Source organism: Pseudomonas sp. A39 (genome assembly GCF_058145955.1).
The window spans coordinates 1-103,651 of the sequence record NZ_JBYVMD010000021.1 but is presented as its reverse complement, the minus strand read 5'-3'; the positions used below and the strand labels follow the sequence as shown (position 1 = coordinate 103,651).

Annotated in this window: 124 protein-coding genes; 54 read left to right on the top strand and 70 right to left on the bottom strand. The window is 60.0% G+C overall.

The window, feature by feature from the left end:
- The first annotated feature begins 1,123 nt into the window (after positions 1 to 1,123).
- The 3 genes from AC3ZU9_RS17505 to AC3ZU9_RS17495 all read left to right on the top strand — a co-directional run bounded on the left by AC3ZU9_RS17505 (position 1,124) and on the right by AC3ZU9_RS17495 (position 3,045).
- Positions 1,124 to 2,299, top strand: coding sequence for a tyrosine-type recombinase/integrase (locus AC3ZU9_RS17505; RefSeq protein ID WP_490091091.1), 1,176 nt, complete (start codon positions 1,124 to 1,126; stop codon positions 2,297 to 2,299).
- 101 nt (positions 2,300 to 2,400) lie between these two features.
- On the top strand, positions 2,401 to 2,766 hold the full coding sequence (locus AC3ZU9_RS17500) for a hypothetical protein (protein WP_490091090.1): 366 nt from the start codon (positions 2,401 to 2,403) through the stop codon (positions 2,764 to 2,766).
- Positions 2,767 to 2,844: 78 nt separating this feature from the next.
- Positions 2,845 to 3,045, top strand: a complete 201-nt coding sequence (locus tag AC3ZU9_RS17495; RefSeq protein WP_490091089.1) for a hypothetical protein — start codon at positions 2,845 to 2,847, stop codon at positions 3,043 to 3,045.
- A 212-nt stretch (positions 3,046 to 3,257) separates the two neighbouring features.
- Here the strand turns inward: AC3ZU9_RS17495 and AC3ZU9_RS17490 are convergent, their stop codons facing one another.
- The 45 genes from AC3ZU9_RS17490 to AC3ZU9_RS17270 all read right to left on the bottom strand — a co-directional run bounded on the left by AC3ZU9_RS17490 (position 3,258) and on the right by AC3ZU9_RS17270 (position 32,795).
- Complete coding sequence (locus tag AC3ZU9_RS17490; RefSeq protein ID WP_490091088.1) at positions 3,258 to 3,791, bottom strand: glycoside hydrolase family 19 protein; 534 nt, start codon at positions 3,789 to 3,791, stop codon at positions 3,258 to 3,260.
- 39 nt (positions 3,792 to 3,830) lie between these two features.
- A complete protein-coding gene (locus AC3ZU9_RS17485) occupies positions 3,831 to 4,373 on the bottom strand; it encodes a tail fiber assembly protein (protein WP_490091087.1) in 543 nt (180 codons plus the stop codon).
- Positions 4,370 to 5,668 (bottom strand): hypothetical protein, encoded by a 1,299-nt coding sequence (locus AC3ZU9_RS17480; protein WP_490091086.1) that lies wholly within the window; start codon positions 5,666 to 5,668, stop codon positions 4,370 to 4,372. The genes AC3ZU9_RS17485 and AC3ZU9_RS17480 overlap by 4 nt, the downstream gene beginning before the upstream one ends.
- 1 nt (position 5,669) lies before the next feature.
- Positions 5,670 to 6,311, bottom strand: a complete 642-nt coding sequence (locus tag AC3ZU9_RS17475) for a baseplate wedge 1 family protein (protein ID WP_490091085.1) — start codon at positions 6,309 to 6,311, stop codon at positions 5,670 to 5,672.
- On the bottom strand, positions 6,311 to 7,531 hold the full coding sequence (locus tag AC3ZU9_RS17470; RefSeq protein ID WP_490091084.1) for a baseplate J/gp47 family protein: 1,221 nt from the start codon (positions 7,529 to 7,531) through the stop codon (positions 6,311 to 6,313). Before AC3ZU9_RS17470 ends, AC3ZU9_RS17475 begins: the two co-directional genes overlap by 1 nt.
- Positions 7,524 to 7,874: a contractile injection system sheath initiator gene (locus AC3ZU9_RS17465; protein ID WP_210482362.1), complete on the bottom strand. Its 351-nt coding sequence runs from the start codon at positions 7,872 to 7,874 to the stop codon at positions 7,524 to 7,526. The genes AC3ZU9_RS17470 and AC3ZU9_RS17465 overlap by 8 nt, the downstream gene beginning before the upstream one ends.
- Positions 7,871 to 8,578 carry a Gp138 family membrane-puncturing spike protein gene (locus AC3ZU9_RS17460; RefSeq protein ID WP_490091083.1) on the bottom strand — a complete coding sequence of 236 codons (708 nt, stop codon included), beginning with the start codon at positions 8,576 to 8,578 and terminating at the stop codon, positions 7,871 to 7,873. Before AC3ZU9_RS17460 ends, AC3ZU9_RS17465 begins: the two co-directional genes overlap by 4 nt.
- 47 nt (positions 8,579 to 8,625) lie before the next feature.
- On the bottom strand, positions 8,626 to 10,041 hold the full coding sequence (locus AC3ZU9_RS17455; RefSeq protein ID WP_490091082.1) for a baseplate hub protein: 1,416 nt from the start codon (positions 10,039 to 10,041) through the stop codon (positions 8,626 to 8,628).
- Positions 10,038 to 10,346 carry a phage baseplate plug family protein gene (locus AC3ZU9_RS17450; RefSeq protein WP_490091081.1) on the bottom strand — a complete coding sequence of 103 codons (309 nt, stop codon included), beginning with the start codon at positions 10,344 to 10,346 and terminating at the stop codon, positions 10,038 to 10,040. Before AC3ZU9_RS17450 ends, AC3ZU9_RS17455 begins: the two co-directional genes overlap by 4 nt.
- On the bottom strand, positions 10,346 to 11,002 hold the full coding sequence (locus AC3ZU9_RS17445; RefSeq protein ID WP_102642878.1) for a phage baseplate protein: 657 nt from the start codon (positions 11,000 to 11,002) through the stop codon (positions 10,346 to 10,348). Before AC3ZU9_RS17445 ends, AC3ZU9_RS17450 begins: the two co-directional genes overlap by 1 nt.
- Before the next feature lie 2 nt (positions 11,003 to 11,004).
- Positions 11,005 to 12,282: a hypothetical protein gene (locus AC3ZU9_RS17440; protein ID WP_490091080.1), complete on the bottom strand. Its 1,278-nt coding sequence runs from the start codon at positions 12,280 to 12,282 to the stop codon at positions 11,005 to 11,007.
- Positions 12,272 to 12,427 (bottom strand): DUF6889 family protein, encoded by a 156-nt coding sequence (locus AC3ZU9_RS17435; RefSeq protein WP_490091079.1) that lies wholly within the window; start codon positions 12,425 to 12,427, stop codon positions 12,272 to 12,274. The genes AC3ZU9_RS17440 and AC3ZU9_RS17435 overlap by 11 nt, the downstream gene beginning before the upstream one ends.
- A gap of 11 nt (positions 12,428 to 12,438) precedes the next feature.
- Complete coding sequence (locus AC3ZU9_RS17430; RefSeq protein WP_490091078.1) at positions 12,439 to 12,840, bottom strand: hypothetical protein; 402 nt, start codon at positions 12,838 to 12,840, stop codon at positions 12,439 to 12,441.
- Positions 12,841 to 12,843: 3 nt separating this feature from the next.
- On the bottom strand, positions 12,844 to 13,251 hold the full coding sequence (locus tag AC3ZU9_RS17425) for a hypothetical protein (protein WP_490091077.1): 408 nt from the start codon (positions 13,249 to 13,251) through the stop codon (positions 12,844 to 12,846).
- A 12-nt stretch (positions 13,252 to 13,263) separates the two neighbouring features.
- The gene (locus AC3ZU9_RS17420) at positions 13,264 to 14,406 is read right to left on the bottom strand and encodes a DUF3383 family protein (protein WP_210694236.1); all 1,143 of its coding nucleotides are present in this window, start codon (positions 14,404 to 14,406) and stop codon (positions 13,264 to 13,266) included.
- A gap of 18 nt (positions 14,407 to 14,424) precedes the next feature.
- Positions 14,425 to 14,970, bottom strand: a complete 546-nt coding sequence (locus AC3ZU9_RS17415) for a phage neck terminator protein (RefSeq protein ID WP_490091076.1) — start codon at positions 14,968 to 14,970, stop codon at positions 14,425 to 14,427.
- Entirely contained in the window at positions 14,967 to 15,338 is a 372-nt protein-coding gene (locus tag AC3ZU9_RS17410; protein WP_490091075.1) for a hypothetical protein, read from the bottom strand. The genes AC3ZU9_RS17415 and AC3ZU9_RS17410 overlap by 4 nt, the downstream gene beginning before the upstream one ends.
- Positions 15,335 to 15,934: a hypothetical protein gene (locus tag AC3ZU9_RS17405; protein ID WP_490091074.1), complete on the bottom strand. Its 600-nt coding sequence runs from the start codon at positions 15,932 to 15,934 to the stop codon at positions 15,335 to 15,337. The genes AC3ZU9_RS17410 and AC3ZU9_RS17405 overlap by 4 nt, the downstream gene beginning before the upstream one ends.
- On the bottom strand, positions 15,935 to 16,354 hold the full coding sequence (locus tag AC3ZU9_RS17400) for a DUF4054 domain-containing protein (protein ID WP_490091073.1): 420 nt from the start codon (positions 16,352 to 16,354) through the stop codon (positions 15,935 to 15,937).
- Between the two features lie 43 nt (positions 16,355 to 16,397).
- Positions 16,398 to 16,712 (bottom strand): hypothetical protein, encoded by a 315-nt coding sequence (locus tag AC3ZU9_RS17395; protein WP_490091072.1) that lies wholly within the window; start codon positions 16,710 to 16,712, stop codon positions 16,398 to 16,400.
- 68 nt (positions 16,713 to 16,780) lie between these two features.
- Positions 16,781 to 17,809: a DUF2184 domain-containing protein gene (locus AC3ZU9_RS17390; protein ID WP_490091071.1), complete on the bottom strand. Its 1,029-nt coding sequence runs from the start codon at positions 17,807 to 17,809 to the stop codon at positions 16,781 to 16,783.
- A 5-nt stretch (positions 17,810 to 17,814) separates the two neighbouring features.
- A complete protein-coding gene (locus tag AC3ZU9_RS17385) occupies positions 17,815 to 18,309 on the bottom strand; it encodes a structural cement protein Gp24 (RefSeq protein WP_490091070.1) in 495 nt (164 codons plus the stop codon).
- Positions 18,310 to 18,311: 2 nt separating this feature from the next.
- Entirely contained in the window at positions 18,312 to 19,490 is a 1,179-nt protein-coding gene (locus AC3ZU9_RS17380) for a DUF2213 domain-containing protein (protein ID WP_490091069.1), read from the bottom strand.
- Entirely contained in the window at positions 19,475 to 19,702 is a 228-nt protein-coding gene (locus AC3ZU9_RS17375; RefSeq protein WP_490091068.1) for a hypothetical protein, read from the bottom strand. The genes AC3ZU9_RS17380 and AC3ZU9_RS17375 overlap by 16 nt, the downstream gene beginning before the upstream one ends.
- A 24-nt stretch (positions 19,703 to 19,726) precedes the next feature.
- Positions 19,727 to 20,542, bottom strand: coding sequence for a phage head morphogenesis protein (locus AC3ZU9_RS17370; RefSeq protein ID WP_490091067.1), 816 nt, complete (start codon positions 20,540 to 20,542; stop codon positions 19,727 to 19,729).
- 121 nt (positions 20,543 to 20,663) lie between these two features.
- The gene (locus tag AC3ZU9_RS17365; protein WP_490091066.1) at positions 20,664 to 22,031 is read right to left on the bottom strand and encodes a DUF1073 domain-containing protein; all 1,368 of its coding nucleotides are present in this window, start codon (positions 22,029 to 22,031) and stop codon (positions 20,664 to 20,666) included.
- A gap of 34 nt (positions 22,032 to 22,065) precedes the next feature.
- A complete protein-coding gene (terL, locus tag AC3ZU9_RS17360; RefSeq protein ID WP_490091065.1) occupies positions 22,066 to 23,616 on the bottom strand; it encodes a phage terminase large subunit in 1,551 nt (516 codons plus the stop codon).
- Complete coding sequence (locus tag AC3ZU9_RS17355) at positions 23,616 to 24,089, bottom strand: DUF2280 domain-containing protein (protein ID WP_102624718.1); 474 nt, start codon at positions 24,087 to 24,089, stop codon at positions 23,616 to 23,618. Before AC3ZU9_RS17355 ends, terL begins: the two co-directional genes overlap by 1 nt.
- 31 nt (positions 24,090 to 24,120) lie before the next feature.
- Positions 24,121 to 24,744 (bottom strand): putative metallopeptidase, encoded by a 624-nt coding sequence (locus tag AC3ZU9_RS17350; RefSeq protein WP_490091064.1) that lies wholly within the window; start codon positions 24,742 to 24,744, stop codon positions 24,121 to 24,123.
- Positions 24,745 to 24,793: 49 nt separating this feature from the next.
- The gene (locus AC3ZU9_RS17345) at positions 24,794 to 25,294 is read right to left on the bottom strand and encodes a DUF2514 family protein (protein WP_490091063.1); all 501 of its coding nucleotides are present in this window, start codon (positions 25,292 to 25,294) and stop codon (positions 24,794 to 24,796) included.
- Positions 25,291 to 25,509, bottom strand: a complete 219-nt coding sequence (locus AC3ZU9_RS17340; RefSeq protein ID WP_106804551.1) for a DUF7940 domain-containing protein — start codon at positions 25,507 to 25,509, stop codon at positions 25,291 to 25,293. The genes AC3ZU9_RS17345 and AC3ZU9_RS17340 overlap by 4 nt, the downstream gene beginning before the upstream one ends.
- Before the next feature lie 213 nt (positions 25,510 to 25,722).
- Positions 25,723 to 26,040: a hypothetical protein gene (locus tag AC3ZU9_RS17335; protein WP_490091062.1), complete on the bottom strand. Its 318-nt coding sequence runs from the start codon at positions 26,038 to 26,040 to the stop codon at positions 25,723 to 25,725.
- Between the two features lie 69 nt (positions 26,041 to 26,109).
- Positions 26,110 to 26,349, bottom strand: a complete 240-nt coding sequence (locus AC3ZU9_RS17330; protein ID WP_490091061.1) for a hypothetical protein — start codon at positions 26,347 to 26,349, stop codon at positions 26,110 to 26,112.
- Between the two features lie 166 nt (positions 26,350 to 26,515).
- Entirely contained in the window at positions 26,516 to 27,193 is a 678-nt protein-coding gene (locus AC3ZU9_RS17325; protein ID WP_490091060.1) for a hypothetical protein, read from the bottom strand.
- Entirely contained in the window at positions 27,190 to 27,825 is a 636-nt protein-coding gene (locus AC3ZU9_RS17320; RefSeq protein ID WP_490091059.1) for a recombination protein NinG, read from the bottom strand. Before AC3ZU9_RS17320 ends, AC3ZU9_RS17325 begins: the two co-directional genes overlap by 4 nt.
- Complete coding sequence (locus AC3ZU9_RS17315) at positions 27,822 to 28,292, bottom strand: hypothetical protein (protein ID WP_490091058.1); 471 nt, start codon at positions 28,290 to 28,292, stop codon at positions 27,822 to 27,824. The genes AC3ZU9_RS17320 and AC3ZU9_RS17315 overlap by 4 nt, the downstream gene beginning before the upstream one ends.
- On the bottom strand, positions 28,289 to 28,831 hold the full coding sequence (locus tag AC3ZU9_RS17310; protein ID WP_490091057.1) for a hypothetical protein: 543 nt from the start codon (positions 28,829 to 28,831) through the stop codon (positions 28,289 to 28,291). Before AC3ZU9_RS17310 ends, AC3ZU9_RS17315 begins: the two co-directional genes overlap by 4 nt.
- A 193-nt stretch (positions 28,832 to 29,024) precedes the next feature.
- The gene (locus AC3ZU9_RS17305; RefSeq protein WP_490091056.1) at positions 29,025 to 29,258 is read right to left on the bottom strand and encodes a hypothetical protein; all 234 of its coding nucleotides are present in this window, start codon (positions 29,256 to 29,258) and stop codon (positions 29,025 to 29,027) included.
- A complete protein-coding gene (locus AC3ZU9_RS17300) occupies positions 29,258 to 30,067 on the bottom strand; it encodes an ATP-binding protein (RefSeq protein WP_490091055.1) in 810 nt (269 codons plus the stop codon). Before AC3ZU9_RS17300 ends, AC3ZU9_RS17305 begins: the two co-directional genes overlap by 1 nt.
- Positions 30,057 to 30,863 carry an LvrA C-terminal domain-related protein gene (locus AC3ZU9_RS17295; RefSeq protein ID WP_490091094.1) on the bottom strand — a complete coding sequence of 269 codons (807 nt, stop codon included), beginning with the start codon at positions 30,861 to 30,863 and terminating at the stop codon, positions 30,057 to 30,059. The genes AC3ZU9_RS17300 and AC3ZU9_RS17295 overlap by 11 nt, the downstream gene beginning before the upstream one ends.
- Positions 30,863 to 31,141 carry a hypothetical protein gene (locus AC3ZU9_RS17290; RefSeq protein WP_490091054.1) on the bottom strand — a complete coding sequence of 93 codons (279 nt, stop codon included), beginning with the start codon at positions 31,139 to 31,141 and terminating at the stop codon, positions 30,863 to 30,865. The genes AC3ZU9_RS17295 and AC3ZU9_RS17290 overlap by 1 nt, the downstream gene beginning before the upstream one ends.
- The gene (locus tag AC3ZU9_RS17285) at positions 31,138 to 31,983 is read right to left on the bottom strand and encodes a transporter (protein WP_490091053.1); all 846 of its coding nucleotides are present in this window, start codon (positions 31,981 to 31,983) and stop codon (positions 31,138 to 31,140) included. The genes AC3ZU9_RS17290 and AC3ZU9_RS17285 overlap by 4 nt, the downstream gene beginning before the upstream one ends.
- 83 nt (positions 31,984 to 32,066) lie before the next feature.
- Positions 32,067 to 32,312, bottom strand: a complete 246-nt coding sequence (locus tag AC3ZU9_RS17280) for a hypothetical protein (protein ID WP_490091052.1) — start codon at positions 32,310 to 32,312, stop codon at positions 32,067 to 32,069.
- Positions 32,313 to 32,331: 19 nt separating this feature from the next.
- A complete protein-coding gene (locus AC3ZU9_RS17275) occupies positions 32,332 to 32,526 on the bottom strand; it encodes a hypothetical protein (protein WP_040267807.1) in 195 nt (64 codons plus the stop codon).
- A gap of 29 nt (positions 32,527 to 32,555) precedes the next feature.
- Positions 32,556 to 32,795 carry a helix-turn-helix domain-containing protein gene (locus AC3ZU9_RS17270; protein WP_065950843.1) on the bottom strand — a complete coding sequence of 80 codons (240 nt, stop codon included), beginning with the start codon at positions 32,793 to 32,795 and terminating at the stop codon, positions 32,556 to 32,558.
- 83 nt (positions 32,796 to 32,878) lie between these two features.
- On the opposite strand from AC3ZU9_RS17270, the gene AC3ZU9_RS17265 reads away from it, so the two are divergent.
- The 32 genes from AC3ZU9_RS17265 to codA all read left to right on the top strand — a co-directional run bounded on the left by AC3ZU9_RS17265 (position 32,879) and on the right by codA (position 53,652).
- A complete protein-coding gene (locus tag AC3ZU9_RS17265) occupies positions 32,879 to 33,616 on the top strand; it encodes a S24 family peptidase (RefSeq protein ID WP_490091051.1) in 738 nt (245 codons plus the stop codon).
- Positions 33,617 to 34,826: 1,210 nt separating this feature from the next.
- On the top strand, positions 34,827 to 35,237 hold the full coding sequence (locus AC3ZU9_RS17260) for a hypothetical protein (protein ID WP_490091050.1): 411 nt from the start codon (positions 34,827 to 34,829) through the stop codon (positions 35,235 to 35,237).
- A 21-nt stretch (positions 35,238 to 35,258) separates the two neighbouring features.
- Entirely contained in the window at positions 35,259 to 35,387 is a 129-nt protein-coding gene (locus AC3ZU9_RS17255) for a hypothetical protein (RefSeq protein WP_490091049.1), read from the top strand.
- Between the two features lie 169 nt (positions 35,388 to 35,556).
- Positions 35,557 to 35,823, top strand: coding sequence for a hypothetical protein (locus AC3ZU9_RS17250; RefSeq protein WP_490091048.1), 267 nt, complete (start codon positions 35,557 to 35,559; stop codon positions 35,821 to 35,823).
- On the top strand, positions 35,801 to 36,031 hold the full coding sequence (locus tag AC3ZU9_RS17245) for a hypothetical protein (protein ID WP_490091047.1): 231 nt from the start codon (positions 35,801 to 35,803) through the stop codon (positions 36,029 to 36,031). The genes AC3ZU9_RS17250 and AC3ZU9_RS17245 overlap by 23 nt, the downstream gene beginning before the upstream one ends.
- Positions 36,028 to 36,288: a hypothetical protein gene (locus AC3ZU9_RS17240; protein WP_490091046.1), complete on the top strand. Its 261-nt coding sequence runs from the start codon at positions 36,028 to 36,030 to the stop codon at positions 36,286 to 36,288. Before AC3ZU9_RS17245 ends, AC3ZU9_RS17240 begins: the two co-directional genes overlap by 4 nt.
- Positions 36,285 to 36,431, top strand: a complete 147-nt coding sequence (locus AC3ZU9_RS17235) for a hypothetical protein (protein WP_199520602.1) — start codon at positions 36,285 to 36,287, stop codon at positions 36,429 to 36,431. Before AC3ZU9_RS17240 ends, AC3ZU9_RS17235 begins: the two co-directional genes overlap by 4 nt.
- 10 nt (positions 36,432 to 36,441) lie before the next feature.
- Positions 36,442 to 37,308: an ATP-binding protein gene (locus AC3ZU9_RS17230; protein WP_490091045.1), complete on the top strand. Its 867-nt coding sequence runs from the start codon at positions 36,442 to 36,444 to the stop codon at positions 37,306 to 37,308.
- Positions 37,305 to 37,922 (top strand): hypothetical protein, encoded by a 618-nt coding sequence (locus AC3ZU9_RS17225; RefSeq protein ID WP_490091044.1) that lies wholly within the window; start codon positions 37,305 to 37,307, stop codon positions 37,920 to 37,922. The genes AC3ZU9_RS17230 and AC3ZU9_RS17225 overlap by 4 nt, the downstream gene beginning before the upstream one ends.
- Before the next feature lie 2 nt (positions 37,923 to 37,924).
- Positions 37,925 to 38,236, top strand: a complete 312-nt coding sequence (locus AC3ZU9_RS17220; RefSeq protein ID WP_490091043.1) for a hypothetical protein — start codon at positions 37,925 to 37,927, stop codon at positions 38,234 to 38,236.
- A gap of 57 nt (positions 38,237 to 38,293) precedes the next feature.
- Positions 38,294 to 38,770, top strand: coding sequence for a hypothetical protein (locus AC3ZU9_RS17215; RefSeq protein ID WP_490091042.1), 477 nt, complete (start codon positions 38,294 to 38,296; stop codon positions 38,768 to 38,770).
- A gap of 119 nt (positions 38,771 to 38,889) precedes the next feature.
- Positions 38,890 to 39,483 (top strand): Lcl C-terminal domain-containing protein, encoded by a 594-nt coding sequence (locus AC3ZU9_RS17210; RefSeq protein ID WP_490091041.1) that lies wholly within the window; start codon positions 38,890 to 38,892, stop codon positions 39,481 to 39,483.
- Between the two features lie 58 nt (positions 39,484 to 39,541).
- Entirely contained in the window at positions 39,542 to 39,895 is a 354-nt protein-coding gene (locus AC3ZU9_RS17205; RefSeq protein WP_054917220.1) for a four helix bundle protein, read from the top strand.
- Between the two features lie 212 nt (positions 39,896 to 40,107).
- Positions 40,108 to 41,265 (top strand): RNA-directed DNA polymerase, encoded by a 1,158-nt coding sequence (locus AC3ZU9_RS17200; RefSeq protein WP_490091040.1) that lies wholly within the window; start codon positions 40,108 to 40,110, stop codon positions 41,263 to 41,265.
- A gap of 43 nt (positions 41,266 to 41,308) precedes the next feature.
- Positions 41,309 to 43,021: a DNA cytosine methyltransferase gene (locus AC3ZU9_RS17195; RefSeq protein ID WP_490091039.1), complete on the top strand. Its 1,713-nt coding sequence runs from the start codon at positions 41,309 to 41,311 to the stop codon at positions 43,019 to 43,021.
- Positions 43,022 to 43,066: 45 nt separating this feature from the next.
- Positions 43,067 to 43,654 carry a hypothetical protein gene (locus tag AC3ZU9_RS17190; RefSeq protein ID WP_490091038.1) on the top strand — a complete coding sequence of 196 codons (588 nt, stop codon included), beginning with the start codon at positions 43,067 to 43,069 and terminating at the stop codon, positions 43,652 to 43,654.
- A gap of 10 nt (positions 43,655 to 43,664) precedes the next feature.
- Complete coding sequence (locus AC3ZU9_RS17185) at positions 43,665 to 44,318, top strand: hypothetical protein (protein ID WP_490091037.1); 654 nt, start codon at positions 43,665 to 43,667, stop codon at positions 44,316 to 44,318.
- 67 nt (positions 44,319 to 44,385) lie between these two features.
- A complete protein-coding gene (locus AC3ZU9_RS17180) occupies positions 44,386 to 44,598 on the top strand; it encodes a hypothetical protein (protein WP_490091036.1) in 213 nt (70 codons plus the stop codon).
- On the top strand, positions 44,591 to 45,091 hold the full coding sequence (locus tag AC3ZU9_RS17175) for a hypothetical protein (RefSeq protein ID WP_490091035.1): 501 nt from the start codon (positions 44,591 to 44,593) through the stop codon (positions 45,089 to 45,091). The genes AC3ZU9_RS17180 and AC3ZU9_RS17175 overlap by 8 nt, the downstream gene beginning before the upstream one ends.
- A gap of 105 nt (positions 45,092 to 45,196) precedes the next feature.
- Positions 45,197 to 45,745: a hypothetical protein gene (locus AC3ZU9_RS17170; RefSeq protein WP_490091093.1), complete on the top strand. Its 549-nt coding sequence runs from the start codon at positions 45,197 to 45,199 to the stop codon at positions 45,743 to 45,745.
- Positions 45,746 to 45,794: 49 nt separating this feature from the next.
- Positions 45,795 to 46,040 carry a hypothetical protein gene (locus tag AC3ZU9_RS17165; RefSeq protein WP_490091034.1) on the top strand — a complete coding sequence of 82 codons (246 nt, stop codon included), beginning with the start codon at positions 45,795 to 45,797 and terminating at the stop codon, positions 46,038 to 46,040.
- Positions 46,037 to 46,783, top strand: a complete 747-nt coding sequence (locus AC3ZU9_RS17160; protein ID WP_490091033.1) for a hypothetical protein — start codon at positions 46,037 to 46,039, stop codon at positions 46,781 to 46,783. The genes AC3ZU9_RS17165 and AC3ZU9_RS17160 overlap by 4 nt, the downstream gene beginning before the upstream one ends.
- A 15-nt stretch (positions 46,784 to 46,798) precedes the next feature.
- Complete coding sequence (locus tag AC3ZU9_RS17155; protein ID WP_490091032.1) at positions 46,799 to 47,230, top strand: DUF7694 domain-containing protein; 432 nt, start codon at positions 46,799 to 46,801, stop codon at positions 47,228 to 47,230.
- 69 nt (positions 47,231 to 47,299) lie between these two features.
- Positions 47,300 to 47,512: a helix-turn-helix transcriptional regulator gene (locus AC3ZU9_RS17150; RefSeq protein WP_490091031.1), complete on the top strand. Its 213-nt coding sequence runs from the start codon at positions 47,300 to 47,302 to the stop codon at positions 47,510 to 47,512.
- 63 nt (positions 47,513 to 47,575) lie between these two features.
- Positions 47,576 to 47,932, top strand: a complete 357-nt coding sequence (gene queD, locus AC3ZU9_RS17145) for a 6-carboxytetrahydropterin synthase QueD (RefSeq protein ID WP_003190259.1) — start codon at positions 47,576 to 47,578, stop codon at positions 47,930 to 47,932.
- 126 nt (positions 47,933 to 48,058) lie between these two features.
- Positions 48,059 to 48,433 (top strand): hypothetical protein, encoded by a 375-nt coding sequence (locus AC3ZU9_RS17140; protein ID WP_490091030.1) that lies wholly within the window; start codon positions 48,059 to 48,061, stop codon positions 48,431 to 48,433.
- Positions 48,430 to 48,627, top strand: a complete 198-nt coding sequence (locus AC3ZU9_RS17135) for a helix-turn-helix transcriptional regulator (protein ID WP_012723357.1) — start codon at positions 48,430 to 48,432, stop codon at positions 48,625 to 48,627. Before AC3ZU9_RS17140 ends, AC3ZU9_RS17135 begins: the two co-directional genes overlap by 4 nt.
- 26 nt (positions 48,628 to 48,653) lie before the next feature.
- Positions 48,654 to 49,100 (top strand): GNAT family N-acetyltransferase, encoded by a 447-nt coding sequence (locus AC3ZU9_RS17130; RefSeq protein WP_490091029.1) that lies wholly within the window; start codon positions 48,654 to 48,656, stop codon positions 49,098 to 49,100.
- Between the two features lie 3 nt (positions 49,101 to 49,103).
- Entirely contained in the window at positions 49,104 to 49,727 is a 624-nt protein-coding gene (locus AC3ZU9_RS17125; RefSeq protein WP_012723355.1) for an NUDIX hydrolase, read from the top strand.
- Between the two features lie 191 nt (positions 49,728 to 49,918).
- On the top strand, positions 49,919 to 51,187 hold the full coding sequence (codB, locus tag AC3ZU9_RS17120) for a cytosine permease (protein ID WP_490091028.1): 1,269 nt from the start codon (positions 49,919 to 49,921) through the stop codon (positions 51,185 to 51,187).
- Positions 51,184 to 52,389 (top strand): PucR family transcriptional regulator, encoded by a 1,206-nt coding sequence (locus tag AC3ZU9_RS17115; RefSeq protein WP_012723353.1) that lies wholly within the window; start codon positions 51,184 to 51,186, stop codon positions 52,387 to 52,389. Before codB ends, AC3ZU9_RS17115 begins: the two co-directional genes overlap by 4 nt.
- A gap of 27 nt (positions 52,390 to 52,416) precedes the next feature.
- Positions 52,417 to 53,652 (top strand): cytosine deaminase, encoded by a 1,236-nt coding sequence (codA, locus tag AC3ZU9_RS17110; protein WP_046036762.1) that lies wholly within the window; start codon positions 52,417 to 52,419, stop codon positions 53,650 to 53,652.
- A gap of 9 nt (positions 53,653 to 53,661) precedes the next feature.
- On the opposite strand, the gene AC3ZU9_RS17105 is transcribed toward codA, so the two are convergent.
- The 5 genes from AC3ZU9_RS17105 to AC3ZU9_RS17085 form a co-directional block, all read right to left on the bottom strand.
- The gene (locus tag AC3ZU9_RS17105; RefSeq protein ID WP_490091027.1) at positions 53,662 to 55,812 is read right to left on the bottom strand and encodes a lipase family protein; all 2,151 of its coding nucleotides are present in this window, start codon (positions 55,810 to 55,812) and stop codon (positions 53,662 to 53,664) included.
- Positions 55,813 to 55,826: 14 nt separating this feature from the next.
- Positions 55,827 to 56,606 (bottom strand): hypothetical protein, encoded by a 780-nt coding sequence (locus AC3ZU9_RS17100; protein ID WP_093544985.1) that lies wholly within the window; start codon positions 56,604 to 56,606, stop codon positions 55,827 to 55,829.
- Entirely contained in the window at positions 56,599 to 57,435 is an 837-nt protein-coding gene (locus AC3ZU9_RS17095; RefSeq protein WP_490091026.1) for a DUF4123 domain-containing protein, read from the bottom strand. Before AC3ZU9_RS17095 ends, AC3ZU9_RS17100 begins: the two co-directional genes overlap by 8 nt.
- Positions 57,435 to 59,453: a type VI secretion system tip protein TssI/VgrG gene (gene tssI, locus AC3ZU9_RS17090; protein ID WP_490091025.1), complete on the bottom strand. Its 2,019-nt coding sequence runs from the start codon at positions 59,451 to 59,453 to the stop codon at positions 57,435 to 57,437. The genes AC3ZU9_RS17095 and tssI overlap by 1 nt, the downstream gene beginning before the upstream one ends.
- A gap of 302 nt (positions 59,454 to 59,755) precedes the next feature.
- On the bottom strand, positions 59,756 to 60,742 hold the full coding sequence (locus tag AC3ZU9_RS17085) for a diaminopimelate epimerase (RefSeq protein WP_043205125.1): 987 nt from the start codon (positions 60,740 to 60,742) through the stop codon (positions 59,756 to 59,758).
- 349 nt (positions 60,743 to 61,091) lie between these two features.
- On the opposite strand from AC3ZU9_RS17085, the gene AC3ZU9_RS17080 reads away from it, so the two are divergent.
- A complete protein-coding gene (locus tag AC3ZU9_RS17080; protein WP_012723346.1) occupies positions 61,092 to 62,243 on the top strand; it encodes an MFS transporter in 1,152 nt (383 codons plus the stop codon).
- A 60-nt stretch (positions 62,244 to 62,303) separates the two neighbouring features.
- Here the strand turns inward: AC3ZU9_RS17080 and AC3ZU9_RS17075 are convergent, their stop codons facing one another.
- From AC3ZU9_RS17075 to AC3ZU9_RS17025, 11 genes are all read right to left on the bottom strand, one after another.
- Positions 62,304 to 63,233 carry a hypothetical protein gene (locus tag AC3ZU9_RS17075; protein ID WP_490091024.1) on the bottom strand — a complete coding sequence of 310 codons (930 nt, stop codon included), beginning with the start codon at positions 63,231 to 63,233 and terminating at the stop codon, positions 62,304 to 62,306.
- Between the two features lie 643 nt (positions 63,234 to 63,876).
- The gene (locus tag AC3ZU9_RS17070) at positions 63,877 to 64,686 is read right to left on the bottom strand and encodes a hypothetical protein (protein ID WP_102060975.1); all 810 of its coding nucleotides are present in this window, start codon (positions 64,684 to 64,686) and stop codon (positions 63,877 to 63,879) included.
- Positions 64,687 to 64,955: 269 nt separating this feature from the next.
- Complete coding sequence (locus AC3ZU9_RS17065; RefSeq protein WP_012723342.1) at positions 64,956 to 65,600, bottom strand: CGNR zinc finger domain-containing protein; 645 nt, start codon at positions 65,598 to 65,600, stop codon at positions 64,956 to 64,958.
- 96 nt (positions 65,601 to 65,696) lie between these two features.
- The gene (gene cysC / locus AC3ZU9_RS17060) at positions 65,697 to 66,311 is read right to left on the bottom strand and encodes an adenylyl-sulfate kinase (protein ID WP_012723341.1); all 615 of its coding nucleotides are present in this window, start codon (positions 66,309 to 66,311) and stop codon (positions 65,697 to 65,699) included.
- Positions 66,308 to 67,537 carry an MFS transporter gene (locus tag AC3ZU9_RS17055; RefSeq protein ID WP_490091023.1) on the bottom strand — a complete coding sequence of 410 codons (1,230 nt, stop codon included), beginning with the start codon at positions 67,535 to 67,537 and terminating at the stop codon, positions 66,308 to 66,310. The genes cysC and AC3ZU9_RS17055 overlap by 4 nt, the downstream gene beginning before the upstream one ends.
- Positions 67,538 to 67,546: 9 nt before the next feature.
- Positions 67,547 to 68,317: a class I SAM-dependent methyltransferase gene (locus AC3ZU9_RS17050; RefSeq protein WP_490091022.1), complete on the bottom strand. Its 771-nt coding sequence runs from the start codon at positions 68,315 to 68,317 to the stop codon at positions 67,547 to 67,549.
- A gap of 7 nt (positions 68,318 to 68,324) precedes the next feature.
- Positions 68,325 to 69,461, bottom strand: a complete 1,137-nt coding sequence (locus AC3ZU9_RS17045) for a Rossmann-fold NAD(P)-binding domain-containing protein (protein ID WP_154845585.1) — start codon at positions 69,459 to 69,461, stop codon at positions 68,325 to 68,327.
- The gene (locus AC3ZU9_RS17040; protein WP_102060973.1) at positions 69,458 to 70,183 is read right to left on the bottom strand and encodes an SDR family NAD(P)-dependent oxidoreductase; all 726 of its coding nucleotides are present in this window, start codon (positions 70,181 to 70,183) and stop codon (positions 69,458 to 69,460) included. The genes AC3ZU9_RS17045 and AC3ZU9_RS17040 overlap by 4 nt, the downstream gene beginning before the upstream one ends.
- A 10-nt stretch (positions 70,184 to 70,193) precedes the next feature.
- Complete coding sequence (locus AC3ZU9_RS17035) at positions 70,194 to 70,922, bottom strand: sulfotransferase-like domain-containing protein (RefSeq protein WP_012723336.1); 729 nt, start codon at positions 70,920 to 70,922, stop codon at positions 70,194 to 70,196.
- Positions 70,919 to 72,142 carry a transaldolase family protein gene (locus tag AC3ZU9_RS17030; protein WP_122810704.1) on the bottom strand — a complete coding sequence of 408 codons (1,224 nt, stop codon included), beginning with the start codon at positions 72,140 to 72,142 and terminating at the stop codon, positions 70,919 to 70,921. Before AC3ZU9_RS17030 ends, AC3ZU9_RS17035 begins: the two co-directional genes overlap by 4 nt.
- A gap of 25 nt (positions 72,143 to 72,167) precedes the next feature.
- Positions 72,168 to 72,872, bottom strand: a complete 705-nt coding sequence (locus AC3ZU9_RS17025; RefSeq protein WP_490091021.1) for an HAD family hydrolase — start codon at positions 72,870 to 72,872, stop codon at positions 72,168 to 72,170.
- 253 nt (positions 72,873 to 73,125) lie between these two features.
- Here AC3ZU9_RS17025 and AC3ZU9_RS17020 point away from each other — a divergent pair, with 253 nt between their 5' ends.
- The 3 genes from AC3ZU9_RS17020 (at position 73,126) to AC3ZU9_RS17010 (ending at position 76,784) form a co-directional block, all read left to right on the top strand.
- Positions 73,126 to 73,926 (top strand): glucose 1-dehydrogenase, encoded by an 801-nt coding sequence (locus tag AC3ZU9_RS17020; protein ID WP_046036750.1) that lies wholly within the window; start codon positions 73,126 to 73,128, stop codon positions 73,924 to 73,926.
- Positions 73,919 to 75,745 carry a glycoside hydrolase family 15 protein gene (locus tag AC3ZU9_RS17015; RefSeq protein WP_102060971.1) on the top strand — a complete coding sequence of 609 codons (1,827 nt, stop codon included), beginning with the start codon at positions 73,919 to 73,921 and terminating at the stop codon, positions 75,743 to 75,745. The genes AC3ZU9_RS17020 and AC3ZU9_RS17015 overlap by 8 nt, the downstream gene beginning before the upstream one ends.
- 124 nt (positions 75,746 to 75,869) lie before the next feature.
- A complete protein-coding gene (locus AC3ZU9_RS17010) occupies positions 75,870 to 76,784 on the top strand; it encodes an alpha/beta fold hydrolase (RefSeq protein WP_102060970.1) in 915 nt (304 codons plus the stop codon).
- Here AC3ZU9_RS17010 and AC3ZU9_RS17005 read toward each other — a convergent pair.
- Positions 76,718 to 77,722 carry a GlxA family transcriptional regulator gene (locus AC3ZU9_RS17005; protein ID WP_043205119.1) on the bottom strand — a complete coding sequence of 335 codons (1,005 nt, stop codon included), beginning with the start codon at positions 77,720 to 77,722 and terminating at the stop codon, positions 76,718 to 76,720. The genes AC3ZU9_RS17010 and AC3ZU9_RS17005 overlap by 67 nt on opposite strands.
- Before the next feature lie 90 nt (positions 77,723 to 77,812).
- On the opposite strand from AC3ZU9_RS17005, the gene AC3ZU9_RS17000 reads away from it, so the two are divergent.
- The gene (locus AC3ZU9_RS17000) at positions 77,813 to 78,493 is read left to right on the top strand and encodes a DJ-1/PfpI family protein (protein ID WP_012723329.1); all 681 of its coding nucleotides are present in this window, start codon (positions 77,813 to 77,815) and stop codon (positions 78,491 to 78,493) included.
- A 618-nt stretch (positions 78,494 to 79,111) separates the two neighbouring features.
- Here AC3ZU9_RS17000 and AC3ZU9_RS16995 read toward each other — a convergent pair.
- Complete coding sequence (locus AC3ZU9_RS16995) at positions 79,112 to 79,741, bottom strand: LysE family translocator (protein WP_102060969.1); 630 nt, start codon at positions 79,739 to 79,741, stop codon at positions 79,112 to 79,114.
- A gap of 167 nt (positions 79,742 to 79,908) precedes the next feature.
- On the opposite strand from AC3ZU9_RS16995, the gene AC3ZU9_RS16990 reads away from it, so the two are divergent.
- From AC3ZU9_RS16990 to AC3ZU9_RS16930, 13 genes are all read left to right on the top strand, one after another.
- Positions 79,909 to 80,181, top strand: coding sequence for a TonB-dependent receptor (locus tag AC3ZU9_RS16990; RefSeq protein ID WP_093544950.1), 273 nt, complete (start codon positions 79,909 to 79,911; stop codon positions 80,179 to 80,181).
- A gap of 292 nt (positions 80,182 to 80,473) precedes the next feature.
- Positions 80,474 to 81,913 carry an undecaprenyl-phosphate glucose phosphotransferase gene (locus tag AC3ZU9_RS16985; protein WP_046036744.1) on the top strand — a complete coding sequence of 480 codons (1,440 nt, stop codon included), beginning with the start codon at positions 80,474 to 80,476 and terminating at the stop codon, positions 81,911 to 81,913.
- Positions 81,913 to 83,373, top strand: a complete 1,461-nt coding sequence (locus tag AC3ZU9_RS16980) for a mannose-1-phosphate guanylyltransferase/mannose-6-phosphate isomerase (protein WP_490091020.1) — start codon at positions 81,913 to 81,915, stop codon at positions 83,371 to 83,373. Before AC3ZU9_RS16985 ends, AC3ZU9_RS16980 begins: the two co-directional genes overlap by 1 nt.
- Before the next feature lies 1 nt (position 83,374).
- Complete coding sequence (locus tag AC3ZU9_RS16975) at positions 83,375 to 84,286, top strand: glycosyltransferase family 2 protein (RefSeq protein WP_012723325.1); 912 nt, start codon at positions 83,375 to 83,377, stop codon at positions 84,284 to 84,286.
- Positions 84,287 to 84,315: 29 nt separating this feature from the next.
- On the top strand, positions 84,316 to 85,092 hold the full coding sequence (locus AC3ZU9_RS16970; protein WP_102060968.1) for a polysaccharide biosynthesis/export family protein: 777 nt from the start codon (positions 84,316 to 84,318) through the stop codon (positions 85,090 to 85,092).
- A gap of 15 nt (positions 85,093 to 85,107) precedes the next feature.
- The gene (locus AC3ZU9_RS16965; protein ID WP_046036743.1) at positions 85,108 to 87,099 is read left to right on the top strand and encodes a GumC family protein; all 1,992 of its coding nucleotides are present in this window, start codon (positions 85,108 to 85,110) and stop codon (positions 87,097 to 87,099) included.
- Positions 87,099 to 88,289: a glycosyltransferase gene (locus AC3ZU9_RS16960; RefSeq protein WP_012723322.1), complete on the top strand. Its 1,191-nt coding sequence runs from the start codon at positions 87,099 to 87,101 to the stop codon at positions 88,287 to 88,289. The genes AC3ZU9_RS16965 and AC3ZU9_RS16960 overlap by 1 nt, the downstream gene beginning before the upstream one ends.
- A complete protein-coding gene (locus AC3ZU9_RS16955) occupies positions 88,279 to 89,607 on the top strand; it encodes a GH39 family glycosyl hydrolase (RefSeq protein WP_064052981.1) in 1,329 nt (442 codons plus the stop codon). Before AC3ZU9_RS16960 ends, AC3ZU9_RS16955 begins: the two co-directional genes overlap by 11 nt.
- 8 nt (positions 89,608 to 89,615) lie before the next feature.
- Positions 89,616 to 90,833, top strand: coding sequence for a glycosyltransferase family 4 protein (locus AC3ZU9_RS16950; RefSeq protein WP_093544937.1), 1,218 nt, complete (start codon positions 89,616 to 89,618; stop codon positions 90,831 to 90,833).
- Positions 90,824 to 91,927: a glycosyltransferase family 4 protein gene (locus AC3ZU9_RS16945; RefSeq protein ID WP_490091019.1), complete on the top strand. Its 1,104-nt coding sequence runs from the start codon at positions 90,824 to 90,826 to the stop codon at positions 91,925 to 91,927. The genes AC3ZU9_RS16950 and AC3ZU9_RS16945 overlap by 10 nt, the downstream gene beginning before the upstream one ends.
- A gap of 2 nt (positions 91,928 to 91,929) precedes the next feature.
- Positions 91,930 to 93,357 (top strand): O-antigen ligase family protein, encoded by a 1,428-nt coding sequence (locus AC3ZU9_RS16940; protein WP_490091092.1) that lies wholly within the window; start codon positions 91,930 to 91,932, stop codon positions 93,355 to 93,357.
- Positions 93,357 to 94,766, top strand: coding sequence for a lipid II flippase MurJ (locus tag AC3ZU9_RS16935; RefSeq protein ID WP_093544931.1), 1,410 nt, complete (start codon positions 93,357 to 93,359; stop codon positions 94,764 to 94,766). The genes AC3ZU9_RS16940 and AC3ZU9_RS16935 overlap by 1 nt, the downstream gene beginning before the upstream one ends.
- 22 nt (positions 94,767 to 94,788) lie before the next feature.
- Positions 94,789 to 95,838 carry an acyltransferase family protein gene (locus AC3ZU9_RS16930; RefSeq protein ID WP_122810711.1) on the top strand — a complete coding sequence of 350 codons (1,050 nt, stop codon included), beginning with the start codon at positions 94,789 to 94,791 and terminating at the stop codon, positions 95,836 to 95,838.
- A gap of 59 nt (positions 95,839 to 95,897) precedes the next feature.
- Here AC3ZU9_RS16930 and AC3ZU9_RS16925 read toward each other — a convergent pair whose 3' ends face one another.
- The 5 genes from AC3ZU9_RS16925 to AC3ZU9_RS16905 all read right to left on the bottom strand — a co-directional run bounded on the left by AC3ZU9_RS16925 (position 95,898) and on the right by AC3ZU9_RS16905 (position 100,887).
- Positions 95,898 to 96,473, bottom strand: coding sequence for a DUF4174 domain-containing protein (locus tag AC3ZU9_RS16925; RefSeq protein ID WP_043205117.1), 576 nt, complete (start codon positions 96,471 to 96,473; stop codon positions 95,898 to 95,900).
- Between the two features lie 164 nt (positions 96,474 to 96,637).
- Positions 96,638 to 97,270 (bottom strand): glutathione S-transferase N-terminal domain-containing protein, encoded by a 633-nt coding sequence (locus tag AC3ZU9_RS16920; RefSeq protein WP_012723314.1) that lies wholly within the window; start codon positions 97,268 to 97,270, stop codon positions 96,638 to 96,640.
- A gap of 12 nt (positions 97,271 to 97,282) precedes the next feature.
- Positions 97,283 to 97,861: a GNAT family N-acetyltransferase gene (locus AC3ZU9_RS16915; RefSeq protein WP_012723313.1), complete on the bottom strand. Its 579-nt coding sequence runs from the start codon at positions 97,859 to 97,861 to the stop codon at positions 97,283 to 97,285.
- A gap of 69 nt (positions 97,862 to 97,930) precedes the next feature.
- Positions 97,931 to 100,288 (bottom strand): DNA polymerase II, encoded by a 2,358-nt coding sequence (locus tag AC3ZU9_RS16910; RefSeq protein ID WP_490091018.1) that lies wholly within the window; start codon positions 100,286 to 100,288, stop codon positions 97,931 to 97,933.
- A 131-nt stretch (positions 100,289 to 100,419) separates the two neighbouring features.
- Positions 100,420 to 100,887 (bottom strand): SRPBCC family protein, encoded by a 468-nt coding sequence (locus AC3ZU9_RS16905; protein ID WP_012723311.1) that lies wholly within the window; start codon positions 100,885 to 100,887, stop codon positions 100,420 to 100,422.
- 98 nt (positions 100,888 to 100,985) lie between these two features.
- Between AC3ZU9_RS16905 and AC3ZU9_RS16900 the strand changes: the two genes are divergently transcribed.
- Complete coding sequence (locus AC3ZU9_RS16900) at positions 100,986 to 101,387, top strand: GFA family protein (RefSeq protein WP_093545240.1); 402 nt, start codon at positions 100,986 to 100,988, stop codon at positions 101,385 to 101,387.
- A 1-nt stretch (position 101,388) separates the two neighbouring features.
- Here the strand turns inward: AC3ZU9_RS16900 and mrdA are convergent, their stop codons facing one another.
- A complete protein-coding gene (gene mrdA, locus AC3ZU9_RS16895; protein ID WP_490091017.1) occupies positions 101,389 to 103,281 on the bottom strand; it encodes a penicillin-binding protein 2 in 1,893 nt (630 codons plus the stop codon).
- A gap of 2 nt (positions 103,282 to 103,283) precedes the next feature.
- A complete protein-coding gene (locus tag AC3ZU9_RS16890) occupies positions 103,284 to 103,544 on the bottom strand; it encodes a hypothetical protein (RefSeq protein ID WP_490091016.1) in 261 nt (86 codons plus the stop codon).
- Between the last annotated feature and the right edge of the window lie 107 nt (positions 103,545 to 103,651).

The following is a 103,651-nucleotide window of genomic DNA, read 5'->3' as shown; positions in this document are numbered from 1 at the left end:
CAGGACGCCGGGTTAGCCGCCCCGCGCCATGGATGGCGCGTGGCGGCGGCCCACGGATTCAAGCCGGAGTGAGGGCACACCGAGCCTAGGCGAGGTGCCGAGTGTTGGGGCGAAGCGTTTTTGGTTACTTTTGGCGCTCTTCCAAAAGTGACCCGCTGTAAGAGCGGAACCATAAGCCGCCGTTACCTAAATAACGGATATGTACCCTGTCTGATCCAACATCCAGGTCAGCTGTCAGGCCGCCACGGGAGCAAGCTCCCTCGCCACAGGTCCTGCGCCATACCCAGAATTGTGTAGATACCGATGCCTCGATGGCGCTGAATCAGTCACCTGATGAATCGACTGACACACCGCTATCGGGGGCAAGCCCCCTCCCACATTTGGATCGCAGCCTAACCGTTAGATGGCGCTCGGCTGTCAGGCCGTCAGCGGGAGCAAGCTCCCTCGCCACAGGTCCAGCGCCATAGCCAGAGTGGTGTAGATACCGATGCCTCGATGGCGCTGAATCAGTCACCTGATGAATCGACTGACACACCGCTATCGAGGGCAAGTCCCCTCCCACATTTGGATCGCGGGGTAACAGTTAGATGGCGGTCAGCTGTCAGGCCGCCAGCGGGAGCAAGCTCCCTCGCCACAGGTCCAGCGCCATACCCCGAGTCGTGTAGATACCGAGGCCACGATGGCGCTGAATCAGTCACCTGATGAATCGACTGACACACCGCTATCGGGGGCAAGCCCCCTCCCACATTTGGATCGCAGCCTAACCGTTAGATGGCGCTCGGCTGTCAGGCAGCCGGCGGGAGCAAGCTCCCTCAACACAGGTCCAGCGCCATACCCCGAGTCGTGTAGATACCTATACAGCGAGGGACGGTATGCGCGCCAAGGGATCAAGCTGTTAAACTCGCCGCCTGCCAGACACCGACCGAGCTGAAAACACTGTGGAAATCTTCAAGAATTCCACGGTTGCCTCCCACCAAGAACCACCTCGAATCATTATCTCCATGAGCGCCCGCAAGTCATAACGTTAGGCGTATCACCGCGTACCACTCAATGCCTTCCCAATGCAAAATAGTTAGTACATTATCCAGTACATCAAAAATTCAACGCACGGAGCAATGTACTAGTGGCACTCACGGACACAGCAGCCAAGCAGGCAAAGCCCAGGGAAAAGGGATACACCCTCCCCGACTCTCTTGGCCTTTCACTCTACGTAGCGCAAAGCGGCGTTAAGAGTTGGCATTTTCGATTTACATGGCTTGGAAAGCAGGTGCGCATCTCGATCGGGACTTACCCGGAGACAGGCCTTAAGGAAGCGCGCGCACGCAGAGACGAGGCGCGAGAGGACATCGCGAATGGAGTAGATCCGCGCGATTCAAGAAGGGAAAAGAAAGCCGGGATGATCGCGGCAGGCGGCCAAACCTTCCGTCGCGTCTATGACGAATGGATGGCGTTCAGGAAGGGGAGCATTTCGCCGGGCACCTACAGGGTGATCAGCAATGCCATGGCGCTGGATGTTCTACCTACGCTTGGCGATCGGCAGATCGACGCTATCAAGCGCGCCGATGTCATTGCGCTGATTCGCCGGGTGGAAAAGCGGGGATCGGTAGCCACTGCCGTGAAGGTCCGTCAGCGCATGAGCCAGGTGTTCAGCTATGCCATCGCTACCGGCGTCATTGAGGCGAATCCCACCGCCGAGATGCATGCCGTGACCGAGAAGATGGGCCAGCACAAGCCGCACCCATTCCTTCCGTTCAGCGAAATGCCCAGGATTATGGGGGCGATCCGCGACTGCGCCTCAGGCCAACAGCTGAAAGCCGCGCTGATGTTGATGATCTACACCGCTTCTCGTCCGGGTGAGGTCCGACACGCCGAATGGTCGGAAATCGATCTGGACGCAGCAATATGGACCACGCCTGCCGCGAAAATGAAGATGCGGAGGGATCACACAGTCCCGCTATCGACACAGGCCATCGCAATACTCGAGAGCATGCTCCCCATTACCGGCGACAAACGGTACGTGTTCATCAACCGCAACAGCACCACCGCACCGATCGGGACCAACTACGCCAACAACGTCATGGATTCCTGTGGGCTCACGGGAATACAGTCGCCGCATGGATTCAGGCACCTGTTCTCTACCGAGATGAACCACAGGGGATATAATCGCGACTGGATAGAGCGACAACTCGCGCATGCAGACGCCAGCATTATCCGTGATGTTTACAACCACGCCTCCTACCTGGAGCAGCGTAGGCCGATGATGCAGGAGTGGGCGGACCTCATCACGATTAATTCATGAGGGGCACAGCGCCCTCCCCGGCGTCCTGCCGACGAACACCACTCCCAAATCCGCCACACCTCGATTACTGTATGCGCATACAGTACTTGAGTTTACCAAAGATGAACGACATCGACGAAGACACCTCCGCGTGGCTTGGCTGCCCTACGCCCCTGGAAATGTATCAGCACCAGTGCGCGCTACTCGAGGACGAGCTGATCCAAACCGAGGCCATGCTGCGCAAGGCGCGGGCCAATATAGCCGGCCTAGTGCAGATGAATGACCTACTCGCCACCGGCAAGGCGTCAGTAGAGGCGGCACTTAAGCAAGCCCTTGAGCGCATATCGGCCTTGAACGATCAGGCTCCAGATAACTTGAGCTTTCGCCCCATCGATCTGATTACCGGACAGCGCGATTACCTTTTTCACGAGAATCAGCGTCTGCTGATGGAGCTGCGAAAGTTTATGGATCCGACCCCATCAACCTAATTTGGCCAGATTCTCAAGCGCTATAAGCGTATAATGCCAACCCTGTTTATCTGAACGCCAACGGACTGGAGAGCTAAAATGTTTGCACGGCTAAAAAATATTGTTGCGCCTATTGGGGATGATGCCGAATGCTTTCGTGAGTCCTTCGAAAAGCACCGAGCGGAAAAATATACAGATCCCGGCCTTTCTCGGACAGGAAAAAGCTACACGGATGAAAATGTCCAAGCTGATTGGGTTGATTGGGTAGAGCTTTGCCGCCTAAATAGAGATGCCTGGTGATAGGCGAAAGTGCCATTCAAAGAACCTCAGCTTAGCCAACGTGCTTTCAATCAATTGAAGAGCTTGATGGTGCCTACCATATCCCAATCTGATGGAGCTGGCATGACTGCCCACGCCGCCATACTGGAAGGCGAATCCCTCCCATGAGCATCCAGTGAACAGACCTATCAAAAGCTCGGATATGTAAGGGTTGGCTTTTTACCCTATAGGAATCATGACAAGGCCTTCAGCGCCTCTTCGTAAAGCGCCTCGCGGTCGTCCTGACCGGTGAGCCCGCCATTGATGCGCCTGGTTATCTTCACGAACTGCCCCTGATCTGCCAGGGTGTTCAATCCGCGGGTGGACCAGAACCAGGCCGCCGACATCGCGGCGTGCGTTGGCTGTTCTAGCAGGGCGGGTTGATTGACCAGGTCCAGGCCAAGCGCTTCACCACACGCCGCATGGTTTGCCCGTCCGGTGATTTGGATCAGGCCACGGCCCCGGTACTTGTAGCCGTCTCCAGGCATAGAGTTGCCCAGGTCTGAACGGCCCTCGTAACCGGCCTGTTGTGCGGTCGGCCCCCAGATTTCCCGCACGTACCTCAATTGACCTGACTCGTGACCAACCTGGGCGATAAATGCAGCAATACGCAGCCTGGTGACGATTCCATACCTGGACATCGCCGCATTCAACCCAGGAACAAAAACGCCGGCTTGGCGGCCGGCGTTCGGGAGGATCTGCAGCAACTGCTGCTCGGTGATCGGCATGGCTTTCTCCAAGCGATAATATTGAAACAGGGCTGAAATTTAGGTTGGCTCTGAGACGGAGAAGCTTAGATCCATCCCACCAGACGGTTTAGCAGGCCAAACCGCATCTTTCGGCCAGCCGACCTGACCGGTAACGCGCCCCAACAAGATCCCGTACTGTTTCCATTTCGTCAGCTGGGTTTTACGCACTGGCAGCTCAGCCTCTTCCTCCGGAGTAGCCCAGAACTCTTCCGCGTCCGGATCATCCTTTGCATCGATAGCGTCCTGTAGCGTTGAGATTCGAGCAGTAAGCGCGACTTTTTGGGCGCTACACTCCTGTGTAAGGCCGGCCAGAACTGCACTTTGTCCGGCGAGAATGTCAGCTGCAGTAGGGGGAGGAGAAACAGGATCGCCGGGAGGACCGTCTGCTGCGGGCCGAAACACAGCGCCGTCAACCAGTTGCTCCATAGAAGTGAGGTTTACCCACGCCTTGACGCCGAAACGCGAGCCGTCCTGGTTAAACCAGTACCAGACCGCCCATCCAAGGAATATCTCGGCAGGCAGAGCGTCACCACCATCCGACATTTCAACTTCGTCGTTCATATGCTGTCTTCCCATCCGAAGGCGCTGAGGCTGCTGATTGTTGCATTAGATGCATAATAGACATTGGCACTTTCAGGAATTATCCGGACTAGCGAGTTATTCAGGTTTGAATTGGAGGATGCATTGCTTATGTTGCACATCGGCAAGTTTGTAGAGGAATTCACGGCACCGTAGCTTGCGCTGGGCGCGACAATTACCGCGGTTGCGGCGCCTGCGTTGTAAGCCCCCAAGTAAATTACAGCATCAGTTGGCGCCAAGAATGGTGCTAATGGCACCGATGTCCAAGTCGGAGTACTTGGGTTTCCTGAGGTGCCGGAGATAAGCTTCGGCAGACCAGCAAGGTTTCCACCAACCACGTATTGCCCAGCGCGGCCTTTCTGCAAGTAGCTGAGCGGGAATCTACTACCCGTAGCATCCGTAAAGTCTCGGGAAACGCGGGCTCGATGGGTGTACCCCGCGGGTAAGCTGGTCGCTGGGCTTGCGTCCGTAGTAATCCATCCGGTCGGGGATGTGCCGTTCCAGATGACGTGAATGTAGTAAAGAGTTGAGGCAGCCTGACTATTCGCTGCTCCCACTGCTAGACCACCTGCTCCCGCCACCGCAAAAGATGCAGTGCAGGAAACGTTGCGCAGCGTCATGTATTGACCAGTATCGGACTCGACCTCAAGTTCATCAGCAGTGATGTTGATTATTGAGTTGGTTCCCGATGCTGAAACTCGAAGATTAAGCGCTGCTCCGCGAACCCCCACCAAATTCGAGTTTGCCACTGGGAGCTGATCCAGAAGCACAGCATCGGTACCGTCATACTCGATATCAGCAAGCTGGTCGATCGCGAATATGGCAGCAACTTTAGCGCCGACCGCGTTGTACTGTTTGAGGGATTTTGCACCAGCCCCTGAAATATTGATGGTGTCAGTCCCGGTGCTGGCGCGATTGAACTTCACGCGAAACCGCTGACCAGCCGAATAGGCCGAAATCGCCGGGGACGGTGTGAGCACCAGTGCGGCCGAGGGGCCTGTCGTGGGGAAAGCGGTACCGGCCTGGTTTTGCTTCAGTTTTAGAAGAGCATCGAAAAACTGGGACGCTCCAACCTTATCTACCGATCCATTGGGGGTTATCCCTGCCAACGAAAGGAGTGACTGAAAAAAACCTTCCTTGTCGTTTGCCCAATCCTGTTCCAAGTAAGAGCCATCTTTCGCGCCGGGTGCTGTTCTATTTTTGAACGAGCCCTGCGGGTAGTCGGCCGACGGATTGTTGTATCTGCCCGGGTAGCGCTCATTAAGCTTCAGCGACATGTTAAGCCCCTATATATCCTGCAAATTCTGCGTCTTCGTCACCAAATTCAGCGTCCATATCGCCGAACTCGACCATTTCGAACCCCTCAAGGAATCCGTTAAATTTCACTGCTTGCGGCTTTGGCACCAGCCCGGCATTGAGCAAGGCGAACCGTTCAAGGTTGGTGATTTGCCCGTAAAACTCGATGCTGAACGACATGTCCTCGCCGTCAGTTACGCGCAGAACATCCGCCCTTGGGAGTAGGAAGTTCATGCCGTCGAGGATGTTTTCTATGGTGGCGTCGCCATTGTTCTTGACGATCTTGGCCTTGATGACCAGGCGGTAAAGCTCGTCTGAAAGCTGCCCATCCTGATCAATCGTCAGGGCACTGAACATTGCCTCATCGTCACCAAACTCATCGCCGTCTGTAAGGTCGAAAAGGCCTGGATTCATTGGTATGGAACCAACGAAGCTGCGCGGCGCCACGACGATCCTGCCGATAACGTTAAGTTGTTCGCCAACAGCGGTATCGATGTCGTAGCTCTTGCGCACAGCCTGGGCTGCTGCCTCGATGCTGCCGCCAAGAGCTCTCGCTATTGCGTACCAGGCCACGGCCTTCGGCTTGTCGCGGTACTGCGCGTAAATTCGGTCTGGGATGTTCATCACGTGATCACTACGGTGATGTTGCTCTCCGTCCACCTGGACATCTGGTTGTAAGCGATGGCGACGTTGGTCTGGCCGCCGTTGAGGCTGGATGAAGGCAAGTCAACGTAGCTGTCACCGTACGAGCCGATGACCTTATTGACTGGGGTGAAGATGGTGCTGAATGGCACCGTCTCACCGATGTCGAATCCGTCGATCTTGAAGCCGACATCCGCCGGGATCAGGTCGCCGGCGGCGTATTCCATCATCGCCTCCTTTATAAGCTGGTCGGCGTTCGGTGGAAGTGAGCCGTCGTTGACGACATGGATAACGGGCAGCATGTCTACGTAAATTGGGCGGCTGGCGCGAATTAGCTTCTTGTTGGTTGGATACCTCGGTGAAGTGACCTCAACCTGAAACGGAGTGCCAGCCTGGTAGAGCCGCGCGCCCGGGTTCTTCTTCAGATAGATCGCCATTGCGACATCGTCGTCAGTACCACCATCTACGACGGCTGCGATTGACTTGGGTGGAAGTCCGTATGGATTGTCGGCAGTCACGGCTGCTGAATTGGTGTCATTTTCGTACACCTTTACCCTGCGCACGCCGTCCACGCCGAACAGCTCACCGATCATGGAGTCGATCTGATTGTTACCTGGCTTGCCAACTGCCGTAGCTTGGGTCACGCGCAGCTGTTCGTCGCGCTGACCGTCAGTACCTGGTGTTGCGGGCGCGGCGTTTGTAACGCTGGCCAAACCGGCAACCACGTCCACGATGCGGGTGATAGTTCCCGCGTCTGCCTGGGTAGGTCCGACGACTGTGCACGTCGCGTTGACGGTCGCCGATCCAAGGGAGTCAGCAGTCACAGCCTGGTCGGTCGCCCAGCGACTGCCGGTGGTTACCGATTCAAAGCGGTTTCCTGCCTGGATTGGCGTGCCAGGGGTGGCGGTGATTGTCAGTTGCACGCTGGATCGAGACCCGCCGGAACGGATGGTGCCGGTCAGCGAGCAAATGATGTCGAGATCGTTGCCCTTGGCCTTGTTCGGATCTTTCGAGTTGTAGGCCTGCTGCAGCGTCTCGTCGAGCGCATAGAAGATCTCGGAGTCGTGCGCCATCTTCAGGCCGTCAGGCGTCGAGGGGTCAAGGTTCCACAGCGGGTCGATGTCCAGGTAGAACTGCCGCTCCTGGGCGAACCAGTCGTTTTGCGTCTGTAGCACGTAGCCGGTCGAAGTCAGGCTAGCCATTCAGTGTTACCTCTTCCAGGCCGAACTCGGTGAGGATCCCAGCGGTTACGCTGTATTTGCGGTTTTCGATATTGAAGTCAGCGGAGAAGCTGGTGAGCCGAATCACGCCGGGCGTATTGGCGATTCGCGCCCTGAGTGCGGCCTCAGCCGTCGAGAGGCTGGTGAACTTGCCCAGGATCTGCTCGTACCACGGCGTGCCGTCGGTGATGTCCCGGAAGTACTCGCCCAGGAATAGCCGGAGCCGGGTTAGCACTGTCTGGGCAACCTCGGACTGGCCGGCAATGAATTGCTGCCCACGGGTCACGATGTCGCCCGTTTCGTCGTCCAGTCTGCGTACGGTCATATGATTGGCTCATCCGAAATCTGGTTGCCACGCGTGACGCCTTTGGTTCTGTGCGTGTTTAGCGATATGCCAGTGGCCGTAATGACGTCACCGGCTGGAGTGATCTTCAGCCCGTTGATCAGGAACGTGCCGTCGGCCTGCAACTGGAAGCTGCCGGCGCCGTTTTGCATCAGGGCTGTGCCGTCGGCAAGAACGTTGAACCGAGCAACCCCGTTATCCATGGAGATGCTGTTGTCATTCTTCAGCCACACGAACTGTGTGCCGGCCCGGTTGCGCATGCGCACGCCGTTGTTCTGGAACTCGGGCAACACATTGGGTTGCGATCTGAACCCCGGCAGGAACATGGCGTCCTGCATGTTGTGGAACCGCCCGATCGGGTTGGCCGCCACCCCGCCGCTCTGCACCCAACCATCAATGCAGCGCTGGGAGAACAGGATGTCGCCCTCACAGCCTGAGTCGATCTGGTACTCGACGCAGTAGTCACCACCGGGGAAGTAGACTGGCACCTCGATGATCGGTGGGATGGTGAACTCTGCGCCGTTGATGTCGACGCGAGCTATACCGGGCTGCACCTGGGCGAGCTGCTTGACCGGGTCGAATGTCAACACGTGACCCGGCAGCGATGTGCATACACCCTTCAGGATCTCCCGGAAAGAATCGCGGATCAGCTTCGCCTGCTTTGCGCGGCCTTCTGACTCAAGCATGCCTACCTCGGATTCAGTGAACCCGTGGGGCGGGCCTGGTTAAATGGTCATCGCACGAACTGCTGCCCGCGCATGTAGGACGTGTTGACGGATGCGACTGCCTCGCCACGGGTGATAACCCCGTTGCGATTCACGTCTAGGCCTGAGTTGGCGGCGTACTCGCGCTGATATGGGCCACTGTCACGCTCCCACATCACATACGAATCCGGGCGCCCCACTGCCGCAGGCCAAAGGACTGCCAGGTACGCATCGCCGAGATTTCGGATACGGCCCGCGTAAGGCTTGTAGTACGCCTCCACGTAGTCGAGCTGGCGAACTGCGGTCATTCGGGCAAGCTGGGCGGTGGATGTGCCGACCCCGCGCGCCGACGCCTCCAGGAACTGGATGAGCCCGGTTGCGGTACTGCCTGGGTTTCTGGCGGCTGGGCTGAAGGTGTAGCCCGTCTCGAACCCCATCACTGCCATGAGCCAGTTTGGGTCGAAGGCCAGTCGGTCGCATATCTCGCGCACCTTGACCCGGAAGGCTTGGTCTACCCTGGCGCCCCAGATCAGTTTCCCGTTTTGCGGCGTTGCGGTCTCGGTAGCCGCCGGCGTGGTGCCAGCGCGCAGGCCATCGATCTCGGTTCTCCAAAGGTCACTGTGGGAATCACCGGAGTGCTTCATGGCGAAAATGTTGTACTCGCCGTTGGCGCTGGCGTCACCGCTCAGTTCGGACACGAAGAGGTTGCCGGTGTTGAACGTAGCGAACTCGCTCTCTACGTCGATCTTGCCGTTGATGCGCAGCGCAGGGTTGAGTTGCACCGCCACAAACACGCCGAGACCGTCAGGCCCCCTGGAGACCTCTGGGATGCCGATCATTCCGCTGAACTGGTCCACCCTCACCGTAGTTGTGGTGCGCGGCATGTTCGGCTTCGTGACGACAATCCGCCCGCGGTCCTGCATCCATTCGAATTTGTAGGCGTATGCCAGGTCAGTCATGGCTTGCGGGATATCCCCGTCCACCACCAGCCCAGACGATAGCGGCTTCGCGTCGGCGAACTGAGCGTTGTCGATATCGATCGGAAGCGGCCATGCGGCGGCCAGGGCGCGGATCACTTCCTCCACCCTGGTGCCAATGCCGAACGACAGCTGGGCAGATGCTCGGTCAACCGCCGGCTGCCCTGACCGGCAGATAAGCCTGGTAATGATCTCCGGCGCGCCTGGCTCCCTCTCCCGCAAGGTGTTGGTCACAAAGCCGGTGAATATAGCGTCGACGTTGTCGTCGTACCCAGCGCGCAGCACGATGCTTGACCGCTGAGCGATCGCGGACCCCTTGTTCATGTTGTAGAGGCGGATGTCGGCGAACGACAGCGCGTCACCTGGGGAGATATCGATGTTGAACTGGATGCGGAACTGCCGGCGGCCGGACTGCAGACCAATGTAGGGCTGGCCGTTCACGTCAATCGACCAAACACGCTCTCTCATGTTTCCACCAGTGGAGGTATCCAGACGAGGAAGTTATCTATGCCAAGGTTATTGAGGGTCACGTCTTTGCCGGTGAAAACCATCTGCCCGATACCGGAACGGTAACTCTGGATGATGTCGCTGCCGGGCTCGAGCATTGCACCGGCCACGATGCGGCTGCCGTCACGCAGGAGGTTCATGGACCAGGCCGGCGCATCCAGGTAGGAGATGAAGTCAATTTCAAAGTCGATCAGGTTGTCACCGAGCTGTACGCCAAAACGCTGGTGAGCGTTGGCGGCACCGGCGCGTAGCGGGATGGTGTACATCAGACGACTCCGTCAAGGATTCCATTTACCGACTTTGAAACGCTGTCGGATGCTTCTTTGGCGATTGCCTGTCCGCGGTTGATGGCGCGGGTCAGCGCCGACTTTGACGGGTCTCCGTCGCGCAACTGGTCAGGCGTGCACTGGTAGTCCCGCTGTATGCGGTCCAGATCGATGATCTCCTGCATCTCCACGATGAACTCCAGGCCACCCTCGTTCCTGGGCTCTTTGGTCCTGGACAGGCGCGTGATAGCCATGTTCTTCAACAGGATGTCGCCGGCGTCGATGTCGAACGGGTCGTACGACTTCATCAGCCAGATCAGGAAGTCGAGAGTTGTACTGGCGCGCGTCTCGTCGCTCCCTGCCAGCCATCCAGCTGAAAGCCCGGCCACCGTGGATACGATGGGGTTGTCTGTCAGATTGGAAAGCGCGCCGCCGAGGAAGTCCGTCAGCTGAACCTTGACCGGGTTGTTGCTGATTGCGCCGGTCATGGTCCACTTGAAGGGGTTCAGGATGCGATGGTCTGAAATCCTCACGCCCGATTCAATAGGGATAGAGGTGATCGTTACCGTCGCCTCGAACGTGTCTTCCAGAACCGCATCGAACGAGTAGCCAGCAATGGTCGGGGCCTTGCGCGTGAAGATGTTGATAATGCTCACGGCTATCGCTCCGTTGTGGTCTTCAGGTCGCCTAGCGTTTCGTAGTTTTGGCGCTCGTTGACCTGGTTGATCTTGGTTTCGAGGGCCTGTCCGTCCAGCTCCAGCGTGATGCCTAACTGGTTTTTCACGTTGATCGGCGTGCGCGCCAGAACACCGGCAAGCGCTTCGGCCGATGCTTGGCGGTCTTCGTCCGGCGTTGTTCCACTAGTAGGCGGCATGCTGTCAGTTGCTGACCGGTCCCGATGATCCAGGTAGTCGATATCCTCCTGAGAGCGCTGAATCTGACCCGAATAAACTTCCGGGGCGGCCCGATCAACGCCGAAGAGCTTGTCGAACATAGGGTCAATGTAAGGCGTCATGAGGTCGGCAAGGCTGATTGCCATGCCGATCTGACCAGCACCTTTCAGCGCGCCGCCTATGCCGCTCAACCCGATCTTGGAAATCCCGGCACCAGCGACCGTCGCTGCAGCGCCGATTCCGATACCAGCCGTTGCCTGTGGGTTTTCCGCCAGGGCATCAATGCCCTTGCTGATCTCCGGCCGGTATTCCTTGAGGAAGTTGTTAACCCCCTCAGTCGCGCCGATGAGGCTTGGCAGAAACTTCTCTGATAGCTCGTTCTTGACGCCCTCGATGATCAAACCAAACGAGGCCGAGCTATCGGCAAGCTTTCTCGCGTTCTCAGTAAGCTGGTCAACGCTGCCGGTCATCGAACTCGCGCGCTTCATGGTTGCGTCAAGATTTTCGACGCCGCCAGCCAGGGAGCGAAAAACCCCATCGGACAAGCCAAGCGAGCTTTGTACGACCGACCGCTGGCCCTCGTTCAGCTTTGGAATCATGCCCGACAGTGCGCGCATGAATTCCTCACCCGTGTTCGTCTCATAAAGCGAACTCACATCGATCCCGGCCATAGCCAGATCATTGATTGGTCCAGCCTCACCTTTGAGACGCAGGTTGTTCTGTATTTCTTCAAATCCCTTGATGGTGTCCAGCGCATCGGACGCCTCGCCCCCCATCAGCTTCACTGCGCTGCCGAAGCTGTACACCGTATTCATGGAGGTGCGGAGGTTCTGCGTAGACATTGCAAGCTTATCGACACGATCAGACACGCCCACAACGGCACTCGCCGCAAACCCAAATGCTCCAACCAAGGCCGCCGAAACACCCAACGTCTTAGATTTTATGCTGCCCAGGCTGGCATTTATCTTCTTGTCGCCCTCCTCCAGGGCTTTGGTGTCCCAACCAATGCCGATCAGGAATGACTTCAGAACCTTAGTTGCCATTCTTCGCAGCCTCGTATTGATCCCACAGTTCGTCCATGGCTTGGTTAAAGCGCTCGACGCTGGCTAGGGAATGGGTTCCGTCTTCAAGTTGCGCCCAGGTGCATAGCGGCGGGCAAACGCCAACGATCCCGACACAGGGGCGCATCAGGAACCAATTTACTGCACTGCGCTTTCCGCGCCCGGCTGCCGAGCGCCTTTTTCGCCGCTTGGCAGCCAGTCGAAAAAATCGGAGAGGTTCCAGCGCAGCAGCTCGGCCAGCAGCTGGTTGTACTGCACCATCTTGCCGCCGAAGTCGGCGACGGTGATGGCGCGCTCGGTCCCGTTGATGAATACCCGAGTCATGAGGATCTGCACGACCTGGGCCTTCACATCCTGGCGCATCGACATGAACATCGAGCTCAGAACACCGTCGTCTACGTCGATGCCCTCCCGTGCCGCAACATGGAATCGCTCCAGCACGGCGCCGGACAGCAGGGACATGAGGCGGTCTTGATCGACAGCGCTGGCCATAGCGGCGTTGTACTGCACTCCGCCAATGGTGAATGGTTTCACGCTCATCTATCAGCCCCTTGTCGCTTCCCAAATGTTGAACTGCATCGTGAACTGGTCGTCCGTGATGGTTGAGCCGGCCCGACCGCGCTGGCCGTCGTTCACGATCACGCCTTCCGAGCCCAGCGCCGTTTCCAGCGTGCCGATCTGGGTGAAGGTCAGCGTGATGTTCGCGTTCGAGTTGAGCAGGCCCTGCACGTATGCTGAGTCGGACGAGCCCGGGTTGAGGTAGACGTTCACCTCGCGGCCAGGGTTTTGGCGGTCGAGGCGGACGGCGTTCCCGCCCTGCCCCCGGCGCAGCTGGCTGCGCGGATCAATCGGCGCATCCGTGTACGGGGTAGCAGTTTCGCCCCAGTCTTGGATCTGCCGGCCATTGATGGTGACGACTGTCAGGTCGTTGGAGAAATTATTCAGGGACATTCAGATCACCTATTAATAAACGTCAAGATCAACGTCAACCACATGGATGGCGCCGGCGCGGAACAGGCGAATTCTTAAAGGGGCAGCTTTGCGGGCGCTCCGGTCTGCATCAGACAGATCGAGTATTTCCTCAGGCTTGGTAAGAATTTCGAAGCCTGACGTGTATTTTTCGAGGCCGTCGTCCGGATCGATGTAGTTTCGCGGCCCGAGATAACCGTTACCGATGTAACCCTGCGAGAAGGCTCTTGCGGCGCCGATCAGCACTGCTTCACCCACTGGCGTCTGCTTCAGCTTGGTTGGCTGATTGGCATCAGCGTTGTACAGAGCGGTGGTGAGCCCATTGATGTACGCGTCCAGGTTGACTACATCGTCGATGAACTCGCCATAGGTGCTGTGCGTGACGGTGTTGATCCATCGGCCGGAATCGGTAGAGCCCTGGTTGTCCACCACTGTGTAGAAGACGGCCTTCTTCTTGTCGTTTTGCATCGAGGTGTAAGCAGTGCCAGTGAGAGACTCTGCCGGCACGCCCGGGGACTTCTTGAACTCACCAGTGATGGTTGAGTTATCAGCGCTGTAATTAACCGCGGCGAAGTGCTTGGCCAGTGCTGAACCGGAGTACGGATCAGTGGCATGCGCTGCGGTATAGACGTGACGAAAGCCAGCGGTTGTAAGCTGAGTGGCGATATCATCGGTGTCGGCAGGGTCGCGGATCTCGGCTGCCGATGCGCCGGTCTGGTTGTCGATGAACATGCTGGTGTTGTCTTCGCACCATTGAGCGATAGCCAGCACATCAGCTTTGACAGCAAGGATTGGCGCCGTCCACATGGTCCAGTACCACCAGAGCAGGTTGCGCGCCTTGTTCAGGGTCGCCGCGCGGGTCGCATCGGCGGTGGCCACGCCATACACCTTCAGTTCGCGAGTAGCGGGCGTTCCGCCAAGCCAGCGCTGGGCCGCCTTGTAGGTTTCGGTGGTGTCGGCGAAGTCTTCAGACAGCGCGACCAGTGTGAAGTACGTCCGGTACGTGTCCGGCGCGAAGCCAACCGGCAGCTCGAGTTGCGGAGCGAACAGCATGGCGCTGGCAAAGTTCGCATTGCCCAGGCCGGCCGGGCTGATCCGGGCATTAATCCGGATGATGTTGGTAGCTGGATAGCTCACTGTGCTAGCTCCAATGGGTTATGTGGGGTCGAATTCCACGGTAAAGGTGTCAAGCACCCGTGCCTTCTCGTTCTGAAGCGCAACTTCTACGCTCAGGATGTTGTTCACAACCGGCAGGCTGCTGGTTTCGTACATCAGGCGGATGGTGATCTGCGCCCGCTGCTCGAAGTTGGCCGACTGCAGGCTGGTAAGGTTGTTGACGGCGTCGGTGCTGTTCCAGCCGATCTTGGACTTGAACAGCATCATGCTCACGTCGGGGCGCTTGTTGGCCTGCTTCAGGCGCTCGGCGTACATCAGGGCCTCGCCGCGATAGAAGTTGATGCTCGCCGAGCACATGATCTGCGCTCGCACATCGACCTCTACCTGGTTGCCAGGGATATCGCGCGAAACGATATTGGCCTGCCCGCGCTCGCTGACGGACTGCCGTGGCGTGATCGTTGCGTAGGCCCCTTGTGGTGCAGGCATGCTGCCTGGGCCGATCTGATCAGCCAGCAGGCACTCAGGCACGCCGGTCGCGAGCATCACTATCGGTCGCAGTTTCTTGAACAATTCTTCGTTGGTCATGCTGGGCCACCTGACTGATCGTCAATTCGCATGACAATGACCTTGCAGTAGTTCCGCCAGTAGCGGTTGTCTACCTTGACGGCCTTCCACTGCTGTCCCAAGAACGTCCAGGTGCCGGTCTGGTCGATCAGCTGCATGTCGCCCTGGTTGATGTAGATCCGGCGCGCGTCGGTGATCCGCTCGCCGCCCTGGCGCAGGAAATCGACTTCCCTGTCACTTGCAGGCTGGATGTTCACGATGTAAGGCGATGTGCTGGGCGTGCCCGGCGTCCATATGCCGTCTACCCACGCGCCGCCAGTGTCAACCGTGCGAGATGCCTCGACGCTCTCGAACACGCCATCGATCTGGCCCTCCATATTCAGGCTCATTCAAGACCCTCCGATGCAGGACCGACAGAAACTTTGTGCGTGACTGCCTGGCGCAGCGCGCCGGTATCAATGAGCGGGTTTGAGCTTTTCTTCTTGCGGATCGTTGATGCCGCGTTCGGCGGGGTCTTGAGCTCGGTCATGTAGACCTTCACCGCGCCCGCCGCCACGAGGCCGACCATCTCCAGGATCTGATCCATCGATAGGCCAGCCTCCATGCCGTCCTGAATGGTGAGCAGCACCTCGGGCGTGGCCTTTGCAACACCTGGCTCAAGCCATGGGCGCGCCGGGATCTTGATTTCATGCGCCGGGGTCTTGCCCAGCTCCATGTAGCCCTTCCCTGCTTTAAGGAATCGGACCTCGTCACGGTCAGCGGCCGCCTTGCTGGCATACCCGTATGAGGTACCGCCCGGATGTTTGATGTTCGCGCCGAATTCGTTGATCGCACCGAGGCTGGCCATAGTCAGGTCTTCCGACTCGACATTGCCGGCCTCTTCATGGATGCCAATCAGGACGACTTTATTCGACTTGAGAGCGTTCAGCTCCTTTGCCAGTTCGTCCTGCAGCTCCTGAAAGCCGTGAACTGTTAAGTCGATCATCTAAACCGCCTTGGCACCCATCCCGGCGCGCTTCTTGAGCCTGTAGAACTGCTGGCCGTAGTTGGTGTAGGTCAGCCAGTCGGTGCCCGCGTCCATCATCTGCGGCACGCGGTAGGCGATCGATTCATCACCGACCGACTTCTGGGCCACGTTGAGACGGGCCTCAGAGTTTGGCGTGCCGTTGGCGCCGAGCGTGGCAAAGTTGGTTGCCAGCCAGTGAGCGGCGTAGTACTGCATGCCGCGCCACTTGAAGTTGTCGCAGGTCAGTTCCAGGGCGCCCCACCGGCTTGAGCCGGTCTCGGTACCAGCCTCGCAAAGGGCCTCAACGATGTACTCGTCGGGCCACTTCACGGGATCTTCGAACGCCTTCAGCACGGGATTGCTGCGGAAAGCCGCAATCATCTCGGGGGTGATTAACATGGGCTCTCCGACTATGAATGAGTGGGCGCCAGGCGCCCGGGTGTTACTGAGCGGCTTGCGCCTTGGCGATTTCTTCGCGCAGGCGATTTTCGCCCCAGGTCTTGTTGACCTTTACGCCGAGTGCTTCGGCCTGGGCTACCAGGTCTTCGTCGTCGCTCTCGTCGGCTTCCAGTTCGTCCGCGCCAACGCGGCGCAGATCGCCGTTTTGCAGCAGGGCCTTCACGAAATCAATCTTGGCCACAGCGTCCGGCACTTCGACTGCTGGGTTTTCACCCGGCAGGATTGGGTAGCTGGTCTCAGTGCCATCCACCAGGTGGTTTATGGTGATCAGTCGTGCTGCTTCGTTCTTCAGGAACATGTCGAATCCTCGCCCGGAATCATTGGCCGCCGCCCCGGGCATAGCGGAGGCGGCCATGGATCGGCTGGTTAGAACTGGTCGCGGTATGCGCCAGAGAACGGATAGCGGAATTCAACACCGCTGATCTTGTACTCGCACGGCACGTTGACCTTCAGGTTCACCATCTGCGGCGCCAGGGAGCGCCATGGGATCGGTACCTGCATGCCCAGGTTCTCGTCGTTCAGCTCGTAAGCGACGATGCGGTCTTTGTTGCCGTTGGACACGCCGGCGGCGGCCAGCTGTGCAGCGGACAGTTGCAGGCGGCTGAAAATGTTGATCGGGCGACCGGTCAGCGCAGTGAACTGGTTGTTGGTGCGGAAGTATTCCAGGATCGTCTTGTCGGTGATGGTGCCCATCCGCTTATTCGAGATGAACGCGAAGCGGGTAGCATCCAGGATGATCGTGTCTGGAACGTGAACCGTGGCCGAGTTGATGTAGACGTCAACCAGGATCTTGTTCAGGTCGGCGACGATCTGGTCACCTGTGGTTGCCGGGTCATACCAGTTCAGCGTGGAGTTCGACAGCGCCAGGTTTGGGTTGTTGAACAGGCCGGTCATGTTTCGAGCAGCGTCACCGAAGTAAGCCACGCGCTGGGTGTGCTCCTGGGCGCCACGGAACGCCAGTTTGGCCTTGGTGGTGTCCAGAGGGATGCGCAGCGCCTGAGACTTGCGCAGCTCGTCCAGGCTGTAGCCGTACTTGTTGCCGGCGTAGCCAATCGGCACGGCCGACTTGTTGGCGTTAATGGCAACGTCAGGCAGGTCGTCGGCGTTGGCGCCGATGAATTTGCCGATCGTCACGCCGTCGTAGCTGATGTAGTCCCACTGATCCACCCACTCCGGTAGAGAGGTGTCTACAGGGATCAGCTCCATGTAGTTGATCGCGGCGTACTTAGCCTCGTAAATACGAGATTCCAGGCTGGCCAGCTGGCTGATGTAGAACGCCAAACCGTCGTCAATGGTCGGCAGACCGTCGATGAAGGTCACTTGGTGAGCGTCACGGCCGATCTGTTGCGCGATAGCGGCATCGATGGCTACGACGATTTTTTTAAGCTGGGTCATGTCGATTAGCCCCCGACCTTGAGAGAGATTTTTGCCAGTGCGCCGGCGCCGGCGGAGCTGACCCATTTGGCGTTCGGGATCAGGACTGCCAGAGTGGCGGCAGCGCCGACAACGTTAGAGAACTGGCCCTGGTTGGCGCCGGTGCCGTCCCCGACTACCAGGTAGACCGGATCATCTTTGGCGACTGCTACGCGAGCAGTAACCCAGATTGGCGCCATGGTCTCGACGGTCATGTCGCGCTTGGCGACGGCCCCGAAGACATCAGCCTGGGTGTAGGCACGGTTCAGCTCGCGGCGCACAACGCCGATGAACTGGGCGGCGGTCGAAGCGGCTACCGGCAGCTTGGCTCCGTCGTCACCATCGGTTACTACGCCGAGGCCGTACGCGATGTTGACGGTGCCCTTGTTGACCTTGGAGACGCCGTTGGACACTTCGCCATCAGCGACCATGCCCGCGTACGCGACGCCGTGGTTGATTGCGTTACCACCTTGAACTGGCATGGTTAGGCTCCTTTCTGTTTGTGGGCGGACGACAAGCTTTTCTTGTGCGCCTGGTACGGGGTCGGTGCGGCGTCGGTGGTCGCTGCATTGGTTGCACCGTCCTTCGCCAGCTGCATGAACTGGGCGAACATCGCGGCGGTGTCACCGGTTGGCATCTTCGGCTTCTTGTTGCCGTTCTCGTCCTTGTCGTCTTCTTCGTCATCCTCCTTGTCGGATTCGGCGTCGAAGGCGGCTTCAACGTAGCCGGCGGACTTGTCCGACCAATCACGCTTAGGCAGGGCAACAGCCAGCGCTGCGCGCTTGATCTCGATCACGTCGAGGCTGTCGCAGGTGAAACCGTCGCCGGCAACCTTGCGTGCCATGGCCTGGGTATTGCCGATCAGCACGACGCGAGCATTGATCGCCTCGTCGCTCGAAGCCTTGCGAGCTTCGGCCAGGTCTTCGGTAGCCTTGTCAGCGGTCGCCTGGGCCTTATCAGCCTTAGTTTCCGCATCGGTGGCACGCTTCAGCAATCGGTCGAACGAGTCGGCGACCACTTGGGCGTTCGCAGGATCAGCAACATCAACGCTGCGCCCGCTATCGGTGGTGATAAGTACAGGCATTGTGTTGCCTCCTGAGGTGTGGTCGAAGACGCGAGCGATGCCGCCGGCCCTCGCTTTGGTAACCACCGCTTGGTGGTTGATGATGATGTTGCGCTGGGTGTACTCGTAGTCCTGGCCGTCAGCAGTGGTGCCGGGGCCGTGGACGTATTCAGCGGTGTAACCGGCGGACAGTTCGCACTTTCCGGCGTTGATGTCGTCGATAGTCTTCTGATCCTTGATGATCAGATCGCAGACAACGAAGTCGCCGTCGCGACGACCGGCGCCGCGCACCTCACCGACAGTCACGGCCTTGTAGTTCTTCGCGGTCACCAAGTCCTTGGGGTGGTCATTGGTGACTGTTGCGCCGTCATACGTACTCAGCGACGAGTCGTTGAACACCTCACCTTCTGGTCGGTACACGCGAACGATGCGGTTCGGGTCGCCATCGAGGCCAAGCTCGCTGGCCAGGTATTCCTGAATTCCGGTGCGCGCCACCCGGCCAGGCACCTTGAGGAAGCCCTCGTCGGTGTATTCCCGGTGGGTGATGCGGTGACTGACACGGTCGAAGACCGTACAGGCGGTCATTACCGCTTCGCCCATGCAAAGAGTTCGTCGGGATTCTCGTCGTCAACCGGCCGCACGCATGCGTAGGTGCGATGGTCGTTGCCGTCGAGGCTTCGGCCATCTTCGGTCTCGGGCAGCGACTTGATATTCGCCAGGTCGCCCAGGGTCATCTGCACAGAAATGTGGAAGCCGTCGGTGTCGAATTCCGACTCGGCGCCGGTCTCGATGCACTTAACCTTGATTTTCATGATCGTTCTCGTCGCTGGAATGAATTAGCGGTAGACGCCCGGCGCTGTGCGGCCTGCGTCTTGGTTGGCCTTGACCTCGCGTGCACTCACTGGGCGCGCGATGCATCGGCATTGATAGTCGGAGCCAGGTTTTATCGGAACGCCCTTGCTGCTCAGCGGTAGGTTGTCCCAGCGGTATATACCTTTGCCGTACGCGGTGACGGTATTGGCAATCTCCCAGTGACGATCCCTGACACGCTCGTCGTCAGCATCGACCCACTGGAAATACTCGAACCCTGCGCTCGTCTGCTGCTTCTCGGCGATCTCGCCCTGAATCTTGGATGTTTGGTCCCTGGCGATCATCTTGGCGCGGCGCTGCGTGACGCCGTACTGCTCCTGCAACGCCTTCTCGATGTAGCTGGGCCGCATACCGGCGCGCATGTTCGCCATCACCTGGGTCTGCACCTCTTCGAGGTACTTCCCGGGGATAGATCTGATCAGCTGAGCATTCTGCTGGGCAGAGGCCTTCAGGTAGTCCTGCATGACCTTGTTGCCGCTGAATACATCGATGCCGACCGATCGCTTCATGTCGCGCTCGGACTTCTTAAGCGCGGCCTGCACGAAGTCAGCAGCCAGCCTTCCAGCGATTGAGCCGAATCGGTCTGACTGCCATTTGTCCATGAGGCGACCCATGGTACTGAGCACCAGGTCTGACCAGGCGTCAGTCGTGGCCGTCGCGTCCCGCGTGTACTCCGGCGCGAGCTGGCGAGCCAGCGGCATCACCTCCTTGGTGATGTCCGCCTTGACCTGCTTCACCAGCCGCTGCAGCTTGGCGTTGTACTGGATGCCGATCATGTCCATGGATCAGTCTCTCGGTACCGGCGGTGGCGCCCTGGGGGCGATCAGTGGGCGCCTTGGCGGCTCAATGCCGTGAGCGCGCATCTGCTCGAACGTCGGGTTCCGATTGAACGGCAACCCCAACTTACGTTTCAGCTGGCTTATCGTCATCGTCATCCACCGGGTCGTTGAACATCGTCAGGTCTTCGTCCTCTTCCAGGGCGGCGATCTTGTCGTCGTCGAACTGGTAGAGCTCTTCGGCCTGCAGGCGGCGCTGGATCTGGCTGGTGGTAACAATCCCGCCGTCCTTGTAGAGCAGGTCGGTTTCGGCCTTGGCCTTGTTGGCGGCGGCGATCTGCACAGCGTCTGGTTGCTGGAAAGGGTTCCAGACATAGTTGAAGTCGTCGTTCCAACTTCCCGTAGCCGAGCGCACCAGCACCTCGTCGATCTGACGTAGGCCTGGGTCAACTTGAACCAGGCGCTTCGACGATAGGGAGTTGTGGTAGTTGTTCATGTCCCCTTCACCGCCGTTGCTGAGGCCTTTTGCAGCCTCACCAAACAAACGGGTACCAGGGATGTCAGCTGCACCGCTTAGCCAGGTCATGAGCAGGTCAAGCACCGGAGCAACCCCGGAAAGGTCCAGGGTCTTGCGGTCGTAGGTCTCGTCACCATCCAGCAGCGCCAGGTTGATCGACGACTTCATCATGCTGAACAGGGCGTAACGCGCCGTGATGGCGTCGTCCTGATCGCTTGCCAGCTCATCCGAGAGGCCTTCGCGCTTGATGATGTCGACGTTCGCTTCCTGCATCAGTTCGGCAATGCCGTCTTTCGATGCGACGATGTCCATCACGTCGTCGAGGCACTTGCGCAGCTCTGAGTCACCCCAGCCCTGCGTCTGTGCGCGCTGGCGGCGCGGCAACTTGGCACCAGCGAACCGGGCAAAGTGCGTCCAGTGGATCATCTGGGCGCCGGCGGCGATGGTGTAGAACTCCGGCTGCAAGTAGTTCGCGGCCAGGATGTTGGTCTGGTTCAGGTCCATCGCCGTCATATCGAAGCGGTCGATGACCAGTAGGCGATACAGGTCGCCTTTCTTGATCTTCTCCGGCTTGAGCGGCTTGGTCAGGTCCTGGTTGGTCAGCATGAGGATGCCGGCACCACCGTACAGGCGCGCCCAGCTGGTTGCCTCGCTCACCATAGCAGGAAGTTGCAGGCGGTCTTCCTCGGCCCGGATCACGTCCGCGTCGTCGCACTTGAGGGTGCGCCACTCGCGGGTCATGTCCTCGGCTGGGTAGTCAACTATCGCCCGGGCAAGCCAGCTGGTTTGATATGCCGCGTCCAGCTGCTGGAAGTCGTTCAGGAACCCGTACTGGAACTGGTTGTGTGAGCGCTTGGCCTTCTGCGTGCCCAGGCCGGACACGACGTTCACCAGGCCGTCACTCGACGACTTGATCTGCGCCTCGTACTTCTGAGCGGCCCGAACAAGGGCTTTGCCCAGCTTTTTGTCTGCTGGCACTAAGCCCTTCTTGCTCATGGGGTCACCGAATTGGTTATAGAAGGTCGCGGATCGATCGCTTGCCCTTGATGTAAACCTCGGACAAGGCGTCGATCATCACGTCTGTCTGATCGTCGTACTTGTGGCTGTCGTCGGCGGTGAAGGATGCGACCTCACACACGAACTCGTAGTTTTGGCTGTCGTCGTAGGGCAGGCACACAAGCTTGGCAGCGTGGAAGCCTTGCACATCCAGGGCACGGGTCAGCTTGTCGCGATCCCGAGGGACTGGCGTCACCTTGAGCGGCAGACGCTTCTCCATCTCCTGGATCAGGCCGGTACCGCTGGATTTGTCCTCGACGTAGACCCGACGCAGGATTCCGTTGGCCTTCCCGTTCTTGGCCCAGGCGCCTTTGACGAACGCCTCGAACTCTCGACGCAGCGTCTTGGCGTCCATCCGCCCGCGCTTCATGCCAACCCGGTAGATGCGGCCCTCGAACACGCCCCACTCAGCGAATACCGTCCAGTCGTTCCAGGTGTTGGTCTTCTGTGCGGTGTCCGCAGTGATGAAGCGGTAGTCGAACTTCTCCGGCAGTGGCAGATCGGCACCAGCATCCACGTCGCCGTAGTACTGGAAGTCGTCAGCCGAGAAGATCCCGCCATCTAGCGTGTCGGGGTCCTGCATGTACTGGCTGCTGAACGTGTACGGGTGGGCCGTGCGGAGCGCGATCAGGTCGTGAACGCTCTCTTTGGCCGGCCAGTACGACCAGTAGCCGTCTACCTGCTCCGACCCGCACACGCTCTTTATGCAGCGCTCGCGGATACCGTCAGGCAGTGAATCGATATATTCCTGATTGACCAGGGCCGGGATCTTGATATGCAGATCGATCTTCAGACCCATGCCGCCAGACAGCAGGAACGCGGTCGAGTCATCGATGTGGCCGCGCTGCTGGATCGCTACGAATGGTGTGCCGCTGTGAGCCTTCCGGCTGCGCAGGGTGTTCACTAGCCGTGTGTGCGACTTGCGGCGCTTCGCCTCACTGAAGAGGTCGTCGATCTTGTCCCAGTCATCCGCCTGGATGTGGCCGGTGTAACCGTCACCCATGTAGCCGCCACGGACACCCGTGATCTGGCCGCCACTTGAGCGACTGAACAACTGGTGGATACGCTTCCCGTCCCGAGCCAGTGTCCAGTCGTCAACCTTGTCCTTCTCGATCTCGAAGGGATAGAACTCGCGGAACTCGGTCGACTTGACCAGGGAGCGGCTGCGCTCACTGTTCTCGTCTACCAGGCTCTTGGAATAGCTTGTGTTGAGGATGCGCACCCGGCGGTGCTTCACCATCGTGTACACCGGCAGGTGCACAGACCAGAACTCGGTCTTGGTTCCGCCTGGCGGGATGTTCACGACGATGTTCTGCGCGTCACCGGCAAGCATCTGGCGGGCGGCGTAGTCAAAGTAGTGGTGGTGCCAGTTCGTCCTGAAGCTGTCGCCCTGCGTGATGTTGAACCACAGGCTGGTAAAGGCCAGGGGGCTATGCTCGCCCGCCGCGACCAAGGCAGAGCGCTCAGCGTGGCTCAGCGCGTCCCACTCGATCGGTTTGATAGCCATCAGTCCACCAGCTTGTCTACCAGGGCTTTAACCAGCTCGGCGTCAATCGGGCGGTCCTTTGCGGGAGTCATCGTCCCGTCGGTCGAACTGAGATCTACCTGCTGCTTGTTGGTGTAGGTGCCACCGGTTTCTTTGGCGGCCTGCTCCAGCAGCTGGGCAGCGAGCGCAATATTCTTCATGTTCTCTGCGCGCTCAGCCATCCGGCCAAGGGCTCTAAGCCTGAATGCCCGGTTCGCGATCGGGATATCTGCTGTGTCGTCACGGAAACGCTTGCGAGTGTCCTCGAACAAGGTCACCCAGCGCTTGGCCAGGAACTTGCCGGAGATCTTCGTGGGGTCGTGCGATTCAACCTTCTGCCGCGTGATAGTCAGCCCGAATTCCTTTTGGACCAACTCAGCCACTTGTGACGGCGTATCGAAGCAAGCCAACGCCTGCACAATAAAGGCCTTCACTTCGTTTTGAAGGACTGCCATAGATTTCCACCTGTCTTATGCCTGTCCAAAATCAGGCCAGCTTGAGCAGGCAGGTTCCGCAGGCCCTCGATATATTCAATTTACCCACCTCGGCGGGCTTGTTTGCAGCATCCACCAGCACCTGAACGTCAGGGCTTGCACCGTAGCGTCGAACCACACCGACGAACTCCTCTACGTCGTGTCCGCGCATCTCAAGCTTGGGCAGGCCTTCCTGAGTGAACTTGGGCGCGCCGTACCGATCTGTCGCTTGGGCAATGTGGTAAAGCTCATGCTCCACCAGGGCACAGAAGTCGGTGTCGCTGCACTCGGCGCAGTAGTCAGCAGCCAACGTGATGATGAAGGCCGGCACCTCGCCGAACCAATCACGCATCTGCTGCTCCATCCGTGCCTTCTGCCAACCGCCGGCGCGGAACGCTACCTGTTCGGCCTGGCCCAGGACTGTCCGGCCCTGCTTGTTAAAGCTCGACGACGCCCACATGATCCGGATGTCTGCATCCAGTAGGTGGGCATGGTCTTCGTTGTGGATGCTTCCGGTGTCGGCAAGGATCTCGGCTTGGAGCCACTCCCACACTTCGGGTGCTGGCGTCAGGCGGATACCGATGTCGGCCAGATCGGAAAGATCGAGCAATGACGTCGGCGGATATGGCCTACCCATAACCTTTTCTCCGCGCCACGTTTTCGTATGCGCCAAATCGTGGCGCGGCTTATCTGTTCTTCTGCGCTGCTGCGTATGCAGCCTCACACGCAAATCCGGCTACTCGGCTTCGGTCAAGCGCTTCTGCCAGGCTTCCCGTTGTTTCGTCAGCGCTTCTACGCAGGTCGGCAAGCAGAACGGTAAGGTCAGCTCTTGCCTTGCTTCCGCTGGCAACCTCGGCAGTACAGGTGCGTCGACTGGCAAGGAGATCGGTGATTTGTTGCTGCAGGCTGCGAGCCCGGCCATCAGCGACAACAACAGCAGCCTGGATGCTTTGGTTTTGAGTCTTGGCATTGTCGGCTGCTCGATTGATGTCGTCGGTGACCTGACGCTGTAGGGCGAGGGTCTTGCTGAGCGAGTTAGCTTTGGCCGTCGCGGTATCACGCTCGCCGGCCACTTCAAGCAGGTTTGACTGGGCTCGCCTGAGTTTGATGTCCATGACGCCGAACGACACTGCCACGGCTAGGGCAATCCACACCCATGCCGGTACCAACTTCAGCAAGGCGATCACTTCGGCTCACCGTCGCGCAACTTTGGTTGCTGGATCACCCGGAACACTGCCACCCCGATACCGAGGATCATGTTCACCGAAGCGAAGATCAGCGGGTCTACTGCGCCCTGGAAGGCGGACCAACCAGCGGCGGCCGCGTTGAGGGCAACACCAATGATTGCCAGTTGAACACTGGTCATGCGCCAGAACTTTCGCCATTCAGGGATTAGGGTCATGGGATATCTTCGCTGCGGGGAGTTTCTCAAGCCTTTCGGCGTAGAGCTTCCATTGATCGCGACTCTTCAGGGCCTCTCGCAGCTGCCGAGCAAGTCGCTCAGAAGGCGCGCAGTTGGAGGCAGTGAGGCCGGATACCGTGTAGGTAATCTGGGGTGGAGGAACATGCTTGGTCGTGCACCCGGCAATCAGGAACATCACGATCAGCACAATTCTCATTTTGGGCGTCCGTTCTTCACCAGTTCACGCATGCTTTCGACGACTTGCTCAATCTTGAACTCTTGGCGCTGGGTGCTGACGCGCAGGGAGTCGACGAACTTGTCTGTCGACTCCCTCGATCGCTCCAGCGATTCAACCCGCTGCCCGATCAGGGCTTGATTGGTTTGATAGGCGGCGAGCTGCACCTGAAGAGATCCAAGGGACCCCACCACGTACACAAAAGCGCCAATGGCGCCCGCCGACAGGATCGTCTGCAATATCGGCACGACGACCTTGAACGCCGTGCTATCTGCAATGCGCGATACTTCTGTCATAGGGGCACCAGGGAATTAAAAGGGCCTCATTAGGGTGAGGCCAAGATGCAGCAGGGAGCAGCGATGGATTCAGAATGCTGGTGAGATATCGAAGTAGTAGTCCTTCCCTTCTTCGAAATGCTCGCCGCGGTCGGCGGCCACGTTTACGACGTATTCGCCGTAGGGCGTGTACTTGCCGTAGATCGCGTCCTCCTCCGCTGGATTGGCCGACCACACGGCGCCGAAGTGCAGGCGGGTCAGAGATTCCGTCGAGCCCTGAACAGGCCCTTTGGAGCGTAGAGTCATTTTGCAGCGGGTAATCTTGGTCATCGGTAGATCCTCTGTATGGATGGGCAGGAGGGTCTTTCCGGTCTTTCGCCTGCATTTGGGCAATAAAAAACCCGGCGCGGTGGCCAGGTTTCGAAGTGGTCGTGCGCTGGAGGTAAGTTGCGCAGTGTGGAAAAAGTACATCAAACTCCCCACCATGGCAACACCTTTATGCCGCATCCTCTGAATTTTCCGCGTGTATCACCTGCCATACAGGCTCTTGCGCCTGGATATCCACTTCCTCGATAGCTTTTTTCAGGAAATTCCAGATGTCGAGCCAATCACGATCCCAGTGCTTGGGCTCCACGGTGATCCCGTACAGCTTCATCATGGCTTCAGACACTCGGGCTGGGCCCCACGCGTCACCGCCGCTCACCTCTACCTTGTAGGACTGCAGGGCGCAGGTGATCAGGCAATGAACCTTCGCCGCCTTGGCGTCGGTGAGCGCGCCAAAGTCCGTATCCGCCCAAATGAGCTTTTCGGCGTTGAGCATGTGCACGACGGTCATGCACGGGTGGTAAAGGTAGTGCCCCAGCTGCTGCACTTGGAACGGAAGCGACTCAATCGCCTTCTGCACCTTGCCCATGGTGAGAAGGTGAGCTGCACGATGTGTGGAGCGGCCAATCGGTGAGCGACGCGTTTCGGCAATGCTGATTTTCTGGCGCACAGCCATGATGCGCTCTTCCTTGTCCTCACCTTGGGCGGCGAAGATGATCTCTCGGAGTGCTGCCTTTTCCTTCCTAAGTACGGTTGCGGACTTGGCCCGGTCAGCCGCAGCAGCACTGATCGAGGCGTTTGATTCGTGCTGTGCATCAGTCCACGCTTGACGTGCGTTGATCAACTTCATGCGGCTTCCCCTTTTTTCAGCTCTCTGGTCATTGCCCGGTATTTGGCCTTGATGGCCTTGATCTCTTCCACGGTGTACTTGCATGGCGCGTGCAGACCTTCCAGCCAGGCCACCTTCTCGGCGCCGATGCGTTGCACCAGGCGGATGCGGTACTCCACGGCATTGCCGGACAGGTTGCGGTTGCACTTCACGCACTGCCGGTGGATGTTCAGCGGCTCGAAGCGCAGCTCGGGGCAGGCGCCGACAGATCGGTAATGCCCAGCGTCCCAGCGGCTGCCGGTCATGAGGTCGCTGTCGTTCGGTGTGGAGTCACAGCTGATGCACGGAAGATGCGCATCACGCAGGCGCACGTACTCGTTAACCGCGGCCTGGGCTTCGCGCAGGTGATCCGCCCGGGTCTTCAGCTTCTCCTTGCGGACATTGATCTCGCGGCGTCCAACTTCTGCCAGCGCTTTACCGGCGATCGCCCGCCCCTTCTCGGACTTGCCGTGTGCGATCGCGCACTCGATCTCGCCGCACACCACCTGCGATTCGCGCGATTTCGTGAACATCACCCTGCACTCTGGGCAGCGTTTACGCCGTGGTGGACCGGATTGGAGCGGAGTTTTCCGTTGCAGTGGCGTGCGCTTCATGCGGCCTCCTGGCTAAGCAGGTCAGAGAAGTACACGCCCTGCGGAGCAAAGCGCGCGACGATGCGATCGGTGTAGGCGATGCCCTGTGCGCGATTGAATAGGCTGGTCACTGGGAAACCGTCCGGGCCGAAGAGCTTGCACTCCCCCATCATGGCCAGCTTCGTTTCGTACGGCAGGTGGCGCATCACCCGGTACCACTCGGCCTGAAAACCGGCGTCCTCGTTCAGCAGGATCTGCACGCCGATGTGCAGCTTGCAGTAGCTCCGGGCGTCGGCAGCGTCACCGATCTGGGTCATCTCGGCGATCCGCTTGTACATCGCGAACCAAAGACGGTTCTGGTCGAGGGTACGATCCTTGCCAGGGCGCAGGCTCACGACCACGAAGTGCTTGTCCTCGAACATCTTGGACATGCGGGTGATGGCCTCGGTGAGCATGGAGCGGCAGTTGATGGAGATTTTATCGGTCATGGCCGCTCTCCCTTGCGCAACGCGGCGTCAACCCGCAGGGTCAACTCTGCAGGTGCGTGGTTTCCGATTGAGCGCATTTCGCGGAGAAGGCCGTGCAGCGCCTCGTTCTCGGCCTTGAGCTGGTCGCGCTCGGCAGCCAGAGTCTCAAAGTCTTCGACCGGGCCAAGAACGCCATCCCCTCCGCAGGTCCCACACACATCCATATCCGGTTCTGGCGGCTGGTTGTGACCTTGATAGGAGCTGTGGCCGGAATAGATCTCGCCCTGGCCACCGCAGTCGCGACACACGCAAAGTCGAGCTTTGATGCGCTCGTTCTCGGCGATCAGGGCCGGGATTGCGGCAGGGCTGGCGGCAAGCACCAGATCCGCGTAATCCTTGTTCTGCGCCACGAGGTCAGGGAATGAGCGGTTCTGATGCACGTCGAAGACGATGCCGTTGTCGTTGCGGATATACAGCGCGCCGTGGCTGCGCATAAAGCGAAGCGGCTGGTTCCCCTGGCACGTCTCGGCAATCGACTTCAGTTCGGTGTAGTCGGTCATGGCCGAGCCCCCAGTGTTTGATCCCACTCTCGATAGCAAGGAGTTTTGCGAGCCCAACGCTCTTGCCCATAACCAGGGTCAAGCCAAAATCCGAACGGGATGGCGCCGGGTTCGAACTCATACCAGTACCAGTTGCCGTCTTCGTTCTGAGCAAGCCATTGGGCCCATTCAGGCGCGTCATTCCAGTGCGGAGTCATAGCCTCACCTCCACGCCCAAGCGAACTCGCTCAGCCCATTCAGTCATGTCGCGAACGGTGTAGTTTTCGATACGCCCAACCAGCTCAGGACGACGGCTACGCAGCACCTTCATTCGAGCAACCTTGCCATCCAGCACTTCGAGCACTTCAAATTCCGCCACCAGATTTCCTTGGTTGCTGTACCGGCCAACCTGCAACCCGGGCTTGATTTCATTTTTCTGGATGCTCATCAGAAACCCTCCTTTCCGCGCTGTGATTCCCAATCGAACGGGACCACGATCACCCCACCCTCCCGAAGCCGATCAATGCATCGGTCACCGATGGCATCGGGCAGCGCCTTGGCTTCCAGGTTGGAGACGATCACCGTAGGGCGCATCTGCTCGTACCGACCGTTGATGATTGCGAACAGCGTGGTCAACTCGAAGTCGCTGGGCTTTTCCTTGCTGACGCCGATCTCGTCCAGGATGAGCAGCGAGGGGCTGATCAGGCTGGCGAGTATTTGGCTTTCGCTCTGGTCGCTGGTGCGGTCGTAGGTCGCCCGGATCGCCTGCAGCACGGAACCGATGGTGCGGTACACAGCAGTGGCGCTGGACCTGGCCATGATCTCGTTGGCGATCGCCACGGACAGGTGCGTCTTGCCGGTACCGGGCTTGCCCAGCAGCAACAGGCAGCGGCCAGCCTCGGCAATCTGCTTGAACTCGGCGGCATACCGGCGGCAAGTGTTCAATGCCTTGTGCTGCTCTGCGGTGGTGGCGATGTAGCCGTCCAGGGTCTTGCTGGCGAATCGTTTGGGGATCAGTGCGGCACCGAGCTTGCGCTCCATGGCCATGCGGATTTCCATCGCCTTGTTGGCCTGCTCGGCGGCCTCGGTCTTCTCGCGCGTGATCCGGCTGCACTCAGGGCAGGCGCTCTTCAGCTCCTTGCCCAACACCGGGAAAACCTTCTGCTCGAAGTCGCCGTGGGTCTCGCACGTTGCCGGCTGGATTCGAGTGCCTGGCGGGAACTCAGGCGACAGTTGTTCAACTGGCTCAGATCGCATAGGAACCGTCCTCACGCTGAATCAGGCCTGCGGTGTAGTCGCGTTCAGCGAAACCCGTGTGGCGCGATTGTGGGAAGTGGTGGACGTTGTTCGGAGTGTCTGGGATCTCATCCTGCCAGCGCTTACCGTTCAACCAAGTCGATGGGTGCGGGATGAACTGGCCCTTCTCCTTGAGCCAGTCCGGCGTCAGTACCTGCTTGGCCAGGGCCTTGACCATCAGGTCGAACAGTTCCGGGGTAACCTTGAGTTTCGTCCAGGCCTTCTCCGCCTTGTCCTTCCCGACCTTGCGTGGATAGAGCTTCCAGAACTTTGGGAAAAGGTCTTCCACCACCACCGGAGCGGGCGACGGAGGAAGGGAATCAGGAATCAGGTTAAGGGAATCAGAAGAGAGGGAATCAGCCGGGAAAGAACTGTTCTCGCCTGGTGCTTGCATGGTGCTAGCACCAACCTTTACCGGGCAATGCTCTGGAACAAGCATTTCAGGGATGACGCTCTTGGCTTCCTTGAGGTGCGGGTTCTGGTGTTTCGCCCAGTTCACGATCTGGATGGCGTGGAATGATCCAACGGTGTACCGCGTGATGAATCCCAAATGATCCAGGTCAGCGAGCATCTTTTCGATGTCGACGTTGTCGGCGGGGAACAGGGCCATTTTCAGGCGGCGCGGGCGATCCTCGAGGCGCCCTTCACGGTCGGCCTCGGTCCACATGCCTATGAATAGGAGTCGGGTGGCAAAATCCACCTCCGCCAGGTGTTCGTTCGAGAAGAACCCTGGCTTGATGTTTCGGGATCTGGCCATCATTGGGCCTCCTTGGTGTTCTGGGCGGTGCTCTTCAACGCGGCAGTCAGCAGCCGGTAATAGCGCTTGAAGCGCTCCGGCTGATCGGTCTCAAGGCTCCAGCCTGGGTCACGGCACCATCCGCAGGTTTCTGCATCGCAGTCGTGCGGCTGAACTTCAGGAAAGTGCTTTTTGATGATCGCGCGGGCTTCCTTGTTGATCGCGGCAGCCTTGGTCAGGAAGCGTCGACCAGCAGTCGGGGCCAGGTAGACGGTGGCTTGTTGAGTGACGATGCTCATGCCGCACCCCGCATAGCTTTGTCGTGGGTGAACAGGCCGTCCCAGGTCTTCTTCATGGGCAACTCGCCGGCCAGGTACAGGTCGTACAGGCGTGCAGCGCCCTTCTTCAGGAGGATTGGCGTGTAGGAGATGAATGGGTCTTTGCCGTGCGGGGTGACTTCGTGCTGGTGCTCGGTCATGTACTTGTCGCGGGCATAAGAAGAGACGCGCCACCGGGTCCCAGACCGACCCTCAGTGAATAACCAGTTTTTAGCCTTCAGGCAGGCGTTAACTTGCATCACGTTCAAGCCGTTTAAGCGCTTGCAGAACTGAGCTGCCGTCTCGCCTTCCCTGAACAAGTCTTCCAAGCATTGAATCTTCGTGGCCTGCTGATGATTTTCTACGCGAAGCACCTCCGTCTGCTCGATCTGGTCGGCATAGAGGCGCAGGGCTTCGGCGTAGGAAGGGAGTGCGACCTTTTGTGAAAATCGCTCTTCCAGCGCTGTCATATGGTCGAAAACTGCGGCCTGCAGATCGTAGCTGTACGACATTGCCATCAGGCAGGATTCGCGCTTTGGGAATGAATAACCCTTTCGAGGGCGCCCATAGCTATCAGGGAGATCGGCAATAAATTTTGCCGATGCCTGCTCGCCCAAAACCTCTGGCACTTTTCCTAAAAAGCTCTTGTGCATGAGCAGAGCAAATTTAGAACCTGTCTCGGCGGATTGACGTGAGCGATGAGCATTTATGAATTCGACAAGTTCAAGACTTGTCATCGAAACTTCGCGCGCCACGTTTTCTGCAATCGCAAAACGTGGCGCGGGATTATTCAGGGCCTGTACATCGGTGTTAGAGGTATGCATAATCGGCCTCACAGATGATTTTGCTGTATGCAGTTAAAGAAGCCAGGCCGCGAACCTGGCTTTTTTGTGCCTGCGATTTGGGTTTATGGATTCGGGTCTTCATCAGTCCCTCCTTTTTCAGGCCCTAATACGGCCTTCGGCGGGTCACGCCGTGTCGTTGGTAGATGCCGGATTTTTCCAGCCCCTCTTGGCCTGGTTTTCTCGAAAAAGCGTTCTGCTCCAAGCTTTGCGGCGTACTCGTCAGGCGTCATGCCTTCCGCTGCTGCCAACCGTTCAAGCTTTTCGTAGAGGCGCCCATCGATCCCGTGGCTGATCGTGGTTTCAGGCACATAGCCTCCTTCAGGGCCTTCAGGCCTGCATGTGTTTACCGGTAGCATTCGGTTCAACGATGCTTTCCAACTTCTCCTCGACGCACATGCGCACAAACACGGCCAGCTGCAGCTTGTGCAGGCGGGCCACAGCCTTTAACGCCTCATAGGTTTCATCGTCATAGCGGGACTTGATCTCCCGGTCTTTCAGGTGGCGCGTGTCGTCGTATGCCATTGGTGAGGCTCCTTGGTTGTTCGAAATGGTTATGCAGCTGATTTCTTAGGGTGTGCCTCGGCGAGCAGCCAGGCAGGCTCGAACGGCTTGCCGTTGGCGGCAGCCAGTTCTGCAATTTTCTTGGCGTATTGGGTTTCGCCGGTGTACTCGGTGCGCGGCAGCGCGTCGGCAACAAGCCATTTGTAGATAGCGCGCGGGGTCTTCCCGCAGGCCAGCGCCACGGACGGAACACCACCAGCATCATCAATCGATTTCTTGAGCGGCCGCATATGGCCTCCGAGTCAAATATGAACTTACGGTACATCTTATGTCGGAACTGAAAGTACATGCAAGCGCGTGAGAACATGAACCCATGGTTCAAATAGAAGAAATACGCAATTCGTTCGTAGCGCGCCTAAAGAAATCCCTGTCAGAGGCGGGGATTCCTGAGTGGGGCGCAGGCGTTCGCTTGGCGAAAATGGCGAAGGTCACCCCTAAGGCTTGCAGCAAGTGGCTAAACGGAGAATCTATGCCGGGCGGCGCGAAGATGCTCGCTTTGGCTACCGCGCTGAAAGTAAGGGTCGAATGGCTTGAATACGGGCGCGGAGATATGCGCGAATCAGTGCCACTGGGTCCTGATGAAAGCCGAACCCCTCCGCGCAGCTTTGATCTGCAGGATGAGCCCAGCTACACCGGAGTGCTCCAACTTACTGCTCGCGGCTCAACCGGTGATGGTGACGACAACCCGCACGTCGAGATTCGCGGGGTCATGGCATTCAAGTCGGCGTGGCTCCGCGCCAACAATCTCAACCAGAAGCATTTGGATGTGATCTATGCCAGCGGCAATAGCATGGAGCCGACCATCAATGACGGCGACGTGCTGCTGATTGATGAGTCGAAGATCGAGCCGAAGGATGGACAAATCTTCGCCATGCAGAGCGAGTCCAAAGGCACGATCGTTAAGCGCCTTGTGAAGTCGGACTTCGATGGCTGGATCATCCGTAGCGACAACCAAGACAAGGCGCGCTACGGCGATGAGACGCTGCGTGATGGGGAGATAAACGAGGTTCGCATCATCGGGCGCGTTGTATGGCGTGGCGGAATGCTCTAGAAACCCGAAAAGAACAAGCCCGGCCACTGCGCCGGGTTTTTATTGGGCCGAGACTAAGGTTGCCTGATGTCGATGCCGGACGCGTAATCACTCGCCCGGCCTTGGGCGAAATCCTTGCAGCTGATAACCCCCTTCATTCCACGAGCTGTGTCCCACCCGTCCATGTAAAGCCTCACGACCGCAGTTCTTCTGATCTGTGGAATTGCCTTTACCTGGCCCTCTAAGCGGAGCCATTTCACAAAGTCGCCTTCGTTCATGCCGCTCTTAAAGTCAGAGCATCCAGATAGCCAGATCTGCTGGGCGTCATACGCGGCATCGCTTTTGTCATATATCGCCCTAGGCTGATCACCTACCTCGTTCGCTGAGCAAGCTGCACTCAAGAGAGAAAACACCACCGCAGCTATTTCCTTTCGCACGTTACGCCCTCCCAATTTGATTAGCATTTTAACGCCTCCCACCGCTGATGGCAGGGCTTTCGTGCGCGCACGGTAAAAATATGTACTTTTGGTACTTGACCAATATGAACCATTGGTACATATTCACTCCATCGCAGCGACTTACGAGGGACTGCGAAGGGCCTCACAGCCCGCCGCTCTTTAACAGTCTGGAATCTTCGCGGATCGATCCCCGGAAACGGGAAGCCCTTGAGGCATCGCCAATACGGCGAACAGCGCGAAAACTAAATTCGATCCCCATGCCAGCTCTGGAACTGGCCGTACTCACCAGATGTGAGTACGCGAAACCACGCAAGCCGGTCGGCGAAGAACACCGTCCACGAAATGTGTGACGCCGGCCAGAGATATGAATCGGGCGATGCGCGTGGTGGAGATGAAACACCGAATTCAAGAATTAGCGGGCCCGATAGCTTCGGCTGGGACCGCCGGACCTCATGCACCCTGCCCACATAACCGGGCAAACGAGCTGCAGCGTGCATGTTGTAGGGACCTGTGATCCAAGGCGAACAGATGCTGATCGACGCCATGGGGAGGAAGCTCATCGCCAACCTACGAAGACGAACGGCCAGCCCTGCAATCAGCAGCGGGCAACGGGCCACACCGCTGACGCAACAAACCCAGGCCGTCGCCAGTAGCGGGCCTGGGCACCCTTACCCACCTCTATTACGTCAGCACTCCTCCCCCGCGCCCATCGGCAACCAGCGGGAGGAAGGAGTGTTGACGAATACAGGTGAACCAAACTCACGGAGCAAATCATGAGCGAGCACACAAGAGGCCCTCTGGAGTTTTCCAGCGCAGGGTTCGGCAGTAAGTCCGGTATCACGGTTGACGAGTATTTCATTCGCCGCCCCGAAGATGATGTCGCTGTTGCGGCTGATGTCATCGACCCTGACACGGGCTCGCCATCAGAGAGCAACGCCCGCCGCCTTGTAGCGTGCTGGAACGCCTGCCAGAACATTGCGACCGACGCCATCGAGTCAGGCTCGCTTGATTTGTTCCAGCTTCAACTTGACCGAATGGTGCTAACGCAGCAGCGCGACGAGCTGCTGAGCCTTGCGCGTCGCTGGGCAGCGATAGATGCGCAATGGCATCCAGATCGTTACGAAAGCGAAAAGGCTGAGTTGCTGATTAATACCAAAGCTGCCATCGCCAAGGCCACCGCCTAACCCCAAACACTGGAGGTCGCCATGAGCGAACACAGCAAAGAATACCAGCGCGGCTACGACGCTCGCCAAGACGGTGAGCCAATGAACCACAGTAAGTCCAGCGAATGGCAATGCGGCTGGTACGCAGCGCAAAGCGATATAGCGCAATGACCAGGAGCGCGCCATGAAACGCACCCCAAGACAACCCCGCAAGCCCCGCCCCGACTTACACGACTGCGCCAAAGGTCAGATGCACGACCCGGCAGCGAGAAAGGTCGTGAGGACTATGCCGGGCGGGTACATCGCCTGATTCAACACCCGCCGCCTGGAGGCAGCCACCATGCACCCTGACATCCAAATGCGCCGCGACATTGTCGACGGCCTGCATCAGCGTTCCCGTCTTGCCACTGCCGAGTTCTACCAGCTGATTGGCCGGCCTGAGCCAGTGGTCGCCTTCCGGATGGTGGTAAAGCCTGCCGGCCGTGACTTCTTCCATGTGGTGGATAGCCAGACCGACAAGGTCGTGGGGTACCGCTGCGACCATAACGAAGCCTGCGCCCTCGCCCGGCGCCTGGAGACTCGCCATGCCAACCAGCTACGCGGATAGCGCCCAGGCCAGGCAATCAGACAGGCGCTGGGACTTGCCCGACTTCGGTAGGCAGAAGCACGTCGACCTTTTCCATGAGTACACGGCAGACGACTTGGCTGAACATGAGGCTCGGCGCCTCAAGGAGCGAGCCAGCCTCAAGTTGCGCATCGGTGCCGCCCTGGCACAGATGGAGCTGATTTGCCCACCATCAGGAGGTGTTGCATGAGCAGATACCACCAGCGCGCCATTGACATGATCCAGCACCAAATCACGCAGGTGTGCAAATCGTGCTGCCCAAGCGAGGACTTTTGCGAGGGCTTGATTCAGGCAAATGTCGGCCAGGGCCATATCAGCACAGAAGAGTCTGTGGAGCTGATGCAGCTGCTGGTCAATGCAGTGTCGGCTAGGCGCCAAGAACTTCAACAGGAAAGCGCTGCACAGCGTCTGGCGGCCTACGAGCGTCAGTATGCGAGGGCGTCATGAGCACATCGCCAAAACTGGCCGCCCAGTTCGACTGGATGATGGTCGGCGCCTTCTCGCCTGATCGGTTTACCGGTGAACAGCGCAAAGAGTACGAAGACGAAGCCCGCCGCATCCAGCGGCAGTGGGACAACCAACCCAACTGAGGAAACTCAAATGTTCAAGAAAGCCGAACGCAAGCAGGCCAAGCTACGGCTGGCACTTGCTGGGCCGTCTGGATCAGGCAAAACCTACTCCGCTCTTCTCCTGGCTCAGGGGCTTGGCGGGCGCGTCGCGGTGCTAGACACCGAGCACGGAAGCGCATCCCTGTATGCCGACCTGGTCGACTTCGACGCAATGGAGCTGCACGCGCCTTATTCCCCGGAGCGCTACATCGAAGTTATCGTAGCCGCCGAGCTGGCAGGCTACGACACGCTGATCATCGATAGCTACTCGCATGAGTGGACAGGTTCCGGGGGCTGCCTGGAGCAGAACGAGACAGTGGCCCACCAGAAATTCCGGGGCAACACGTGGGCGGCCTGGAACGAGACCACGCCGCGCCACCGGAAGCTGACGGACAAGATCCTCACCAGTTCGATGCATATCATCTGCACCATGCGCAGCAAGACGGAGACAGTCCAGGGCGAGGGCAAGAAGATCCTCAAGCTGGGCATGAAGTCCGAGCAGCGCGACGGCACCGACTACGAATTCACCGTGGTGCTGGACCTCACCCATGACGGTCACACGGCCACAGCCAGCAAGGACCGTACAAAGCTGTTCGACCAGCCTGAGCTGATCAGCGAGGAAACCGGCAAGCGCCTGCTGAGCTGGCTGAACTCCGGTATCAGCCCGGAGGAGCGAGCCAAGGAGCTACTTGTTGATGCGATCGCCGACGTCCGTCAGGCGGTGGACATGGCCGCGCTGGAGTCCGCTTACAACGCCGGGCGCGTAATCGTCCACGGCTTCGACAACCTCAAGCCCTCGCTGGTCGCCGCCAAGGAGATCCGCAAGGCCGAACTGAACAAAGCGAGGCAGCCAGCATGATCAGCATCCTACAGAACGAAGTGGAGAGGCAGCGTGGCGCATCCAACGAGCTGGCAATGCAGCGCGAAGCCTTCTTGAGCGGTGGAGGGACTATTCAGGTGCTCGATGGGCCAAACTTCAGGCCGCCACCGGCTAGACATGAGCCGCCACCACGAAAGAAGGCCAACAAGACATGCCTGCGCCGGAAAGCTGAATCGGCAGAGCTGCCAGTTGAGCCGCTTGATCCGGCCCGCGATAAGCGCATGAAACTGCTTGAGCGGGTATTGGCTATCGCTGATACGCACACCCAGACCGAAGCTTCAATGGCCCTAGGGGTCGGTAGCAGAACCCTATCCCGCCTATCCAAAGAGTTCGACTTCAAATTCAGAAGGTCGAGCCATGGTGGCTATAACGGCGCTGAGCGGAAACAAGCGCTCAACGGTCGCGATGAGAGGTTTGTCGAGCGCATAAAGGCATTCAAGGAGCTTGGAATCAGCCGGCGGCAGGTGTGCGGAAAGCTGGCGATTTCCTGCAAAACACTGGATCGCATCCTGATCAAGTTCGGAATCGACTACCCGAAGCTCACCAAAGGCCAAGCGCCTGCCTTCTTCGTGAAAACAGAACAGCAGGTCTGATCATGGCAGTTCAACAGAAGGAACGATCGGCAAAGACTGCGGCGAGGCGAAAGACTCGCGGCGAGGAAGAGTTGCGACTCCACACGATGGCCGGCACCCGCCAAGCCTTGGCTGACCTGATGGCTTGGAACGGCATCGATGAACAGGGCGAGGCTATGACGCTGATGATTCACCACCTGCACGGCCTCGGCCCAGCAGGATCAGCTCAGTTTCTCGCACCTCCGCGACACGAATACGTGATACCCGAAAACGTGTCGGCAAAACTGCTGCTCGCCTACAACCGCAAAGCCATTCGCATCTGCAACGATGAATAACCCACCCTACTCGCTGCATCCGGTAACCGGAGGGCGGCGCTTACCCGGAGTAACCCCATGACCAAGCAAGCGCAGCAAACAGTACTCGCCGCCGAACTCCCTGAGCGCGGCCAACCTCTGGCCGGCGGCGTTTTCGTCACCCGCTACTGGCTCAACGGCGTCGAGCGGGCCCTGATCCTGCTGCCTGACGAGCTCAGCGGCCAGTGGGGCGAGTACGGCGTCGAGATCAAGGGTGCCGGCAGCTATAGCGATGGCGAAGCGAACACCCGCGCCATGGCCGAGGCTGGCAGCGTGATCGCCGTGAAGGCCCTGGAGCTGGGCGGCCATGTCCCTTCGTGCCTGGAAGGCCAACTGCTGATGGCGGCCAAGGCCGATGGCCTGGTGGTGCTGAACGAAGAGCGCTTCCACTGGCTGAGTACGCAGCGCTCCGCCTACTACGCCTACTTCTTGGACTTTGGAGATGGCTGGCTCAACAGCTTCGGCAAGTTCAGCGAGCGGCTCGCGCGCCCTGTCCGCAGCCTCCCTATTCAGTAATTCATTCCTTCAATCGTTTTTCGCAGGTGATTCCCGGGAGCGCCAGGACGGCGCTCAGGCCAGAAGCTCGTCGGGAAGCGCCGGCTACCTGCAACTTATCTCGCTCACAGGAGCACCTCATGCGCGCAAATGAACTGACCACGTACACACGTGGCGATCTGACTATCAGCAGCCCGGACGAAGGGGTGGTGCTGAAGCTGGCAACGCTGGCCATCGCCGCCGCGCCGGCTATTGCGGCAAGCGGCATCCCCGCCATCGGCGATTACTGGCCCGGCGAAGGAGGCGTGAACGGCGGCCTGTTCCCAGGCGGCGACAAGCCCTACTACCTGATCGTGCCGACCGGCGCAGATGCCGAGTCCAATCTTGAGTGGGGCGGCTACGGCCATGAGCTCGACGGCGCCAAATCCCCATGGGATGGCCAAGCCAACACCGCCCACCTGGCAAGCAGCAACCGGGAGCACGACCACCCGGCCGCCCAGTTCTGCGCCAACTTTGAGCGTGACGGTCACAAGGACTTCTACTTGATGGCGCGCCGCGAGGCGTCCTTCCTCGAAATTACCGTGCCGGACGTCTTTACCCAGTCTTATCACTGGACGAGCTCGCAGCGCTCCGCCCTCAACGCCTACATCATGGACTTTGGAGATGGCTGGCTCAGCCACTTCGACAAGTACGACGAGCGGCTCGCGCGCCCTGTCCGCAGAAAGTTTATTTGATCATTCAATTCTTCATTCATGGGTGCGATAGCACCCTCGCTTTTCAGGGAGGCCAGGGATGGCGCTTCATACGGATTTGGAAATCCACAAGGTGGCCGAGGAGCTGCTCGGGCTTTCGCTTGACCTGGTGCGCAATATCCCGCGCGACCTGAAACAGGTTGTCGGGGCAAAGATCCGGGACGAGTGCTTGCAGGTCCTGGTGCTGATCGGCCGGGCCAACATGACCCGGGACAAACTGCCCCAGATCAACCTGCTGCTGGAAAGCATTTGGATGCTGAACTATCTGCTGAGAGCCCTCACCAATCGAGGGTTGATCAGCAAGGGGCAGCATGCCAAGGCAATGAAGATGACGGCCTCTGTAGGCCGCCAGGCAAATGCCTGGAAGAAGTCCGCAACCGCGCCCGCTGCTTGAGGGTCAAGGCCCTCTTGCCTGTGCGCCAAATCTGGTCGAGCCGCTGACCTCTGGGTCACCGCCATGCGCACAACAGAAACCGCCGGTCTAAAGCGTCCGCGTAGGTCTCGCGCAGTTTCCAAGCTGATCGGCACTGCCTTCGGTTTGGCGATGTAAATAGCTCGACAGGTCGCAGCGCTCCGCCAACAACGCCTACAACATGGACTTTGAAGATGGCTGGCTCAACAACAACGACAAGAACAACGAGCGGCTCGCGCGCCCTGTCCGCAGATTTAAGTGTTGCTCCCTTCCAGTTCGAGGATCTCGTCCAGGCTTACTACGACTGCCGACGCAACAAGCGGAATTCCGCAAGTGCCCGGCTGTTCGAGAGGGACATGGAGATCAACTTGCTGGATCTGCACGACGACCTGATTGCCGGCACTTACCGGCCAGGCCGATCCATTTGTTTCGTGGTCACCCGGCCGAAAGCCCGCGAAGTTTGGGCGGCAGCCTTTCGGGACCGCGTCGTCCACCACCTCATGTACAACCATGTGGCACCGCGCTTCTACGCCAGCTTCATAGCGGACAGTTGCGCATGCATCCCAGGGCGCGGCACGCTGTACGCCGCGACCCGGCTTGAATCGAAGATCCGCAGCGCCAGCGAGAACTGGTCGAAGCCGGTCTTCTACCTCAAGTGCGACCTGGCCAACTTCTTCGTCGCCATCGACAAGGCAGTGCTGCGCAAGCAGCTGGAGGCCAGAATCACCGAGCCCTGGTGGTTGGCCCTGGCCACGCAGATCCTCATGCACGACCCGCGCGAGGATTACGAGACCCGCAGCCCGGCGCACCTGTTCAACCGGGTGCCGCAGCACAAGCGCCTGGTTGCGCAGCCCGCGCACCTCGGCTTGCCGATCGGCAACCTGTCGTCGCAATTCTTCGCCAACATCTACCTCGACGCCCTGGACCAGTTCGCGAAGCACCAGCTGCGCGCCAAGCACTACATCCGATACGTCGATGACTTCGTGTTCCTGAATGAGTCGCCACATCAGCTCAACCAGTGGCTGGCCGAGGTCGAAGCGTTCCTGCCGAGGCTCGGTGCCAAGCTGAACCCCACGAAGACGATCCTGCAGCCAGTGGATCGCGGCGTCGACTTCGTTGGCCATGTCATCAAGCCCTGGCGTCGAACCACCCGCAAGCGGTCACTGGCCCAGGCACTGAAGCGAACCGCCGCGGCACCCGCCGAGGACCTGCGCGAGACCGCCAACAGCTACTTCGGCCTTCTCAGCCAAGCCAGCCACAGCGAAAAAGACCGCGCGGCACTCGCCCGTGTCGTGCTGAAGCGCGGTAACAGCGTCAACGCGGCGCTGACCAAGACCTACCAGAAGAAATAACCCTACCTCATCAACGAATCACGCCAGCAGGCGAGGATCCCCTATGCCCGATATCACCTACGGCTCTGTGTGCAGCGGCATTGAAGCTGCCACCCAGGCCTGGCACCCGCTGGGCATGCGCGCCGCCTGGTTCGCCGAGATTGAGCCGTTCCCCTCGGCGGTCTTAGCCCACCACTACCCCGATGTGCCGAACCTCGGCGACATGACCAAGCTTGCCGCCCTGGTGCTGGCCGGCAAGATCCCGGCGCCGGACGTGCTGGTCGGCGGTACCCCGTGCCAGGCCTTCTCTGTCGCCGGTATGCGCGAAGGCCTCACCGACCCGCGCGGCGCCCTCACCATCAAATACGTGGAGCTTGCAGATGCAGTTGACTATGTTCGAGCCATCAACGGCAAACCTGCCAGCGTCATCGTCTGGGAGAACGTCCCCGGCGTCCTCAGCGACAAAGGGAACGCCTTCGGATGCTTTCTTGGCGCGCTTGCTGGGGAAGACTGCGAGCTGCAGCCTCCAGGGAAAAAATGGCAGGACGCTGGTTGTGTGTATGGACCCAAAAGAACAATCGCGTGGAGGGTCCTGGACGCCCAATATTTCGGCCTGGCCCAACGACGCCGTCGTGTGTTCGTTATCGCAAGTGCTCGAGACGGGTTCGATCCCACCGAGGTACTTTTTGAGCGAGAAAGCGTGCGCCGGGATACTGCGCCGCGCCGAGGCCAGGGGCAGGACGTTACCGGAACAGCTCCTTTCGGCCCTGCGCTCCAGTGCGGAGAGGGATGCGAGTACGTCTTCCCCGAGCAGTTAGGTGCCTACGGCTTCCCGAACTGCGAAGGCGACTTCGGTCCAGCGTTATCGATGTTCGGTGGCATCCCTGCCTTCGGTGCCGGGCGCATGTCCGGATCCATCGAAAAGGCAGGCACCCTCACCCATCACGAAGGCCGCAACGACCTGGACAGTGAGACGTTCTTTGTCCAGTCAGCCCCTGAGATCGCCGGTGCACTACGTAGCACAGACGGTGGCGCCGATGTCGACCATTGCATGGCGGGACACCTGGTAGCCGGCACGCTCAACGCCAACGGTAAGGCCGCCGGCAGCGCAACCAATCAGGACGCCGAATCAGGACTACTAGTGGTGCACGCACCAAGTGGTGATCAGGCCTTTATCGCTGATGACTACAAAGAAGGCACGTTCACCAAGAGTGAAACAGCCAGGCCTCTAACTACAAGCGCGGACAGGTCAAGGGCGGCGCCAATCGTTGTTACCGCCTTCTCCTGCAAGGATCACGGCGCCGACGCCGGGGAGATAGCCCCTACCCTGCGCGCAATGAATCACTCAGGCAGCCACGCCAACGCCGGCGGCCAGGTCGCTGTCTGCATCACTGGAGACATCACGCACACGTTGAAGGCTGAGGGTTTCGAAGGTAGCGAGGACGGTACCGGGCGTGGGCAGCCAATCGTTCCCGCTTACTCGACCAAGCTTCATCACACAGCGGCTCTCGGCGCTGGCAAGTGGTACGAGGAATACACGGCTTCCCTGGACGCTTGTAGCCCGCCGCCAGCTCTGCTCGCGCCCACCCAGGTTCGGCGCCTGGTTCCAGTCGAGTGCGAACGCCTTCAGGGCATGGCCGACGACTACACCCTGATCCACTGGCGCGGCAAGCCAGCCAGCGAATGCCCAGACGGCCCCCGCTACAAGGCGATCGGCAACAGCAAGGCCGTCACCGTGGTTCGCTGGATAGGCCGGCGGCTTCTGCAACAACTCTGAACTCCCCCACTCCACCGCCCGGGCATGGCCCGGCAAGGAAACCCTGTGATCAACTTGTTCTGGCGCATCGTCGCCAAGCTGCTTGCGCGCCCTGCGGTTGCCGCCTGGCTCATCGCCCGCGCCCAGCGCACCCCGTACCAACACATCATGTCCGCCGACGGCACCGAGATGTACATGGGTCGCTGGTGGCTGTTCAACCCCTACTCCCGCGAAACGCACAAGCCCGCGCTGTGGTGGTTCCCGTGGTCGTTCCGTGTGCACCACATCATGCGGCATGACGAAGACCGTGACCTGCACGACCACCCGTGGAACGCCCGCACCATCATCCTGCGCGGCTGGTATGTGGAGCAGCGCCAGGCAAGCGAGGAATGGAAGAAGGCGGTCAGGTCGGGAATGGTTCCAAACCCCCACCCGAAGATCGTCGACTGGGTAATGAGGGACGCATGCGAGTGGATCAGGCGTGATCAGGGCGACACCGCCCGCCTCAACCACGGCGAGTACCACCGCATCGACCAGATATCACCAGGCGGCGTCTACACCCTCTTCATCACCAGCAAGTGGCGTGGTGACTGGGGCTTTCTCGTCAACGGCGTGAAGGTGCCATGGCGCACCTACACCGGCACAGACAATTGAGGTTCTGAGCATGAGCAAGATAATTCAAACGGTTGAAAAACTGGATGCTGTGCTGCACTGGCGACGGAAGCACGCGAAAGCCATGAGGGCCGTCGACGCCGGAAAGGATCGAGAAGCCGCACTGCAACAGCGCCTGACCGCAGCGGATGAGCTGGCAGACCACAACGCAAGAGTGTCAGCAATCGCGGTAGAGGATGTCGTGTTGCTGCAAAAGCGGGTGGATGTGCTGGAGGGGTTGGTGCGTGACGCTCAGAAGGCTTTCAACTACAACCCCGAAGGAAGTTGCTACAACCCTGGCATCGCGTTCGTTAAACCCTGGTCGGTGCGTGCGGCGGCAGCAATGGCGGCGAAGCTTGAGCCCGAGCCGTGCACCTGGACGAGTCTTGAATTTAGTTGGCAGTCCAGCTGCGGCATGACTGGCTGGGAGTTCACTGACGGCGGCACGCCCGCCGAGAACGGCATGAAGTTTTGCCATTGCTGCGGGAAAACCCTTGTTGTTGAGATTGAGGATCCGTGCGCCTGCATCGGCTGCAATGCGCAAAAAGTCAGTAGTTCGCTGTTTTGCTCCGCTCACCGTTCAGCAAAAAGCCGCACGCGTGGACAAGACCCGCTTACAGCGGACGGCCTTGAATGGCTGATGCAAAGCGATGGGCACCAGCAATGAAAGCCCAACTCCCCGCCTACTGCTGGTGCCTGCTGGCACTGGCACAACTGATTTGCTGAGGTGATTTATGAGTGATTTCAAACGGCACAATGCCCAAGGTTCTCGTAGGCCAAAAGGTTTAAAGCCAGAAACCATCGTTCACGCAAAAGGTGGAGGCGAGGAAATTATCCAGCGTGCCGACCGAGTTGACTGGCGCAATGTTTCCTCATGGGCTTTAACGGATAAGCCTGTTACTCCAGTTGTTGATTACGCATTTTGCGACGGGGCGTGCGATGAGTGATAAAGCCATGACCACCAACCAAACGATTGACGGCGTGCCGGGTGAGCAAATGGCATGCGTGCCGGTTGAGCGCTGCTACGACGTCCGCGCGAAGATGATCATCGCCTTCAACGAGGCAAAGAAGGCTGGCGGTGATCTGGATGACGCGCTCGATGCTGCATACAAGTCGGCCTTGCGCTATTCGCCTAACCCACTGAACGCCGAGCACCTCGCGCCGGTTGCGACGGCGCCCATTCAGGAAGATCGCGAAACCCTAATCGGGTACGGTCGAAGTAGCGGCCTCGAAGAAGCTTCGACGCTTTGCGCCCGCCTGGCGTACGCCGCCTACTACCCGCCGGGCACACGATTCAAGGCATTTACACCGAAGGCCCAGAAAGCCCTGGGCGATCTGCTGATCAAGGCAGCCAACGAGATTGCATCGTTACCCAGCGGGCCTTACGAGCGCTTCAAGGCGCGCCAAGCCAAGAAGGCCGAGTCTGCCAAATCCCGATAGGAGTACATCCGTACTCCACCCGCAAAACCTGTAACCCCTCCCCCTTCAAAGTCAGCCGCTATAGCGGCAAGGACGAGTGCGCCCGTGAGCATCATCGACGACGTAATGACCGACAAGATAACCCTGCACGGCCTGGGCTTTGTGCAGGTCCAGCTGGAAGGCAATCAGCGCCTGCATGTCTGGCACCCTGAACTCCCCCGCCGCGCCTGCTTCGAGCATTCGGCGATCCACGACCATCGTTTCGACTTCGTGTCGCGCGTGCTGGTAGGTACGCAGATCAACCATATCCACGCCCATCAGAAAAAACACGACGGCGAGTTCGTACTGTATCTGCACGAGGGTAAGCGAACAGAAAGCGGCGGGCGACCTTGGACACCCGACGGCCGCGCCGATCTAAATTTGGTCGTCTCATTTGAGGTGCCCGCCGGCAAAGATTACGACAGCACTGCATACGTCTATCACCGTACCGAGCCGGGCGGCGATGGTCGTGTGGCCACCATCATGCGCAAGACCGGCGAATGGCAGGCGGGGGCCCACTCCACATGCCGAGTAGGAATCCAGCCAGATACTGACTTTGACCGTTACCAGTGGTCACCGGCCCAGCTCTGGGAAATTGTCTCCGACGTGATGCTCGGGCAGCGGGTGACGCCATGATCGCCACCCTCTGGTTCGCCTACGTGTTCATCTACAAGGGGCCAAGGCCATGAATACCTATCGACACACCTTCGCCGCCGTCTGCCCTTCCGACGGCGAAACGATCATCTACCGGCTTGAGTTGCGGTCGAACGCCATGATCCACGTCGAGCACATCAAGGCGGCGACGGCACTGATCAAAAAGGGCTGGCATGAGCAGATCGCCGACCGCCTAGCTGAATCCCTGGGCGGTGATCAAACCATCAACGCCACGCACCAGGGCGTTGAGATCGAAACAGTGAGGCTTAGCGGATGATCCATTACCACGGCTTGCCGATAACGCCAGAGACAGCCGCCGCTGCTGCGATTGGTGGTGGCCACGCCTTCGTGAGCTTCAGCGATCCCAGGCAACTAGCACTGGCGGCTCAAGTCTGCCAGTCGTTTGCTATCGACAACGGAGCGTTTTCCGCCTGGAAGCAAGGCAAGCCGGTTACCGATTGGAAGCCGTTCTACCGCTGGGCGGCCGACGCAAAGCTGATCCCCGCCTGCGACTTCGCGGTGATACCTGATGTGATCGACGGTGACGAGGCCGCAAACGATGCACTGATCGAGGAATGGCCGCTGCCACGATGGTTTGGTGCGCCCGTCTGGCACATGCACGAAAGCCTTGAACGCCTGGAGCGCCTAGCGAGCAGTTGGCCAAGGGTGTGCATCGGGAGCTCGGGCGACTATTCCCAGCCGGGCAGCGCGGCGTGGTGGATGCAGATGAGCAAGGCAATGCGGGTGGTCTGCGACGATGACGGCAGGCCTATGTGCAAGCTTCACGGTCTACGCATGCTTGACCCGGCAATCTTTGGCCATCTACCCCTATCCAGTGCGGACAGCACGAATATCGGCCGGAATATCGGCATTGACCAGGCTTGGCGCGGCACGTACTCCCCGCCCACCAAAGAGGCGCGTGCGGCGGTAATGCGTAGCCGCATCGAGTCGCACAATTCTCCGCCCCGCTGGACTTACCAAATCCCAGAGCCTGCGCCGAAGCAAGGCGCACTGCTCTAACCCCAATCCCCCTACATGCCTGCCGGTGAGCGGCGGGCGAGGATAACTATCGCCATGAACACGGATAGGAACCAACGGCGCCTGCTAGAAAAACAGAACGCCAAGCTGCCGCCATATCTCCAGCGAGTTCCACAGGATGAGTGGCCAGGCTTCAAGCCGCCAGACCTGATTGAAGTTTGGCGATCGCGCGGCTTTCTCGTCCAGATATACACCGAGCCATCCGGCTACCAACGCATGAGCATCTGCCGCTCCGTCCACAACGGGGATAGCTGGGTTGACCAAGTCACCTGGGATGAGCTCATGCGCCTCAAGCGCGAATGCGGGCGTGGAGGCCGGGATGCCGTTGAGGTTTTCCCGGCTGACCAGGACATCGTGAATGTCGCAAACATGCGGCACCTGTTCTTTCCGCCGGAGCCATTGACCTTCAAGTGGTCGGCGCCTCGATAAATCACTACCCACCTTCTGCCGCCCAGCGCGGCTCATTGACTCACGCCGCCCGCGGCACGGAGAATCAACATGGCAGCAGCAGAAAATATTGATCGCTTCCTGCGCCTCGACGAGGTGCTTCACACTACCGGCCTGGGCCGCAATACTGTTTATCGGCGGATCAGGGAGGGTACGTTCCCAAAACAGGTTAGAATAGGCCCCAACTCGGTCGCCTGGCGCCAATCGGCAATTGCTGAATGGATGACCTCAATCACGCCCAGCAACGACCAATCAGTACATTGATCAGTACACCAAAACCTGACAATCGCACAGACCCCTTTAAAACCCTGCCCTACAGGTTATACCGTGGAAATCTTCAAGGAATTTACATTCGAATCCGCCCACCGCCTGCCCCACGTACCGGAAGGCCATAAATGCGGGCGCCTGCACGGGCATTCGTTCAAGGTGGCGATCCACCTGAGCGGCGACCTCGATCCCCATACCGGCTGGATTCGCGACTTCTCGGAGATCAAGGCGATTTTCAAACCGCTCTATGAACGTCTCGACCACAACTACCTCAATGACATCCCAGGCCTGGAAAACCCGACCAGCGAAGTGCTGGCCAAGTGGATCTGGAATGAGCTGAAACCCCTGCTGCCTGAGCTCAGTGCGATTCGCATCCACGAGACTTGCACCAGCGGTTGCATCTATCGCGGCGAGTAAGCGATTGCGCGTTGAAGAACCACCTGCGGGTGGTTTTTTTACGTCTGCCACCCCCAATGTAAAGCACCCTTGACATGGCAATAATCCAAACCTAATGTAAAGCACCCTTTACTTGTGGAGTTGGTCATGTCGGTCAAACGCTTTCTGGTGGAATTCGCGGTGATAATGCTGGCGTACATGCTGTGCGTCGTCATTTCCAGCGCCTATGTGTCGTCCATGCCCGACGGCGCCGCAAAAATCGCCTTGGCCTTGCTACCAGTGATTCCGATGATCGCGATGGCGGTTACGATCATCCGCCGGCTGAACGCCATGGATGAAATGGGCCGCAAGATCCAGCTGGACGCGCTGGCCGTGGCGTTTGTGTGCACGGCGCTCACGACCTTCAGCTACGGCTTCCTGGAAACTGCCGGCTTCCCACGCTTATCGGCCTTTATGGTGTGGCCGATCATGGGTGGCGTCTGGTGCGTGGCCACGATCATCGGCACAAGGCGCTACCCATGAATAACCTGATGCGTCAGTTACGCTCGGAACTGGGCTGGTCCCAGGCCGACCTTGCCGAGCGCCTTGGCGTATCGCGCCAGACCATCAATGCCATCGAGACCGGCCGCTACGACCCAAGCTTGCCGTTGGCGTTCAAGATTGCCAAGGTGTTCGAACGGCCTATCGAAGGGATCTTCGAAGCGCCGACAGATTGATCGACTGTCCAAAGGAGCACATTGCAATGATGCGCCTCGCCACTGTTGCTGATGTTGCTGCCATCGAGGCTATCGTCCAGGCGGCCTACTCGCCGTACATCGAACGGATCGGCCGCAAGCCAGGGCCGATGCTGGAGGATTATCACCAACACGTGAAAGCCGGAGGCGTACACGTGCTGGAAAATGCCGGGCGGGTTCAGGGTTTTATCATCCTGCTGGATGCTGATGACGCACTGCTGCTGGATAATCTGGCCGTCGCCCCGGATGCCCAGGGCCTGGGCCTCGGGCGGTTGCTGATGGATTTTGCCGAGCAACAGGCGCTCGCCGCAGGCTTCGCCGCCATTCGCCTGTACACAAATGAAACCATGGCCGAGAACATCAGGCTGTACACGCGCCGTGGCTATGTCGAAACCCACCGGGCCGAAGAACATGGCCTGCACCGCGTATACATGACCAAACAACTCCAGGAGTAACCCATGGAAAACACCTGGCTGGCCCAAGCCAAACGCTTGCAGGCGTTGGCGTCCACGGGGCTGCACTTTTGCACTGATGATTTCGAGCGCGAGCGCCTGGAAGAAATTGCCGCGATTGCCCACAGCATGCTCGCGCAATTGGGCAATGTGCCCTTGGAGCGCATTACCGGGTTAGTCACCGACTTTGCCCAGCGCTATTCGACACCGATGATCGACGTACGGGGTGCAATCATCGAGGACGATCGAATTCTGCTGGTGCGCGAGTTGACCGATGGCTGCTGGGCGTTGCCGGGCGGTTATGCCGATATCGGTTTGTCGGCAGCGGAAAACATCGTCAAGGAGATTCGCGAGGAAGCCGGGTTGACGGTCACCGCGCGGGCGCTGTACAGCGTCACGCACAAGGCCAAGGGTTTGTATCGTCCGGACGTGCGGGACTTCTACAAGCTGTACTTCCTGTGTGAACCGGTGGATCAGTGCGCACCGATGGCGGGTTTCGAGACTACGGAAGTGGGCTTTTTCCGCCTCGATGCGCTGCCGCCGCTGTCCCGTGGGCGCACTATCGAAAGTGATCTGGAGGCGGCATTCGCCTTTCATCGCGGCGAGACGACCTACACGTTGTTCGACTGATCCAATTTGTATCACCGCTGCACCGCTTTCGTGCCCGACTGGGCACGGCGTACAACCCTTCCTGCGTTTCTCCCGTGTTTGGCTATAAATAGTGTGCACGATGCACAGCGTCGACCGTGCGCCTGTCACTGCCGCCGGTTTGGCACGCACGGTGCAGTAGGCCTGCGTCACTCATTCAGGGAGCAAGGCACATGACGCAGCAAGAACCGGGCAATGATTACCCCCTCAGCGAAGTCCCGATGCATGCGCGCAAAGGCCTGGCGTCGACCGCCATGGTGCTGCTGGGCTTTACGTTTTTTACCGCGACCATGTTTGCCGGCGGCAAGCTGGGGGTGGCGTTCAGCTTTATCGACATGCTCGGCGTCGTGGCCCTGGGTAACCTGTTGTTGGGTATCTACGCCGCAGGCCTGGGTTACATCGCGTTCAAGAGCGGGCTGAATTCGGTGCTGATGGGGCGCTTCTGCTTCGGCGAACTGGGCAGCAAGCTCAGTGACTTGATCCTCGGTTTTACCCAGATTGGCTGGTACGCCTGGGGTACCGCCACGGCTGCGGTGGTGCTGGGCAAGTATTTCGAACTGAGCCAGGGCAGCGTGCTGGCGTTGATGGTGCTGTTTGGCCTGGTGTTTTGCGCCACGGCCTACATTGGTTATCGCGGGCTGGAGATTCTGTCCTACATCGCGGTGCCGGCGATGGGCATCCTGCTGTGTCTGTCGATGTGGGTGGCGACCGTGAAAGTCGGTGGGCTGGAGGGGTTGTTGGCGGTGGTGCCGAGCGGTGCGTTGGACGTGTCCACGGCAATCACTCTGGTGTTCGGCACCTTTGTCAGCGGCGCGACCCAGGCCACCAATTGGACGCGCTTTTCGCGTTCGGCCAAGGTGGCGGTGCTGGCCAGCCTGATCGGTTTCTTTATCGGCAACGGCTTGATGGTGCTGATCGGCGCCTACGGTGCCATCGTCTATCAACAACCGGATGTGGTCGAAGTGTTACTGCTGCAGGGCTTTGCCATGGCGGCGATGGCCATGTTGCTGCTCAACATCTGGAGCACCCAGGACAACACCATTTATAACTTCGCGGTGGCCGGCTGCAACCTGCTGCGCACTAAGCGGCGCAAGACCGTGACCCTGGCCGGCGCGGTGATCGGCACCCTGCTGGCGTTGCTTGGCATGTACGACCTGCTGGTGCCTTACTTGATCCTGCTGGGCACGGTGATCCCACCGATTGGCGGGGTGATCATGGCGGACTTCTTCTACCGTTACCGCGGCCACTATCCGCGCCTGGCCGACGCTCGCCTGCCGGCGTTCAACTGGCCTGGGCTGGTAGCGTATGCGGTGGGCACGGTGCTGGCCTTCAGTTCGCCCTGGGTCGCGCCGTTGGTGGGCATCGTTGCTGCGTCGTTGACCTACATCGTGCTCACCGCCGTACTCCGGGTGCGCGCGCCGCTGGCTGACGCCCGCGCATGAGCCTGACCCTTGCCGATGTACTGGCCCTGCCGGGCTTGGAATCAATGCGCCTGCGGGCCGGCGCCGTTGGCCTGGATAATACCGTGCGCTGGCCCTATGTCGCGGAGAACAGCGGGATTGCCGAATGGGTCTTGGGCGGCGAGCTGGTGTTCGTGACCGGGATCAATCACCCACGGGATGAAGCCAACTTGCTGCAATTGCTGGATGAAGCCTGTCAGCGCCAAGTGGCTGGGTTGGTGATACTCACGGGGCCGGCATATATCCAGGCGATTCCCCCGCGTTTGCTGGAGGCAGCCGAAGCCGCCGGCATGCCACTGATCGAACAGCCCTATTCGCTGAAAATGGTGCTGGTGACCCAGGCCATTGGCTCGGCGCTGATCCAGTCCGAGCAATTGGGGCGCTCGCGGCACGATGTGTTGGAGCGCTTGCTGACCGGCGATTACCAATCCCTGGATTTGCTGCTGCATCGTGCAGTGCAATTGGGCCTGTCGCTGGCCGGGCACTGGCAGGTTGTGCAACTGCAATTGGAAGGCAGCGAATGGCTGTTTGCCCAGGGCGATGCCGCCTATGTAGAGGCGCAGCTGGCGCGGCAACATGACGCTATCAGTCGGCGTTTGCGTCAGGTGTCTGCCGGGTTGCCGGTACTCGGACGGGCCGGGCAATGGACACTGCTGCTGCCGGCGCCGGACGCTGTCGCCGCCTTGGCCAACCGCCAGCAATTGGCCAACTGGCTCAACCCGCTGAACCTGCGCCTGGCGCCGCTCAAACTGTTTATCGGCCTCAGCGCCGCCGCGCACCCACCGGTACGCCTGGCCCAGGCGCAGGATGAAGCGCGCCAGGCGTTGGCCGCTGCGCGGCGTTTCAGCGAGCGGGCCGGGCTCTGCATGTACGACGAACTGGGCGTGCTCAAACTGCTCAGCGGTGTGCGTGATCGCGCCCTGCTCGACCAATTCCTGAATGAACGCCTCGGCCCATTACTGCGCCACGACGTGCACCATGGCCCCAGCCTGATGCCGACCCTGGAAGCCTGGTTTCACGAGAATGGTAACCTTGTGGCCGCCGCCCAACGGCTGGCCGTGCACCGCAATACCCTGACACACCGTGTCCAGCGCATCGAAGCCCTGTGCGGCCTGACGCTGGATAACGCTTATGACCGCCTGGACATTGGCATTGCGCTGATGATCTGGCGGCTGTCTGCCTGATTGTTTTTAGCCAAGAGGAACTTGCCCATGCACATCATCAACGCCCGCCTGCGCAACCGTGAAGGCCTGCATGATCTGCACCTGGAACATGGCCGGATCGCCAGCATCACCCCCCAATCGGGTACAACGACTGCCGCAGCCGACGACTTGGACGCCGCCGGCAACCTGGTGATTCCGCCCTTCGTCGAACCCCATATCCACCTCGACGCCACACTGACCGCAGGCGAGCCGCGCTGGAACATGAGCGGCACCCTGTTCGAAGGCATCGAATGCTGGGGCGAACGCAAGGCCACCATCACCCAGGCAGACACCAAGACCCGCGCCAAAAAGACGATCCAGGCCCTGGCCGCCCACGGCATCCAACACGTGCGCACCCACGTCGACGTCACCGACCCGGACCTCACGGCGCTCAAGGCCATGCTGGAAGTGCGCCAGGAAAGTACGCACCTGATCGACCTGCAGATCGTCGCGTTCCCCCAGGAAGGCATCGAGTCATACCGCAACGGTCGCGAACTGATGGAAGAAGCCATTCGCCTCGGCGCCGATGTAATCGGCGGCATCCCTCACTTTGAGTACACCCGTGACCAGGGCGTGAGTTCGGTGAAGTTCCTGATGGACCTGGCCGAACGCACCGGCTGCCTGGTGGACGTGCACTGCGACGAAACCGACGACCCGCATTCGCGCTTTCTCGAAGTGCTGGCCGAAGAAGCCCGCAGCCGTGACATGGGCGCTCGCGTTACCGCCAGCCACACCACCGCCATGGGCTCCTATGACAATGCCTACTGCGCCAAGCTCTTCCGCCTGTTGGGGCACTCCGGTATCAGCTTCGTTTCCTGCCCCACCGAGAGCATTCACCTGCAAGGCCGCTTCGATACGTTCCCGAAACGCCGTGGCGTCACTCGGGTCAACGAACTGCTGGAGGCCGGCATGAACGTGTGCTTCGGCCAAGACTCCATCGTCGATCCCTGGTACCCCTTGGGCAACGGCAACATCCTGCGGGTGCTGGAAGCCGGTTTGCACATCTGCCACATGCTTGGCTACCGCAACCTGCAAAGCGCGCTGGACCTGGTGACCGACAACAGCGCCAAAGCCATGGCCCTGGGCGAACGATACGGCCTGGAGCCTGGGCGGCCAGCCAACCTGCTGATCCTTTCGGCGGACAGCGACTACGAGGTCATCCGCAGCCAGGGCCTGCCGCTTTACTCGATCCGCAACGGCAAGGTCTTGATGAAACGTCAGCCGGCGCAGGTGGAGTTTGTGTAAAGGCTCTGTTCAGGCAATCGAGTCGATATCCAGTGTTTGCGCCCTCCCCCATTCGCCAGGCATGGCGGGAGGGATACTGGCGACCTGGGCCAGCTCGCGGTTTTCACGGTGGCTGAACCAGCGCCTGAGGCTCGGTTGCAAGCTGGCGCTGTGGGCTTGACTGCCGTAGACATCACGGGCTTCCAAACGGCGCCAGCGCAGGGTCGCAAGGCGCTCACGACTGGTGTGCAAGCGGTCGATCTCGGCGTTCAAGGCTTCGTTGTGCTCATAGCCCCGATCGTTGGCGGGCTTCAGGCGGACCAGTTCGCGGCGTTTGTTGCGCAGTTGCTGGCGCATGGTTTCGAGTGCGTGATCGAGCCGTTCAAATTCTCTCGGTGTGACCAAGGGCCCGCTACTTTCCTGGGTTTGTTGCCACCGACGTAGCGTCGCCCAGGCGGCTGGGATATAGCTGGCGGTCATGAAGTGCTGATTGGCCTGAAACAGCTGTTTCAGCAGATTGTCACGGTCAGGCATGTCACCGTGGAGTTGCAACGCTCGGTTGCAGCCGGCTTCCTGGATGGACTCACAACCAGGTTTCCACAACACTGAAGAATGCGTGCCATCTGCGAGCATGATCGGCATGAAGTGTTGCTGTTCGCCATGGTGCTGGTAGGGATTGCCACCGAAACGTACCAGGCCGGCCGCAAACAGCAGGCCACCGGACGCGGGAGCGCTGAAGAGCGTGACGGCGCCGGGGATCCAGAGTTTGGCGGTGGTGTTCATCCACGGAGCCGGGACGCTGGGGACCGGATCGTTGTGGTTGACGATGCGGTGGTGGACCAGGCTTGAGGCACCGAGGGTGAATTCGGAGTCGGCGGCGCGCGGGGCACCGTAGGTGTAGAGGAGGATGTTGTAGTTCCCCTCCGGCGCTCGGCGCAGGCCTTCTGCCAAGAGTAAAGCGATTGCGCCACCCAGGCTGTGGCCGCAGATGATTATTCGTTGGCCGGTGTGAAACTGAGTGAGGTAATGCAGCACGAAATCACGCATCGCCCGATAAGCCTGATAAAACCCTTCGTGCGCCTTGCCGATACCCTCGGCGAAAGCCACCTGATGAGCGTCTGCATCCCGTAGCCCATCTGCAGCGCTGGCAGTACCCCGTACCGCAATCAGGATCACCTCATCGTGATGACTGATAAATGCCTGCGTGTCAGTACCAAATTCTTCATCATCAAAAAAATGCAAACTCGCGGGGTGCTCCTGCTTCTCCGCCAATTCCGGTCGGTTTTGGGGGTACAGCGTGGGATCGAAAGGCAAAATCTCGAAGCGCCGGGAATACGGGACCTCTTCGTAGAGCGGATAGAACCGTTGCTGTTGGTCTGCATCGACTCGCCAGGCTTCGTGATAACCCGAGAGCTTTTCAGCAAAAAAATGACCGACGCTTGGGTCGAAGGGGAATCGAACTGCGTCCCGAGGCCGTTGAGGTGGCTCCTGGCCGAAATTGCAATAACTCAAGGTGGCCATCAACGCCAGCTGATACAGGTTCAAGGCACAGAAGCTGTCTTCGGTTGAAAGCATCGGACGCAACGCTCGCAGTGGCCGAACCTCCAGGGCGGTATGGATGTTGGGAAATAATACGATCCCCGCCAAGGTCGATTGGGGCGGCCCGAAGCCAAGGTCCGCCAGCATCTTTAACGCGTGCCGCTGGGGTTGATGAGTTCGCTGCGCAACCGGTGGCAAGTGGGCGACATGACGGACCAAGTCGCGAACTTCAACTTGATAAAACCGACTCGTTGTTGGTTGAGCCGGATCACCCTCGGTACGCCGACCGTCGGAGCGAGCAAATCGAGTGTGTTCCGCCCGAATTTGAAGCTCGGTGATAGGGAGCTTGTAAGCTCGGCGCGACATCAGTTGCTGATACAACGGCTCCGTTCCTGAATACAGGTCGTCAAAAACAAGGGCCACAGGCCCACAGTAAATATCTTTGAGTGTGGCGAATCCATTTCCGTCCAGCCTGCCTTTGTATTCTTGCCCCGCGCTATCGTGAAGGGTGTAAGGCAATCCACCGTAGGCCGTCCCAACGCCGAGTTCATCTGCCAGGCAAAAACTCACCCAATGCCCGCGCAATGGACAAGCCGGCTTGTTATCACTGAAAAAAGGTTGCTTCCGTGCGTCCAACATCATGAGTTTGCTCCTTGTTACTTGCACGATGGGTAGACATCACAGATGCGACCATCGGGCATTTTTATAGGCTTAAAGTCGGTGGTATTACCGTTGCAAAACGCGTACAGGTCTTCAAAGCTGCTACCTTTACAACGCTTCCATCCGCCAGGTACTGCCACCCAGGTACCGTCAAAATACGGTTCTTCCTCGTCAATTAAAGTCAGCGTCACCCTGAGTGTCTTTCCCGGCAACTGATCCCGCTGCACCACGTGTCCTGATCCCTGTCCGTGTGGTTGACGGGCCACCTCAAAAGCCTTGCATGAAAGAACCTTGATGATCGCGTGTTGCGGCCCCGCCGTCCGAAACAACCACTGACATTGCTTGTGCAATTCCTGAACGCCCGAATCTGGCATCCCAGGTATATCGGCGTTCGAGGGATCTGTGATTGAGAAACCTGCCAGGTCTCCCCCGACGTCTGAATATCGGGTCCCCCACTTCGCATACGTTCTAAAATCCACACTGCGCAAAACCGTAGGGCACCCTTCAATGATCTCCGTCAGCGGTAGCTCAAAACTCACGCGTTCAGCCACCGGTTTGTAACGCGCAATAAAAATTTTCCTCTCGGGCCTTTTGCCTCGACGTCTCGGCAACGTGCACGTTTCCCCAGTCGCGGGACCATAGTTGGCGCCGCCGATGAAGCGAAACTCCGCCGGCAAATCCACCTCCAACGTAAACCGTTCAACCGGTTTGCTCACGCACCCCGCCAGCCCTATCATCGCCAGCACAATCAACACGCCCCACCTTCGCCTAGCCATTTTTTCCTCCTATCAATTCCCACTGGGCTGCCACCCGTTCAAAATGCTCTCCCGGTGACTCCCCAACCCGCGGCCCCCACTGAACGACCGTGCCCCGTGTGGCCTCTTCCAACCGTCGTACCACCAGAAACTCAAGTTGCTCGGGCCTTCGCCACTGCCAGGTGCGAGCCTGCTCCAATACCTGCGCCAGCCAGATTCTCGGGTCCTGGAATTCCGCTAACACGACCAGGTCTTCACTGTGCTCGGTCAACAGGTAACGCAGGATATTGGCCTGCAGGATGGCTTCAGCGTTCGGGTTGGGGGTGTTCAGCCAAAGCGCGGGGTTGGGCACCGGATGTTCACCGGGGGCCGGGTTGTCAGCCGTGCGCCAGCGCCCTTCGTGCCAGTAGCAAACGCTGAACAACGGGCCGAGGAATTGCGGCCAATGTTCCACGAGCAGATAGGCCAGTGCGCGTGCCAGGGTGCGGTTGTCGTGAAAGCGGTACATCGATTGCGCACCTTCCGGGCCCACTAGCAGCCTGTCACGCCAGTGCCGAGTCACGACGTCCAGGTCCTCGCTTGGCAGGCTGCCCAGCCAGCCCCAGTTGTTCTCGGGCTGCTGCAAAAGGCCGAGCAATGCAGGCTCGTTCATCTGCTCCAGCAACAGAATCACTGGGCCTTGCCCCGCCAGTTCCGCCAAGTCGGTCTCGGCGTAGAGGCTGCGATACTGTGAAACATCGCGCATCGCCAGCAGTGGCTGACAGGCTTCATGCTGCCCCTCAAGGATCAAACACAACCGATGTCCTGCCTGATGCTGTTGATCCATCCATTGGCCTGGCATGTTCTGCATCAAGCAGCCCTCCCCGGCAGATCACACAGGCCTTCGCGGCAGCGCTCGCACACAGGGCAGTAGTCGGCCCCCAGTTGGCTGGCCAGGTTCATGAGGGTGCCTTGCACCACGGAGATCGCTGGCCTGTCGGCCGCCGCTAACGCATTCGCCGCTCGGGTCACGGAGGGTGAACCGCCCAGGGTGATGGGCCGACTGCTGAAGATGCCCCCCGCCTGGATGACCAGGTGCTCGCCGCCCGCCTTGAGGCTCAGTTGCGCCCCGGCATCGATCACCAGGCTGGCACCGGACTTGAGGTGAAGCTGCTGCCCCGCTTCGACGAACAAAGTCTGGCCAACATAGGTCCGGCTATCGCCGTGTACCTCGAGGTGATCGCTGGCCTTGAGTACGACGCTGCGATCACCCGTGACCTGGCGATGCTCCTCGCTGCCCAGGTGAGTGGTGCTCATACCCTGGATGACTTCCCGGCGTTCGCCCGCCACCTCCAACCGGCTGTCATGGCCGACCTGCTGCTCCAGGTCCCGCTGTGCGCGAAGATAAATCAACTCCTCGCCGCGGCGGTCCTCCAGGTACAGCTCATTGGCGCCCGCGCCGCCGAGGGAACTGCAGCTGCGCAAGACACTGCGGGTCTTGTGCTGCGGGAGGGGATAGGCCGACCTGTGCGACGCATTCGGCAGGCAACCGTTGATCAACGGTTGGTCCGGGTCCCCTTCCAGGAAGGTCACCAGCACCTCCATGCCCACACGCGGAATCAGCGTTGCACCGAACCCGTCACCGGCCCATCCGGACGCAACCCGGACCCAGCAACTGCTTGTATCATCTGACGTATTCAGGCGGTCCCAGTGAAAGCGCACCTTCACCCGGCCATAAGCGTCGCAATGCACCTCCTCTCCGGGCGGCCCGGTCACAGTTGCGGTCTGGCTGCCATGGATGCTCGGCTTGGGATGTTTGAGGGGGGGTCGATGTACCGCTTGCCAAGGGGTCGCCGTGAAGCGATTGCGATACCCCAGGAACCGGTCAGTCGGGGGCGCAGCCTCCTCCAGCACCTGCGGTTGATAGCCCTCGTGACGCACCGAAGTGATGAGCCACAAATCGTTGCATGACGGGTCGGGGTGATCGCGTAATTCAAGAAAATGTCCACTGCGCAGCGCGGGTTGATCACTCCTGCCCAATGCCCGAAGACGGTCACGTTGGTGACGCTCCAGCCCCCGCCGCGCCAAGCGCTTACCCCGGACATGGCCGCTGAATCCTGCTGGGTAGTGATAATCCTCAAGAGGATGCGTCGGAGCAGAACCGGCGGTGTCCTGCAGAAGCAACGAAGGGTGTTCGAAATCATGATCGCGGCGCACCGTCGCCTGGCTGCGTGTGCCCAAACGCACCTCGAAACGCTGGATAACCTGCGTTTCGGCCTGCGGCCCGCCAGCCGGGCAATAGCGCTGCACCGGCAAGCGGCGAAACACCGTCTGGTCGTCACCGAACACCAACAGATGAGCGTCCGTGCTGTGACGAAAATGATAGTGAATGCCCTCCTCTTCACACAGCCGCTGGATGAAGTGCAGGTCACTTTCCGCGTACTGCACACAGAACGTGCGCAGCGGATAAACCACGGGGCCCAGCTCGAACACGTAGGCGTCCGCCAGAATGCCATGCTGTTCGAGGACGACGGCGATGATCTGCGGCACGCTGCGCCGCTGGAAAATCCGCTGGTCGCGCCGATGCGCAAGATAGGCCAGCCGAGGTGCCAGGGTCAGGTGGTAGCGCGTGGTGCGCTGACCTGGGTCATCTCGGCCAATCGCGTAGATATGCCCATGCAGGCCTTCGTTCGCGTCGCCGAAATCCAGGTAGGCGGGTTGGTGGAGCAACGTCTCCAGCGCTAGGGAGGGGTTTTCGCTCACGACCTGTACGTGGATGAAAAACGCTTGATCAAGGACCTCGCTGCCGTTGAATGCCAGCACTTGGAAGTCGGTATTTATGCGTGGAAGAATAAGTTTGAAACGTGACGAAATAAACGCGTTAACCATCCGTTGTTGCCCGCCGCTAATGAATGACCGCCCTGAAATACTCTTTCTCGCTAAAGAATAAGTGACCGAGAAAAAAGCGCCTGAACGCCTCAAAGCTTAGCGATTACGGGGAAGAATCGACCGCGAAAAAATAAAAAAGAAGTTTCGTACGAAGAAGTTGGAAGTGTCTTTTACCAAATGAAAAAACGAGGCAATGCGCCACTTCTTAGTCATAAGAAATGCCCTACATTAAAGTTCGTCACGATAACTAACTAACAGAGAAACAGCCGACGCCAAATCACAGCGTCAGCCGTTAAGACACCTCACCCTTGCAGCCGCGCTGCACCGAACAGACTGACGCTCAGCAACGTCTTGTCCTGAGTGTGCAAGCGCACCGGCGCAATGCCACCAGGCATGACCACGGCAATATCACCGCTCTCAACCCAGCCTGCACGCCATGCCGCGCATGCCACGGCACTGGCGCTGGTTCCGGAAGACGCAGTGGGCCCCTCTCCGCGTTCGAACACCCGCGCGATGAGTCGATTGCGGGACTCTCGCGCCGCCCATTGCAGGTTGACCCCAGCCGCACAGGGTTGCCCACCGCCTGCGGGAGGTGCAAAGGCAATCGCCTTCAAGGCTTCGAACAGGGCGGGCTGCTGCATTTGTGCGTTGTCGGGCAATGCCGACACCCGCTCGACCAACGTCACACAATGGGGGTTGCCCACCCGTACAAATTGACTCGTGGCCCACTGAGGGTTGATCGCCGTCAGCTCACTGATGTGGCTCAGTTCGGCCCCCTCCAGAAAGGCTTGATCAACCCCTTGGGCCCCCACCGCCGAGGGTCCGAACGTGGGCAACCCCAGTTCAAGCCAGAACCCCGCAACGTCCTCACGAACGGACGGTTCCACCCGAGTGGCGACGGGCGATACCGCATCCGTTTTGTCGTGGTGTACGCGCAATTCACAGGCGTCAGTCATCAGGGCCTGTTCGGTCAGCGCCTGGGCAAAAATCGTCAAGCCATTGCCGCTGCGCTCGGCCAAAGAGCCATCCGTGTTAACGATCAACAGGTCAAACGGCGGCTCGGCCTGGAACGGCCCGACCAACAAACCATCACAGCGATGCGCCTTGGCATCAGCCGGGCGTGGTATCGCGCCCCAGCCGCATTCGGAAGCGACGGCCGATGCCGTCCAACGGCTACGAGTACGCGCGGCCAACGCCGCGCTGTCGGGCACCTCAATGCCCTTGTTTCTTAACAAGGCTGGGCTGACCACGCCATAGATGTTGCCGCGAGCATCGTAGAACAGGGTCATAGCGTGGTTTGCCTGAACAGCTTCATCGGTTCGTCCGTTTGGTTGCCTGCACACTCAGGCAACAGCGTATTACAGAACCTACCGACAATGGGAGGCGGCCTGGAAGGTGGTAATCACCGTGAGCACGAAGGGGTTCAAAAGCCCTCACGGAGATTACGCACCTTCCAGGCCGCCTCCTACACACCCGATACTTCTTACGTGGCTGCAAACTGCCCAGCCGTTCCAAGTGTGTAAAAATAAAATTCACGCCCGGCAAAACGCCAAGGGAACCCCGCTCGCGCACCAACGCCTGATATGCAAGGATGTCGCGCCGGACATCGTTCGTTGAACGCCAAACCAAGGACTTTTCATGACTGCCATCTCCACCTCAGCGCCCGTGGTTCCCGGGCGGCTGGAGCAAATGTCGACCCGTATCGCCTTCTTCATTGCCGGCTTCGGCATTGCCGCCTGGGCACCGCTGGTGCCGTATGCCAAAGCCCGTGCCGAACTGAGTGAAGGCACACTGGGCCTGCTGCTATTGTGCCTGGGCGTCGGCTCGATCATTGCCATGCCCGCAGCGGGTGCCTTGGCATCGCGCTTTGGTTGCCGACGCGTGCTGAGTGCCGGGACGATCATGATCTGCCTGGCTTTGCCGGTGTTGGCGACGGTCAGTTCGATTCCGTTGCTGATGGCGGGTTTGTTCCTGTTTGGTGCCGGTTTAGGCACGGTGGATTCCACCGTCAATCTGCAGGCCGTGATCGTCGAGCGTGCCAGTGGCAAGACGATGATGTCCGGTTTTCACGGGCTGTTCAGCCTGGGTGGGATTATCGGCGCGGCGGGGGTCTCGGGATTGCTCGGGTTGGGCCTTTCGCCACTGCAGGCAACCCTGGTGGTGATCGTCATCACGCTGGCGGCACTGCTCAAGGCGGCACCGCACCTGCTGCCGTACGGCAGTGAAAGTTCGGGCCCGGCGTTTGCCGTTCCGCGTGGCGTGGTGCTGTTTATCGGTTGCCTGTGCTTTATTGTGTTTCTGGCCGAAGGCGCAGTGCTCGACTGGAGCGCGGTGTTCCTCAGTGCCGAGCGCGGCCTGGACGAAGCCTATGCAGGCTTGGGTTACGCAGCCTTTGCCTTGACCATGACGCTCGGACGGTTGACCGGTGACGCCATCGTGCGCCGGCTGGGCGCTACTCGGGTGATCGTGGCCGGCGGTGCACTGGCAGCGGTCGGCACATTCCTCGCCACCTTGTCCCCGGCTTGGGAAATGGCCTTGCTGGGATATGCACTTGTAGGTGCCGGGTGCTCGAATATCGTCCCGGTGCTGTATACCGCTGTCGGCAAACAGAACGTCATGCCAGAACACATTGCCGTGCCGGCCATTACCACCCTGGGCTATGCGGGGATATTGGCCGGACCTGCCTTGATTGGGTTCATCGCCCATGGCAGCAGCCTCGCTACGGCCTTCCTGTTGATCGCAGGGTTGCTGGCAGCGGTGGCGGTGAGTGGAAAAATACTGCGGGTATGAACGTAAAACAACACGAGTTGCTGGCGTTTTTCAAGCAACTCGTGCCGCCTGCGCGCGTCTTTAATCGGCCTTCTCTTTCTTGTCGTTTTCCAGCCAGCGATCAAGGCTGTAGTTCTTCAACCACCCATCGTCGTTACGGCTGCCGAACAGGCTGAAACCATTGGCCTTGTGACTGTCCAGAGAGTCCATTAATCCGGGTCTCTCCGTGAGATTCTTGGCGAGGTACACCTCTTGCTCACTGTATTTTTTCAACGGAAACCCGGTGCGCGGATCCCGTACCGCTTCACCGTTGTTGTCCGTTACGTTAGGGTCCTTGCTGATCTCGGCAATCGTTTCCCTTTTCACGTACCGGTGTTTTTCTGAGCCAAAAAAGGGATTGAAGTCTTCCGACTTGTCCCGCCAATCATCAAATTTCCCCCTGAATGCCTGCACGACCTGAGCATCGGTTTTCGCATGGTACGGATCGGCGCTCTGGGTATTGGGGTTGGTATTGCCGATCTGTGAGTCGCCCGCTTTGGCAAGGCTTTCATGGGTGATTTCACCGCCTTTGGCAACAATCGCATCGTTCAGCCGGGGACGGTTGAGTATCTCTCGCGCCAACATGATGGTGCGCTCCGACACCTTGCTGCTGCTGGGTTCTTCTTTGGCTATTTCCTGCAAAGATCCCTGGGTCAGTCGGCCCTCTTTCTTGAAGGCGTCCAATAATGGCAGGTTGTTCTTCAGGTCGGTCGCCAGCAAGTGGTCGTCTGAGCTGACAAAAGGGTTCCCAACTTTCGTCATGCCTCCATACAGATTCTGGCCGTCAAAATGCCGATCGGCGCCGTTCGCGAAACGGGAGTTGAGCGGCTGAGACGCCGGCAGCGGCTTACCCAATGCGCGGGCATCTACCTCATAGCGCGACTGACCACTACCCGCACCTGCCGAGGGCTTATTCGGCGCAGTTGATCCCGCCGCTTGCGTATAGCCCAGATTATTGACACTACCAATCATGATTCACCTCCACCCTATCTAGATTCCGTAGCCTGGGCCTTGATTGCCTGATCCTCGAAAATGCCTCGAAATCAACATGGCACAAGCACCGATTGAGTGGTGCTCAGAAAACAATGGTTCCGAAGACTGCCGTCCAAAACGCCGGACTTACCCCAGTGAATCTTGAGCGTTTGTAACCCGCGCACCTGGCCGGACCATTCCTGGCGCGGAACAGCCCACTAGCGGCTGGACAACTTGTGCCAAAGGTTGGCAAATAGGCAGAGCAAAGGATTGGACCCTGGCTCTTCAGTGATCGCTCGAGAGCCTTTGTCAAAATCTTCGGCGGTAGGCGCCTTGAAGCTGAACTTAGGCGAGGATGTGAGGTTAAGCCCCTGCGGCTGGGACGTTCCCGGGGTCTCTGGCTGTTGCGCAAGCGTAGCCATGGCCGAGACGTCGTACTGGGAGTGACGGGATTCAAATGATGTCGAGTTCATGGTCCAGACCTAATCCGGTAGATGAAGGCCCCCATCGGTAGTCAATGACCGGTGGATATTTACTCTGTGGTGCGTTTTTGAAAACGGTTCCTGCGGGTGTATCTGTATTTCCCGTACCACGCGTTTGCCAACCTCTGCCGCGCAGTCCGCGACAGAGGGCTGCCCCACACCTAACGAAGCAGTTGGTACAACTCCTGCTGAGAGATCTTTCCATCGCGACGCCAACCGTCAACGTTGTCCATCATCGACCTGAGGTCCGAACGGGCCATCACTTCCCTCGACAGCTGGGTGAGATGGTCGCTGAACGGGTTGCCGGTCAACGCTTGCGACGCACGTGCGCTAAGGTCGCGGAGCTTGATCGTGCTGTTGAAGTAGCCGCCCTTCAGAGAATTGAAATGGGTCAGCATTTCTCGCACGAGTTGCTTGTCGTTATTCAACTTCAACGGGTTATCGGAACGAACAACACTACTGATGTCGTCCTTGGACAAACGGCCATCCAATGCCCCCGTACTGCCATTTCTATCGAGCGCTTGCATCAGACCGGGACGCCGCAACAGTTCCTTCGCCAGTCGGATATTCGGGTCCAGGGAGGGGTTGCCGGTCAACGGTCGATTGGCCATCTTCTGCACGCTCTCGGGCGTCACACTGCGTGAAGGCCAGCGGCCCTTGAACGCCCCATAATTATCCAGAAGCCCCTGGGCCAATTGCTCATTACTTTGTTTAGAGTAATAAGGGTCCGGTAACGTCGGGTCTGGACGCGGCGGCGGGCCGGGGTTCGGGCGCACACCGTCCGGCACTGGGCGCGGCGGCGGACCACCGAATACCGGGCCGCTTTGGCTGGACTGCGATGTGAAACTGACACCTACCGTGATCTGGGCACTTGATGAGGTACCAGACCGCTCAGTATTGGGTTTTGCCTCTGCAAGAGGGGCATTATCGGTGGAGGGAGCGACGCTCTGATTGAATGCTGATACCGACATTTGGTTCTCCAGTTCGGTGTGTTCAGGCGCCTGACCTCACCGTCCCAGCGACCCTGACGCTCAATAAGCCGTCCAGGCAACCAGCAGAGGCAGGCATATCCTGTGTGGCAGAACGGTGGGAAGCGGTTCCTGAGACAGCTGAAAACTTCCAGAACCCAAGTAGGAAGAGCATCGGCAGGGTTGAGAGATAACCCCCTATGTTGGACAGCATTACCGCCCAACCTGAGCAGGAAGCGCGGCAATGTGGTGAGTCAACGGCGGATCAGAACCTAATGGGGAGCGCTCACCTGTTTGAGACGGCTGAGTTTTTCGCGGCTGCCGCACACGCTCATCTGGCACCATTTGCGCTGTTTGTTCTTGGAAATGTCCATGAACACCCAATCGCAGTCCGTGGCACTGCAACTGCGTAGCGCGTGCAGATCACCCGAAACCAGCAACTGCGTGGCCTCGATAGCCAGGCGTCCCAGCACCATGGCCGTCAGTTCCTGCGCCGTGGTGCAGGCTTTCCACGCCCAGGCGGGCTTACCGTCGACCGACCGCAGCACCCGCCAGGCGACGCCTTGCTGGAACATCTGGTTGATCTGCTGCAAGGCCTCGTCGGGGGCGGCGTGGTTCATTGATAACGGATAGAACACCTCATACAGGCATTCCCTGAACGCAATAACCGCGTCCAGGTCCGGTTGGTAGGCGATCGACGACTCGAACACCATGGGCTTGTAGTCATCAAACTCTCGGGCTGAGATCAATGACGCATGCAAGGCCCATTCGAAGAAAAACTGAAAACTGGTGAGCCGCTCTTCGATGACCTTGAGTGCGGTGCCGGGACGCCGGCCATTGGTGGTATTGATAAAGTCCAATACCCGGGCCCCACCAATCAGACGGATCGATTTTGCAGTGCCCGTAAAATGTGTCATGCCTGCTCCTGAAAAAACACGTTCTCCCTGCGATGGCGCAGATTACCTTGTTTTTTCGAGTTGCAGACATTGGCATCTCGGCGCAAAGACCAACGGCTAAGTGCGAGCGTCGTTGCGCGCCACCCAGTCCAGAATCGTCTCGACAGACTGCGCCACTGAAAGCGCCTGGGTATTCAAGTGCACTTCCGGAAACACCGGCACGTCATAGCGGGAGTCAATCCCGGTGAAGTGCTTGATCAAGCCTGCGCGGGCTTTTTTATACAGCCCCTTGGGGTCACGCTCTTCGGCGGTTTCCAACGGCGCATCCACATGCACTTCGACAAAAAACTCATTGCCGATGATCGAGCGCGCGTAATGCCGGCTGGCCGACGAAGGTGAAATCAACGCCACGATCACCAGCAACCCCGCCTCCAGCATCAACCGCGCCACTTCGGCGACCCGGCGGATATTCTCATCGCGGTCGCTGTCGGTAAAACCCAGGTCCCGGCACAGCCCGCCACGCACCGAATCGCCGTCGATAATGGCGGTGAGCCGCCCTTGTTCCTGCAGGGCAATATCCAGCGCATCGGCAATGGTCGACTTGCCTGACGCAGAGATACCCGTCATCCAGATCACGGCTGGCTTATGGTTCGTTTGCGCGTGTTCGGTGCGCCGGTGGTTGAACGCAAACGCATGCAGATTCTGGTTTGGACTGTCTGGAAAATAACTCATGGCCGCTCCCCCTCCGTCACCGAAACAGGTTGTTTACCCAGCATGAACACCATCACGCATTGCACGAACAGCAGCAGCGCAACCACCCAATACACGGTCGAGAACGACCCGGTCAGGTCCTTGGAAAAACCGCCGAGGAAATTGCCGCACACCCCACCCAGGCCGATCAATACGTTGGCAATACCGAAGGCCTGGGTCAGTCGGCTGACCGGCACAATTTGCCCGATGTAACTGGGGACCAGCCCGAAGATGGGATAGAACGCCAGCGCAAACAAAAACGCGGCCAGGTAGAACAGCGGGAGGCTGTTGAAACTGAACACCAGGGTGGCGGCCAGCCCAGCACTCAGGAAACACATCGCCAGCGACGCCCGCACCCCCACCTTGTCGGCAATCCAGCCCACCAGGAAGCCCGACGCCATGCCCACGGCGCCGATGGTGGTCCAGATAAACCCGGCATCCTGGACCGACACGCCCAGTTCATCGCGAAGGAACGGCGCCAGGTAAGTCTGGAACGGCAGCAGCGCCATGCCATTGAGGAAGGCGATGGCCCAGGTCAGGTACAACGAGCGGCTGAGCCAGGGTTGGTGGCTGTCAAACGCAGTGGCTCGCTCCCCGGCAAACCCGCGGTCCTGGCTGGCGGCCAGGTTGCGCAACAAAAACCAGGCCACCACGCACAGGGCCACCGAGATCAGCCCGGCGGTGAGCCAGATCGAGCGCCAGCCGCCATTCAGGGTCAGGAACGACACCAGCAGGCCGTTGATAAACACGCCATAGCTGGTGCCGCTGGAGATCAGCCCCATGACCCGCGAGCGATTGCCGGGGCTGAAGCCCTTGGTGACGATTTCCGCCAACGGGATGTACACCGAGGCGGAACAGCCGCCGAGCAGGATCAGCAGGGCTCCCGATAACCAGATGCTGTCACTGACACTCAGGCCCAACAGCGCCAGGGACGTCATCACCGTGGACACCAGGCTGATTTTCCAGCCCTCGAAATACCGGCTGATCACGCTGGTGACCGATGAAAACAGTAGGAAGCCGATCTGCGCGCCGCCGGTGATCAGGCCCACCGTGGTGTAGTCGAAACCGATGTCGCGACGCATGTCCACCACCAGGTTGGCGAACAGGTAAACGCCAAAACCATAGGTACTGGCCACGAACCCTGTGAGGACCACCGCCAGCACGACGCTGTCCAATGGGCGGGCATTGCTCTGTACAAGTGTGCTCATCAAGCCTCCTTATTCGGCGCGCGCAGTGTGGATGACGAAATCACAATCCATCATGTCGTAGTCACGTTCGAAATCACCGTAGCTCTCATGGTCGGTAAACCCGGACTTGAGCACCTCCCCCTTCAATTCCCCCGGCAACAGGGGGTAAACCTGCAGCCTGTACTGCTCCTCGTTATCGAACGAATAGATGAACTCACACAGGTGCTCATCAACCTGCCCCAGGCTGACCGAAGCCTTCGTACCGCAGTAGTAGTACTGACCGCTGGCTTTGAATTTGCCGGCACGAATGGCGAAGAAATTGCGCTGATCCACAATCAGCAGGCCACCTGGCTTGAGCAAGGCCCTGAATTTCGCCAGCACCCGCAACCGATCGTGCGCGGCGAACACATGGCACAGTGAACTGCCCAGGCACACCACCGCATCGAACTGGCCAAGCTCCTGGGAATCCAGTGAATGCCAGTCGCGGTAATGGGACTGGATGTCCAGACCGTGTTTGCGAAAGTTCGCTCGCGCCTTGGTCAACATGGTGCTGCTGCCATCCGTGGCGACGACATCGAAGCCCGCCTGCTTGAGCTGCACCGCATGAAAGCCACTGCCCGTCGACACATCGATCACCGACTGCACGCCGTGGCGTCGCAGCAGCTTTTCGAAGAACCCGTCCTCCCCTTCCTTGCGCTTTTCCCAATCAATCAACTCATCCCAACGCTCGACGAAATCCGCCGAATACTGCGTGGCATAACTGGCGACTTCGTTGTGCTTACGCCCCGACATCTGATTCATCACACACCTACCAGGTTGAATTCTTGAAGGACAGGTACTTGCTCGCCAGTTCGTAGGCGAACTCGGCGGACTGCTCGATCGACATGGTGTGCTTGGAATAGCCCAGCATCGATTGCATGACGGCCATGCACTGCGGGTTGTACGTGACGGAACCATCGCAATGGATTTCGTCGATGCCATCCTGGCTCTGGCAGATCGTGTTGATGCGCACCGCCTCGTCCATTGGGCAAGCCTCGGAGAACTGCACCTCGATCCGCCCGTCCTGCAACTGCACCGGATAGCCGCCCGGAAGCCCGAGAGGGCCTGGCGCATGCACCAACACCGGCGTGGACGAAAACAGCCCTTCGATGACGGTGACGGCGGAGCACGCGGTGAGGAACTGCCCGTCCACCCCACCCAGGCGGCGGTACTCGGATTTCACCGTAGAAAAAATCGCTTCGGCCGGCAGGCGAGCTACCTCCGGCCGGTCGCGCACCTCATACAACAGGCGGTAGCTGGCACGTGGAGGCAGGCCACCGCGTGGCACGTAATGGCTGAAGTAATGCTGGGCATACAGCTGCACCTGCACATCGGCGGGCGCACATTCGAGCAACCGCGCAATGGAAAAACGCACGGCGGGAATCAGGTTGGCCACATTGCCCACGCCGATGTCCGGCGCCAGACCGATGCGCGCCAGGATCGGGTTGACCGCATCCGGGAACGCTGCGTTCACGGTCTTGGTGGTGATGCCGGACGCTTTTACTGCTTGCATCAGGCAATGCATCAACGTCAGGTGCATCGGCAGCCAGGGGCCGAACTGAGCCTGGTCGAGCTTTTCAAAGGAGAGCTTGGGCAACCCGGTGATGACCCGCCATGACTGCAGCGATGCACAGTTCACCAGCATGTCAGGGGCTTCTTCACGCAGCAGCCGCGCGACCTTGCCGATGTCGGTCAGGTCGGCAATCATCGGCTTTATCGCGATGAACTGCCCCAGCTGTGCGCACGACAACGCCACCAGGTTGCATAACCGAATCGTTGCTTCTTCAGTGCGGCCCAGCACTACAAATTCGAAGGCGTTCTTCGGCGCCAGAATCTTGAGGATCTGCAGGCACAGGTTGCCGGCGCCCACCAGCAGCAGTTTTTTCTTGCGCACTGGATGGCTCATCGTGGGTAGGCTCCATTGTCGACCGGAATCACCCGGCCGGTGATGTGCCGCATGGCATCACCGACCAGCAGCAAGATGACCTCGGCCACCCCACTCGGCAGGATCGGGTCCTTGAGGACCTCCTGGCGGGCATATTCGGCGCGTCGGTATTCGGGGATGGTGCCGTAGATAGCGGTTTCATGGATCAGCGCCGGCGACACCACGTTCACTCTCACGAACGGGGCAAAGTTCCAGGCGTTGGCCTTGGTCAGGCCGATCACCGCCGCCTTGGTGGCGCCGTAGAGAGCGTCGCAGCTGCCCACTTCACCGGCCACCGAGGCGATATTGACGATGCTGCGCGGGGCTTCGTGCCGCATTTCCCGCTCGGCGAAATCCTTGGAGAGGTACACCAGGGCCTTGAGGTTGACGGTGAGGATCTCGTCTATCTGTTCGTCGGAATAGGCGTAGACACTTTTACCGTGGTAAATGCCGGCGTTATTGACCAACCCATAAATAGTCGCATGGCGCTCATACAGCGTAGGAATAAAACCCTTGATAACGTTCATGTCGGAAAAGTCCGCAACATGCGCCTCGAAGACATCGGCACCGTAAAGACCTTGCAGTACGTTCAGACCTTCGGCGTCCTTGTCGGCACCGATAACGAAGTAGCCCTGTTGAATCGCCATCTCTACAGTTGCCCGACCAATTCCGTTGGCTGCCCCGGTCACAATCAGCTTTTTCATACAACAATCCTTATTGACAAAACTCATTCATGCGCGCGTAAAAAGTTTGATGGTATTCGTACATTTCCTTTAATTTCGGAAACTGCTCGAATGCCCGCAAGTCGACCGATGTTTTTTCCGGCGACACAATACGCTCACTGTTTTCTGCAGCCACATGCCAACTGCGCCAGGTTTTCCATTGTTGTGGGCATTCGCGCTTCCACGTCATTGCGTGTGGCAGAAACTCAATACCCAAGTAATCACACAGTTTGCGAATCACCCGTTCCGGATCGGCGGCCAGGTCATCCGCATTAATCACATAAGGCACGTTGCCTGTCAGTTTGGTGACCACGCAAAAGATGTCGTACAACGCTTTATGCCCAATGGCCTGCAACGGCATATCAGGGTGCACCCGATGATGGGAAATAATGCTGCTGGCGGGTTCGCGAATAAGAAAGATATTGGCCTGTTGCGCGAGAAAGCCACTGTCCACTTTTAAATCGTCCAGGCAGTGGTAACACATATCTTTGTGAAACACGTTAGTGCGTTCGCGGGCCTTGAGTAGATGCTCTTTTATACCCTGGTAAGTCGTGGGCAAACTGTGGTCCCACTCATCCGAAGGAATCGCCGAATCCGCTGAAAACGCCATATGCGCAAAGGGCTCGTGGAAAACCTCGAAATCCCCCCGCTCGATAAACACCCGCTCCAGCACGGTGGAGCGCGAACGTGGATGTGCCCACAACCCGATCATCCGGTTCATGCGATCACCCCGAATTCGGCCGCCAGCAACGCGTTGAGGGCGCGCTTGAAGGGTTTTGTCACCGGGCAGAGCCGAACGCAGTAGTCGGCCAGGCGCCGGTGTGCGCTGTTGGCCTCATTGCAGGCATTGAGGAAGGCCTCGTGGTTGCCAAAGTCGTACGGCTCGATGCTGTCGACAAAGTAGGCTTCATAGAAGTACGGGATGCGAATCAGCTTCGCGAACGTCGACGCAGGCGGCTTCTGTGGTCCCACGGCGGGCACTACCGGTTTACCGTGGCTTTCACGCTCGACCAGAAACTCCACGATGTCGGGGGTCAGCGTGTAGCAGGTCGCGGTCTGCCCGGTCTTTTCCAGGTGCCAGCAGTGCTTGTTGCCCCGCTCGTCCACGTCGACCTTTATGCTCGACAGCAGGGTTTTGACCGGCACGGTCGAGGCCGCCACCAGCGCCTGGATCTGCTCGTAAATCATCAACTCGGCCCAGCGCAGTTCCTCGGCGCTCAATGCCAGGCCGCGTTCGGCCGCTTGCAGCGTGAATTCAGGCTGGCAGGCGAAACGCCCAATCATGAAGGTGATGACGTGGTTGCAGTGGGCGGTGTCGACACCGTTGCTGCGCGCCGTCGCCAGGCCGCGCTCGATGGCCTGGATGCCGGCCTGGAACTGGGCGACCGTGAAGCAGAAGGTGATATTGACCGACGCGCCTTGGGCCACCAGTTGTTCGACTGTTGCCATGCCTTCCAGGCTGCCCGGCACCTTGACCATCACGTTCGGTGCCAGGCGCTGCAGCTCCAGGCCCCTGGCCGTCATGCGCTCGGCGCAGCGCACATCCACCGGGTCGACCTGCGCGGAAATCCAACCTTCGGCCTGTGCCGATTGCACCCAGCGCGGCTGGAGACTCGCGGCCCCTTCGATGATGACTTCGTTGTAAAGCTGCTTGCGCAACTCATCCGGAGAGAGGCTGGCGAGGTTGAAGCGTGAAGACCAATACTCACGCTTTTCGAGGATAACGGCCGTCACCAATCGGGGGTTGGTGGTCACACTGCACAAGCCCCAGGGTTTGGAAAAATCATCCGGCATCAACCTTTCTATATAGGTAGCCGCCGCCGGGTACTTTTCCAGCAAGTGGTGTTTGTAAGGCAGGTACACAGCAGGCGATGAATCCCACCAAACTTGCGAACATTGATCGTTGCGCTTAAGTTGTTCCAGGTAACCAAGTGTGTTCACGACGCCTCCTCCCTGAGTAATGAGATCAATTAAAAATGGTCAGTAATTCACGTATATCGGTAATCGGCACTGCGCCGACTGCGACCAACTGTGAATGCCGATACGTCGGACCAAAACCGATAACACTAATATTGGCAGCGACCGCCGCCTGAATACCCGTAACACTGTCTTCAATCACCAACGCGTCACTGACATCGACGTTGTAAGTGTCACACGCCGTCAGGAACACCAACGGATCAGGCTTCCAGCGACCGACTTCATAACAACTGAATATTCGCCCTTCAAAATAAGAAAACAGTCCAGCAATACGCAGACAGTGTTCTATCTTATTGCGCGGCGCACTTGAGGCGACGCAATAGGGAACCTTCAGGCTTTCCAATACTTCAACCATCCCCTCAGTCGCCTTCAAACTGAGTGTCAGTGCTTCCAGGGCCTGCTGGCGAAAACGCTGTTCAAACTCAGTGTCCAGCGTGAGATTTAATATCTGTTCAGCTTCGCGCAGACAATCCGCAATCTTGCGACCACGGAAGTGTTCAATAAAGCGGGTTACATCAAGCAACCTGTCGCGCGAAGCAAGCGCATTAAGCATGGAGATCAACACAGACAGGGTTATTTCTTCACTTTGGACGAGTACGCCGTCGCAATCGAAGATAATTAACTTAGGCACGCCAACTAAGGCCGCTGCTTTTACCTGACCAGGTAGTTCCCCTATATCGGCCGAAAGGCACATAGGTATCTCTTATAGGTGGCCCCGCGATGACTTCCGAACTACCAACGGAGCGGGTTGAGGTGTGCCTATAAGACACGTGGCGAAAAAGCCTGTCAAACGCTTTTGAGCGGTTTTTTAGTATCTTATGGTTATTTTTTATAGTTCTGTTATTCCATTTTTCACCATGGTTGTAGTCGCTAAAATCACACGGATGAACTTCCCCTGCGCGCGGCCAGTCAGCTACTGGAACTCACGTATTTAAGGTCGGTGAGCAATGCGTATCTCTTTGGAGCAACAAGTGGCCCTGGTGACAGGCGCCAGTTCAGGAATCGGCGCTGGCGCGGCCAAGGCCCTGGCGCAAGCCGGAGCAGCCGTGGTGCTGAATTACAACAGCCAGGCCGCGCCGGCCGAGGCCCTGGCGAAGCAGATCAACGCCGAGGGTGGCCGGGCGATTGCCATCGGCGCCAACGTCTCAATAGAAGAAGATGTGGAACGGCTGTTTGCTCAGACCCTGGATGCCTTCGGCCACTTGGACATTCTGGTGGCCAACTCCGGCATGCAGAAGGACGCCAACCTGGTGGACATGACCCTTGACGACTGGAATGCGGTGATCGGCGTCAACCTGACGGGCCAGTTCCTGTGTGCTCGCGCTGCGGTGCGCATCTTCAATCGCCAGGGCGTGCGCGAAGGCGTGTCGCGGGCTGCCGGCAAAATCATCCACATGAGCTCGGTGCACCAATTGATTCCGTGGGCCGGGCACGTGAATTACGCAGCATCCAAGGGCGGCGTGGAAATGCTGATGCGCACCCTCGCCCAGGAAGTCAGCGAACAGCGCATCCGCATCAACGGCATTGCGCCGGGGGCAATCCGTACGGCGATCAATCGTGCCGCCACCGAAGGCGCGGCAGAAAAAGAGCTGCTCAAGCTGATTCCCTATGGTCGCGTAGGCGATGTGGACGATGTGGCCAACGCCGTGGTGTGGCTGGCCAGCGATGCCTCCGACTATGTCGTAGGCAGCACACTCTTTATTGACGGCGGCATGAGCCTTTATCCGGAGTTCCGTGGCAATGGTTGATTTGAAGAACGAACCACAGAGCGCCATCGATGCCCACGGCATCATTGGCGATATGCGCAGTGCCGCATTGGTAAACGACAAAGGCAGTATCGACTTCTTCTGCTGGCCGGAATTCGACAGCCCGTCGATCTTCTGCTCGCTGCTGGACAGCCCTGATGCCGGGATTTTCCAACTCACTCCGGACCTGCCCAACGCGCGCCGCGAACAGATCTACCTGCCCGACACCAACGTGCTGCAAACCCGCTGGCTCAGCGACGAAGCCGTGGTGGAGATCACTGACCTGCTGGCCATCAGCGAAGAAATCGATGACCTGCCGTTGCTGATCCGCCGGGTGCGAGTAGTCAGTGGCAAGGCCAATATTCATCTGCGCTGCGCGGTACGGCATGACTACGCCCGCACGCCGACCCACGCCAACATCGACGACGGCACCGTCGTCTTCAGTGCCGACGGCCAACCCGGCCTGCGCCTGTCCGGCAGCCATCCACTGCAGATCAAGGACGGCGCCGCCGTGGCCAGCTTTGTCCTGGACCAGGAAGAAGGCGCCGAGTTCGTCCTCGGCGGCCAGGACGATGAACGCGTGGACAGCCGTTGCACCGACCTGGCACTGGCCCACACCTTGAAATACTGGCGCGGCTGGATAGCGCAGTCGAACTACCGTGGGCGCTGGCGCGAAATGGTCAACCGCTCGGCGCTGGCCCTCAAGCTGCTGACCTCGCGCAAACACGGCGCGATTATCGCCGCCGCCACCTTCGGCTTGCCCGAAACGCCGGGCGGCGAACGCAACTGGGACTACCGCTACACCTGGATCCGCGATGCGTCGTTCACCGTCTACGCTTTCATGCGCCTGGGCTTTGTCGAAGAAGCCAACGCCTATATGCGCTGGCTCAAAGGACGGGTCAGCGACTGCTGCAGCCAGCCGACCAAGATCAATATCCTGTACGGCATCGACGGTCGCCAGGAATTGCCGGAGGCCGAACTCGATCATTTTACCGGCCACGGCGGCGCCAAACCGGTGCGCATCGGCAACGAGGCGTTCGACCAGATCCAGCTGGACATCTATGGCGAGCTGATGGACGCGGTGTACCTGGTCAACAAGTACGGGGAAGCCATCTCCCACGAGGGTTGGAAACACACCGTCGATGTCGCCGACCAGGTCTGCGAAATCTGGAACACCGAGGACGTGGGCATCTGGGAAATGCGCGGCGAGCAGCATCACTTCCTGCACTCGCGGCTGATGTGCTGGGTCGCGCTGGACCGCGCCATCCGCCTGGCGTCCAAGCGTTCGCTGCCGGCGCCATTCGCGCGCTGGGACCAAACCCGCCAAGCGATCTACGCCGACATCTGGAGCAATTTCTGGAACGAAGAACGCGGGCATTTCGTGCAGCATACCGGCAGCACCGCGCTCGACGGTTCGATGCTGCTGATGCCGTTGGTGCGCTTTGTCGCGGCGACCGACCCACGCTGGCTTTCGACCTTGGAAGCCATCCAGAAAAGCCTGGTACGCGACGGAATGGTCTACCGCTACCGCAACGACGACAGCCAGATCGACGGCCTGCAAGGCACCGAAGGCGCGTTTGCGGCCTGCTCATTCTGGTACGTCGAATGCCTGGCCCGTGCCGGTCAAGTGGAAAAGGCCCATTTGGAATTCGAACAACTGCTGCGCTACGCCAACCCCTTGGGTTTGTACGCCGAAGAATTCGACAGCCAGGCGCGCCACCTGGGCAATACGCCCCAGGCCTTGAGCCATCTGGCGCTGATCAGCGCGGCGACCTTCCTGGACCGTAAGCTCAGCGGCGAGAAAACCACCTGGCAACCCTGAGGTGGCGTGTGCATGATGGGCAGGCCCTCGACCACGGTCTCGACACGTCACGCTACGGCCTTCAATCGTGCGCCATCCCGTCACGCCCATCGGCTAGCGTTCCAGCACCTGAAAGGAGCCCACCATGACCACCGCGTTCCCCCTGCACTCCGTGCGCACTTCCATGCTCGACATGGCGTATGAAGCCCACGGCCCTGCCGAGGGTGCGCCGGTGATCCTGCTGCATGGTTTCCCCTACGACCCGCGCGCCTATGACGAGATCGCGCCGGTGCTGGCCGCGCGCGGTTGTCGGGTGTGGGTGCCGTATCTGCGCGGTTATGGCCCGACGCGGTTTATCAATGAGCAGGTGATGCGTTCCGGGCAGCAGGCAGCGTTGGCCAAGGACCTGCTGGACTTCATGGATGCGCTGGGCATTGCGCAAGCCACCCTCGCCGGCTATGACTGGGGTGGGCGTGCCGCGTGTATCGTCGCGGCGCTGTGGCCCGAACGGGTGCGTGGGTTGGTGACCGGCGATGGCTACAACATCCAGGACATCGGCAAATCCCTCACGCCACGCACGCCTGTGACGGAGCATCGCTTGTGGTACCAGTTCTACTTTCACACCCAGCGCGGTGTCGACGGTTTGACTGCCAACCGCCGTGAGCTCTGCAAGCTATTGTGGTCACTGTGGTCGCCGTCCTGGGCCGAAGGGCCGGGCCTGTATGACCAGACGGCGGCGTCGTTCGATAACCCGGATTTTGTCGAGGTGGTGATTCACTCCTATCGCCACCGTTTCATGTATGCGCCCGGCGACCCGGCGTTGGAATCCATCGAGCAGGCCCTGGCACTGCAACCGACGATTTCGGTGCCGAGCATTTCGTTGTGCGGCGCCGATGACGGCGTAGGTCCGCCGCCCGAGGTGGATGATGACGTCGAGCATTTCAGCGGGTTTTACCGGCGCCAGGTGTTGCCAGGCGTGGGCCACAATATTCCTCAGGAAGCGCCGCAAGCCACGCTTGATGCGCTGCTGGCGTTGCTGGGCGAAAAGCGCTCGCGGTAGGCCTGGGGCGTCACGTCCAGCGCGCGCAGGAAGCTGCGCCGCAACGTTTCTTCACAGCCAAACCCGCACTGCACAGCGATGCGTTTGATCGACGCCGTGCTGTCGGCCAGTTGTCGGCGCGCGGTTTCGACGCGGATCAATTCGACGGCACGCGCCGGAGTCTGGCCGGTTTCGGCGCGGTAATGGCGCACGAAGCTGCGCTCGCTCATGCCCGCTTGGGCGGCCAGGGTGGGAATGTTCAGGTCCAACGTCAGGTTTTCGGCCATCCAGGCGTGGAGCTCGGCGAAACGGTTGTCATCTTTTTGCAGGGACAGCGTCACGCTGAATTGCGACTGGCCACCGGGGCGCTTGAGGAACACCACCAAGTGCCGCGCCACTTCCAAGGCCACCGCGCGGCCCAGGTCTTCTTCCACCAGCGCCAGGCACAGGTCGATGCCGGCGGTGACACCGGCGGAGGTCCAGACGGCGCCCTGCTGGATGAAAATCGGGTTGGACTCCACCGTCAACGAGGGGAACTTGCGCGCCAGCTCTTCGCAACGCGTCCAGTGGGTGGCCACGCGGCAACCGTCGAGCAGGCCACTGGCGGCCAGCAGGAAGGCGCCGGTGCACACCGACGCCATGCGCCGCGTGTGCTCGGCTTTTTCCCGCACCCAATCGACCAGTGCCGGGTCTTCGGCGGCGCCGTATACACCCCAGCCCCCTGCGATCACCAGCGTGTCGCACGGCGTATCGACGGCAGGCAGCGGCTCGGCCACCAGCGCCAGACCGGCGGAAGTCATCACCGGCTGCGCCTGCGCGGCGATCACCGAGACGGCATACGGCAAGGGTTCGCCGCGCTGGCGCGCCAGGTCATTGGTGGAGGCGAACACTTGCAGCGGCCCGGTGACATCGAGCACTTGGGCGTTATCGAAAGCGAGTACATGGACGATTCGAGGCATGATTGGCGTGATTCGTGGGCTCAATGGCGTATTCGCCAAAGCCTAGGCCTCTAGAGTGAAGCCGTCCACCCCTTTGACGGAGCTTCATTCATGACCTTGCAGATCGGCTTTCTGTTGTTCCCCGGCATCCAGCAGCTGGACCTCACCGGCCCTTATGACGTACTGGGTTCGTTGCCGGATGTGAAACTGCACCTGGTGTGGAAAGACCTGGAACCCGTCACCTCCAGCACCGGCCTGGTGTTCACCCCGACCATGACCTATGCCGAGTGCCCACGCCTGGATGTGATCTGCGTGCCCGGCGGTTCCGGCGTGGGCGCACTGATGGAAGACCCGCAGACCCTGGACTTCCTCAAGGCCCAGGCGCAAACCGCGCGCTACGTGACCTCGGTGTGCACCGGCTCGCTGGTACTGGGCGCGGCGGGTTTGCTGCGTGGCCGCCAGGCGACGACCCACTGGGCCTACCACGACATGCTCGCCCCGCTCGGCGCCATCCCCGTGCAGGCACGCGTGGTGCGTGACGGCAACCTGCTGACCGGCGGCGGCATCACCGCCGGCATCGACTTCGCCCTGAGCCTGGCGGCCGAGCTGTACAGCGAAGCGGCGGCGCAGCTGGTGCAATTGCAGATCGAATACGCGCCGGCGCCCCCCTTCAACTCCGGCCGCCCGGACACCGCGCCCCAGCACGTGCTGGAAGAAGCCAACAAACGCACCACCGAATCGCGCAGGGTGCGCGGCGAGATCGTCGCACGCGCGGCTGCACGGTTAGGCTGATTCTGCAAAACACCTGCAAGCGCCGGCTCGCCGGCGATAACCAAAGTTATCGACACAACTGTGCAGCCCCTCCACTAACCACGATGCGAAGCGAGCCGCTCTTGATCCTGATCTTGATCTAGCTTTTGATCTCAGGCGCCCCGTCAAACACGCTGGCCGGAATTCGACAGGGATTTGGGGGGTAAACCGGCAGGGATGCCGGTTTAGCCGCCCCGCGCCATGGATGGCGCGTGGCGGCGGCCCCCCAAATACCTATCGGATTACGGGCACACCGAGCGTGAGCGAGGTGCCGAGTGTTGGGGCAAGAGCCTTTTTGGTTACTTTTGGGGCTCTTTTCCAAAAGTGACCCGCCGTAAGGGCGGAACCCATAGCAGCCGTGACCTAAATAACGGATATGTACCCAGTCTGATCCAACACCCACATCGCCTGCCAGGCCGCCTTCGCGAGCAAGCCCACTCCCACATTTTGATCGCGGTGCAACAGTCAGATTGCGGTCGGCCGTTAGGCCGCCCGCGGGAGCAAGCACCCTCGCCACAGGTCCACGGTGAACCTCATACACCGAGGTACCCACATCGCAGGCTAGCCAGCTCCCACATTTGGCTAAGCCGTACTCTCAAGTCACGCAGGCCGAGACATCACCGCCAAACGCACCGCCAGTACCGTCAGCACCGTCGCCAAGCCCCATTTCTGTAGCCAAGCACCTTTTGAGCGACCAGCAAAAAACCGCCTCAGCGCCCCCCCAAAAATACCCAGCAGCACATGAAATACAGCTGCAATCAAGGTCAACACCCCCCCAAGCACCATCAACTGCACCGCAATGGCCCCTGCTTCCGGACGTACAAACTGCGGCAAAAACACCACAAAAAACAACAACGCCTTGGGGTTGAGCAGGCTATTGAGCATGGCCTGCAGAAACACCCGGCCCAAGGGCACGCGGTTGATGTGCGCCGCGTCCGGCCCAGGGCTTTTCTGCAAGGTCTTGAACACCAGCCACAACAGGTAGACCACCCCCGCATACCGGATCACATCAAAGGACGGCGGCCAACTGGCAACCAACGCCGTCACCCCGGTAGCGGTCAAGGCCGTCAACAGCACGTCGGCCACGCCGATACCCAGGGCCGATGCCATCCCCCCGCGCCAACCGTGGGTGACGCCATGGCTGATCACAAAGGCCATGTTCGGCCCCGGGGACAACAGCAACAACAGCACAGCACCGGAAAAAACCGCCAGGGTCGCGAGGTCGATCATGCTCAAGCCTTCCACCGGGAAAAGCCTGCAGATTAGTCCGTGCACCCAGGGCGGACAAAAAATTGTGCTGGATACATTGCGCTGCGGCACTTGCGAAGGGTTACGCCCAACGACTGTGTGATGCGAAACATTATTAATTAAGACGGCTGCGCCAGGATGCCTGGACCGTGGCACTCAACGGCAACAATTTGTTCGACAAAAGCTATTACAACACGGTCGGCACCGCCTCCTGGGGCAACTTCTACGGTGAACCACGCAATTTTACAGTGAGTTTGAAAAGCAACTTCTGCTCCGGCGAAAGCCCCGGTGGCAGGGCACTAAGTGCGCCTTTCCACACCCTCTTTGTCCCCCTTTTCTACCTCGTTTCGAAAAAGGTTTCACCTTTAAGCAGGCAAAATCCTGCATTTGTTCCTACACTCAAAAACACAGCCAATGACTGAGTTTTCAGACAAGGAACGTCAATAAAATGCCTCAAAAAAGACTGGTCAACCTATCTAGCACGACACTCCCGCAGCATCGTCAATCAATTGACTAACCATACAAGGAACACTCCTTTAGTCACTACCCCCGCAAGATCAATTCAAATGGTTAGTTGTTTTTGTATCGTGCATTTGAATTGGAAAGTTGCGTATTACCCAGAGTAGTCGTTCGGTCTACGTTCTAAAGCGGCTCGCCGCCTTATTGAGCCAATAGCCGAACAGTGGAATCTGGAGTGCAATGAGGGATGTTTATATGCGAGATAAGTCGTCCGTCGACAGCCTGTTTTTAACGCGCGCCGGTTTTGTTGAGTTCTTTGTTGTATTCGTCAAGTTGATCCATGGCTTGAGTGCCATTTTACCCCCACTGGTCCTGGTGCTCATCCTGGACCCGATGGACCCCGAGCTGCGCGCCCACTTCCTGGGCCTGCTGGTTTTTTTCGCGGTCCTGACCATTATTCTGTTCCAGGCCCTGGGCATCTATTCCGAGGAATTGTTCAGCAACCGCCTGCGCCTGAAAATCAAGATCAAGGCCTGGACCGCGGCGTTTTGCATTCTGCTGTTCATGTACCAGATCCTGCAGTTTTTCCCGCAATTGACCCCGCGTAACCTGGTGGTCTGGTACATCGCCAGCCTGGGCTTGTTTTGCCTTGAGCGCCTGGTGATGCTGCGCCTGTACAGCCGGCTGATGCGCGCCGGCAAATACCTGCAACGCACGGTGATCCTGGGGTTTACCGACACCGCTGTGCATGTTGCCGATCACCTGCAGCGCAACGGTGATATCCGCTCCGGGTTGGTGGGGTTTATCGACGACCGCACCGAGCGCATTCCCAAGGAACTGAGCAACCTGCCCCTGCTGGGCAACACCCGCGACTTGGAAAAGCTGATCCGCGCCGAGCAGGTCAATCAGGTGATGATCTGCCTGCCCTGGGCCGCCGAGCAGCGCATCCACGGGCTGGTCAACCGCCTGCGGCAGCTGTCGGTGAATGTCATGCTGGTGCCGGACATGGCTGCCCTGCGCTACGGCCATAGCAAAATCACCGATGTGGGCGGCATCTTGATGTTCAACACCTCGCAGTTGCCGCTGCGCGGCTGGTCGCCGGTGATCAAACGCTGTGAGGACTTACTGTTGGCCAGCCTGGCGCTGGTGTGCCTGTCACCAGTGATGTTGGCGACGGCGATTGCGATCAAGCTCGACTCCAAGGGCCCGGTGCTGTTTCGCCAGAACCGCTATGGCTACAACGACAACGAAATCCGCGTGTTCAAATTCCGCTCGATGTACACCGACCAGAGCGACTTCACCGCCGAACGCCAGACCACCCGCGAAGACCCACGCATCACCCGCGTGGGCCGCATCATCCGCAAGACCAGCATCGACGAGCTGCCACAGTTGTTCAACGTGCTACTGGGCAACATGTCCATGGTCGGCCCGCGCCCGCATGCCACCGCGACCAAGGCGGCAGGCGTTCCCTTCGAGGTAGCGGTGAGCGAATACAGCTCACGGCACCGGGTAAAACCGGGCATCACCGGTTGGGCGCAGATCAATGGTTACCGGGGCGAGACCGACACCCTGTTCAAGATCCAGAAACGTGTCGAGTACGACTTGGAGTACATCTCCAAGTGGTCGGTGTGGTTTGACTTGTACATCGTCTTCATGACGGTCCCCGCCGTCCTTTCCACCAAGGAAGTGTATTGATGAACACACTCAACGGATTAATTCCCTGCATCATTTCCGGTGGTTCGGGCACGCGGCTGTGGCCGGTGTCGCGGCAGAACATGCCCAAGCCGTTCATGCGCATGCGCGATGGCCAGAGCCTGCTGCAGAAAACCTTCCAGCGCGCGGCCAAATTGCCCGGCGTGGAAAGCGTGTTGACGGTGACCAACCGCGACCTGCTGTTCCGCACCCTGGATGACTACCGCCTGGTCAACAAGGCCCACCTGCCCCTGGACCTGTTGCTCGAACCGTTCGGCCGCAACACGGCGGCAGCGATTGCCGTGGCGGCGCTGCATGTGCAGGAACATTTCGGCGGTGAGGCACAGTTGCTGGTGATGCCCGCCGACCATCTGATCCTCAATGAAGTGGCGTTCGCCGAGGCCGTGACTCAGGCCCGCGACCTGGCCGAAGCCGGCTACCTGGTGACCTTCGGCATCCAGCCCGATCACGCGGAAACCGGCTTTGGCTATATCGAACAGGGCGAGCCGCTGAGCACCGGCAACCGGGTCAAGCGCTTCGTCGAAAAACCCGACTTGGCCACCGCCCAGGGCTACCTCGACGGCGGCAAGCACCTGTGGAACGCCGGCATGTTCTGCTTCAAGGCCAGCACCCTGGTGGAGGAACTCGCCGCCCATGCCCCCGACGTGCTGGAATCCGCCCGCGCCGCGCTGGACCACAGCCAGAGCCTGCAAAACAAAACCTCACGCCAGCGTGAACTCGACTCGGAAGCATTCGGCAGTGCGCCGGATGTGTCCATCGACGTGGCGCTGATGGAGAAGTCCAAGCAAGTCGCCGTGGTGCCCTGCGACATCGGCTGGAGCGATATCGGCTCGTGGGAGGCCCTGCGCCAGCTCACCCCCAGCGATGCGCATGGCAACCAAGTCAATGGCGAAGCGATTTTGCATGACGTGCACAACTGCTACATCGACTCGCCCAAGCGCGTACTCGGCGCCGTGGGCGTGCGCGACCTGATCATCGTCGACACCCCCGATGCGCTATTGATCGCCGACGCCCACCGCAGCCAGGACGTGCGCTACATCGTTGCCGAGCTCAAGCGTCAGAACCATCCGGCGTACAGCCTGCACCGCACGGTCACACGGCCGTGGGGCACCTACACCGTGCTGGAGGAAAGCAGTCGCTTCAAGATAAAGCGCATCGTGGTCAAGCCCCAGGCGTCGCTGTCACTGCAGATGCATCACCACCGCAGCGAACACTGGGTGGTGGTCAGCGGCGCGGCGCAGATCACCAACGGCGAGCGTGAATTTTTGATCAACGCCAACGAGTCCACCTACATCCCGGCCGGGCACAAACACCGGCTGACCAACCCCGGCATCATCGACCTGGTGATGATCGAGGTGCAGAGCGGCGAGTACCTGGGCGAGGACGACATCGTGCGCTTCGACGACATCTACGGGCGCGCCCCGGCAGACGTGAAAAAATGACATGCGCACCTCATTGATCATCCCGACCCGTAACGCCTCCAGCCATCTGGCCCGCTTGCTGCCGGCGCTGAAGATGCAAACCCTGCAACCTGACGAAACGCTGGTGGTGGACAGCGCCTCCAGCGATGACACCGTGGCGCGCTTTCGCGCGTTTGGTGCACGGGTCGAGGTGATCGACGCGCGCGACTTCAACCACGGCGGCACCCGGCGCTGGGCCAGCGAACAGGTGAGCGGCGACGCGTTGATCGTGATGACCCAGGACGCGATTCCCGCCACCCCGGAAACCTTCGCCAACCTGCTCGCGGAGTTGCAACAGGACCCGCTCAACGGCGTGGCCTACGGGCGCCAGTTGCCCCACCCCGATGCGGGCGTGTTGGGCGCGCAATCGCGGCACTTCAACTACCCGGAACAGAGCCGCAGCAAAAGCCTGGCCGATGCTCCGGAACTGGGGATCAAGACCTGCTTCAGTTCCGACTCGTTTTCCGTGTACCGGCGCAGCGTGCTGCAAGCGGTGGGCGGGTTCCCGGCCGACGTGATCGGCAGCGAAGACGCTTTCGTGGCGGCGCGCATGCTGCTCGACGGCTACAAGGTGCGCTACGCCGCCACGGCGCTGGTGCATCACTCCCACGATTACAAGCTCATGGATGAGTTTCACCGCTACTTCGACATTGGTGTGTTCTATGGCCGCGAGCCGTGGATCAAGCAGGCCTTTGGCGATGCGGGGGGCGAAGGCAAGCGCTATGTGCTGGCCGAACTCGCAGCCTTGCGCAAGGCCGGCGCCTTGCACCGCGTCCCCGAAGTGCTGGTGCGCAGTGCGTTCAAACTGCTCGGCTATCGGCTGGGCCATCTGGAGCGTCGCCTCCCCCTCGCCCTCAAGCGGCGCATCAGCATGTTTCCCGGTTATTGGAGGTGAGCATCATGACCTACAGGAAGTCCCCCTTGATGAAACAAACCCTGCTCGTCGTGGCCATGATGGCCCTGGCCGCCTGCAATACACCGGCGCGCATCGTCCCGCCGGACAGCGACACCGTCGAGGCCGGCAAGCGCGCCCTCGACCAGCTTGCCCAGCTGCCACCGGCGGTGGAGCGCATCCGCATCGGCGACCAGTTGCGCATCGTGCGCGATGCCGGCGAGATGCCGACGCTGTCGGCGTTCAACGTCAGCACCATCTACGAGCTGACGCTGTACACCGTGCAGACCGACGGCAAGATCAACTACCCGTTCCTGGGGCCGATCCAGGTCGCCGGGCGCCAGCCTTCGGAGCTGGCCACGGAGCTGACCAGCAAGCTCGCCCCGGTGTACCGCGAGCCACGCGTGACGGTGAACATCAACCAGGCGCCCGCCAGTTCAATCATTGTCGGCGGCGCGGTGAACAACCCGACGGCGGTGCAAATCGCCACGGCCAACACCCTGGAGCAGGCGATTATCGGTGCCGGCGGGGTCAGCCCGGCAGGCAATGCCAGCATGGTCGCCCTGCTGCGCGAAGACGCCCAGGGCGCGTATCGCGCGTATTTCCTGGACTTCAGCCAACTGCTTAACACCGGCCCCAATGGCCGCAAACCCGTGCACCTGCAACGTGGCGATGTGGTGTTCGTGCCCAAGTCGAACGTGGGCGAGCGGATCCAAGGGGTGGACACCTACATGAACCAACTGATCCCGTTCACCAAGTCCATTGGGGTTGGCTACAACTACACCCGAACCAGCGGCGGCAACAACTAAAGGAGCGACATCCCAATGATCGAGATCCGTTCTTTTCGTGATCTTCTGCGCTTGTTCTTCATCTTCCGGCACGAGTTCAAACTGGCGGCGATTGCCGCGCTGGTGATCATCCTGCTGGGGGCGTTCCTGCTGCCGGCCAAGTACGAATCCACTGCGCGGCTGTTGGTGAAACCGGGGCGTGATTCGACCCTGCCGATCGAGATCAGCAACCGCCAGGCGCTGGTGATGCCCAGCACCCAGCGTGACCCGATTGTCGACGAGGAGCGTTTGCTCACCGGTCGCCCCATCGTGCGCGCCGTGGCTGAACATTACCTGGAAGTGATCGACAACGCGCCGCCGCCGGAAGGCTTCTGGAAGCGCACCAAATACTACGTCAAGAGCGGCGTGGGGGCGGTGTTCGACGGCATCCGCGTGGTGCTGGAAACCGTCGGTGTGGTTGAGAAAACCACCCCGGTGGAACGCCTGGCCGCCGGCCTGGAAAAGAACTTTGAGGTGAGCCACGCCGCCGGTTCCACGGTGATGGACATCAGCTTCAAGTGGGGCGACCCGGAGATCGCCCAGGCGGTGGTCAAGGATTGGGTCGAAACCTACATCAACGAACGCACCCAGGCCCTGGGCCGCAAGAGCCTGTACGCCTTCTACGAAGGCCAGGCGGCCAACAGCGCCACTGAGATCAAGAGCTACAAGCAGCAGATCCTCATCCACCTGAATGAGATCGGCGCCGCCAGCATCACCGACCGTTTGGAAGACCTGTCCGAGCGCATCAACGTGCTGCGCGGCGAGACCTTCAACACCACGCGACTGATCGCTTCGTCCGACAGCGCCATCCAGAGCACGCGCAGCCAGCTCAAGGGCCAGCCCAAGGAAGTCACCACGGTGCGCCAGATCGCACTGAACCCGCAGCAGCAGGATTTGCGTCGCCTGCTTAACCAGAAGCTGCTGGAAAAGGCCGACATGATGCGCACCTACACCGACAACGCGCCGCCGGTCAAAGCCCTCGATGCCTCGATCCGTGCGATGCAGGTTCAGGTCGCCAATGAGAGCAACACGGTGCAAGCCTCGGAGAACCGCGCGCCGAACACCCTGGAAATCCACCTGCAGCGCGTGCTGCTGGACGAAACCAGCAACAACCAGGCGCTGCGTACCCAGTTGGTCCAACAGCAAAAACAACTGTTGAACCTCGAAGAACAACGCAAGCAAGCCCTGGAAATCGAACCCGAACTGGCGCGCCTCTCCCGCGAGCTGAACACCACCGAGCGCAACTACGCGCTGTACGTGGACAACCTGGAAAAATCGCGCATCGACCGCGAGCTGGACAACAGCCAGATCAGCAACATCGCCGTGATCGAAGAAGCCACCCTGAACCCGGGCCGGATCTTCCCGAAAACCCTGGTGATGCTGTTCCTGGCGATCCCGTTTGCCATCGTCGTCGGCTTGCTGGTGATCTACCTGTGCTACCTGCTCGACCAGCGCATTCACGACGGTGGCCTGGTGGAACGCAAGTTCGGCCTGCCGCTGTGGACCACCCTGCCGGAGCTGGACACCACCACCGCGCAAAGTGCCAACGCGTTCAATGCGAGCATCTACCGGCTGTACAGTTTGCTGCAGCCCGACCGCATCGCCGAAGAGGGCCTGGTGCTGGGGCTGACGTCGGCACGCCACGGCGAAGGGGTGACCTTTGTGGTCGAGCAATTGCGCCAGCTGCTGCGTGAGAATGGCGTCAATGTGCGCGTCGGCGGGTTGGAGCCCGCGGCGCCGGGTGAAGTAGTGCTGCTGGACGCCTCGGCCCTGCTGGACAACCGCGAAGCGTTTATCGCGCTGCGCCGCGCCGACCTGATCGGGCTGGTGGTGGAAGCGCGCAAAAGTACCGTGCCGGTGGTCGAGCATGCGCTGTCGATCCTCAACACCGCGTTCGGCAAGGTGGACGGCATCATCATCAACCGGCGCAAGTTCGAAGTGCCGAGCAAGGTGCTGCAGACCATCGGTAAATACCGGGGGGCGTTCTGATGCGGATCGCCCTGCTCGCACCCTTGCCGCCGGAGAAAAACGGGATTGCCGACTACGCGAACCATTTCCGCACGGCTTTGGAACACCTTGGTGTGACGGTGCTGACGCCGTTGGCCGGTGTGGCGGGCAACTCCGAGGCGATCCAGCCAGCCATCCGCGCGTTCGACTGGCAAGCCGTCGACCTGGTGCACGCCGAGCTGGGCGGTGGGCGGCTGGGGGAATTCCTGGCCTTGCGTGAACTGCGCAAGGCGTACCCCCGATTGCCATTGACGGCTACCGTGCATGACCCGGAGCGCATGGTGTGGCGGCGTGAGCACCTGCCGTTTCCGCTGAACCTGCTGGAGCGCCTGCCCAGCCCATTGCCCCAGGCCGCCGTGGTGCTGGCCGACCCGCTGACCTTGCGCGAAGAACGCCAGGTTGCCAAGGGGCTGACCCGGCTGGTGACCCTCACCCGCCTGGGCGCCGACTGCCTGAGCCAGCGCATGCAACTGCCCGCCGGCAAAGTGGCGGTGATCAACCACGCCAACCTCGCCGTTCCCCCAGCCCCGTTGCCGTCGCTCGACACGCTGCACCTGCTGTACTTTGGGTTTATCTACCGTGGCAAAGGCATCGAAGACCTGGTGCAGGCCCTGGCGGATGTGTTCAAGCAAGCCCCCGAATTGCGCGACCGCGTGCGCCTGACCCTGGCCGGTGGCACCGCCGCGGAAATGGCGTTTGGCGCGGGCGGTAACTACCTGGAGCAGTTGACCGCGCAGATCGCCGCGCTGGGCCTGACCGGTTGCATCGACTGGCGGCTGAACCTGCCCGCCGATGAAATTGCCCAGACCATCCAGGCGCACCATGTGATGGTGCTGCCGTATCGCGAATCGAAAAAACTCGGCCTGCTGGGGCGCCAGCGCGGCACCAGCGGCGCGTTGTCCTGGGCCACCGCCTGCGGGCGCGGCGCGATCACCTCCGATGCGCGCGCGTTCGCCGAGGAGGTCGCCAGCGGCAACGGTGCGATCTACCCCGAAGGTGATGTGGCCGCGCTCAGCGAACAACTGTTACGCCTGGCACGCACGCCGCTATTGGCCAGGGACTGGGCCGAACGCGCCGGGGAGATTGGCCGCGAACGTCTTTGGCCGTTGACGGCGCAGAAATTCAAGCAGCTCTTCGAAGAGGCCATTGCAGGGTCGACCTATGGCACGTAAACGCACCTACCTTGCCACCTTCGCGGTGGTCGCGGCCCTGGGCCTCAGCGCATTTTTGTGGGGTCGCCAGGCGGACGCCGAAAGCCATGTGCTCAAGGGCAGCAAGGAGGTGGTGTGGAAGGATTTCCTGGGGGTGAACGCGCAGTTCTTGTGGTTCAGCCCCGAGCGCTACCAGAAGCAGATCGACCGTCTCAAGGCCCTGGGCCTGGAGTGGGTACGCCTGGATTTGCACTGGGATCAGCTGGAGACTGCGCAGAATCAATACAAGCTCGCGACCCTCGATGAACTGGTAGGCAAGCTGCAACAGAACCAGATCAAGTCGGTGTTTTATCTGGTCGGTTCGGCGCGTTTTATCACCAGTGCCCCGCCGCTGTCGATGTACCCGGACCAGTACCCACCGAAAGACCCCAACGTGTTCGCCAACCGCATGGCGTTGCTGTCCCAGCGCTACCCCAGCGTCGATGCCTGGCAAGTCTGGAACGAACCGAACCTGCTGGGCTTCTGGCGCCCGGCGGCAGACCCGGCGGGTTACGCCAAACTGCTCACCGCCACCACGCAAGCGTTGCGGGTGGTAAACCCGAACAAACCCGTGGTGGCCGCCGGCATGGCATTCTTCAGCGAAATGCCCAATGGCCAGACCATGTTCGACGCGTTGGGCGCGCTGGGCGTGGCCAGCCTGAATACGGTGGTGTCCTATCACCCCTACACCCAATTGCCCGAAGGCAACGACCCGGCCAACCTGGACTTCATCGCCAAGACCACCCAGCTCAACCAGGCCCTGCGCAACGGCGGCGTGAATACCCTGTGGAGCACCGAGTGGGGCTGGTCAACCTACAAGGGGCCCAAAGACGCCCAGGACATCATCACGCCCCAGGCACAGGCCGACTACGTGGTTCGCCGCCTGGCGCTGATGAGTGCGATGGATTACGACAAGATCTTCCTGTTCACCTTGAGCGACCTGGACCAGCGCGCCAGCATCCGTGATCAGTCCTATGGCTTGTTGGATATCGACACTAACCCCAAGCCCGTCTACACCGCATTGAAGAATTTCCTCGACGTCAGCGGACCGAAGCTCACGCCGGGCGATCCGCCGGTCGCCGACCAGCTGCCGGACGGCCTGTTCAGCATCGGCTGGACCCGCGCCGACGGCCGCAAGCTGTGGTTTTTCTGGTCAGCCCAGGGTGGCAACGCGCACTTGCCGGGCCTGGCCAGCGCCACCCTGTACGACCCGCTGCGCGGCACACAAACGCCGGTGAGCGGTACCAATGGCCTGACCGTACCGGTCAAGTCGAACCTGCAAATTCTGTTATGGGAGTAAGGCCTGCCATGCGCATTCTGTGGATTTTGCCCTACTCACCCTGGCCTGCCACCAGCGGCGGCAAGACGCGCCAGTTCCATCTGCTGCGCAGCCTGGCCGCACGTGGGCACCAGATCACCCTGCTGCTGCAGGACAAACACCCGGTATCACTCACCGACCGCAAGGTGCTGGAAGCGTTTCTCGAACAACTGATCATCCTGCCGCGCCGCCCGCTGCGCAGCGCCACAACGCTGCTGGCCGGGCTGTTCGCGCCCTACCCGCTGCTGGCCAGCGTGAATGGGCTGTCGGGTGAATTGCAGGACACTTTCAATTGGTTGCTGGGTGAGCGCTGGGACGTGGTGCAGATCGAGCACAGCTACAGCTTCCAGCCGTACGAAGCGGCGCTGGCGCGTAAATCCCAACCCTTTGTGCTGACGGAACACAACGTTGAATCAGCCCTTGGCGCCGCCACCTACGACCGCTTGCCGGGTTGGTCGCTGCCGTTCATTCGCTACGATCAATGGCGCTACACCCGCTGGGAACGTCGCGTAATGCGCCAGGCCACGCAGGTGGTGGCAGTGACCGACAGCGATGCACAGACCCTGGCAAAGATCGCCGGCAAACCGGTGTCGGTGGTGGTCAATGGTGTGGACTGCGACCACTTCGCTGCCGCCCGCCCTGACCCGTCGGCACGCCGCGTGCTGTTCCTCGGCAATTATGAATACGCCCCCAACGTGGACGCCATCGAGTGGGCCCTGGACGAGATCCTGCCCAAGGTCTGGGAGCGTTGCCCGGACGCGCGCATGAGCGTGTGCGGCTTCGGCATGCCCGACACCTGGCGGGAACGCTGGCAGGACCCGCGCATTGAGTGGCAGGGGTTTGTGCCCAACCTGCTGAGCCTGCAATCGAGTTCCTCGGTGTTTCTGGCGCCGTTGCGCCATGGCGGCGGTTCCAAGCTCAAGGTGCTCGAAGCGCTGGCGGCCGGCTTGCCGCTGGCGAGTACCGAGCAAGGTGTATCGGGGCTGGACCTGGTGGAAGGCCTGGACTACCTCGGCGGCCAAACCGCCGCCAAGCTGGCGGATGCCGTGGTGCGCCTGCTGCAATTTCCCGACGCCGCCGCGCCCATGGGCGAAGCCGGCCGCGCCTATGTGCGTCGCGCCCATGACTGGAGCGTCGCCGCCAGCCAACTGGAAACGGTGTACGCCGCCCTTTCACCGCAAAATCAAAAGGAGCCCGCATGCGTGTAGGCCTGGATTACCGCACCGTCGGCACCTCGCCGCAATCGGGCATCAGCCGCCAGGTGTACGCGCTGGAAAGCGCCCTGCACAGCCTGCCGGGCATTGAGCTTGAGCGGTTTACCGTGGCGCCCCTGGGCGATGAAACCCGCTTGCAGGCCCACTGCCCGGCCTGGGGCTGTGCCAAGACCGCCATGCACCAGCCGCAGAATCGCCTGCGTTTCGAGGCCGGTTTTCTACCGCGTGCCTTGCGTGAGCAGCATATCGATCTGTACATCAGCACCTTCAACATGGGCCTGCCCTTGCCGCCCAAGCCGAAGGGGCTGCGCACCGTGGTGCTGTTGCACGACCTGTTCCAGATCACCCTGAACAACTACCACGCCAACCGCTTGAAGGCGCTGATCTACAAGACCAGCGATCGCCTGTCGATTGCCTACGCGGTGCACAGCGCCGACCGGGTGTGGACGCCGTCGCAGTACAGCGCCGATGAAACCGCGCGGTTGTTCCCCAAGGCAGCCGGCAAGATTCGCGTGCTGCCCAACCAGGTCGATGGTTTTTCCGCACTGGCAGCGGACCTCAGCGCACGGCAATTGCCCGAGCGCTATTGGTTGCTGGTGGGCACCCGCGAGCTGCGCAAGAACGTGCCGTTCCTGGTGGAGGCCTGGCAACAGGCGCGGCGTCAGTCCCCCGCCGTGCCGGAGTTGGTGCTGGTGGGCAGCCTCGACCATCTGCCTGAAGCGCAGCGCGCACTGCCGGGCATTCGCGCGCTGAGTGGCGTGTCGGATGCCGAACTGCACGCGCTGTACCGCCGGGCCTCCCGCCTGTGGCAACCGTCGTACGCCGAAGGCTTTGGCCTGCCAGTGATCGAAGCCCTGAGCGTCGGCACCCCGGTGGCAGTGGCCAGCGGCACGTCGCTGGATGAGATTACGCCACCGTCGGCACCGCGTTTTTCGCCCACCGATGGCCCGGCGTTGAAGCAGTTGATGGTCAGCCTGAGCGAACAGGCCGATGAAGCATCGCCCGAGCAACACCGGCAATGGGCGGAACGCTTCAACCATCACGCTTATCAACGGCGCCTGGCCGAACTGATCAAGGAGCTGACGTGAACGTGAACCTGCCCAGTCTCGTCGCAATCCTCTTGGGGCTGCTGTTTGGCGTCCTCGCCCTGCTGCTGTCACCGGCCAAGGCTTTCCTCGCCGTGATCGGCCTGGCCGGGGCAGTGACCATCCTGCGCTTTCCGTTCTGGGGCCTGTTGTTGTTTGCCCTGGTCGCCACGTTCATGCCGTACTCCACCGTTAACCTGGGCATTCGTAGCACCGTCAGCGAAGCCATCCTGGCGCTGACCTGGGGCGCGGTGCTGTGGCACAACTTGCTGACACGCCTGCCCGACCCACCGAGCCTCACCCGCCGCCCCACCGACCAGATGCTGTTGTGGCTGATGCTGTTCAGCGTGTTCCCGTTTATCGTCGGCCAGGTCACCATCCACGCCGACACCAGCGGCGTGGCCAATTGGTTGCGCTGGTTGCTGAGCCTGTCGTCGGTGTTCCTCTGCGCCAAATTGCTGGTAGACCACAAGCACCGCGAATCCCTGGTGATCGCCTTGTTGCTGGGCAGCCTGGCGATGCTGGTGCTGTCGATCGCGGTGTTCGTGCGCACACGCTCCGGGGCCGGTATCGCGCCGATCCTGGCGCTGTTCAATTACGGCAACTTCGACATGCTGAAATTCGGCCTGGAGGCCATGTCTTCGCGCATGGGCTCACCGTGGATGCACCCGAATGCCATCGGCGGGATCATGGCGTTGCTGCTGCCCCTGGCCTTTTGCTTCGGCATGACCGAGCAAGGCTGGAAGCGCGCATTGGGGCTGAGCGTGGCCTGCCTCGGCGCGGCGGCGTTGCTGCTGGCCAGTAGCCGTGGCGCGATGGTCAGCCTGGCGCTGGTGCTGCTGTGGATGGCCACGCGCCGGGTGCCGTACACCGGGCGGTTGCTGATGATCGGCGCGGCGCTGACGGTGGCGCTGGTGATCGCGTATCCGCCGTTGCAGGAACGCCTGGCGACGATTTTTTCCTCGAGCAACGCCAGTACCGAAGTGCGTTTCGACGAATACCGCATGTTCCCGCAGGCGGTATTGGCGTATCCGTTCGGCATCGGTTTCAAGGTCGACCCGCCGGTGCCGGGCACCGACTTGTTGGGCATCTCCAACCTGTGGCTGAACTTCATCTACAAGACCGGCATCGTCGGCATGCTGTTCTTTGTGGCGGTGACCGTACGCTGGTGGCGTGAAGCGCGCCCGGACAGCGGCCCGATCCGCTTGACCAAGGACAATGCACTGTGGCTGGGCACCACCGCCGGGATTCTCTCGGCGCTGGTCAGCGGTCTGTTCGACCATTACTTCAGCTTTGCGGTGGTGATGGTTGCGCTGTTCTGGCTGATGGTCGGGATCAATGTGCTGGAGGCGCGGCGACTGTTTCCGGCGCGCCTGCCGCAGGTGAAAAGCGTGGCCGTTCGCGAATCCGTGCTTGATGGCGCGCAGCCCTGATGCTGGGCTCCGCCGTCTGGCTGACGCTGGCGACGCTGCTCGGCCTGTGCCTGGGCTTTGCCCGTGAATGGCTGCTGGTGGCGGCCTGGGGCGCAGGAGAACGCAGCGATGCGTTCCTGATCGCCCTGTTTTTACCGGAGGCGCTGCGCATGTCGTTGGCCGGTGGCGTGCTGAGCGCCGCTGCGCTGCCGCTGTACCTGGCGCGCAAGGACGACGAGCGACTAGGCTGGTTGGCGGTGTTGTTCCCGGCGTTGCTGCTGATCGCGCTGGTCACCAGCCTGCTGCTGACACTGTTGGCGCCGTGGCTGGTGCAATTGCTCGGGCCGGGCCTGGCGGCCAGTGCCACGGCGCTCGCCAGCAATAACTTGCAGATTGTCGCCTGGTGCGTGCCGGGGCTGATGCTGCATGCGCTGTTCAGCATTCCTTTGCAGGCCAGCGAACGTTTTGTGCTGGCAGGCTTGGGCTCGTTGTTGTTCAACCTGCCGCCGGTGACCTACCTCGCACTGGCCGGCACCGCCACCCAACCGCATTCGCTGGCGCTGGCCTGTCTGGCGGGCAGCCTGTTGATGCCGTTGGCGCTGTTGCCATCGATGTGGCGCCAGGGCTGGCGGCCGTGGCATGGGCAGCTGTCGTTGGCGCCGCTGCGGGAATTGGGCCAACGCATCGGTCCCTTGTTATTGAGCAATGGTGCCAGCCAGGGATTGGCGTTGATCGAACGGCTGGTGGCGTCGTTACTGGGCGAAGGCGCGGTGACCTGGGTCAACCTGGCGCGCAAGTTGATGAACCTGCCGCTGATTGCGCTGATGAGCCTCAACCAGGTGCTGCTGGGCATGATGAGCCGCCGCCAGGGCGATGAGCGCCTGGCCCTGCTCAAGCGTGGCCTGGAGACCGCCAGCGTGCTGACCCTGCCCGCCGGCGTCGGCCTGGTGGCGGCGGCCCCAAGCCTGGTGGCGTTGCTGCTGCCCGCGCAATCGCTGGACTCACCGTTGCCGCTGCTGCTGGCCTGGTTTGCCGTGCCGCTGGTATTCGGCGCCTGGAACGCCCTGCTCGCACGTTATGCCTACGCCGCCGGTGACACGCGCCAACCACTGCGCTGCGAGCTGCTCGGCAGCCTGGTCAATGTGCTGTTGCTGGGGGTACTGCCGTTTGTATTCGGGCTGGCGGGCATTCCGTTGGCGGCCCTGGCGGGAGTGCTCTGCACCGCGTTGCTGTTGATGCAACGCCAGGGCTTGCTGGGTGCCCTGCCCTGGGCGCGGCAATGGTTGCTCAGTGGCGTGCTGATGGGCGCGGCGGCGTTGGCGCTGTTTCGGATTGAGGGCGTGTGGCTGCAATTGGGGCTGAGCACCCTGGCCGGCGCCGTGGTGTTGCTCGGGATGGGGCTGTGGCTGAAGCCGTGGCGCAAGGCATGAACGATCGATCGGGACGACTCAGATGAAACATCGCTGGATTCAAATGGATATCGCCAAAGGCATCGGCATCCTGGTGATCGTGTATGCACACAGCTGGTTCGTCGCCACCTCGCCGGACGTGCTGTATCCGATACTGGCGTCGTTCATCTTGCCGTTGTTCTTCTTTTTGTCCGGGGTGTTCTTCAAGCCTGAACAACCCTTTGTGGAGATGGCCGTGCGCAAGGCTGACGGCCTGCTCAAGCCGTTTTTCTTCACCATGCTCACCTATGTGACCGTGCGCAGTATCCTGCGTGGCCAGCCGCTGCTGCCGGATATCGGCGGCGTGCTGTATGCCTCGGTGGACACCATCCCGTGGCAGGCGCTGTGGTTTTTGCCACACTTCTGGGTGGCGATCCTGTTCAGTTGGGTCGTGCTCCGACTGATCCAGCGCCTGCCGCTGGCCGTGCGTTGCCTGGTAATGCTGGTGCCCTTGCTGATCGGCATCTGGACGCTGCCGTGGTTCTGGCAACGGCCGGTGACCCTGGGCGGCAGCACTTGGGTACTGCCGGGCCTACCGTTCAGCCTGGATATCACCCTGATCAGCAGCACCTGTTTCATCTACGGCTATCTGCTGCGGGACTGGCTGCGCACCCATGCGGGTTCACTGCTGACCCTGTTGGTGTCGGTCGTGCTGTTTGCCGCCGTGTTCCTCTACCGAGGTGACACCATGGACCTGGCGCAGCGTCGCTACGATCACTGGCTGTGGACCAGCCTGATGGCGGTGATTGGGGTGTACGCGTGCTGGGCGCTGGCGCGGGTGCTGATGGTGTCGGCGCTGATCACGCGCGGGATGACCTACATCGGCCAGTCGACGCTGATCCTGCTGATCTTCCACGGCGAAATCCAACACAAGACCTTCGACCTGATGGAGCGTCTGGGGCTGCCTGCGCTTATCGCGGCCTGCATCGGTTTTGTGGTGGCGGTGGGGGTGCCGTTGTTGATCGGGGAAGTGATCAAGCGGGTGGCGTTCCTGCGGTTTTTCTACTTTCCGTTTCCGGTGCGTAAGGCGGTTGGGGAAAAGGCACCGACTTAAGGACGCAGCAGATACAACTGTGGGAGCGGCGCCGCAGCTCCCACCTGGAGATTTGTATTTCAGTCGTCGAGGGGCTGAGGGGCTGGCTTGCTGCCGTGCTTGGCAGGCTTGGCGCCCTTGGCTGGCGGCGGTGCTGCAGGTTCAGGTTCCGCGGCGGCGGCGGCTTCTTTTTCAGCCATCGGCATCTGGTCGATAGCGCTGAAAAATTCCTTCAGGTCGAGGGTATCCGGTGGCACGGTCTTCTCGAGTTTCTTCTCGCCGTCCTTGCCCACCAGGATCACCTTGGTGCCGCTGCCCGCACCCAGCTTGAGGGCGCGTATCAGCGCGTTGGTCTCTGGCGGCGTGAGCTTTTTGTTGTCCTTGGGGTCCTTGGCGAACTTCTCGCCTTCGGCACCGATGCTGCCGAACTTCACGGTGTAGAACACCATGCTACGTTCTTCAAAGGACTGCTTGGTCGCAGGCTCGTCCAACTGTTTCTTGAGGGTCGCCAAGGTGTCGTTGCCGGCATCAAGCTCCACCACCACCAGCGGCCGGGCTTTGCCCAAGTCCTGCTTGAGCGGGTTGATATCATCAGCAGCCAACAGCGGCCCCGTAAAAGCCATCAAGGTAGCCAGGGTCAGCGACCGGATGAGCATGCGCACCTCCTTTAAATTCCATGCAGGGTTCTTGAGTTTCATGTCTGCGACAGTCAAATTCAAGGATGATTCCTACACCACTTTAAGAAAGCGTAGGTCAGGACGCCCGCTACGCAAGGGTTTGGTGGATGTGGCTGGCATTGTTTCCACTGATTGCGGAAACATTATGAGACCTTCCATTCCGGCCAATGCCGAGCAAATACGGGCGCTACGAGCGGGTCGGCATCCACTTGCGCGAGTGTCTGGGCAAAGCCCGGCGCCAGGCCATTCAACGCCTCCCGCGCCTCGTCCCAGCGCGACACTGCAGCCGCCATCAAGCCCAGCGCATTGGGTGCGTTGTTGGCGGCAAACAACTGGTCGGCAAACTGATCGGCGAACACCACCCAGGCCTGGTGCAGGTAGCGCCGGGTACCGGTGACCAGTTGCGCCTGCACCGTTTCATTGACGTCGCCCAGCCAGCGTTGCGGGTAGTCGATGATGCCTATCGCCGAATAGCAATTGGCAGCGATGTACACCAGGCCGCGAATGATCTGCGCGCGGTTGCCCGCCAGTAGGTTAGAAGCGGGAAACTCCAGGCCCAGGTGGATCAGGATCGCGGCGCTTTCCGACAGCACCTGGCCGTCGGGGGTGACCAGGGTGGGCACTTGTTTGAGCGGGTTGATGCGGGCCAGTTCGTCGCTGCCCTCGCCGTCGGCCCAAGAGGCTGCATCTACCCGTCGCCATGGCACCGCACAGCGCTGCAGGGCGATTTCGATCATGCAGGAGCCGGACTCGTCGATGCCATAAAGCGTGTACATGGGCTTTTCCTCCTAGCGTTGCAGTTTGGCCTGCACGTTGGCTTTCACCTGCGGCCATTCCGAATCGATGATGCTGAAGCGCACCGAGTTGCGCTTGCGGCCGTCGGGCATGATGCGTTCGTGGCGCACGATGCCTTCCTGCACGGCACCGAGCCGCAGAATCGCCGCGCGGGATTTTTCGTTGAGTTCGTCTGTGGTGAATTGCACGCGCACGCAGTCGAGCACGTCGAAAGCGTAGGTCAGCAACAGCAGCTTGGCTTCAGTATTGATGCCGCTTTTCTGCGCGGACAGCGCCAGCCAGGTATGGCCGATTTCCAGCTTGCGATTGACCCGGTCGACCTTCCAGAACCGCGTGCTGCCGACCACGTGGCCGGTATCGCGGCGCACCAGGGTGAAGGGGATCATGGTGCCAGCGTCGCGGCCCGCCAAGGCGGTGTCGATGTATTGATCGACGGTGTCCGGGCCAGGTACGTGGGTGACCTTGAGGTTCCACAGTTCGCCATCGGCGGCGGCCTCGAGCAAGGCGGCCTTGTGTGCCCTTTGCAGGGGCAGGAGTTCGACCGTGGTGCCGGTCAGTGTGATCTGGGTCATGGAAGCGGCGCCGTGTTTGGGTCGTCAGTGCCCAAGAGTGCAGGCACTCACACAAACGAGGCAAGCGTTTTAAAACAGGCCCATTTGCCCACCGACCAGGGTGCTGAAATCGTCATTCACGAACGGCAGGATCGCGTCGGCCACCGGCTGCAATTGCCGGGTGACGTAGTGGTCGTAGTCGATGGGCGCCTGGCGCACTTCCAACGGTTCCGGGCCGTTAACGCTGATCACGTAGCTGATCCAGCCACCGCGCTGGTATTGGCGCGGCCGGTTCAAGCGGTCGTTGTACTCATCGGCCAGGCGCGCAGCGCGCACATGGGGCGGCACGTTGCGTTCGTAATCATCCAGCCGGCGGCGCAGGCGTTTGCGGTAGATCAGCAACTCATCGAACTCGCCGCTCAAGGTGCGGCGTACGTAGTCGCGTATGTAGTCTTGATGGGGCTGGCGATGGAAGATGCGCTGGTAGAGTTCCTGCTGGAACCGGCGGGCCAGCGGCGACCAGTCGCTGCGTACGGTTTCCAGGCCTTTGTAGACCATGTCTTCGCTGCCATCGCTGCGAACCACCAGGCCGGCGTAGCGCTTTTTGCTGCCCTCCTCCGCACCACGGATGGTTGGCATGAGGAAGCGCGTGAAGTGGGTTTCGTACTGTAATTCCAAGGCGCTTTGCAGGCCGAATGTGGTGTGCAAGTGCTCGCGCCACCAGTCATTGACGTGCTGCACCAACCCTCGGCCGATGCGGCTGGCCTCCTCCTGGGAGTGCGCGCTGCCGAGCCAGACGAACGTGGAGTCGGTGTCGCCGTAGATCACCTCGTAGCCCTGAGCTTCGACCAGTTCGCGGGTCTGACGCATGATCTGGTGGCCGCGCATCGTGATCGACGAGGCCAGTCGGGTGTCGAAAAAGCGGCACCCGCTGGAACCGAGTACACCGTAGAAGGCGTTCATGATGATTTTCAGGGCTTGGGACAGCGGTGCATTGTGTTCGCGCTTGGCCACTTCACGGCCCTCGGAAACCCGCGCGACGATGGCCGGCAAACAGTGCCGGGTGCGGGAAAAACGTGCGCCACGAAAGCCTTCCACCGAGTCGCTGTCATCCGGGTACTTGAGGCCTTCGATCAGGCCGACCGGGTCGATCAGGAAGCTGCGGATGATCGACGGGTAGAGGCTTTTGTAATCGAGCACCAGCACCGACTCGTAGAGACCGGGGCGTGAGTCCATGACAAAGCCGCCGGGGCTGGCCTGGGGTGGTTTGTCACCCAGGTTCGGCGCGACGAAGCCCTGGCGGTGCATCAACGGCATATACAAATGGGTGAACGCGGCGACGGAGCCACCGTTGCGGTCGGCCGGCAATCCCGTAACGCTGGCGCGCTCCAGCAGGAATTTGAGCAGTTCGGTCTTCTCGAAAATCCGCGTAACCAGTTCGCAATCCTTGAGGTTGTAGCGCGCCAGGGCGGGCTTGTCCTCGGCGAACATGCGGTTGATCTCATCCATGCGCTGGTACGGTGTGGAGATGTCCTTACCCTCGCCCAGCAGGGTTTGCGCGACGTTTTCCAGGCTGAAGGATTCGAAGCTCCAAGTGGCCGAGCGCAGGGCTTCGATACCATCAATGATCAGCCGCCCCGCGGCCGCGGCGAAGTAATGGTTGCGGCTGCCGTGCTCGCGCCAGGCCATCGGCTCGTCGCCACGCCCGAGCATGAGCGGCACGTTGAGGCGCTGGGCGTGTTCGTGGAGGACGCGCAGGTCGAATTGCACCACGTTCCAGCCGATGATCGCGTCGGGGTCATGCTGGGCGAGCCACTCGTTGAGGCGCTCGAGCAATTGGGCGCGGGTGTCGCAGTAGTCGAGCTTGAAGTCCACCGCGTCAGTTTTGTTCGGCGGGCCGAGCATGTACACCTGGCGCTCGCCGCAGCCTTCGAGGGCAATCGAATAGAGATCACCCTGGGCGGTGGTCTCGATGTCGAGAGACACCAGTTTCAGCGGCGGGCGGTAGTCGGGCGCGGGCTTCATCTGTTCGTCGCAGAGCACACCGCTGGCATCGGGCGTGCCGCCAAACCACACGGGCGCCGTGATGAAACGCTCCATCATGTAGCGCTCGGGTGGGCGCACGTCGCCTTCGTAGACATCGACACCCGCGGCGCGCAGGCGCTTTTCCACGTCCATCGCCTGGCGATGCTGACGCGTATACAAGCCCAGGACGGGACGGTGGTGGAAATCGCATAGCTGCAACGGGCGCAATTCGATATCGCGCTCCCCCTTGAGCAGCCAATCCAGCGGCTTGCGATGGGCTTCGGGGACGAACATCACGGAGGTCTGCACGGGTAGGCGGATAAACCTCGGGCCCTGGTCGGTGGCCAGCCAGAAACTGACCTCCGTGCCCGTCGGCGTATCGCGCCAATGCCGGGTCAGGACAAAACCCTGCTGTAAATCCACCGTACCGCACCTCAGGAATCGCTTTCAGGGCGTGATTCTACTCGGCATCCGTGTGCGCAGATCTTAATCTCGCAAATTTGTTGCGAGGCTTCGACAGGAAAAACGGGCATCAACCCTGATGCCCATCGGGATCAGGCCTGGCGGGCCTGGTTCAGGTAGGTTTCGATGTTGCCCATCTGCTCGTCCCACCCACGGGAGTTCATCTTGAAGGCCTTTTGCCGACGGGCCTGAGGCACGGCGTCAAAGCCCGATTCGACCACTCGCAGCAGAATGCCCGGCGCTCGGTCTTCAATGGTGAATTCCACCAGTGTCGGGGTTTCCTGGTCGTAGTCGACGCCCTTCTCGACCGCGAAGGGGTGCCACCAGAAAGAGAACAGCGTTTGCGGCAGGATGCGTTCGATTTTGGCCTTCCAGATCACGTGTTCGTACCCCGGATAAGTGATAGGCGCCTCGAGCGTTTGCCCAGCAACGAAGGTTTTGCCTTTTAGAGCGATACCAAACCAGCTGCCGAATTGCTCGGCATCGGTGAGGGCTTCCCACACCTTTTTACGTGACGCGTTGAGCAGGACTTTTCGTTCTATGCGATCTAATACGTGCATAAGTCACCTCCTCCATTGACAGTAGGCGACATCAAATAATGCGCAACCTTAGGTTGTAAGCAATGATGATGACCCCATCCTTGAACCGGCAATACGTTATGACTGACCCATTGAATGGAAGTTGCTTCTGCAAAGGCGTGCGCTACCAGGTAGACGGCCTCGACATGCCCATCAGCCACTGCCACTGCAACAGCTGCCGCAAGGTGCATGCGGCGGCATTCGTAGCGACAGCCGGTGTGATGCGTGAGCACTTTCGCTGGACCCAGGGCGCGGAGCTGTTGGCGTCCTTTGAATCGTCGCCAGGTAAATTCAGGCATTTCTGCTCGCGCTGCGGCTCGCATCTGATGGCGGAGCGTGGGCATCAACCGCACGTCATCGTGCGGGTGGCGACGCTGGATGTTGATCCGGGCGCCAGGCCCACCGCGCACATCTGGACAGCCCATGATGTGCCCTGGCTTGTCTATGAGGACGTAGAGCGCTGGGACGAGTGGACGGTTTGATTTAAACCTTTGGGTCTCCTGGCGCTTTGACCGGGGTCGCATATTGCGGTTTCAAGTGGCCTTCCTGATCGAGTAACCAGGCGTCCATGATCTGGCGCACGACCGGTCCTGCAACGCGACCACCGGCCTCGCCGTTTTCGATCATTACCGAAATCACGATTTTCGGGTGTTCAGCTGGCGCGAAGCCGACAAACAACGCGTTATCACGATGTCGTTCCAGGGTCTTTTCACGGTTGTAACGCTCGCCCTGTTTGATCGCCACCACTTGCGCCGTACCACTCTTACCAGCGATGCGGTATTGCGCGCCTTGTGCGGCGGCACGGGCAATACCGCGAGGATCGTGCATCACCAGTTGCATGCCGTGGTTGACCTGCTCCCAGTCGTGCGGGTTCTTGAGGACTACGTTGGGCATGGGATTTTCGTCCACCGGCGGCACGCCATTAATGGTCTTGGCCAGGTGGGGTCGATTCCATACGCCCTTGTTGGCGATCAACGCGGTGGCTTGGGCCAATTGCAGCGGCGTGACCTGCATATAGCCCTGGCCGATGCCGAGGATCACCGTTTCACCCGGGAACCAGGGTTGACGGCGGGTGGCACGCTTCCATGCCTGGGAAGGCATCAGGCCAGCTGACTCTTCGAACATATCCAGCGACACTTTCTGACCCAGGCCGAACTCAGCCAAGTAGTCGTGCAGGCGGTCGATGCCGAGCTTGTGGGCGAGGTCGTAAAAATAGGTGTCGTTGGAGCGCATAATCGCCGCGTCCATGTCTACCCAGCCGTCACCGCTGTGGTTCCAGTTGCGGTATTTGTGGTCAAAGTCCGGCAGTTGGTAGTAACCGGGATCGAACACGCGGGTTTGGGCGGTGACGACGCCGCTGTCCAGGCCGGCGATGGCGACTTCCGGCTTGATGGTCGAGCCAGGCGCATAGAGCCCTCTGAGAACGCGGTTGAACAGCGGTCGGTCGATGGAATCATGCAGCGCAGCATATTCCTTGAAGCTGATACCGGTAACGAACAGGTTCGGGTCAAAGCTCGGCTTGCTGACCATCGCCAGTACTTCACCGGTTTGCGGGTCGAGGGCAACCACCGAACCTCGGCGATCACCCAGGGCTTCTTCTGCCGCTTCCTGGAGATGGACGTCGAGGCTCAGGACGATGTTTTTGCCGGGAATCGGGTCGGTGTGCTTGAGCACGCGAAGTACGCGGCCCTGGGCATTGGTCTCGACTTCCTCATAGCCTACGTGGCCATGCAGCTCGGACTCGTAGAAGCGCTCAATACCGGTCTTGCCGATGGACTGGGTACCGCGGTACTCCACCGAGTCGAGGGCTTTGGATTCTTTCTCGTTGATCCGTCCTACGTAACCGATCGAATGGGCAAAGTGAGCGCCCAAGGGGTAGTGGCGAACGAATTGCGGTTCTACGTCTACCCCAGGCAGACGGAATTCGTTTACGGCCAGCAGCGCGATCTGCTCTTCGGTAAGTTCATAAAACAATGTCACAGGCACAAAAGGGTGACGCGCCTGTTTCAGCGCCTTGTCGAATACAGCGCGGTCTTCGGCGGGCAGATGCAGCAAGTTGACGATGGTGTCCAGTTCGCCCTTGAGGTCGGTGGTGCGCTCACGGGTGATGGTCAAGTTGTAGCTGGGACGGTTATCGGCCAGTACGACGCCATTACGGTCATAGATCAACCCACGCGTCGGCGTGATGGGCAGCACGTGGACGCGGTTGTTCTCGGAAATCGTGGAGTGGTAGTCGAACTGTACGACCTGCAGGAAGTACATGCGCCCCACCAGCGCACAGGTGATGCCAATCACGAGCAACGCGCAGGCGAGCAGGCGCTTGTTGACCAGGCGGTTCTCTTTTTCGTGATCCTTGATCGTTATCGGTTCAGGCATTTCTACAGCATCTCGTTGAAGAAGGTCGACGCCGCGTCCTGCGGATGAAAGATCAATCCCTGTGAAAATGTGCTGCACCATACCAAAAATGCAGAAACACTTTGTATCCATTTGCCCAACGGCAGGTTGAGCATGATTTGGTAGGCCGTAACGGGTAGGCGTGGGCTCTTGAAGATACCGTATTCACAGACGATGCCGGTTTGCTTGAAGCCAACAGAGGAAGCGTGGAATTGCCACGCCCGTTTTTCGACCGCCCAAAACAAAACCCCATCTGCTTTCGCAAATGGGGTTTCGGAATTTAATCTTGACGATGACCTACTCTCACATGGGGAAACCCCACACTACCATCGGCGATGCATCGTTTCACTAC

What these genes read in the sequence shown, in the direction of transcription:
- AC3ZU9_RS17500 (WP_490091090.1), top strand. Translation starts at nt 2,401, where the DNA reads ATGAACGACATCGACGAAGACACCTCCGCGTGGCTTGGCTGCCCTACG.
- AC3ZU9_RS17495 (WP_490091089.1), top strand. Translation starts at nt 2,845, where the DNA reads ATGTTTGCACGGCTAAAAAATATTGTTGCGCCTATTGGGGATGATGCC.
- AC3ZU9_RS17490 (WP_490091088.1), bottom strand. Translation starts at nt 3,791, where the DNA reads ATGCCGATCACCGAGCAGCAGTTGCTGCAGATCCTCCCGAACGCCGGC.
- AC3ZU9_RS17485 (WP_490091087.1), bottom strand. Translation starts at nt 4,373, where the DNA reads ATGAACGACGAAGTTGAAATGTCGGATGGTGGTGACGCTCTGCCTGCC.
- AC3ZU9_RS17480 (WP_490091086.1), bottom strand. Translation starts at nt 5,668, where the DNA reads ATGTCGCTGAAGCTTAATGAGCGCTACCCGGGCAGATACAACAATCCG.
- AC3ZU9_RS17475 (WP_490091085.1), bottom strand. Translation starts at nt 6,311, where the DNA reads ATGAACATCCCAGACCGAATTTACGCGCAGTACCGCGACAAGCCGAAG.
- AC3ZU9_RS17470 (WP_490091084.1), bottom strand. Translation starts at nt 7,531, where the DNA reads ATGGCTAGCCTGACTTCGACCGGCTACGTGCTACAGACGCAAAACGAC.
- AC3ZU9_RS17465 (WP_210482362.1), bottom strand. Translation starts at nt 7,874, where the DNA reads ATGACCGTACGCAGACTGGACGACGAAACGGGCGACATCGTGACCCGT.
- AC3ZU9_RS17460 (WP_490091083.1), bottom strand. Translation starts at nt 8,578, where the DNA reads ATGCTTGAGTCAGAAGGCCGCGCAAAGCAGGCGAAGCTGATCCGCGAT.
- AC3ZU9_RS17455 (WP_490091082.1), bottom strand. Translation starts at nt 10,041, where the DNA reads ATGAGAGAGCGTGTTTGGTCGATTGACGTGAACGGCCAGCCCTACATT.
- AC3ZU9_RS17450 (WP_490091081.1), bottom strand. Translation starts at nt 10,346, where the DNA reads ATGTACACCATCCCGCTACGCGCCGGTGCCGCCAACGCTCACCAGCGT.
- AC3ZU9_RS17440 (WP_490091080.1), bottom strand. Translation starts at nt 12,282, where the DNA reads ATGGCAACTAAGGTTCTGAAGTCATTCCTGATCGGCATTGGTTGGGAC.
- AC3ZU9_RS17435 (WP_490091079.1), bottom strand. Translation starts at nt 12,427, where the DNA reads ATGCGCCCCTGTGTCGGGATCGTTGGCGTTTGCCCGCCGCTATGCACC.
- AC3ZU9_RS17430 (WP_490091078.1), bottom strand. Translation starts at nt 12,840, where the DNA reads ATGAGCGTGAAACCATTCACCATTGGCGGAGTGCAGTACAACGCCGCT.
- AC3ZU9_RS17425 (WP_490091077.1), bottom strand. Translation starts at nt 13,251, where the DNA reads ATGTCCCTGAATAATTTCTCCAACGACCTGACAGTCGTCACCATCAAT.
- AC3ZU9_RS17415 (WP_490091076.1), bottom strand. Translation starts at nt 14,970, where the DNA reads ATGACCAACGAAGAATTGTTCAAGAAACTGCGACCGATAGTGATGCTC.
- AC3ZU9_RS17410 (WP_490091075.1), bottom strand. Translation starts at nt 15,338, where the DNA reads ATGAGCCTGAATATGGAGGGCCAGATCGATGGCGTGTTCGAGAGCGTC.
- AC3ZU9_RS17405 (WP_490091074.1), bottom strand. Translation starts at nt 15,934, where the DNA reads ATGATCGACTTAACAGTTCACGGCTTTCAGGAGCTGCAGGACGAACTG.
- AC3ZU9_RS17400 (WP_490091073.1), bottom strand. Translation starts at nt 16,354, where the DNA reads ATGTTAATCACCCCCGAGATGATTGCGGCTTTCCGCAGCAATCCCGTG.
- AC3ZU9_RS17395 (WP_490091072.1), bottom strand. Translation starts at nt 16,712, where the DNA reads ATGTTCCTGAAGAACGAAGCAGCACGACTGATCACCATAAACCACCTG.
- AC3ZU9_RS17390 (WP_490091071.1), bottom strand. Translation starts at nt 17,809, where the DNA reads ATGACCCAGCTTAAAAAAATCGTCGTAGCCATCGATGCCGCTATCGCG.
- AC3ZU9_RS17385 (WP_490091070.1), bottom strand. Translation starts at nt 18,309, where the DNA reads ATGCCAGTTCAAGGTGGTAACGCAATCAACCACGGCGTCGCGTACGCG.
- AC3ZU9_RS17380 (WP_490091069.1), bottom strand. Translation starts at nt 19,490, where the DNA reads ATGGGCGAAGCGGTAATGACCGCCTGTACGGTCTTCGACCGTGTCAGT.
- AC3ZU9_RS17375 (WP_490091068.1), bottom strand. Translation starts at nt 19,702, where the DNA reads ATGAAAATCAAGGTTAAGTGCATCGAGACCGGCGCCGAGTCGGAATTC.
- AC3ZU9_RS17370 (WP_490091067.1), bottom strand. Translation starts at nt 20,542, where the DNA reads ATGGACATGATCGGCATCCAGTACAACGCCAAGCTGCAGCGGCTGGTG.
- terL (WP_490091065.1), bottom strand. Translation starts at nt 23,616, where the DNA reads ATGGCTATCAAACCGATCGAGTGGGACGCGCTGAGCCACGCTGAGCGC.
- AC3ZU9_RS17355 (WP_102624718.1), bottom strand. Translation starts at nt 24,089, where the DNA reads ATGGCAGTCCTTCAAAACGAAGTGAAGGCCTTTATTGTGCAGGCGTTG.
- AC3ZU9_RS17350 (WP_490091064.1), bottom strand. Translation starts at nt 24,744, where the DNA reads ATGGGTAGGCCATATCCGCCGACGTCATTGCTCGATCTTTCCGATCTG.
- AC3ZU9_RS17340 (WP_106804551.1), bottom strand. Translation starts at nt 25,509, where the DNA reads ATGACCCTAATCCCTGAATGGCGAAAGTTCTGGCGCATGACCAGTGTT.
- AC3ZU9_RS17335 (WP_490091062.1), bottom strand. Translation starts at nt 26,040, where the DNA reads ATGACAGAAGTATCGCGCATTGCAGATAGCACGGCGTTCAAGGTCGTC.
- AC3ZU9_RS17330 (WP_490091061.1), bottom strand. Translation starts at nt 26,349, where the DNA reads ATGACCAAGATTACCCGCTGCAAAATGACTCTACGCTCCAAAGGGCCT.
- AC3ZU9_RS17325 (WP_490091060.1), bottom strand. Translation starts at nt 27,193, where the DNA reads ATGAAGTTGATCAACGCACGTCAAGCGTGGACTGATGCACAGCACGAA.
- AC3ZU9_RS17320 (WP_490091059.1), bottom strand. Translation starts at nt 27,825, where the DNA reads ATGAAGCGCACGCCACTGCAACGGAAAACTCCGCTCCAATCCGGTCCA.
- AC3ZU9_RS17315 (WP_490091058.1), bottom strand. Translation starts at nt 28,292, where the DNA reads ATGACCGATAAAATCTCCATCAACTGCCGCTCCATGCTCACCGAGGCC.
- AC3ZU9_RS17310 (WP_490091057.1), bottom strand. Translation starts at nt 28,831, where the DNA reads ATGACCGACTACACCGAACTGAAGTCGATTGCCGAGACGTGCCAGGGG.
- AC3ZU9_RS17305 (WP_490091056.1), bottom strand. Translation starts at nt 29,258, where the DNA reads ATGAGCATCCAGAAAAATGAAATCAAGCCCGGGTTGCAGGTTGGCCGG.
- AC3ZU9_RS17300 (WP_490091055.1), bottom strand. Translation starts at nt 30,067, where the DNA reads ATGCGATCTGAGCCAGTTGAACAACTGTCGCCTGAGTTCCCGCCAGGC.
- AC3ZU9_RS17295 (WP_490091094.1), bottom strand. Translation starts at nt 30,863, where the DNA reads ATGGCCAGATCCCGAAACATCAAGCCAGGGTTCTTCTCGAACGAACAC.
- AC3ZU9_RS17290 (WP_490091054.1), bottom strand. Translation starts at nt 31,141, where the DNA reads ATGAGCATCGTCACTCAACAAGCCACCGTCTACCTGGCCCCGACTGCT.
- AC3ZU9_RS17285 (WP_490091053.1), bottom strand. Translation starts at nt 31,983, where the DNA reads ATGCATACCTCTAACACCGATGTACAGGCCCTGAATAATCCCGCGCCA.
- AC3ZU9_RS17275 (WP_040267807.1), bottom strand. Translation starts at nt 32,526, where the DNA reads ATGGCATACGACGACACGCGCCACCTGAAAGACCGGGAGATCAAGTCC.
- AC3ZU9_RS17270 (WP_065950843.1), bottom strand. Translation starts at nt 32,795, where the DNA reads ATGCGGCCGCTCAAGAAATCGATTGATGATGCTGGTGGTGTTCCGTCC.
- AC3ZU9_RS17265 (WP_490091051.1), top strand. Translation starts at nt 32,879, where the DNA reads ATGGTTCAAATAGAAGAAATACGCAATTCGTTCGTAGCGCGCCTAAAG.
- AC3ZU9_RS17260 (WP_490091050.1), top strand. Translation starts at nt 34,827, where the DNA reads ATGAGCGAGCACACAAGAGGCCCTCTGGAGTTTTCCAGCGCAGGGTTC.
- AC3ZU9_RS17255 (WP_490091049.1), top strand. Translation starts at nt 35,259, where the DNA reads ATGAGCGAACACAGCAAAGAATACCAGCGCGGCTACGACGCTCGCCAA.
- AC3ZU9_RS17250 (WP_490091048.1), top strand. Translation starts at nt 35,557, where the DNA reads ATGCACCCTGACATCCAAATGCGCCGCGACATTGTCGACGGCCTGCAT.
- AC3ZU9_RS17245 (WP_490091047.1), top strand. Translation starts at nt 35,801, where the DNA reads ATGCCAACCAGCTACGCGGATAGCGCCCAGGCCAGGCAATCAGACAGG.
- AC3ZU9_RS17240 (WP_490091046.1), top strand. Translation starts at nt 36,028, where the DNA reads ATGAGCAGATACCACCAGCGCGCCATTGACATGATCCAGCACCAAATC.
- AC3ZU9_RS17235 (WP_199520602.1), top strand. Translation starts at nt 36,285, where the DNA reads ATGAGCACATCGCCAAAACTGGCCGCCCAGTTCGACTGGATGATGGTC.
- AC3ZU9_RS17230 (WP_490091045.1), top strand. Translation starts at nt 36,442, where the DNA reads ATGTTCAAGAAAGCCGAACGCAAGCAGGCCAAGCTACGGCTGGCACTT.
- AC3ZU9_RS17225 (WP_490091044.1), top strand. Translation starts at nt 37,305, where the DNA reads ATGATCAGCATCCTACAGAACGAAGTGGAGAGGCAGCGTGGCGCATCC.
- AC3ZU9_RS17220 (WP_490091043.1), top strand. Translation starts at nt 37,925, where the DNA reads ATGGCAGTTCAACAGAAGGAACGATCGGCAAAGACTGCGGCGAGGCGA.
- AC3ZU9_RS17215 (WP_490091042.1), top strand. Translation starts at nt 38,294, where the DNA reads ATGACCAAGCAAGCGCAGCAAACAGTACTCGCCGCCGAACTCCCTGAG.
- AC3ZU9_RS17210 (WP_490091041.1), top strand. Translation starts at nt 38,890, where the DNA reads ATGCGCGCAAATGAACTGACCACGTACACACGTGGCGATCTGACTATC.
- AC3ZU9_RS17205 (WP_054917220.1), top strand. Translation starts at nt 39,542, where the DNA reads ATGGCGCTTCATACGGATTTGGAAATCCACAAGGTGGCCGAGGAGCTG.
- AC3ZU9_RS17200 (WP_490091040.1), top strand. Translation starts at nt 40,108, where the DNA reads ATGGCTGGCTCAACAACAACGACAAGAACAACGAGCGGCTCGCGCGCC.
- AC3ZU9_RS17195 (WP_490091039.1), top strand. Translation starts at nt 41,309, where the DNA reads ATGCCCGATATCACCTACGGCTCTGTGTGCAGCGGCATTGAAGCTGCC.
- AC3ZU9_RS17185 (WP_490091037.1), top strand. Translation starts at nt 43,665, where the DNA reads ATGAGCAAGATAATTCAAACGGTTGAAAAACTGGATGCTGTGCTGCAC.
- AC3ZU9_RS17180 (WP_490091036.1), top strand. Translation starts at nt 44,386, where the DNA reads ATGAGTGATTTCAAACGGCACAATGCCCAAGGTTCTCGTAGGCCAAAA.
- AC3ZU9_RS17175 (WP_490091035.1), top strand. Translation starts at nt 44,591, where the DNA reads ATGAGTGATAAAGCCATGACCACCAACCAAACGATTGACGGCGTGCCG.
- AC3ZU9_RS17170 (WP_490091093.1), top strand. Translation starts at nt 45,197, where the DNA reads ATGACCGACAAGATAACCCTGCACGGCCTGGGCTTTGTGCAGGTCCAG.
- AC3ZU9_RS17165 (WP_490091034.1), top strand. Translation starts at nt 45,795, where the DNA reads ATGAATACCTATCGACACACCTTCGCCGCCGTCTGCCCTTCCGACGGC.
- AC3ZU9_RS17160 (WP_490091033.1), top strand. Translation starts at nt 46,037, where the DNA reads ATGATCCATTACCACGGCTTGCCGATAACGCCAGAGACAGCCGCCGCT.
- AC3ZU9_RS17155 (WP_490091032.1), top strand. Translation starts at nt 46,799, where the DNA reads ATGCCTGCCGGTGAGCGGCGGGCGAGGATAACTATCGCCATGAACACG.
- AC3ZU9_RS17150 (WP_490091031.1), top strand. Translation starts at nt 47,300, where the DNA reads ATGGCAGCAGCAGAAAATATTGATCGCTTCCTGCGCCTCGACGAGGTG.
- AC3ZU9_RS17140 (WP_490091030.1), top strand. Translation starts at nt 48,059, where the DNA reads ATGTCGGTCAAACGCTTTCTGGTGGAATTCGCGGTGATAATGCTGGCG.
- AC3ZU9_RS17135 (WP_012723357.1), top strand. Translation starts at nt 48,430, where the DNA reads ATGAATAACCTGATGCGTCAGTTACGCTCGGAACTGGGCTGGTCCCAG.
- AC3ZU9_RS17130 (WP_490091029.1), top strand. Translation starts at nt 48,654, where the DNA reads ATGATGCGCCTCGCCACTGTTGCTGATGTTGCTGCCATCGAGGCTATC.
- AC3ZU9_RS17125 (WP_012723355.1), top strand. Translation starts at nt 49,104, where the DNA reads ATGGAAAACACCTGGCTGGCCCAAGCCAAACGCTTGCAGGCGTTGGCG.
- codB (WP_490091028.1), top strand. Translation starts at nt 49,919, where the DNA reads ATGACGCAGCAAGAACCGGGCAATGATTACCCCCTCAGCGAAGTCCCG.
- AC3ZU9_RS17115 (WP_012723353.1), top strand. Translation starts at nt 51,184, where the DNA reads ATGAGCCTGACCCTTGCCGATGTACTGGCCCTGCCGGGCTTGGAATCA.
- codA (WP_046036762.1), top strand. Translation starts at nt 52,417, where the DNA reads ATGCACATCATCAACGCCCGCCTGCGCAACCGTGAAGGCCTGCATGAT.
- AC3ZU9_RS17105 (WP_490091027.1), bottom strand. Translation starts at nt 55,812, where the DNA reads ATGATGTTGGACGCACGGAAGCAACCTTTTTTCAGTGATAACAAGCCG.
- AC3ZU9_RS17100 (WP_093544985.1), bottom strand. Translation starts at nt 56,606, where the DNA reads ATGGCTAGGCGAAGGTGGGGCGTGTTGATTGTGCTGGCGATGATAGGG.
- AC3ZU9_RS17095 (WP_490091026.1), bottom strand. Translation starts at nt 57,435, where the DNA reads ATGCAGAACATGCCAGGCCAATGGATGGATCAACAGCATCAGGCAGGA.
- tssI (WP_490091025.1), bottom strand. Translation starts at nt 59,453, where the DNA reads ATGGTTAACGCGTTTATTTCGTCACGTTTCAAACTTATTCTTCCACGC.
- AC3ZU9_RS17085 (WP_043205125.1), bottom strand. Translation starts at nt 60,742, where the DNA reads ATGACCCTGTTCTACGATGCTCGCGGCAACATCTATGGCGTGGTCAGC.
- AC3ZU9_RS17080 (WP_012723346.1), top strand. Translation starts at nt 61,092, where the DNA reads ATGACTGCCATCTCCACCTCAGCGCCCGTGGTTCCCGGGCGGCTGGAG.
- AC3ZU9_RS17075 (WP_490091024.1), bottom strand. Translation starts at nt 63,233, where the DNA reads ATGATTGGTAGTGTCAATAATCTGGGCTATACGCAAGCGGCGGGATCA.
- AC3ZU9_RS17070 (WP_102060975.1), bottom strand. Translation starts at nt 64,686, where the DNA reads ATGTCGGTATCAGCATTCAATCAGAGCGTCGCTCCCTCCACCGATAAT.
- AC3ZU9_RS17065 (WP_012723342.1), bottom strand. Translation starts at nt 65,600, where the DNA reads ATGACACATTTTACGGGCACTGCAAAATCGATCCGTCTGATTGGTGGG.
- cysC (WP_012723341.1), bottom strand. Translation starts at nt 66,311, where the DNA reads ATGAGTTATTTTCCAGACAGTCCAAACCAGAATCTGCATGCGTTTGCG.
- AC3ZU9_RS17055 (WP_490091023.1), bottom strand. Translation starts at nt 67,537, where the DNA reads ATGAGCACACTTGTACAGAGCAATGCCCGCCCATTGGACAGCGTCGTG.
- AC3ZU9_RS17050 (WP_490091022.1), bottom strand. Translation starts at nt 68,317, where the DNA reads ATGAATCAGATGTCGGGGCGTAAGCACAACGAAGTCGCCAGTTATGCC.
- AC3ZU9_RS17045 (WP_154845585.1), bottom strand. Translation starts at nt 69,461, where the DNA reads ATGAGCCATCCAGTGCGCAAGAAAAAACTGCTGCTGGTGGGCGCCGGC.
- AC3ZU9_RS17040 (WP_102060973.1), bottom strand. Translation starts at nt 70,183, where the DNA reads ATGAAAAAGCTGATTGTGACCGGGGCAGCCAACGGAATTGGTCGGGCA.
- AC3ZU9_RS17035 (WP_012723336.1), bottom strand. Translation starts at nt 70,922, where the DNA reads ATGAACCGGATGATCGGGTTGTGGGCACATCCACGTTCGCGCTCCACC.
- AC3ZU9_RS17025 (WP_490091021.1), bottom strand. Translation starts at nt 72,872, where the DNA reads ATGTGCCTTTCGGCCGATATAGGGGAACTACCTGGTCAGGTAAAAGCA.
- AC3ZU9_RS17020 (WP_046036750.1), top strand. Translation starts at nt 73,126, where the DNA reads ATGCGTATCTCTTTGGAGCAACAAGTGGCCCTGGTGACAGGCGCCAGT.
- AC3ZU9_RS17015 (WP_102060971.1), top strand. Translation starts at nt 73,919, where the DNA reads ATGGTTGATTTGAAGAACGAACCACAGAGCGCCATCGATGCCCACGGC.
- AC3ZU9_RS17010 (WP_102060970.1), top strand. Translation starts at nt 75,870, where the DNA reads ATGACCACCGCGTTCCCCCTGCACTCCGTGCGCACTTCCATGCTCGAC.
- AC3ZU9_RS17005 (WP_043205119.1), bottom strand. Translation starts at nt 77,722, where the DNA reads ATGCCTCGAATCGTCCATGTACTCGCTTTCGATAACGCCCAAGTGCTC.
- AC3ZU9_RS17000 (WP_012723329.1), top strand. Translation starts at nt 77,813, where the DNA reads ATGACCTTGCAGATCGGCTTTCTGTTGTTCCCCGGCATCCAGCAGCTG.
- AC3ZU9_RS16995 (WP_102060969.1), bottom strand. Translation starts at nt 79,741, where the DNA reads ATGATCGACCTCGCGACCCTGGCGGTTTTTTCCGGTGCTGTGCTGTTG.
- AC3ZU9_RS16985 (WP_046036744.1), top strand. Translation starts at nt 80,474, where the DNA reads ATGCGAGATAAGTCGTCCGTCGACAGCCTGTTTTTAACGCGCGCCGGT.
- AC3ZU9_RS16980 (WP_490091020.1), top strand. Translation starts at nt 81,913, where the DNA reads ATGAACACACTCAACGGATTAATTCCCTGCATCATTTCCGGTGGTTCG.
- AC3ZU9_RS16975 (WP_012723325.1), top strand. Translation starts at nt 83,375, where the DNA reads ATGCGCACCTCATTGATCATCCCGACCCGTAACGCCTCCAGCCATCTG.
- AC3ZU9_RS16970 (WP_102060968.1), top strand. Translation starts at nt 84,316, where the DNA reads ATGAAACAAACCCTGCTCGTCGTGGCCATGATGGCCCTGGCCGCCTGC.
- AC3ZU9_RS16965 (WP_046036743.1), top strand. Translation starts at nt 85,108, where the DNA reads ATGATCGAGATCCGTTCTTTTCGTGATCTTCTGCGCTTGTTCTTCATC.
- AC3ZU9_RS16960 (WP_012723322.1), top strand. Translation starts at nt 87,099, where the DNA reads ATGCGGATCGCCCTGCTCGCACCCTTGCCGCCGGAGAAAAACGGGATT.
- AC3ZU9_RS16955 (WP_064052981.1), top strand. Translation starts at nt 88,279, where the DNA reads ATGGCACGTAAACGCACCTACCTTGCCACCTTCGCGGTGGTCGCGGCC.
- AC3ZU9_RS16950 (WP_093544937.1), top strand. Translation starts at nt 89,616, where the DNA reads ATGCGCATTCTGTGGATTTTGCCCTACTCACCCTGGCCTGCCACCAGC.
- AC3ZU9_RS16945 (WP_490091019.1), top strand. Translation starts at nt 90,824, where the DNA reads ATGCGTGTAGGCCTGGATTACCGCACCGTCGGCACCTCGCCGCAATCG.
- AC3ZU9_RS16935 (WP_093544931.1), top strand. Translation starts at nt 93,357, where the DNA reads ATGCTGGGCTCCGCCGTCTGGCTGACGCTGGCGACGCTGCTCGGCCTG.
- AC3ZU9_RS16930 (WP_122810711.1), top strand. Translation starts at nt 94,789, where the DNA reads ATGAAACATCGCTGGATTCAAATGGATATCGCCAAAGGCATCGGCATC.
- AC3ZU9_RS16925 (WP_043205117.1), bottom strand. Translation starts at nt 96,473, where the DNA reads ATGCTCATCCGGTCGCTGACCCTGGCTACCTTGATGGCTTTTACGGGG.
- AC3ZU9_RS16920 (WP_012723314.1), bottom strand. Translation starts at nt 97,270, where the DNA reads ATGTACACGCTTTATGGCATCGACGAGTCCGGCTCCTGCATGATCGAA.
- AC3ZU9_RS16915 (WP_012723313.1), bottom strand. Translation starts at nt 97,861, where the DNA reads ATGACCCAGATCACACTGACCGGCACCACGGTCGAACTCCTGCCCCTG.
- AC3ZU9_RS16905 (WP_012723311.1), bottom strand. Translation starts at nt 100,887, where the DNA reads ATGCACGTATTAGATCGCATAGAACGAAAAGTCCTGCTCAACGCGTCA.
- AC3ZU9_RS16900 (WP_093545240.1), top strand. Translation starts at nt 100,986, where the DNA reads ATGACTGACCCATTGAATGGAAGTTGCTTCTGCAAAGGCGTGCGCTAC.
- mrdA (WP_490091017.1), bottom strand. Translation starts at nt 103,281, where the DNA reads ATGCCTGAACCGATAACGATCAAGGATCACGAAAAAGAGAACCGCCTG.